Source organism: Nostoc sp. JL31, from assembly GCF_017114965.1.
GTDB classification, from domain to species: domain Bacteria; phylum Cyanobacteriota; class Cyanobacteriia; order Cyanobacteriales; family Nostocaceae; genus Nostoc; species Nostoc punctiforme_A.
In genome coordinates this window covers 1-115,343 of the sequence record NZ_JABXKO010000044.1, presented here as the reverse complement: position 1 = coordinate 115,343, position 115,343 = coordinate 1, and the positions used below count along the sequence as shown (strand labels likewise).

91 protein-coding genes and 2 pseudogenes (1 of these 93 running past the window's edge) are annotated in these 115,343 nt (G+C 42.7%); 44 read left to right on the top strand and 49 right to left on the bottom strand.

From position 1 onward, the window contains the following. Positions 1–583 carry the 5' portion of an ABC transporter permease gene (locus tag HWQ43_RS10730; RefSeq protein ID WP_292732814.1) on the bottom strand. Its footprint begins 245 nt before the window's first position, so only the first 583 of its 828 coding nucleotides appear in the window; the start codon lies at positions 581–583; its stop codon lies beyond the left edge, outside the window. A 356-nt stretch (positions 584–939) separates the two neighbouring features. Between HWQ43_RS10730 and HWQ43_RS10725 the strand changes: the two genes are divergently transcribed. Continuing rightward, positions 940–1,479, top strand: coding sequence for a DUF3172 domain-containing protein (locus HWQ43_RS10725; RefSeq protein WP_292732812.1), 540 nt, complete (start codon positions 940–942; stop codon positions 1,477–1,479). Positions 1,480–1,598: 119 nt separating this feature from the next. Here HWQ43_RS10725 and HWQ43_RS10720 read toward each other — a convergent pair whose 3' ends face one another. Continuing rightward, positions 1,599–2,363: a DeoR/GlpR family DNA-binding transcription regulator gene (locus tag HWQ43_RS10720; RefSeq protein WP_292732810.1), complete on the bottom strand. Its 765-nt coding sequence runs from the start codon at positions 2,361–2,363 to the stop codon at positions 1,599–1,601. A 296-nt stretch (positions 2,364–2,659) separates the two neighbouring features. On the opposite strand from HWQ43_RS10720, the gene HWQ43_RS10715 reads away from it, so the two are divergent. Beyond that, complete coding sequence (locus HWQ43_RS10715) at positions 2,660–4,579, top strand: transketolase C-terminal domain-containing protein (RefSeq protein ID WP_292732808.1); 1,920 nt, start codon at positions 2,660–2,662, stop codon at positions 4,577–4,579. Between the two features lie 152 nt (positions 4,580–4,731). Here the strand turns inward: HWQ43_RS10715 and HWQ43_RS10710 are convergent, their stop codons facing one another. The 6 genes from HWQ43_RS10710 to HWQ43_RS10685 form a co-directional block, all read right to left on the bottom strand. Continuing rightward, on the bottom strand, positions 4,732–5,562 hold the full coding sequence (locus HWQ43_RS10710) for an AMIN domain-containing protein (protein ID WP_292732806.1): 831 nt from the start codon (positions 5,560–5,562) through the stop codon (positions 4,732–4,734). A gap of 107 nt (positions 5,563–5,669) precedes the next feature. Then, positions 5,670–6,152 carry a hypothetical protein gene (locus tag HWQ43_RS10705; RefSeq protein ID WP_292732804.1) on the bottom strand — a complete coding sequence of 161 codons (483 nt, stop codon included), beginning with the start codon at positions 6,150–6,152 and terminating at the stop codon, positions 5,670–5,672. Between the two features lie 4 nt (positions 6,153–6,156). Next, positions 6,157–8,346, bottom strand: a complete 2,190-nt coding sequence (locus tag HWQ43_RS10700; RefSeq protein ID WP_292732803.1) for a cation:proton antiporter — start codon at positions 8,344–8,346, stop codon at positions 6,157–6,159. Between the two features lie 449 nt (positions 8,347–8,795). Then, on the bottom strand, positions 8,796–10,082 hold the full coding sequence (locus tag HWQ43_RS10695; protein WP_292732801.1) for a cation:proton antiporter: 1,287 nt from the start codon (positions 10,080–10,082) through the stop codon (positions 8,796–8,798). 677 nt (positions 10,083–10,759) lie between these two features. Then, positions 10,760–11,194, bottom strand: coding sequence for a hypothetical protein (locus tag HWQ43_RS10690; protein ID WP_292732799.1), 435 nt, complete (start codon positions 11,192–11,194; stop codon positions 10,760–10,762). A 218-nt stretch (positions 11,195–11,412) separates the two neighbouring features. Continuing rightward, entirely contained in the window at positions 11,413–12,180 is a 768-nt protein-coding gene (locus tag HWQ43_RS10685; RefSeq protein WP_292732797.1) for a GDSL-type esterase/lipase family protein, read from the bottom strand. 710 nt (positions 12,181–12,890) lie between these two features. Here HWQ43_RS10685 and HWQ43_RS10680 point away from each other — a divergent pair. Then, positions 12,891–14,093, top strand: a complete 1,203-nt coding sequence (locus tag HWQ43_RS10680; RefSeq protein WP_292732795.1) for an AAA family ATPase — start codon at positions 12,891–12,893, stop codon at positions 14,091–14,093. 9 nt (positions 14,094–14,102) lie between these two features. Here the strand turns inward: HWQ43_RS10680 and HWQ43_RS10675 are convergent, their stop codons facing one another. Then, positions 14,103–14,975 (bottom strand): response regulator, encoded by an 873-nt coding sequence (locus HWQ43_RS10675; RefSeq protein ID WP_292732793.1) that lies wholly within the window; start codon positions 14,973–14,975, stop codon positions 14,103–14,105. 140 nt (positions 14,976–15,115) lie between these two features. Continuing rightward, positions 15,116–17,095, bottom strand: coding sequence for a scytonemin biosynthesis sensor histidine kinase (locus tag HWQ43_RS10670; RefSeq protein ID WP_292732791.1), 1,980 nt, complete (start codon positions 17,093–17,095; stop codon positions 15,116–15,118). Positions 17,096–18,751: 1,656 nt separating this feature from the next. Here HWQ43_RS10670 and scyA point away from each other — a divergent pair. The 16 genes from scyA to HWQ43_RS10590 all read left to right on the top strand — a co-directional run bounded on the left by scyA (position 18,752) and on the right by HWQ43_RS10590 (position 41,460). Then, complete coding sequence (scyA, locus tag HWQ43_RS10665; protein WP_292732790.1) at positions 18,752–20,629, top strand: scytonemin biosynthesis protein ScyA; 1,878 nt, start codon at positions 18,752–18,754, stop codon at positions 20,627–20,629. A gap of 313 nt (positions 20,630–20,942) precedes the next feature. Then, positions 20,943–22,004: a tryptophan dehydrogenase ScyB gene (gene scyB, locus HWQ43_RS10660; protein WP_292732788.1), complete on the top strand. Its 1,062-nt coding sequence runs from the start codon at positions 20,943–20,945 to the stop codon at positions 22,002–22,004. A gap of 25 nt (positions 22,005–22,029) precedes the next feature. Beyond that, positions 22,030–22,998 (top strand): scytonemin biosynthesis cyclase/decarboxylase ScyC, encoded by a 969-nt coding sequence (gene scyC, locus HWQ43_RS10655; protein ID WP_292732786.1) that lies wholly within the window; start codon positions 22,030–22,032, stop codon positions 22,996–22,998. 90 nt (positions 22,999–23,088) lie between these two features. Then, a complete protein-coding gene (locus tag HWQ43_RS10650; protein ID WP_292732784.1) occupies positions 23,089–24,354 on the top strand; it encodes a ScyD/ScyE family protein in 1,266 nt (421 codons plus the stop codon). A gap of 108 nt (positions 24,355–24,462) precedes the next feature. Then, a complete protein-coding gene (locus tag HWQ43_RS10645; protein WP_292732782.1) occupies positions 24,463–25,761 on the top strand; it encodes a ScyD/ScyE family protein in 1,299 nt (432 codons plus the stop codon). 156 nt (positions 25,762–25,917) lie between these two features. Then, positions 25,918–27,129, top strand: coding sequence for a scytonemin biosynthesis PEP-CTERM protein ScyF (gene scyF, locus HWQ43_RS10640; RefSeq protein ID WP_292732780.1), 1,212 nt, complete (start codon positions 25,918–25,920; stop codon positions 27,127–27,129). 198 nt (positions 27,130–27,327) lie between these two features. After that, positions 27,328–28,617 (top strand): glycosyltransferase family 4 protein, encoded by a 1,290-nt coding sequence (locus HWQ43_RS10635; protein ID WP_292732779.1) that lies wholly within the window; start codon positions 27,328–27,330, stop codon positions 28,615–28,617. Positions 28,618–28,635: 18 nt separating this feature from the next. Then, positions 28,636–29,697: a bifunctional chorismate mutase/prephenate dehydrogenase gene (tyrA, locus tag HWQ43_RS10630; RefSeq protein ID WP_292732777.1), complete on the top strand. Its 1,062-nt coding sequence runs from the start codon at positions 28,636–28,638 to the stop codon at positions 29,695–29,697. Positions 29,698–29,738: 41 nt separating this feature from the next. Next, complete coding sequence (locus tag HWQ43_RS10625) at positions 29,739–30,935, top strand: 3-dehydroquinate synthase (RefSeq protein ID WP_292732775.1); 1,197 nt, start codon at positions 29,739–29,741, stop codon at positions 30,933–30,935. A gap of 499 nt (positions 30,936–31,434) precedes the next feature. Then, the gene (locus tag HWQ43_RS10620; RefSeq protein ID WP_292732773.1) at positions 31,435–33,645 is read left to right on the top strand and encodes an anthranilate synthase; all 2,211 of its coding nucleotides are present in this window, start codon (positions 31,435–31,437) and stop codon (positions 33,643–33,645) included. Positions 33,646–33,786: 141 nt separating this feature from the next. Further along, entirely contained in the window at positions 33,787–34,614 is an 828-nt protein-coding gene (gene trpC, locus HWQ43_RS10615) for an indole-3-glycerol phosphate synthase TrpC (RefSeq protein WP_292732772.1), read from the top strand. 454 nt (positions 34,615–35,068) lie between these two features. Then, positions 35,069–35,896 (top strand): tryptophan synthase subunit alpha, encoded by an 828-nt coding sequence (gene trpA, locus HWQ43_RS10610; protein ID WP_292732770.1) that lies wholly within the window; start codon positions 35,069–35,071, stop codon positions 35,894–35,896. Positions 35,897–36,027: 131 nt separating this feature from the next. After that, positions 36,028–37,257, top strand: a complete 1,230-nt coding sequence (gene trpB, locus HWQ43_RS10605) for a tryptophan synthase subunit beta (RefSeq protein ID WP_292732768.1) — start codon at positions 36,028–36,030, stop codon at positions 37,255–37,257. A 78-nt stretch (positions 37,258–37,335) separates the two neighbouring features. Further along, positions 37,336–38,427, top strand: a complete 1,092-nt coding sequence (trpD, locus tag HWQ43_RS10600) for an anthranilate phosphoribosyltransferase (protein WP_292732828.1) — start codon at positions 37,336–37,338, stop codon at positions 38,425–38,427. 247 nt (positions 38,428–38,674) lie between these two features. Continuing rightward, complete coding sequence (gene aroF / locus HWQ43_RS10595) at positions 38,675–39,745, top strand: 3-deoxy-7-phosphoheptulonate synthase (protein ID WP_292732766.1); 1,071 nt, start codon at positions 38,675–38,677, stop codon at positions 39,743–39,745. Positions 39,746–40,125: 380 nt separating this feature from the next. After that, positions 40,126–41,460 carry an alkaline phosphatase PhoX gene (locus HWQ43_RS10590; RefSeq protein WP_292732764.1) on the top strand — a complete coding sequence of 445 codons (1,335 nt, stop codon included), beginning with the start codon at positions 40,126–40,128 and terminating at the stop codon, positions 41,458–41,460. 287 nt (positions 41,461–41,747) lie between these two features. Here HWQ43_RS10590 and HWQ43_RS10585 read toward each other — a convergent pair whose 3' ends face one another. Beyond that, on the bottom strand, positions 41,748–42,560 hold the full coding sequence (locus HWQ43_RS10585) for an SDR family oxidoreductase (protein WP_292732762.1): 813 nt from the start codon (positions 42,558–42,560) through the stop codon (positions 41,748–41,750). Positions 42,561–43,052: 492 nt separating this feature from the next. Here HWQ43_RS10585 and HWQ43_RS10580 point away from each other — a divergent pair, with 492 nt between their 5' ends. After that, positions 43,053–44,030 (top strand): threo-3-hydroxy-L-aspartate ammonia-lyase, encoded by a 978-nt coding sequence (locus HWQ43_RS10580; protein WP_292732760.1) that lies wholly within the window; start codon positions 43,053–43,055, stop codon positions 44,028–44,030. A 116-nt stretch (positions 44,031–44,146) separates the two neighbouring features. Here the strand turns inward: HWQ43_RS10580 and HWQ43_RS10575 are convergent, their stop codons facing one another. Both HWQ43_RS10575 and HWQ43_RS10570 read right to left on the bottom strand, forming a co-directional pair. Then, positions 44,147–44,365: a toxin-antitoxin system HicB family antitoxin gene (locus HWQ43_RS10575; protein WP_292732757.1), complete on the bottom strand. Its 219-nt coding sequence runs from the start codon at positions 44,363–44,365 to the stop codon at positions 44,147–44,149. 6 nt (positions 44,366–44,371) lie between these two features. Then, a pseudogene (locus HWQ43_RS10570) lies at positions 44,372–44,795 on the bottom strand (putative toxin-antitoxin system toxin component, PIN family). 26 nt (positions 44,796–44,821) lie between these two features. On the opposite strand from HWQ43_RS10570, the gene HWQ43_RS10565 reads away from it, so the two are divergent. From HWQ43_RS10565 to HWQ43_RS10545, 5 genes are all read left to right on the top strand, one after another. Continuing rightward, positions 44,822–44,944, top strand: coding sequence for a hypothetical protein (locus HWQ43_RS10565; RefSeq protein WP_292732755.1), 123 nt, complete (start codon positions 44,822–44,824; stop codon positions 44,942–44,944). 228 nt (positions 44,945–45,172) lie between these two features. Further along, on the top strand, positions 45,173–46,489 hold the full coding sequence (locus tag HWQ43_RS10560; protein WP_292732753.1) for an amino acid permease: 1,317 nt from the start codon (positions 45,173–45,175) through the stop codon (positions 46,487–46,489). 116 nt (positions 46,490–46,605) lie between these two features. After that, positions 46,606–47,151 (top strand): RNA 2'-phosphotransferase, encoded by a 546-nt coding sequence (locus tag HWQ43_RS10555; RefSeq protein WP_292732751.1) that lies wholly within the window; start codon positions 46,606–46,608, stop codon positions 47,149–47,151. Positions 47,152–47,483: 332 nt separating this feature from the next. After that, positions 47,484–48,701, top strand: a complete 1,218-nt coding sequence (locus HWQ43_RS10550) for a lipid-A-disaccharide synthase-related protein (RefSeq protein ID WP_292732749.1) — start codon at positions 47,484–47,486, stop codon at positions 48,699–48,701. 137 nt (positions 48,702–48,838) lie between these two features. Continuing rightward, complete coding sequence (locus HWQ43_RS10545; protein WP_292732747.1) at positions 48,839–50,575, top strand: ABC transporter ATP-binding protein; 1,737 nt, start codon at positions 48,839–48,841, stop codon at positions 50,573–50,575. Positions 50,576–50,583: 8 nt separating this feature from the next. Here HWQ43_RS10545 and HWQ43_RS10540 read toward each other — a convergent pair whose 3' ends face one another. The 5 genes from HWQ43_RS10540 to HWQ43_RS10515 form a co-directional block, all read right to left on the bottom strand. After that, positions 50,584–51,792, bottom strand: a complete 1,209-nt coding sequence (locus HWQ43_RS10540) for a NupC/NupG family nucleoside CNT transporter (protein ID WP_292732745.1) — start codon at positions 51,790–51,792, stop codon at positions 50,584–50,586. A gap of 353 nt (positions 51,793–52,145) precedes the next feature. Then, positions 52,146–52,313 carry a hypothetical protein gene (locus HWQ43_RS10535; protein WP_292732743.1) on the bottom strand — a complete coding sequence of 56 codons (168 nt, stop codon included), beginning with the start codon at positions 52,311–52,313 and terminating at the stop codon, positions 52,146–52,148. Positions 52,314–52,646: 333 nt separating this feature from the next. Further along, positions 52,647–52,877 (bottom strand): hypothetical protein, encoded by a 231-nt coding sequence (locus HWQ43_RS10525; RefSeq protein ID WP_292732741.1) that lies wholly within the window; start codon positions 52,875–52,877, stop codon positions 52,647–52,649. A gap of 316 nt (positions 52,878–53,193) precedes the next feature. Further along, on the bottom strand, positions 53,194–54,177 hold the full coding sequence (locus HWQ43_RS10520) for a hypothetical protein (protein ID WP_292732738.1): 984 nt from the start codon (positions 54,175–54,177) through the stop codon (positions 53,194–53,196). Between the two features lie 73 nt (positions 54,178–54,250). Further along, a complete protein-coding gene (locus HWQ43_RS10515) occupies positions 54,251–55,651 on the bottom strand; it encodes an amidohydrolase (protein ID WP_292732736.1) in 1,401 nt (466 codons plus the stop codon). An 81-nt stretch (positions 55,652–55,732) separates the two neighbouring features. Between HWQ43_RS10515 and HWQ43_RS10510 the strand changes: the two genes are divergently transcribed. Further along, positions 55,733–56,512, top strand: a complete 780-nt coding sequence (locus tag HWQ43_RS10510) for an isochorismatase family cysteine hydrolase (protein WP_292732734.1) — start codon at positions 55,733–55,735, stop codon at positions 56,510–56,512. Between the two features lie 293 nt (positions 56,513–56,805). Continuing rightward, positions 56,806–57,261 carry a cupin domain-containing protein gene (locus HWQ43_RS10505; RefSeq protein ID WP_292732732.1) on the top strand — a complete coding sequence of 152 codons (456 nt, stop codon included), beginning with the start codon at positions 56,806–56,808 and terminating at the stop codon, positions 57,259–57,261. A gap of 94 nt (positions 57,262–57,355) precedes the next feature. Here the strand turns inward: HWQ43_RS10505 and HWQ43_RS10500 are convergent, their stop codons facing one another. The 5 genes from HWQ43_RS10500 to HWQ43_RS10480 form a co-directional block, all read right to left on the bottom strand. After that, on the bottom strand, positions 57,356–58,432 hold the full coding sequence (locus tag HWQ43_RS10500) for a 2-aminoethylphosphonate aminotransferase (RefSeq protein ID WP_292732730.1): 1,077 nt from the start codon (positions 58,430–58,432) through the stop codon (positions 57,356–57,358). An 8-nt stretch (positions 58,433–58,440) separates the two neighbouring features. Further along, entirely contained in the window at positions 58,441–59,625 is a 1,185-nt protein-coding gene (gene aepY / locus HWQ43_RS10495) for a phosphonopyruvate decarboxylase (protein ID WP_292732729.1), read from the bottom strand. Position 59,626: 1 nt separating this feature from the next. Beyond that, positions 59,627–59,962, bottom strand: a complete 336-nt coding sequence (locus tag HWQ43_RS10490) for a hypothetical protein (protein WP_292732728.1) — start codon at positions 59,960–59,962, stop codon at positions 59,627–59,629. A 23-nt stretch (positions 59,963–59,985) separates the two neighbouring features. Beyond that, positions 59,986–61,641, bottom strand: coding sequence for a phosphoenolpyruvate mutase (aepX, locus tag HWQ43_RS10485; protein ID WP_292732726.1), 1,656 nt, complete (start codon positions 61,639–61,641; stop codon positions 59,986–59,988). Positions 61,642–61,955: 314 nt separating this feature from the next. Next, positions 61,956–62,711 (bottom strand): phosphocholine cytidylyltransferase family protein, encoded by a 756-nt coding sequence (locus tag HWQ43_RS10480; protein WP_292732724.1) that lies wholly within the window; start codon positions 62,709–62,711, stop codon positions 61,956–61,958. A 108-nt stretch (positions 62,712–62,819) separates the two neighbouring features. On the opposite strand from HWQ43_RS10480, the gene HWQ43_RS10475 reads away from it, so the two are divergent. Next, entirely contained in the window at positions 62,820–63,164 is a 345-nt protein-coding gene (locus tag HWQ43_RS10475) for a hypothetical protein (RefSeq protein WP_292732723.1), read from the top strand. A gap of 26 nt (positions 63,165–63,190) precedes the next feature. Here HWQ43_RS10475 and HWQ43_RS10470 read toward each other — a convergent pair whose 3' ends face one another. The 5 genes and pseudogenes from HWQ43_RS10470 to HWQ43_RS10450 all read right to left on the bottom strand — a co-directional run bounded on the left by HWQ43_RS10470 (position 63,191) and on the right by HWQ43_RS10450 (position 68,409). Continuing rightward, positions 63,191–63,904 carry a 2OG-Fe(II) oxygenase gene (locus HWQ43_RS10470; RefSeq protein WP_292732721.1) on the bottom strand — a complete coding sequence of 238 codons (714 nt, stop codon included), beginning with the start codon at positions 63,902–63,904 and terminating at the stop codon, positions 63,191–63,193. A gap of 99 nt (positions 63,905–64,003) precedes the next feature. After that, complete coding sequence (locus tag HWQ43_RS10465) at positions 64,004–64,609, bottom strand: CDP-alcohol phosphatidyltransferase family protein (protein WP_292732719.1); 606 nt, start codon at positions 64,607–64,609, stop codon at positions 64,004–64,006. 78 nt (positions 64,610–64,687) lie between these two features. Next, positions 64,688–65,512: an MBL fold metallo-hydrolase gene (locus HWQ43_RS10460; protein WP_292732824.1), complete on the bottom strand. Its 825-nt coding sequence runs from the start codon at positions 65,510–65,512 to the stop codon at positions 64,688–64,690. Positions 65,513–65,716: 204 nt separating this feature from the next. Further along, on the bottom strand, positions 65,717–66,520 hold the full coding sequence (locus HWQ43_RS10455; RefSeq protein WP_292732717.1) for an SDR family NAD(P)-dependent oxidoreductase: 804 nt from the start codon (positions 66,518–66,520) through the stop codon (positions 65,717–65,719). A 234-nt stretch (positions 66,521–66,754) separates the two neighbouring features. Next, positions 66,755–68,409 (bottom strand): annotated as a pseudogene (locus HWQ43_RS10450) (B12-binding domain-containing radical SAM protein). Positions 68,410–68,748: 339 nt separating this feature from the next. Here HWQ43_RS10450 and HWQ43_RS10445 point away from each other — a divergent pair. The 3 genes from HWQ43_RS10445 (at position 68,749) to HWQ43_RS10435 (ending at position 72,240) form a co-directional block, all read left to right on the top strand. After that, positions 68,749–70,368 carry a cyclic peptide export ABC transporter gene (locus HWQ43_RS10445; protein ID WP_292732715.1) on the top strand — a complete coding sequence of 540 codons (1,620 nt, stop codon included), beginning with the start codon at positions 68,749–68,751 and terminating at the stop codon, positions 70,366–70,368. Between the two features lie 59 nt (positions 70,369–70,427). Further along, on the top strand, positions 70,428–70,658 hold the full coding sequence (locus HWQ43_RS10440) for a DUF6737 family protein (protein ID WP_292732713.1): 231 nt from the start codon (positions 70,428–70,430) through the stop codon (positions 70,656–70,658). A gap of 466 nt (positions 70,659–71,124) precedes the next feature. After that, positions 71,125–72,240 carry a sensor domain-containing diguanylate cyclase gene (locus HWQ43_RS10435; RefSeq protein ID WP_292732711.1) on the top strand — a complete coding sequence of 372 codons (1,116 nt, stop codon included), beginning with the start codon at positions 71,125–71,127 and terminating at the stop codon, positions 72,238–72,240. A gap of 53 nt (positions 72,241–72,293) precedes the next feature. Here the strand turns inward: HWQ43_RS10435 and HWQ43_RS10430 are convergent, their stop codons facing one another. Together HWQ43_RS10430 and HWQ43_RS10425 are read right to left on the bottom strand one after the other, a co-directional pair. Continuing rightward, positions 72,294–72,884, bottom strand: coding sequence for a thioredoxin family protein (locus HWQ43_RS10430; RefSeq protein WP_292732709.1), 591 nt, complete (start codon positions 72,882–72,884; stop codon positions 72,294–72,296). A gap of 213 nt (positions 72,885–73,097) precedes the next feature. Further along, on the bottom strand, positions 73,098–75,005 hold the full coding sequence (locus tag HWQ43_RS10425) for an acetate--CoA ligase family protein (protein ID WP_292732707.1): 1,908 nt from the start codon (positions 75,003–75,005) through the stop codon (positions 73,098–73,100). A 331-nt stretch (positions 75,006–75,336) separates the two neighbouring features. On the opposite strand from HWQ43_RS10425, the gene HWQ43_RS10420 reads away from it, so the two are divergent. Then, positions 75,337–75,540 (top strand): hypothetical protein, encoded by a 204-nt coding sequence (locus tag HWQ43_RS10420; protein WP_292732705.1) that lies wholly within the window; start codon positions 75,337–75,339, stop codon positions 75,538–75,540. Positions 75,541–75,965: 425 nt separating this feature from the next. Further along, positions 75,966–76,820, top strand: a complete 855-nt coding sequence (locus HWQ43_RS10415) for a cyanophycinase (RefSeq protein ID WP_292732822.1) — start codon at positions 75,966–75,968, stop codon at positions 76,818–76,820. A 253-nt stretch (positions 76,821–77,073) separates the two neighbouring features. On the opposite strand, the gene HWQ43_RS10410 is transcribed toward HWQ43_RS10415, so the two are convergent. Continuing rightward, a complete protein-coding gene (locus HWQ43_RS10410; protein WP_292732703.1) occupies positions 77,074–77,988 on the bottom strand; it encodes a M23 family metallopeptidase in 915 nt (304 codons plus the stop codon). Between the two features lie 281 nt (positions 77,989–78,269). On the opposite strand from HWQ43_RS10410, the gene HWQ43_RS10405 reads away from it, so the two are divergent. Continuing rightward, on the top strand, positions 78,270–78,935 hold the full coding sequence (locus tag HWQ43_RS10405) for a glutathione S-transferase family protein (RefSeq protein ID WP_292732702.1): 666 nt from the start codon (positions 78,270–78,272) through the stop codon (positions 78,933–78,935). A 231-nt stretch (positions 78,936–79,166) separates the two neighbouring features. Here the strand turns inward: HWQ43_RS10405 and HWQ43_RS10400 are convergent, their stop codons facing one another. The 7 genes from HWQ43_RS10400 to HWQ43_RS10370 all read right to left on the bottom strand — a co-directional run bounded on the left by HWQ43_RS10400 (position 79,167) and on the right by HWQ43_RS10370 (position 85,757). Then, entirely contained in the window at positions 79,167–80,174 is a 1,008-nt protein-coding gene (locus HWQ43_RS10400; RefSeq protein ID WP_292732700.1) for a phycobilisome rod-core linker polypeptide, read from the bottom strand. Positions 80,175–80,656: 482 nt separating this feature from the next. Beyond that, on the bottom strand, positions 80,657–80,995 hold the full coding sequence (locus HWQ43_RS10395) for a CpeR family transcriptional regulator (protein WP_289798821.1): 339 nt from the start codon (positions 80,993–80,995) through the stop codon (positions 80,657–80,659). Next, positions 80,989–81,618, bottom strand: a complete 630-nt coding sequence (locus HWQ43_RS10390; RefSeq protein ID WP_334703284.1) for a chromophore lyase CpcT/CpeT — start codon at positions 81,616–81,618, stop codon at positions 80,989–80,991. Before HWQ43_RS10390 ends, HWQ43_RS10395 begins: the two co-directional genes overlap by 7 nt. Positions 81,619–81,717: 99 nt before the next feature. Continuing rightward, positions 81,718–82,254, bottom strand: a complete 537-nt coding sequence (locus HWQ43_RS10385; RefSeq protein WP_292732697.1) for a phycobiliprotein lyase — start codon at positions 82,252–82,254, stop codon at positions 81,718–81,720. Positions 82,255–82,516: 262 nt separating this feature from the next. After that, entirely contained in the window at positions 82,517–83,275 is a 759-nt protein-coding gene (locus HWQ43_RS10380; protein WP_292732695.1) for a phycobilisome rod-core linker polypeptide, read from the bottom strand. 455 nt (positions 83,276–83,730) lie between these two features. Then, entirely contained in the window at positions 83,731–84,594 is an 864-nt protein-coding gene (locus HWQ43_RS10375; protein WP_292732693.1) for a phycobilisome linker polypeptide, read from the bottom strand. 584 nt (positions 84,595–85,178) lie between these two features. Then, positions 85,179–85,757: a phycobilisome protein gene (locus HWQ43_RS10370; protein WP_292732692.1), complete on the bottom strand. Its 579-nt coding sequence runs from the start codon at positions 85,755–85,757 to the stop codon at positions 85,179–85,181. Positions 85,758–85,936: 179 nt separating this feature from the next. Between HWQ43_RS10370 and HWQ43_RS10365 the strand changes: the two genes are divergently transcribed. After that, positions 85,937–86,599 carry a HEAT repeat domain-containing protein gene (locus HWQ43_RS10365; protein WP_292732691.1) on the top strand — a complete coding sequence of 221 codons (663 nt, stop codon included), beginning with the start codon at positions 85,937–85,939 and terminating at the stop codon, positions 86,597–86,599. Between the two features lie 99 nt (positions 86,600–86,698). Here HWQ43_RS10365 and HWQ43_RS10360 read toward each other — a convergent pair whose 3' ends face one another. After that, positions 86,699–87,538, bottom strand: coding sequence for a pentapeptide repeat-containing protein (locus HWQ43_RS10360; protein ID WP_292732689.1), 840 nt, complete (start codon positions 87,536–87,538; stop codon positions 86,699–86,701). Between the two features lie 114 nt (positions 87,539–87,652). Between HWQ43_RS10360 and HWQ43_RS10355 the strand changes: the two genes are divergently transcribed. The 4 genes from HWQ43_RS10355 (at position 87,653) to HWQ43_RS10340 (ending at position 91,461) form a co-directional block, all read left to right on the top strand. Next, positions 87,653–88,231 (top strand): phycobiliprotein lyase, encoded by a 579-nt coding sequence (locus HWQ43_RS10355; RefSeq protein WP_292732687.1) that lies wholly within the window; start codon positions 87,653–87,655, stop codon positions 88,229–88,231. 205 nt (positions 88,232–88,436) lie between these two features. Then, positions 88,437–89,171, top strand: a complete 735-nt coding sequence (locus HWQ43_RS10350) for a 15,16-dihydrobiliverdin:ferredoxin oxidoreductase (protein ID WP_292732685.1) — start codon at positions 88,437–88,439, stop codon at positions 89,169–89,171. Between the two features lie 71 nt (positions 89,172–89,242). After that, entirely contained in the window at positions 89,243–89,989 is a 747-nt protein-coding gene (locus HWQ43_RS10345) for a phycoerythrobilin:ferredoxin oxidoreductase (RefSeq protein WP_292732684.1), read from the top strand. Positions 89,990–90,219: 230 nt separating this feature from the next. Further along, entirely contained in the window at positions 90,220–91,461 is a 1,242-nt protein-coding gene (locus tag HWQ43_RS10340; protein ID WP_292732682.1) for a M20 family metallopeptidase, read from the top strand. 265 nt (positions 91,462–91,726) lie between these two features. Here HWQ43_RS10340 and HWQ43_RS10335 read toward each other — a convergent pair whose 3' ends face one another. The 4 genes from HWQ43_RS10335 to HWQ43_RS10320 form a co-directional block, all read right to left on the bottom strand. After that, complete coding sequence (locus tag HWQ43_RS10335) at positions 91,727–93,208, bottom strand: HAMP domain-containing sensor histidine kinase (RefSeq protein ID WP_292732680.1); 1,482 nt, start codon at positions 93,206–93,208, stop codon at positions 91,727–91,729. A gap of 224 nt (positions 93,209–93,432) precedes the next feature. Further along, on the bottom strand, positions 93,433–95,118 hold the full coding sequence (locus HWQ43_RS10330; RefSeq protein ID WP_292732678.1) for an ATP-binding protein: 1,686 nt from the start codon (positions 95,116–95,118) through the stop codon (positions 93,433–93,435). 181 nt (positions 95,119–95,299) lie between these two features. Next, positions 95,300–100,285, bottom strand: a complete 4,986-nt coding sequence (locus HWQ43_RS10325) for a tandem-95 repeat protein (protein WP_292732676.1) — start codon at positions 100,283–100,285, stop codon at positions 95,300–95,302. 66 nt (positions 100,286–100,351) lie between these two features. After that, the gene (locus HWQ43_RS10320) at positions 100,352–101,413 is read right to left on the bottom strand and encodes a TIGR03032 family protein (RefSeq protein WP_292732674.1); all 1,062 of its coding nucleotides are present in this window, start codon (positions 101,411–101,413) and stop codon (positions 100,352–100,354) included. Between the two features lie 685 nt (positions 101,414–102,098). Here HWQ43_RS10320 and HWQ43_RS10315 point away from each other — a divergent pair. From HWQ43_RS10315 to HWQ43_RS10305, 3 genes are all read left to right on the top strand, one after another. Further along, the gene (locus HWQ43_RS10315) at positions 102,099–102,917 is read left to right on the top strand and encodes an SDR family oxidoreductase (RefSeq protein WP_292732671.1); all 819 of its coding nucleotides are present in this window, start codon (positions 102,099–102,101) and stop codon (positions 102,915–102,917) included. Between the two features lie 448 nt (positions 102,918–103,365). Then, complete coding sequence (gene dnaK, locus HWQ43_RS10310; RefSeq protein WP_292732668.1) at positions 103,366–105,288, top strand: molecular chaperone DnaK; 1,923 nt, start codon at positions 103,366–103,368, stop codon at positions 105,286–105,288. Positions 105,289–105,595: 307 nt separating this feature from the next. Continuing rightward, positions 105,596–106,255, top strand: a complete 660-nt coding sequence (locus HWQ43_RS10305; RefSeq protein ID WP_292732666.1) for an acetoacetate decarboxylase family protein — start codon at positions 105,596–105,598, stop codon at positions 106,253–106,255. A 383-nt stretch (positions 106,256–106,638) separates the two neighbouring features. On the opposite strand, the gene HWQ43_RS10300 is transcribed toward HWQ43_RS10305, so the two are convergent. Continuing rightward, the gene (locus HWQ43_RS10300; protein ID WP_292732664.1) at positions 106,639–108,519 is read right to left on the bottom strand and encodes an ABC transporter ATP-binding protein; all 1,881 of its coding nucleotides are present in this window, start codon (positions 108,517–108,519) and stop codon (positions 106,639–106,641) included. A 210-nt stretch (positions 108,520–108,729) separates the two neighbouring features. Beyond that, on the bottom strand, positions 108,730–108,864 hold the full coding sequence (locus tag HWQ43_RS10295) for a hypothetical protein (protein ID WP_292732662.1): 135 nt from the start codon (positions 108,862–108,864) through the stop codon (positions 108,730–108,732). Between the two features lie 253 nt (positions 108,865–109,117). Here HWQ43_RS10295 and HWQ43_RS10290 point away from each other — a divergent pair, with 253 nt between their 5' ends. After that, positions 109,118–110,140, top strand: a complete 1,023-nt coding sequence (locus HWQ43_RS10290; protein WP_292732660.1) for a tetratricopeptide repeat protein — start codon at positions 109,118–109,120, stop codon at positions 110,138–110,140. A gap of 369 nt (positions 110,141–110,509) precedes the next feature. Further along, the gene (locus HWQ43_RS10285) at positions 110,510–111,523 is read left to right on the top strand and encodes an NAD(P)-dependent alcohol dehydrogenase (protein WP_292732658.1); all 1,014 of its coding nucleotides are present in this window, start codon (positions 110,510–110,512) and stop codon (positions 111,521–111,523) included. Positions 111,524–111,606: 83 nt separating this feature from the next. Here the strand turns inward: HWQ43_RS10285 and HWQ43_RS10280 are convergent, their stop codons facing one another. The 4 genes from HWQ43_RS10280 to HWQ43_RS10265 form a co-directional block, all read right to left on the bottom strand. Continuing rightward, a complete protein-coding gene (locus HWQ43_RS10280; protein ID WP_292732656.1) occupies positions 111,607–112,278 on the bottom strand; it encodes a glutathione S-transferase family protein in 672 nt (223 codons plus the stop codon). A gap of 247 nt (positions 112,279–112,525) precedes the next feature. Then, positions 112,526–113,251 carry an aryl-sulfate sulfotransferase gene (locus HWQ43_RS10275; RefSeq protein ID WP_292732818.1) on the bottom strand — a complete coding sequence of 242 codons (726 nt, stop codon included), beginning with the start codon at positions 113,249–113,251 and terminating at the stop codon, positions 112,526–112,528. Between the two features lie 26 nt (positions 113,252–113,277). Then, positions 113,278–114,282, bottom strand: a complete 1,005-nt coding sequence (locus HWQ43_RS10270; RefSeq protein WP_292732654.1) for an aldo/keto reductase — start codon at positions 114,280–114,282, stop codon at positions 113,278–113,280. Between the two features lie 805 nt (positions 114,283–115,087). After that, complete coding sequence (locus HWQ43_RS10265; protein WP_292732653.1) at positions 115,088–115,252, bottom strand: hypothetical protein; 165 nt, start codon at positions 115,250–115,252, stop codon at positions 115,088–115,090. Between the last annotated feature and the right edge of the window lie 91 nt (positions 115,253–115,343).

Sequence of the window (115,343 nt, the reverse complement as noted above, 5' to 3'; positions counted from 1 at the left end):
AGAGTCCGACTGATTCGAGCGATCGCACACTCAACCCTACAATTACCCCTAATCCAGCAAATACCGCACAATTGAGCACCACTAACAGTAAAAACAGTGGGTTGAGAAAATTCCAGTTTCCTGTCAACAGCAGCGCTACCAAAATCACGGAAGCGGAAGTCATCAAACCCCGCACGACTCCCGCCAGCATTTTACCGATGTAGAGCGCTAAGGGATTTATGGGAGTTAACAACAATTCCTCAAAGGTTTTGGTAAATAGTCTGTCTCCACAAATTGAAAATGTCGTTCCAGCAAAGCTAACCGTCATCGACGACAGCGCCACCATTCCCGGTAATATAAATTCCAAATAGTTGTCATAGTTACCACTAATTCCCGAACCGGGTTTGATGGAACTACCCAAACCCAAGCCAAAAGCTAAAATATATATCAGTGGGGATATTAAACCTGATGCAGCAACTGGTAGGATTCTTACGCGTAAATCTAACCAATCTCCCCAAAAAATAGTCAGACTATCAGCTAGGAAGATTTGAAGTTGCGAAGTTTTGAACCTCTTGCCCGAAGATAGCGCTCTTTGAGATGTCACTTGCTTTCAATTAGTTATTAAAATTTCATTAAATGTTAATTTACATTGTTTTACACATCAATTACTAGGGGTAACAAAAATATCTCATCCGAGAAATGGGAAATTAATAACAAAAGTTAGATAGTTTAAGCATTCTGACTATATCAATTGTGAAAAGTAGATTAGCTATATCTGATAATAATTAAAAGTATTAAAATTTTGTCCCAATATCTAGATAAACTAGTATTTTTCTCATTTAACAAGAATATCGCAGAGAAAATCACAGGCAATTACAGTCAAGAATAGGCATACTGAAAGAGGGAGAAAAAACTTTAGACCACTCCCTCCCAAATCGGCGTGAAGGTGATTAAGCAACAATGAGACGCAAATCTACTGGTAGACCGGCTACTACTTCTAAACCCTCTATTTTCCAATCCCCTCTATTTAACTTCACCACCATCGCAATTATGGGAGGGGTGTTGATTTTGGGAATTGGGATTGGCATTGCTTTTAGTTCTACAACCACATTGGCCCCATCAAACGTAGCTTCCCGTGAATTTATAGACACCAAAGCACCAAACCCTGAAATTTGTGTGCAGTACGGAGCCAGCGCGATGGTGATGGACGCTAGACTGTTCGTCACTCTCAACCCCTTTAATGTGTATGTTGCCCAGCCTAGTATGCGTCCTGGATGCGTGATCCGACAAAATAACTGGGCGCTTTTAGAGCAACGTAAGCTAGTAACATCCGATCAGGTTAGAGATTGCAAAAATCGCCTGAACACCTTTGGTTTCACAGGTAACTTGGACAGTGACAAACCTGATATTAGATGTATATATCAGAATGAAGCTGCTCAAAACTTCTTCACGGCTCAACCGGGAGCAGTTGGAACACCTCAAGAAACGGATAGATTTTGATTTGGCATTGGGGTTAGGGAAGAGGTGACAGGTGACAGGTAACAGGGACTAATCTGTACCCTCTAACCTGTACCCTATTCCCTTCCCCAATCCCCAGCGATCGCATCTTCAAAATCAGATCACTCGTACTCATCACGGATAATTGTCAAACCTAAAGCTTTGTAGGCACTCAGCATATTATTAGATACTGTTGGTGCTGTTACTAGGTAAGTCAGGGCATGAATCGACTCCACTAGATAAGGAGCAGCCGTGTCTAATTTTTCTGCTGTCACTAATCCTACTACCTCAGCCGAGCCAGCAATCATGGCTCGTTTGACGTGGGCTTCGTCGAGGTTAGGTACACTAATCCCAACTTCTGGATGCAAACTGCAAACTCCCAACATACACAAATCTGCACGAATCATCCGTAATGTCTCAATTGTGACAGTACCCACGTTCACCAAAGCTTTTTTGTAGAGTTGTCCACCTAACATCACAACCTCTATATGGGGATGTTCTGCTAAAGCAACTGCTATTGGCGGACTATTTGTGATCACTGTTGCGTGCAAATCTAGGGGCAAATGACGGGTTACTTGGAGAGTTGTTGTACCTCCATCTAAAATCACCACCTGGCCTGTACAAACTAATTTTGCTGCTGTCCGAGCGATCGCTTCCTTTTCTTTTGGCGCTTGCTTTTGGCGATCGGCATAACTGGCGGTGGCTGGAGATTTGAGGAGCGCTCCCCCATGAACGCGTTGCAATAGTCCCGTTTCTGCCAGTTCTCGCAAATCTCGCCGAATCGTATCCTCAGAAACTTTGAGAACAGTACTAAGTTCTGTCGAAAGTACTTTTTTATCACGACGCAGAATTTCTAAGATGAATTGTCGTCGTTCAGCAGTTAGCATAATTAATTTTCCTGAAAATGCGTTTTTGGGCTTGAAATTGCACGTTTGTGAGTTTATACTTATTGATATGCAAGTTTTTGTACGGTAATCCGTAACTTCAATTGAATTCAAGCACATTCATGCACAATTGAATGTATTGATTTTCGCATTTGATGAAATCACACGGTTCCACAATGGTTCCGAGTGGTTGGCTTGAGCTTGGATAATTGTTGCCCAATCGGGGTTTTAACAATTTTTTTTGTAGTGCGATCGCGCATCCCATCTGTTCAAATTGTTTTTTATTCAATCAATAAACCATGACTATTATTAATACCCAATTTCCGATTGATCTCGGTGCTTACCAATTTTTAGCGCTCAATCCAGCAAATTCCAGCCTTACCGCCCAACAGCGAGAGACTCTAAAAGCGAATATTCAACTCTGCCGGGATGCGATCGTCTTTTTTACAGCGACTGGCGCTGCTAGCGGAGTCGGCGGTCATACTGGGGGGCCATACGATACAGTGCCAGAGGTAATGATTCTCGATGCCTTTTTCCGGGGAGCATCGGAGCAATTTGTACCGATTTTCTTTGATGAGGCAGGACATCGAGTTGCCACTCAATATCTGATGGCAACATTGCATGGTGATTTACCTGCCGAGCAACTTTTACGTTATCGGCAAGCACATTCCAATTTACCGGGACACCCGGAACTAAAACTAACTCCTGGTGTGAAATTTAGTTCTGGCCGCCTGGGTCATATTTGGCCTTACATCAATGGTGTGGCAATGGCGAATCCAGGCAAGGCTGTTTTCTGTCTCGGTTCTGATGGCTCGCAGCAAGAAGGCAACGATGCTGAAGCTGCTCGCTTGGCTGTTGCTCAACATCTCAACGTCAAGCTGCTCATTGATGATAATGATGTCACGATCGCTGGACATCCTTCTAAATATTTACCTGGTTTCAGCGTAGCCAAAACCTTAGAAGGGCACGGGTTGAAAGTACTTCCGGGAGACGGCGAAGACTTAGACGATTTATACCATCGTATTTGCGAAGCTGTAAATACTCCCGGAGCGATCGCTATTATCAATAAACGCCCGATGTGTCCTGGTATTGAAGGTTTAGAAGGCTCCACTCATGGTCATGATGTAATTCCTGTAGATTTAGCAGTTAAGTATCTAGAATCTCGCGGACAAACTGCGGCTGTCGAATACCTTAAAAGTATTGAGAAACCCAAGCAAACATATATATTTCTGGGTTCCAGCGACAAATGGGGCGCTAACCGTAATGTGTTTGGTGAAGCCGTGGTGGGTGTCCTCAGTCGCATGAATGAGGCGGAGCGTAAAGAAAAAGTCATGGTCATTGATAGCGACCTAGAAGGCTCCTGCGGTTTGAAGACAATTCATGAAATATACCCAGAAATATTTATTTCCTCCGGGATTATGGAACGGAGCAACTTCTCTGCTGCGGCTGGATTCGGGATGGACAAGGGCAAGCAAGGTATTTTTGCGACCTTCAGCGCCTTCTTAGAAATGTGTATCTCAGAAATCACGATGGCACGGCTGAACGATTCCAATGTTCTGTGTCATTTTTCCCATGCGGGTATAGATGATATGGCAGATAACAGCTGCCACTTTGGTATAAATAATATGTTTGCCGACAATGGCTTGGATGATGGCTACCCAACACAGTTGTACTTTCCGGCAGATAATAATCAAATGACAGCTTGTGTAGAAGCTGTGTTTTTTGAGCCTGGACTGCGGTTTATTTTCTCCACCCGTTCCAAAGTCCCCAATATTCAGGACAGCAACGGCAATGACTTCTTTGGAAATGGCTACAAATTTGTTCCTGGTAAAGATGAGGTTATACGAGAAGGGACGCAAGGCTACATTATCAGTTTTGGCGATGCTCTCTACCGTGCCGTTGATGCTGTAGAGCGTCTGAAACAAGAAGGACTGGACGTTGGTTTGATTAACAAAACAACTTTAAACACCATTGATGAAGAAATGATTACCAAAGTTGGTAATGCTCCTTTTGTGCTTGTAGTAGAACCCTTCAACCGTCGCACTGGCTTAGGTAGTCGTTTCGGCTCTTGGCTACTAGAGCGGGGGTTGACTCCCAAATATGCCCATCTTGGAACTTATAAAGAAGGTTGCGGCGGTTTGTGGGAACAGTACCCATATCAAGGTATCGATCCAGTCGGCATCATCAACAAGGTGAAGGAGTTAGTTGGAGGAAAGTAATTCATTTATTAGGGCATAGGGCATAGGGCATAGCATGGGAGCAGGGGAGCAGGGGAGCAGGGGAGCAGGGGAGCAGGGGAGAAGTGGCAGTAAGTTTTTCCCTTCTGCCCCTCTGCCTCTCTGCCTCTTTTTCATGCCCAATTCCCAATTTTCTATTTAGTTTTAGGTAAAGGTTGACCAAACTCGATTACCTGGGGTTCAGGATCATTGGGGATTGTTGGAACTGGAAATTCCGACATCCCGAATGGAGGAATGTTATTTAAATTGCCGGGTTGATTTGGGAAAGAAGCAGGGGGAAGACTCAAAGCAGGTTGTTGAGAGGATGTATTTGGAGTTAAAGGGGGTACGGTGACAAAAGGTTGCCCTGAGTTAGTAGTAATTGTTGAGGGCAGTTCATTGGATGGAGGCGGAGCTGTGAGTGGGGGGGATTGTGGGTTAGTAGTTACGGGTAAGTTACTAGGCGGCTTTTGGAGTGTTTGAGGTTGTTTCTTGGCTGAAGGAGGGGAATTTCCCGATTTTACGGCGGTAGTTTTACCAGAAATAACCGGACGTAATACCCAGCGAGTGGAGTTTTTTCGAGAAACGGGTTGCAGTTGTACCTTTTTGGGGTTAAAAACAGTCCCTGCTGCTAAATCTAAGACAATACGTGTATCGTTGGCGTTGAGTTGAGAAATGCGAATGCTTTTGATTGCTCCAGAATAATTTTGTTGCGTGCTAACTTTGCCCAACTTAGTATTCGGTAAATCTACAACCAAACGAGAGGGTTGGGCCAGGTAGAAATAACGAGGGGTTGTGGCTGCTGAGAGAGTGATTTCGAGTTGCTGTGTCTTGGGAGAAAAACGCCAATTATTTAGCTTTGCCCCTGGTGTAGCAGCAGTAGTGAAAGTTTCGAGGGCGATCGCTGCATAAAAACTTAATATACTGATGCTAAATAACTGCTTGCCCCATTGGTAAGATTGCTTAGTTTTTAGTACCTGATCCATTATTTTTATTTGCTCCATAAAACCCATACAATGCACTTACATTGCTGTTTACTTCGCGCTTCCAATCCCGTAGACGCGATGAATCGCGTCTCTACCAATCCCCCAATTCAATTAGCTTTTTGAGGCACAGCAGTAAATTTCAGAGTTTGTGGAATACCATTTACGGTTAATTGACCTGTCATATTACCTTTATCCACAAGTTGCATTTGAATTGTGACTGAGGTTAGAGGATCGTTTTGGGGGTAAGGAATATTACAAAGGATTGATTTACCAACTTTCCCAGATAAATTTAATTGTTGATTTCTGAAGATGCCTGCCAGAGAGTGCTTTTCGTCAGTGTCGGTGTTAGCGTTTGCCGGTAATACAGAGGCATTTAAGTAAATACCTGACTGCTGAATGTTTAACGTCAGAGTATCCGATTTTTCACAGTTAGGCAAATTCTCCGCTAGGGTTAGACGATAGCGACCGTTAACTGGCGGAGGAGCCTTGAGTTTGTTTTCTCCGTAAGCACTGACAGTTTTAAACAACAGTAGCACTGAAATTATTGCTACTCCGTAAAAAGCTAAAGATTTGAAGTTGAAATGATTCATGTTCTCAACTCCTAAGTGTTGGCTCTTGACTGCTAACATCAGGAAGCATGGAAGCCAGATGAGCGGTGACTTGACTGTAACGGCGAGCGATCAGCAGGGAAGAAGAACATTGAATGGCTAGTTGATCTGTATATCTTCCCAAGGTTTGACGCTCGATACCCCAAGTGCGGCTAGTGCCTGCAATTGTTAGGTCTACATTTTTTGAGGCTTCGACTACAGCTTGGATTGGATCTGGAGCTTGGACAATTTTGATTTCGATGCGATCGCGTACACTAGTCGGTAATTGCTCCATCATCGTATTTAACTCATAACTCAATTCATCCTTAAGCTGATTTTCGGGTACAACCTGCAAAACCTGTAATATACAAGTTTCACGGTTAATTAGCAGTCTCAGAGCTATTATTAGTGCTAAATCATCATGAATATTTGCCGAATAAGGCACTAACAAGCTTTCTAAGCGATCGCTTCCTCTATCCACAAACACTGCAACATCAACTGGCGCAGTAGTGAGCATTTGACCAACTCTTCCACCTAAGCGGTTGCTACTAAAAGCTGGGCGATGCCATCCCACAAGAATTAAATCAACTTGTTTGAGTGCGGCAATCTGTGCAGTTTCCCGTGCAACATTACTAGATATGCGAATAATGGGATGCACATGAGAGCGTGTTTCTACTGGTTCGAGAGTATTAATCAATTCTTCTAGCTGCTGGCGGCGCTGGGCAATTAATCGGTCTGCTTCAACTGGCGTACTTTCAAAGGCATAATCTTCTTCAAATTCAATCAGGCTCAGAGGGTTTACAACAGCCGGAGATCGGGAGTTGAGGGCAATGTTTGCTGCCAACTGTACCAAGCCTTTTTGGGTACTCGGATTCGCCACAGGCACCAAAATCCGGTAGGGACGAATGTAAGTTTCGGCATCAGTAGCGCTTGCAGCTGTTTGTGCTTCTAACTCTGGTTCCACCACATCTAACCTGATCAGCTTTTTAGGATATGTCCATTCCAGCAGTGGCGAGGTCATGAAGGTAGTTACCAATGCCATAATTACCAGCATGGTAAATATTAAGGGGGAAATTACCCCTAACTCTAAACCAATGTTTAGCACTATCAGTTCGGTTAAGCCGCGAGTATTCATTAACCAACCAAGTGCCGAGGCTTCCCGTTTACTAATGCCACTGACACGCGCTGCTACATAAGTACCAACATACTTGCCTGCGATCGCCACAGCTAAAACCAACCCACACAAAAGCCACAATTCGGGACGGTTGAGCAAGCCAATTTGCGTTTTTAAACCACTGTAGGCAAAAAATATGGGCAGCAAGAAAATTAGGACAAAATCTTCCGTTTTCACTGCCAATTCCCTGACTAAATCTTCATTTTTGGGCATGGCTGCTCCCAGCAAAAATGCTCCAAAAATTAAGTGAATCCCAATTAGTTCAGTGATTAGTGCTGACGCAACCACGCCCATATAAATCCCAGCTAGCAGCAATTGGCTGAGTCGTCCCGCACGGAGATAGTGTTTGGCAAGGCGTTGCAGGAACCAACGACCGGCTGTCAACATCAAGCCGATGTAAACTATGCTGGCGATAATTGTGGGTATAGCACCAGCAAAGTCACCAGTTCGCGCAACTGCGATCGCAACAGCCAACAGACACCAAGCTGTCACATCATCCACTGCTGCACAAGTTAACGCCAACGTTCCTAAACGCGTTCCTTGTAAATTGTTTTCAGTAATGATTCTCGCCAACACTGGGAAGGCAGTAATCGACATCGCCGCTCCCAAAAATAAAGCAAAGGCGGTGAATGATACACTTGCATTAGAAACTAGTGGATAAAGGATCACCGCTAGCAATGTTCCTAGAGAGAACGGTACCAAAATGCTGACATGAGAAGTTAAAACTGCTACTTCTAATTGTCCGCCGAGGTATTTGGGATTTAGTTCTAACCCAATCAGAAACATGAAAAATATTAATCCCACCTGAGACAAAACATTCAGAAAAGGAAAAGTTTCTGGTGGAAACAAGCTAACTGCTAGATGGGGAGCAACTAAACCAAACAAAGATGGGCCGAGCATAATTCCGGCGACAATTTCACCAATGACTAGCGGTTGCTTAATAGAACGAAATGCTAGCCCTACTAGCCGTGAAAGCCCAATAACAATCAGCACCTCAACCAGAACGAGAATAACTATGTGCATGGTTTCCTCAAAATTAACTATCTGGTTTCCCTAAGATAATTCTTTAAAAGACTGCAAAATGTCAAGCTTGTTAGATACAACTAAGAGTAATTTGTGCTTCGTTGTTATATTAATTATTGTTACGATTTAGTTGCAGCCGTGAAACATGAATTCTGATGATTTAAGGAGCTATATCTCGAATAACTTCCGAATTAACGATAGCAATAAAGCGAGTTAATAGGGAGTCAGTTTGTAGTATTACTTAATCGCCACTACAAATAAATTAGCAGTCAAAGAAGAGAAATTTACCCAATTACTAGTAGTCTGTAAAATTTAAATTCCCAGGTAATTAAGTTCGTAGTAAGGACTTTAGTCCTTAATTTGCTCAGTCCTAAAGTACTTACTACAAACCCTCAAAACTAGCTTGGTCATGGTACTAGATACTTAATTAATCTGATATTTAATTTTGCTTAATTAGAAGATTTCTCATAGCTTGTACCGTGCAATAAGAAGGCAATCAGTGGTGATGCCATCAGGGTAGTAATGACTGCCATAATAACCATTATAGTGAATAAAGTTGGGGTAATTATACCTTGTTCCAGACCAATATTGAGGATGATTAACTCCATCAAACCACGCGCATTCATCAGAGCGCCGATAGTTGCAGATTCGCGCCAATTTTCTCCCGCTAATTTTGCAGCCAACATACAAGCAACACCTTTACCGAGAATTGCGAGCGCAATAATTAATAGCGTCACTCCCCATAAAGTAGGCGTGTTTACCAATCCAATTTGAGTGTTTAGTCCAGAGAAGACAAAAAATATTGGTAACAAAAAAGAAGTAGTTAAAAACTCTGTATATTGGCGAATTTGTTGGGCGAATTCTCCCCGTGGTGTCACTGCTCCCAACACAAAAGCACCGAATATTGCATAGATACCTGTAACATCAGTAAACCATGCACAAAACATCAAAATTATCAACATTAAAGTCAGCGTTTGTCTGTTCACACCTTGGCGTTTTGTCATGCGTGTAAACGCTTTCAGTAGAGGTTGTCCGAGAAAAATCGCAAATAGTACATAGCAAATGCCACCACCAATTGCTAATATGGCTATGCTTAAAGAATTTTTCACGCTAGCCAGCACAATCGCTAGCAAACACCAAGCAACTGCATCATCTACCGATGCTGCACCTAAAGCCAAAGTACCGAAGCGAGTTTGTGCAAGACCGCGTTCGTAAAGAATACGAGCTAACATTGGAAAAGCTGTAATTGTCATCGACGCACCCAGATACAAAGCAGCTGACCAAGGCATGACTTTTGGTTGAAAGAAATCACCGTTGTGATAAAACCAAAAAGATGCGATCGCTCCTAAAATAAAAGGAGTGATAATCCCAGCCGCAGATAGCAAACTTGCACTTTTAATATGATGCTTTAAGAGTTTGGTATTAAACTCTAAACCAATCAAAAACATATAAATTGCTAACCCAATCTGGCTGATAGCATATAAAATCGACATCGATGGATTGGGTATTTTGAGTCCGACAGCAGTGATGATGGGAAGCTTAGGAAATAGCCATTGCTGAAAATCTGGTGCAATCAATCCTAGAAGTGATGGCCCTAGCATTACACCTGCGATCATTTCGCAAACAACATCGGTTTGACCAAGATAGCGGCGTCCTATAATCGTGACAATGCGACAAGTGGTTAAAATAACTGTGAGTTGCAGAAATAGCTGAATAACCAGATCAAAATTTGACATTGCACTTCCTTAATTTATGTCTCTGCATTGAAGAATCTCCCTAGACTCTAAAGTTTGTCCTGTTTTACTCATATATGATTACTACATCAGCACAAATGCCAATTTTGTAAACATAAGATAGCTGTTTGTAATTTGATGAGATACAACAAGCAATACGTTGCTTTGGTTTCCAAAGTCATCTTGTTCTTAATAACGCACACAACTGTACGTCAATACAACATATTGCATCCAAACTAAAACCGCCATATATAGCAGTCCTAAATCATTCGTGAAAATTATATCTCTCTTTCTTCTTTCTTTCCTTTGCGTCCTTCTCTTCGAGACGCTGCGCGAAGGCGTCCTTGGCGGTTCGTTTCCTAATCTATATTTTTCACAACTCAAATAGGATTGCTATATGATTTTTATGATTTGTTAATTTGCGATTTATAGCCCAATACGCTTGGGTGAAGCAAAGCGTAACCCAACAAAGCTATGAAAATGTTGGGTTTCGTTCCTCAACCCAACCTACACAACTTAAGGTTTTTGGCGCTAACTCAAGCGTATTGATTTATAGCTTTTTTTATCTGTTTGAGACACAATCGACTGTAAAGACGTACATTTGTGCGTCCCTACCCTACGGTTGAATAGCCTGAAAATTACTGTAATTTTTAATTAAATTAGTTCGAGAATTTGAAATTTTACAACCACTCACCGCCCCGGAAACGCCAACGAGGGAAGATAATTCGCATCAAGCTTTGGGAACTAATAAAAACTGCTAGCCACACGATGCTATAGTGCAATAAAAAAGCTCCTGGCGAAAGTTCTTCCTTCGGTAAAGGTATTGGCAAGAAGCCAAATAGCTTAACTCCACAAAATATAAATATTAATTCCCATATACCAGCTAAGAGTTGATAAGCTGCGGGCCAATCTCTATCCCAACGGGATTTTTGGAGATAGTCATAAAGTACATCCCAACCTAAGCCAAAGATGGCGACATAAGCAAGTATCCAAAAATAAACCGAGTTAGCACCAGGGCCAATCCAACCTATTGCAAATGGCAAAGATACGAGTACGCCGATAGTTGCAAGTAATAATAATCGAGTTTGCCAGCGACCAAATAAGGTTGATGTCATAAAAATAATTCGTAATTCGTAATTTAATTAAGCCACCCACAAGGGGTGGGTTTTTTATCTACCTTGAGATACAAGGACTTTTTCACGCCACTTGCGGGCGAGGTTTTGAACTTTTACTTTTTTGATAAAAGTAGAGACGCGATTCATCGCGTCTTTTTTGCGAGTATAGCAAATACGATAATATCGGCTAGCCCCAAAGCACCAACACATCTATATTATTAGGATGGTTTTAGGTGATAATCAAATTTAGAATGGTAAGCTGCATTGGCAAAGTCCATTGTTCGCGTAGCGTCTCGTAGAGAAGGTATGGCGTCCCAATTGATTACATCTTCTAACAAAGCTTGATAACCTAGTGTATTAGGATGAAGTCCATCTTCACTCAAGCGTTTGAGCCGCCAACTCTCACCACGTTCCATCCATTGCTCAAAAATATCCAAATAGGGAATCTGCCTTTGGCTGCAAGCAATTCGAGTTGCTTCTTTGTAGCGGTACTGGTCGGCATGATTATAGTAAAAACAATCTAAAAATGGCATCTTGGTTTCATCCACTGGCACCATACCGACGAATAACACAGGACAGAGTTGCTGTGCTAAATCTAGCAGAGACGCAATTTCTTTTTCAAACAATGTAAAATCTGTGTAACTTCGACCATCGGGACGCGCCAACCGGGCTGAGTCATTCACGCCTACGGATAAAATAATCAAATCGGGAACACGATTTCGCAGTTCACCCCGGTGGCGAAATTCAACTTCCAGTCTTTGGGCTACTTGTTGCGTGCGATCGCCTCTTACCCCTAAATTATAAAGAATATGACCGGCGCTATCCGGTAACATCCACCATCGCCGTAGTTGCTCAATCCAGCCTCCTTTTTCCGGGTCGCCGAATCCATAAATTAAGCTGTCCCCCAGTGCGACAATCTTCATAGGCTGAAAGTGATTTGGTGGTACAGACAGCTGCATTGAGGAAGAAGCGAGAAATGTGTGCATTTAACAACTATATTTTATATCTTTACAAGATTCTATACATTTCTATACCATAGATGGCTATCTTTAATGTTCAAGTATCTATGGAGTTTTTACTTGTTGATATAGTTGTAAGGTTAATATTGCCGCAGTTGAGCCTCTGTACGATGAGCTACGCCTACGTAGTTTAACAATCAGCATGAAAATTGAACCGCAGAGGCGCAGAGGACACAGAGGAAGAGAGAAGAGGGAGATTCCCTCAAAATTTTCGCCTTTGTGTCATAAATCCAAAGGGTGAAAATTTTATTTTTGGGATGTAGGGAATTCTGCTGGGCAATTCCACGGACATGATATACAGCAGAATTCAGGAGTCAGAATTCAGAATTCAAAAGTAAAACAAGCTTTATACCTAACTTTCAGACTAGCTTGTGTACTTCATCAACTTGAAATGCGCTGTCAGTCCTCATCTACAGACGGATAAGTAGTGCAGGTACATCAATCGCTAAAAGTAAACACTGACTTACCAATGGGTTTGTCAAAAAAGTTGACACAAGTAGTTGTTATGTAATACAGTATATTACATAAGTAATGAGTTAGATTAAAAAGACTTCTTCGCCACTAGAGTGGAAATAAAATTACCATTTGTATGCAATTAGTTGATATTACAAGAAAAAATTTTCAAAACTTCCTACTTAACACAAAATAACTTAATTAACGCTGCATAACCGATAAATATGGTTTTTGACTATTTTAAAAGCAACGAAGGCACTCCTACAAATAATACTCGGCAAAGCTTAATTGCTTGCGGTTGGCGACCGTTTAATCGAGAGTTAGACTGGGGATTTTTATGGCAACTGTTGTACAGTGACTCCCGCGAATTAAGTCAAAAAAGTTTGAATTTAGCAAGTAATTTTGCTGATGTTTTAGGACGAAATAATTATGCTTGGTGGGCTAATTTATTAAGTGTTGTATCTGACAATACTCGCTACGAAGTTGAAAAGTTTTGGAATTACATCACGCCAGATCCTCAATCACCAGATCATCGCTACAAAGATGTTTTGAGTACGGAAACGCCCATCGTCCAATTTGTCAGTCGTAGTAGTATTCCTATTGATTATGTTCTTAATCGACTGCAAGAAATTACTGTACTGCGAGTTTTAGGCGTGTTGGGTAATCCTGATATTATTACCCAGTATTACTCAGAAAGAGATTTTTACTTTCCTATAGATAAATTTGTTAGCTGGGAACGCTTAGATGTTATTAATACTGTTTACGCTTACTGGTCTAAGTATGACATTTGGTTGCAAATTGAACCCTACGATCGCGGGCGACGAGAATATAGTTTAATGGCAAAAAATCTCGCGCCACTAATTAACAAAGCAACTTACGACTTAGCAGTGATGCTGAGTGGATATCAAAGTCGTGTAGGCAAAGTTCATAGTCAATTTAACATCCGGACATTTCCCGCAGATATCCAAAACTTTACTGATTCTGTACAGCAAGCGATTCTCAATCAAAACCAGTTAGCGGTTGTTGTACATGGACAACCAGGTACTGGTAAAACAGTGTGGACACAGGCAGTAGCAAAAGAAATTCTTGTACCTTTAGGGTATGTAATTTTTATTTTAGATCATGATGCGATCGCTAATTTTGTCCCCCCGACTTACATAGAGCGTATTTGTATCGTTATTAACGAAGCTGATAATCTAGCGCAAAATCGTGCTTCGGAGGTAGCGCAATACAATAACAAAACCGAACACATTTTGAGCTTGCTGGATGGCACTTTGTATCAGAGTGTAATTGATGACTCTGGTATTCAAATGCAGCAACGGTTAGTTATTTTGATGACTTGTAACACTACTGAAAGATTAGATCCAGCCATGTTACGTAAAGGTAGAGTGGATTTAATATATGAGTTTACACAACTATTTGTTTGAAATCTACTTTCACCACAGTTTCACCTGTTTTTGCGATATAAGCTGATGCTCTTTGCGCCAAGCTTGGGGAGGTAAACCGTGATGTTGGCGAAACTGGCGGGAGAAATGAGACACATCCTGATAGCCCAATGCTTTCGCTATCTTCTCGACTGTCTGATTATTATTTTGGAGTAAAAAACAAGCTTCCGCCATCCGGCGTTTGACAATCCAGCAGTTTACAGTCTCTCCACTTGTCTCCTTTACTCGGTTAGTTAAGTAAGCCGATGAGTAACCAACAGCAACAGCCACATCACACAAAGTAATTCCTTGATGATAATGAGCTTCGATAAAGTCGAAAACTTCTTTTAATTGCGGAATGCAGGGAAAGATTGACTTAGGACGAATGTTGACTTCTTTATCAGAGGCGACGGCAACACTGGAAGCGATCGCTGTAGTATCATCTGTAAATGCTGATGATTTTGGAGCTTTCTCGAATTTCATCGCACACCAGTACTGGAGATTAGCTTGCTTTTCCAAGCGAGTAGCGATCGCTCTGAGCAATTCCTCTAGTGTCGAAGGTTTGGTAAGATAATCATCTGCTCCCAATTCCATAGCTTTGCGAACATCTGCTTTAGTACTACTGCCAGTCAGAAAAATGAAAGGAATAATTGCTGTCAGAGGATCTTGGCGTAGGGTATTTAAAACGCTATAACCATCCATATCGGGCATTGTAATATCGCAAATCACCAAGTCGGGTACATCCTTTTGTGCTTGTTGGATACCAACACGACCGTTTTGAGCGCCTATCATATCAAAACCTTTAGCCTCAAGACCCTTTAAATAGAGATTGCGGGTAACGCTATCATCTTCAATCACGAGAATTTTCTTTGATGATTCGTACATGATTTTCTATTACTATAAATGTGAAAGAAGGTACTTACTAGACTCTTTGGAGAGTATCTAAATAGCAATGAAATTAATTAACTCGTTCCGAGAGTTATGATTGTTAAGTTTTTAATTAACAACTATCTTCATTTCAACACTCATAACTCGGAACAGGTAAACTCTGATTTGATTAATGGCAGTATTACAGTAAACGTAGTGCCAACATCAACTTCACTTTCTACAGAAACTTGACCATGATGTAAATCTACAAGGGTTTTAAGAATCGATAGTCCTAGTCCAGTACCAGGTATATGATCGATATTGCTACCACGGTAAAATGGCTCAAATATTCGTTGTTGATCTACTATTGAAATACCGATACCTCTATCTTTTACTTGGAAAATTAATTTTTCATTTTGGCAAGATATTTCTAAATTAATTGCCTGATTTGAGAGAGAATACTTAATCGCGTTATCAAGTAAATTCTTCAAAATCGGCTCTAACAGTTTTTTATCTATATAGGCTGTTAGAGAGTTATCTTTACTTACAAAATTGATGGGATTTTGGCTAAGATTCATCTGCATTTGTGCAACTAAATCCTGACAAAACTGAACTAATTCAAGCGGTTTTGGTTCAAAGTTTAATTTTGCTGATTCTGCTTTAGAGAAAAACAAAATATCATCCAACATCAGGCTCAGTTGTTCGGTGGCTTTTTGAATGTGATCGAGTAATGGCTGGATTTTCTTCTGTGTACGTTTGTCTACTTCTTCTTTAAGTAAACTATTAGAAAATGAAACAATATTCAGTGGGGTTCGGAATTGATGGCAAACCATAGCAAGAAAACGCGCTCTAAGTTCGCTAAGTTGTTTGGCTTGTTCTAAAGCTTGGTTAAGACCTAATTCTGCATATTTGTAATCGGTAATATCGATACCTGCAATCAGTTCGACTGGGTTTCCCCCAAAATCCGGCCCTCCATCAAGCTTGGCAACTGCACAAGCTAGCCAGCGCTCCGTGCCGTTTTTTGTTAAAATATTCATCTCCTGGTATTCAAAGTTAGTTGCTTCATCCTGCTTACGTACTTGCCTGCGTTTTTTGCTTTTAATCAGCCGACGAAGATCAAAACCTGTTAGCAGTTCCTCTTTTGTGTAGCCAGTGAGTTGCTCTACTGCCGGATTTATATAGCAAAGCCGCGTACCTTGAATCAGAAAAGTGCCGGCATCTGTCGTTTCGGCTATTGTCCGAAATCTAGTTGCGTTCAGTCGTAATGCTTCTTCAGTCTGTTTCGATTCAGTAATATCCCAAATACTCCATACTCTCCCAATAATTTTGCCCTCAAGCAACTGAGGTTTAGAGTAATGTGCAAAAACTCTTCCATCTTTCAACTCCAGAATATCGTAGCTCTCGAAATCAGATTGGCTAGATACTTCCCAAATCAGCCGACTAAAGGTTTGTGGATCTTTAAGTTGGTTCTCAAAAAAGGCTTTGCATTGAGGACATTTCTTAGATAGTATTAGGGACTCTGGGATCTGCCACATATCCACAAATTTCTGATTCAAGCTTAGAATATCTCCCTCAAAGTTAACTGCAACAATACCAATGGCAGTAGACTCAAGAGTAGAACGAAGTAAAGAAAGAGATGTTTCTAGTTCTACTTCTTTTGCCTTGACTTGAGAAAATTCTTGTTGCAAATTATCTTTGGCATCTCTTAATCCATCAGTCCACTTTTGGACGCTTAATTCTACTATTTCATCAGTTTTCTCACGAGCAAAGGCACAGCCAAATTCCATATCTTGGTGTTTTACATAGTTCATGGATATTTCTACCAGAAATATCCGACCTCCTTTTGTTCGATAGCGAGATTTAAAGGTAAGGGAACCCTGTGAGCTAATATCTGACCAATTATGCAGCGAAAAATCTACATCTATATCATGCAGCCTCATAGAAAGTAATTCCTCACGGGAATACTCAGTCATCAGACAAGTGGCATCGTTAACGTAAAGAAACTGCGCGTTTGCTCCTAAACAGAAGGCAGCATCTACAGCGTGATTTATTAGAAAGTGAGCAAACTTCATCTCTATTTCTGGTTGTAGTGCCCATTGATTGTTTGATCTAGCTAGTGTATATTCGCCAGAATTCATATTCATACTTCCTCCTGGTAATCAATCAGCACCATTCCCATTAATGAGTTAATAGTCATAACTTACTAAAATCTTTGGTGTACTGTTCGGCTGTGAAAAAATAAAATTTGTTAGGATATTAAAAATATTACTAATTGCCTTAACAAAACTTATCATACCAATAAAATGTAAATTATTGAATCAAATATTCCTAAAAAAACTAAATATTTTCAAAAATTCTTCTTGACTTAAACAGCTTTTTCTAGCAGCACAAGATTTAGGCAAATCAAATCTAGATTAGCCAATCAATCTTATTAGATAAGAGTTCAAAACTCTTAATCTATAAGTAGAAAAGATATTTTCAATTTAAACTCGTTCTGCACCAGAACTAATTCATAGACATCTCCACAAATTAATTATGCGTTATCAATAACTCTTGTAGAGACGTAGTATTGCTACGTCTCTACAAAAGTTCATCAACCTAAGATTCCTGGGTTTCCACTGGGGAAAGGTTAAAGGATAAAAATTTTTATCCTTTAACATTTTCCCTACCAAGGACTTTGGCGAACTACTTGTGTAGAGTCGTTTGATTTTCAACATAAATGAATTTGCAGTGCTGAACCTGGCTTAACTGAATAAACTTCAACTCATCAACTCATTTTCTTAATTTATCTTAACTTACTCTCTCAGGGATTTAACTATAGAAGAATATGCTTAGTCATCCGTCGCAAGAAGTACATTTGTATTAAAATAATATGTATATTTTTACGTATAGGATTGTGTTTGTTTTATCTCAAGAAACACTGCATTTGTATACCAAGTATATGATTGTATATGTATATTTTAAAACATATTCTAAAGCATTTACATACTAAATACTTTGTCATCCCTCAAAAGAACTATAAAAAGTTGAAAAATGATGTCTTTATCGTTACAAATAATTGACTCAAAAAGTTTTTCTTGGCAATATAAAGACCGCTAAATCTCCTCATGCTTAAATTTGGATAAAAAATTGTGTAAGTTCTAAAGCAAAAGAATTGACACCTACATCAAAAGATTTCCTATTGTAAATTTATTAATGTACCGTTCGTGCGAGCGCAGAATATCAATCTTTCAGGTGACTAAGTTGCAAATGTCACAATCACAATTAAAGCGAAAGAATTGACACCTATACCAAAAGATTTTTCATTGTAAATTAGGTTTTCATTGTAGTGGATAAGAACCTCACCAGGGGTTTATTGAGTAGATCGGTGCTATTAAAGCTAGCTATATGAAGTTTTCTAAAGATTCTGAGACACGCTTAACTTCGGGTTAATTGCTAGTTTATATATATTTACACCATTTAGTTTTTCCCCGCTAATCTACTTAAATACTGTAGTCACCACCATAGAAGCGAAAAATTTGACACCCCCATCAAAAGATTTTTGATTGCACGACAGTCTTCATCTCCTTTATTCTGGTGACAAGAAGCACAGCCTCAACTGTTGTATGCTTTCGGTAAAAATTTTTTGGTACTGCGCTCACAAGCATCAATCAGCAGCGATCAGCCATTTCTACTCTTGACCAAGCTAGATCATCGCTGCAAGAAACAACAGAGTTGTTTGTAATAAATATTTCTAGCGCTGTGATTGTAAACTAAAAAGCCTTTGTGTAACTTTTTGTAATTACGTGAAACTAATGAGTCAAAACTATACTGGTTCAAATCCTCTCATCACCACTGAGCCATACAAGGAACTTCCAGCAAACAGATATGTAGAATCTGTGTCTGACTCCCGTCAGCTTGATGAATCAGAGAAGAATGGGGGAATTCAGCCTTTTTTAAACGATGAAATAGCTCCAACACTCTCAGTTGCCGATGCGATCGCTCAAATGTTGGAAAATTTGGGAGTAAACTACGCTTTTGGTGTCGCTGGTGGTGCAATGGCCAGCCTTTGGGGTGCGCTATCCAATAGTAGTATAGAGGTGTTGAACTTCCGCCATGAAGCCGGAGCCGCATTTGCCGCCACCGAAGCATACTTTGCCAATAATCGCCCGGCTGTAGTTTTTACCACAGCCGGGCCGGGGATCACTAACGCCCTCACTGGGTTGTTTGCAGCTCGTGGTGAAGGTGCAAAGGTGATTTTACTGTCAGCTTGCACCTCAGCACCGCAGCGTGGACGTTGGGCAATTCAAGAAACTAGCACTTACACGTTGCCAAGTGGGGGAATTTTTACCCCAGGAGCGCTATTCAACTATGCAATCACGATTGAATCTGCGGCTCAACTACCGCAGATTTTCCGCAAACTTGCTTTAGCTATGGCGCAACCAGGCGGATTTGTTGCCCATTTGAGCATTCCCACTGCTGTGCAGACAAGTTTAGTTGAGGATATATCCTTGCCTCAACTAGATGTTACTCCGTTTCCGATGACTGCTTCCAAAGAAGCGATCGCTAAATCTGTAGAGTTATTATCATCTAGCCCCTTTGCTATCTGGGTTGGTTTCGGTGCGCGTGACGCAGCAGAGGAAATCCTTGAACTCGCTGAAAAAACCGGAGCAGCCGTCATGTGCTCACCCCGTGGTAAAGGTATCTTCCCCGAAGATCATCCCCAGTTTGTGGGTGTCACAGGTTTAGGTGGACATGCTTCCGTCTTAACTTACATGGAAGAACAACCTCCACTACGCACACTCGTATTAGGAACCCGCCTTGGTGAACCGACTTCTTTTTGGAGTTCGGCGCTGGTTCCAAAAGGAGGTTTTGTCCATGTTGATATTGACCCGGAAGTGCCAGGTGTAGCCTATCCTCACGTTGAAACTTTTGGAGTTCGGTCTGACATCAAAGCTTTTGTAAAAGAGTTGTTGCAGCAATTGCCAGATGCTTCTTATTCCACAATACCGCTACCTCGTCCAGAACACAAAGCAATTGAACCGGCATCAGACGTAGATTATCCAGTACGTCCAGAAGTATTGATGGCAGCAATTCAAAAGATCGTTGTTGAGGGTAGCGATGCTGTAGTGATGGCAGAGTGTGGTAACTCCTTTACTTGGTCAACTCATCTACTCCAATTTGCCGAAGCCAATCGTTACCGAGTCAGTACCGGAGTCGGCGCAATGGGTCACGCCGTCACAGGAGTATTGGGTGCAGCACTGGCAAGCAAAAGCAAGGCTGTAGGAATTGTTGGCGATGGAGCAATGCTAATGAATAACGAAATCAGCACAGCTGTGAAATACAAAATTCCCGCAATCTGGATTGTACTTAACGATGCGCGTTACAACATGTGCCATCAAGGGATGAAAATCTTGGGACTAAAGGGCGCAGATGCAACACTTCCACCGACAAACTTCGCCATGATTGCTCGTGGGATGGGAGCAGAAGCGATCGTCGTCGTCAGAGAGTCGGATATTGAAGCGGCATTAGAACAAGCGATCGCATCAACTGTTCCCTTTTTAATCGATGTAGTGATTGACGCCGATCGACCAGCACCTTCTGGTGGACGTAATAAAAGTTTGGCAGCCCAAGGAATTAAATCAAGTGCTGCTAAAAATGCAGTCAAGCAAGTTTCATTCCCAATGGTTTGACTTTAAAACCTAGCAATTTCCTGCAATTTTTATAGATACTAAAACATCTCAACAAGTTGGACTTTACAATCCAGTTTGGATTAGTCAATTCAACAAAAGACAAAGGATAAATTTAGAAGCTGCAAAAACCTTATTCCAGCCAAAAACTATACCCAATCAACTGGAATTTTAAATTTTTGATTTTTAAACCCTAAAGTCTCTTCTTAACTCCATCTAATCTTAATCTTCGAGAATTGTTTTGTGTCTATATATTTACATTTTGTAATGGTCATTACATTCTCTAACCAATCCTAAACAATATCGAGAGGTCAAGATGCTACTATTTGAAACTGTTAGAGAAATGGGTCACGAACAAGTTCTTTTTTGTCATGGTAAAAATCCCGAAATTAAGGCAATTATTGCCATCCATGACACAACCTTGGGCCCAGCGATGGGAGCTACAAGAATCTTGCCTTATATCAACGAAGAAGCTGCGTTAAAAGATGCACTTCGTCTCAGCCGTGGGATGACATATAAAGCCGCTTGTGCAAACATCCCGGCTGGTGGCGGAAAAGCAGTCATTATCGCTAATCCTGAAAATAAGACAGATGATCTGTTGAGAGCTTATGGGCGTTTTGTTGATAGCTTGAATGGGCGTTTTATTACCGGACAAGATGTCAATATTACTCCTAATGATGTGCGGACAATTAGTCAAGAAACGAAATATGTTGTTGGGGTATCAGAAAAATCTGGTGGTCCTGCTCCCATAACATCACTAGGAGTTTTTCTCGGAATTAAAGCTGCTGTAGAATCTCGTTGGCAGAGCAAAAGACTTGATGGCATGAAAGTTGCAGTTCAAGGCTTAGGAAATGTTGGTAAAAATCTCTGTCGTCACTTACATGAGCATGATGTCCAACTTTTTGTGAGCGATGTAGATCCAGTAAAAGCGGAAGAAGTGAAACGCCTTTTTGGCGCAACTGTTGTAGAACCAACCGAAATTTACTCACTTGATGTAGATATATTCGCTCCTTGCGCTTTAGGAGGAATTCTTAATAGTCATACAATTCCTTTCCTGCAAGCCTCGATTATTGCTGGTGCAGCTAATAATCAATTAGAGAATGAGCAACTACATAGTCAAATGCTTGCTAAACAAGGGATTCTTTATAGTCCAGATTATGTAATTAATGCTGGAGGACTAATCAATGTTTACAACGAAATGATTGGTTATGATGAAGAAAAAGCTTTCAAGCAAGTGCATAACATTTATGACACGCTATCAACAATTTTTGATATTGCGAAAGAGCAAGGAGTTACTACTAACGATGCTGCTAGACGATTAGCAGAAGACCGTATCAACAATAGTAAGCGAACCAAGAATACAGCGATCGCAGCCTAATTATTATTATCTTCAGGAGTGAACAATGGAAAGAAATACCTTTGCTACATCAGCATATATTGCTACTTCACCAGAGAGCGCTTTTGACTACCTTTGTAGTTTAAAGAATTTGGATGAATGGACGCTTTACAGCCGGATGAAAGAGCAAATTGACGAAGATACTTGGCTGGGAACTGCGTCTGGTTATCACAAAAATCTCTATTATCATGTTAAAAAATTAGAAAATCCCCTTTTCTACGGCATTGAGTGGCACTGTGGATTAGAGTATCAGAAATATTTTCAGGTTTATCCTGTCTTGCTATTTCCCACCGACTATATCGAGCCAGGAACAGATGAAAAAGGTGTGTACTTTCACTGGTTGAGCTTTGTCGATCCCAAACGACAGACTCAGATGATTATGCAGGGAATTCATACAGTACACACTTCTGAATGTCGTTCTCTCAAAGGTAATTTGGAACGCAAAGCTGGTCTAACCTCAGCAGCGAAAGGAAGCCACTTTATCGATACAGATACCATTTATGTTGATGCCCCAATTGAAATCGGCATTGAATACCTAAAAGACCTAAAAAACGTAGATGAATGGGCGCATTTACTGCGACCCAATGGTGATATAACTTCTGAATCAGGTGAATTCAAAGATGAATATGACCAAAAAGTAAAAGTGTCTGTGCGAGTTCATTCTTTAAGTAAATACTACTTACTTGAACAAGAACATTTTTATCCAGATTACGAATATTATCAGCGTTCTGTAGCGTTACTTATCCCAACCGCTTATGCTTTCGCTGATCCCGAAGCTTCTGGTTTCATTCTGCATCGAATCACATTCTGGAAAATAGATGGAACTGTCACCCACGGCAAACTTAAAATTGAAGACTTTGGCGCTGAGAGCATGAACATCAAACGTTTACTCGAAGCCAAGGCTGGCAACCTCAAATCATTTGACCGAGGAATGAGCTATCTACCAAAAATTCAAGAATCACTACTAACTAATTAAAACCTCAGCGCTACTCTGCGCTTCCCTCTGCGTCCCTCTGCGTTTAAAATTACACCCCTCAATTCCCCACGATTAGCCTTATTGCAACACATGAAACTGAAGCCACTTACTATTACTATCCTCACCTTTTGTGTTACCGCTTTTTCTGGAATGAAAGCTGCGTCAGCCGCATCCTTTTCAGTAATCGCCGACGGTTTATATAATGCCGGCGGTCTGAGCTTTAGTCCTGATGGTAATCTCTATGTTACAGAGGCGGGAATAGGGGGAAGTGGAGCTTGCGTTCCACCAGCAAGTGGTCAAGGTGACTCTTTATGCTATGGCACAAGTGGGGCAGTTACCAAAATTGAGAATGGTAAAACCGAACGCATACTTACAGGACTTCCTTCCTTAGCATTACCAGATGGCACTGGAGCCGCAGGCCCTCGTGATATTAAATTTGATGCTACAGGTAAACCTTATGTTCTGATTGGATATGGGGCTAATCCAGCCTTTCGCGATCGCAATTTAGGTTACACTGACCTCGGTAAAATTATCGCTCCCGACTTTAAGACCAATTCCTGGATGAGTGTTGCTGATATAGCTAACTATGAACTCGTCAATAATCCCGATGGTGGTGATGTCGGTAGCAATCCCTTGGGTTTTGTCATAGATGGTAATAAGTTAGTTGCAGCTGATGCAGGGGCAAATGACTTACTCAGTGTGAGTACTGGTGGCATTAATTTGCAAGCTATTACTACCTTCCCCGAAGACATATTAGCTAATCCCGTCTTCCCACTCTCCGGTACTCCATCCAATGAACCGGCACAGGTACCATCTCAAGGGGAAGTGGTGCGATCGCAGTTTGCAACTCAACCAGTACCTTCAGGTGTGGCAAAAGGGCCTGATGGTGCTTATTATGTCAGCCAATTTACTGGTTTTCCCTTCCCTGAAAGTGGGGCAAAAATCTATCGAGTTGGTGCTGATGGTACATCAGTCTTCGCCGATGGTTTCACCCAACTCACCGACTTGCAATTCGATCCTGCGGGCAATTTGTATGCTTTGCAGTACGCCAATCAGTCAGCTTGGAAGGGTAATTTTGATGGTTCTGTCATCAAAATAGCTGCCGATGGCACACGCACAACTCTGCTGAGTGGCAATGGATTAGAGTCACCTAGCGCCCTGACTATTGGTGCTGATGGTGCAGTATACGTCACCAACCGAGGCGATCGCCCTGGTCAAGGACAAGTTCTCAGAATTGAAAATATCAAATCTGTACCTGAACCTAGTTCTGCTTTCGGTGTATTAGCGATCGCTGCCTTGGGCGTTGCTTGGTTGCACAAGAAAAGAATCCCCCAACCTCCCATAAATGAATTGTGATGCTCAATTAAAGAGTTTCAAACCAATTCTGCGTTCCTCAAAGACTGGGATTCATTGTCTTCAAAACTATGAAGTTTTCCACTTATCTAACTCTCAATCTTTAAAGGTATGAAACTCAAATCATTTACTCTTACACTTTTGACTGTTTGTATTGCTGCCGTATCTGCACCAAAAGCAGCCGAAGCCGCCAGCCTAACGGTAGTTGCCGATGGTCTTAGTAATCCACGCGGAATCGGCTTTGATTCTAGTGGGAATCTTTTTGTGACAGAGAGTGGTTCTGGCGGCGATGGCAAAGATGGAAGATGTATTGCATCACCTAGCGCCGGGTATATTCCTTTATGTGCTGGTCAGAATGGCTCCCTGCTCAAAATTGCTAAGGACGGTACAAAAACAAATATAATTTCCAATCTGACTTCTTTAGCGTTATCCCCTTCTGGAGAACAAGCAGCCGGACCTGCTGACATCAAATTTGATTCTCTAGGTAACGCTTATCTATTGACCGGTCTTGCAGGAGATCCTACTAACCGCGATACCGTTTTAAAATCGCCTGACCTCGGTAAATTATACAAAGTAGACTTAAACACTGGTGGGTTGACAACTCTTGCCGATTTTGCAGCTTATGAAACTGCATTTAATCCTGATGGTACTGATTTGATTTCCAACCCTTATGCTTTTGCCATTAAAGATAAGACTGCTTACATAGTTGATGGCGGCGGAAACAGCATATATTCTGTAGGACTCGATGGCAGTGGTATTAAGAACGTAGCTGGAGTCCCTCAGAAACTAATAGATAGAAATAAACTTGAATTCCCCGATCTTGGGCCGAGTATAGATACATCTGCGCTACCAATAACCCAACAATCAGTACCGACTGGGGTTGCGATCGCTCCAGATGGCAGTTTAACAGTTAGCGAATACACTTATTTTCCTTATCCAGAGAAAGAAGCACGTATCTTTAGCGTTGACCCCAATACCTTGCAATCAAAAGTCATCGAAGATGGCTTTACGCAACTGACTGGCGTAGCTTATGACCCCAACGGTAATTTGTACGCTTTGCAACACATCAATAGTTCAGAATGGAAGGAAATTCAACAGGGCGGTATTATCACTGGTGATATTAGTGGTTCCTTGATCAAGATAGCCACCGATGGAACTCGTGAAACGATTTGGAGTGGTGATGGACTAGAAGCTGCTTCTGGCATCACTTATGGCCCTGATGGAAATTTATATATCGCCAACCGATCCAGACTGGCAGGAACAGGACAAGTTATCAAGATCGATCCGAGAGTGACCAAAGTCCCCGAACCTACCTCTGCAATGGGTCTGATAGTAGCTGGTGCTTTGGGTGCAACTTCAATGCTGAAGCGCAAACGCAGCAAAGAATTAGTGAAAGCAGAGACTGTCTAATTCCTGGTAAAGCTTACAGAATAAGCTGCTGCCTCACAGAGAAAGTTGCATTTCAAACAAGAGGCAGCAGCCCAAATTTTAGATTTCCCAAACTGGGACTGGGAACGAAATTAGTCTAGGAACGAGTATACCTCATAGAACCAAGGCTTAAAACTTATGGGATTAGTCAAAAATTTGTCAATCGGCATTCTCGGTACTGGATTCATGGTGTTGGCAACAGCAGCCCAAGCCAAGGCTGTAACATTAACTTACGACAGAAGTATTGGTAGCCCCGGCTTTGGCCCTGGAGAACTCTTTGTCCCTCAAGGTATAGGGGTGGATAGCCAAGGGAATACCCTCATAGCTAACGGACGCGGTGTTAACCCAGATGGTACTCCTAACTACAACCTCGGTAACAAAATTGAAAAATTTAGTCCAACCGGTCAGTATATTGGAGCAATTGGCTCCGGCGGCACAGGGCCCGGACAGTTTGACGAGCCAACAACTGTAGACTTTAATCCCGTAACAGGGGATTTGTATGCAGGTGATGTTTACAACAACCGCATCAATCAATTCGATTCTCAGGGTAACTTTATTAGATCCTTTGCAAATGGAGAATTTACCCCTCTCGTACAGGGTAGGCTTTTCTTTGGGCCATCTGGTGTGACATTTGACAAAACTGGCAACGTTTACGTAGGTGATTTTAACGGCGAAAGAATCCTTAAATTCACACCTGACGGACAGCAAATTGGTGTCATTGGTGGCACTGTGGGCACTGCACCTGGACAATTCCAAGGTGTAGCAGGTGTAAGGATTTCCCCAGTTAGTGGAAATATCTTTGTAGCTGACCAGTATAACAACCGCGTTCAAGTACTCGATCCAAATGGTAATCCTCTGTTGGCATTTGGTTCAGCAGGTAGCGGTCCTGGACAGCTTCTTCAGCCAATTGGCATCGAAGTGGACGACCAAGAGAATGTTTATGTAGCTGATTCTATCAATAGCCGCGTACAGGTATTTGATAAAAACGGTAACTTCTTGACTTCCTTCGGTGAAAATGCGCGCGACGCATCAGGTAATCCGGTACCGCCTCCAGCATTAACTGGCCCTCCTTTTGGCAACCCCCTCGACCTCACTCCCGGCAGATTTAACTGGACGGGTGGCACAAGCTACAAAGATGGCAAGCTTTATGTGGGCGATTTCTTCCAAGGTCGCGTCCAAGTGTTAAACGTAGAGGGCAGAAGGCAAGTACCGGAATCTAGTTCAGCATTGGGTTTAGCATTGCTTGGACTTGGGGCTGTTACCGTCACATTGCGGAAGCGTGGGCAACAAAAGCCAGTCTTCAGTTTAGAGAAATTAACTGCAAAAACAGTGCTGAGTTCTGATGCTTAAGTAACAGTTTTGTAGGGTGCGTTAGCCAAGGGCATAATGTACCATCTCAATAAATTCGGTGCATTAGGCTTCGCGGTAACACACTCTACCAAAGTTTTTACGGAACCTTCAGGTTATTAAATCTGGAACTAGGGAGATTAAAACTGGATAACACAATAAAGCCAATAAAGCCAACATTATCAAGGTGCTTTCAAGTTCATGCACATTCTGATTTATTCATACAACTATCATCCAGAACCAATTGGTATTGCACCTTTGATGACTGAACTAGCAGAAGGGCTGGCGAAGCGAGGGCATCAAGTGCGGGTAATTACAGGTATGCCTAACTATCCTCAGCGCCAGATTTACGATGGGTATCGAGGTAAGTTATACGTTACTGAACAAAAAAATGGTGTCACCATTCAGCGTAGTTACCTGCGGATTAAGTCTAAACCTAACCTCTTAGACAGACTACTGCTAGAGTTGAGCTTTATTTTTACAAGTTTGCCACAAGCTCTTAAGGGTAAGCGACCTGATTTAATTCTCTCAACAGTGCCGCCGCTACTAGTTTGCTTACCTGCCACCTTAATCGGTTGGTTATACAATTGCCCAGTAGTGCTAAACGTGCAAGATATCCTCCCAGAAGCTGCCGTGCGTGTTGGGCTAATTAAAAATAAGTTGATGATTTTCGCTCTGGAAGCTTTAGAGAAATTTGCCTATCGAACTGCACATACTATTAGCGTAATTGCCGATGGCTTTGTAGATAATTTAATAAATAAAGATGTACCTGCTAATAAAATTACCTGCATTCCAAATTGGGTGAATCTAAATTTTATCCGCCCTTTAGCAAAAGAGAATAACTCTTGGAGAGCTACGCATCAACTCGATAATAAATTTGTTGTGCTTTATTCAGGTAATATTGCTCTAACGCAAGGTTTGGAGACAGTCATAGAAGCAGCCGTTCGCTTGCGTCATCTAAAAGAAATTGTCTTTGTCATTGCCGGCGAATCCCAAGCTCTCGAAAGGTTGCAAAAACATTGTCTTGTTAGTGGTGCAGATAACGTTTTGCTGCTGCCATTGCAACCACGAGAAGAATTACCGCAAATGTTAGCCGCCGCTGATGTCGGGTTGATTGTGCAAAAGGGCAATGTGATTTCTTTCAATATGCCTTCTAAAATACCACTATTGTTAGCCAGTGGTCGCCCAATTATAGGTTCAGTTCCCGCAATTGGTACTGCTGCGAAAGCTATCAAAGAAAGTGGTGGCGGTATTATCGTTGAGCCAGAATCAGCAGATGCTTTGGCAAGTGCGATATTAGATTTATATAATCAGCCAGAATTAGCAGCGAAATTAGGGTGTGAAGGAAGAAAGTTTGCGGTAGAAAATTATTCCTTTGAGCAAGCGCTAGATCGGTATGAAGAGTTATTTACTGATGTGATTTCCAAACGGACGACAACTTTGGATATCTTGCCCGAATTGAGTTCTCAGGAATCACTTGTTGATATTTGAAAATTGGGGCCAGGAAAAATGCCTTTAAAATCCTCTTATTCAGATCGGCTGAAAAAAACTGACCAGAGGTTGATTGCCTTATTGAGCGATCGCATATCATTATTAGCAGCATCAGAACCACCTTCTTTAGATGAACAACTGGCTGATGTCGCTCCCCTACTCGCTGAAGCTGGTATTCCTGAGTCTGTTTGGGCAGGTGTGCTAAATAGTTGTCATACTACTCTGATTCCTAAATATGCAACAAATCATGTCACTCCCCGACAAATTACCATCATCGGTGGATGCGGCAGGATGGGAAAATTATTTAAAGAGCAACTTTCGCTAGTAGGTAATAATGTTAGTGTCCTCGAATCTGATGATTGGGAATATGCAGATCAACTATTAAGTCAGGCAGAATTAGTTTTAGTCAGCGTTCCTATTGAACATACAGTTGATGTTATCAAGCGGGCAGCGAAATACCTTGCTCCGACTACCGCTTTGTGTGACATTACGAGTATTAAAACACAGCAAACTCAAGCAATGCTCGAACACCATTCTGGCCCAGTCATGGGTTTACACCCAATGTTTGGGCCAAATGTAAAATCGTTTTTTGGACAAAAAGTAGTGGTGTGTCCAGGTCGAAACGATGATTCATTTCAATGGTTTTTAGACTTGATTAAAAGTCAAGGTGGAGAGTTAATTGTTTGTACGCCTGAAGAACACGATCAAATAATGGTGATCGTTCAAGCAACGCAACATTTCTGTAGATTTAGTCTTGGTGTTTTCTTAGCCCAAGCAAAAATTGATATACAACAGACTTTAACCATGTCAACTTCTAACTACCGTCAAGAAATTGACATAGTTAAACGTTTGTTTTCCCAAAATCCTCACTTATGTGTGGATATTATGCTAGCTACAGAAGAAAGATGTGATGCAATTAGCTTTTTAGCTGATACTTACAGTCGTTTGGCAAAACTAGTAGCGATGAAAGATAGAGATGCATTAATTCAGGAATTTGAAAAGGCTCAAAGCTTTTTTGAAGAGAAATTTAATACTTTTATCCAGCCTTTAAATGCAATGGCTATCCAACGAGATTTTTAACCCAAGATCCATACAAATATTAGTCTTTAAAGAGCAAAATCATGGTAGCTGATCTTAAGCAAAAAAGTAGATTAATTAATCAGCGTGTTTCGGTTACTTTTAACTACGAGGTTTACTTCACTCAAAATTTATTTGAGTTGAAAAATCCCACCTTAGCCCAAGTGATTGGTGCGGATGAAGAGGCAAAGCCAAAGAAATTAGTTGCAGTGATAGACGCAGGAATATTAAAGTATCAACCTGAATTGGTAAAGCAATTAGTCGCGTATACCAAGTTTTATGCAGAGGTACTAGCGATCGCAGCTGAACCAATGATAATTTCGGGAGGAGAAGCTGCCAAAAACGATCGCACTTTATTAGAGCAAATCCAGCAACAGATTGAAACCGCTGGATTATGTCGCCATTCTTATGTGTTAGCGATCGGGGGCGGGGCGGTGTTGGATTTGGTAGGATATGCAGCCGCAACTGCTCACCGGGGAATTCGTCTCATTCGGGTGCCGACGACGGTGTTAGGGCAAAATGATTCTGGGGTTGGTGTAAAAAACGGCATCAATGCTTTTGGTAAAAAAAACTTTCTTGGCACATTTGCGCCACCTTATGCAGTTATAAATGATTCTGCCTTTTTGACAACTCTAGACGATCGCGATTGGCGTTCTGGGATTGCAGAAGCAGTGAAAGTAGCGCTAATAAAGGATGCTAGCTTTTTTGATTTTATCCACTCTCACACCGCATCTCTGAGGCGGCGAGATATGGATACTATGCAACAGGTTATCTATCGTTGCGCGCAGTTGCATTTAGAACATATTGCCAATGGCGGCGATCCTTTTGAAATGGGTTCGTCTCGTCCCCTGGATTTTGGACATTGGGCGGCTCATAAGCTGGAGCATTTGACAAATTATCGCTTGCGTCATGGCGAAGCAGTTGCGATCGGTATTGCTTTGGATAGTACTTATTCTTATTTAGCAGGATTGCTGGATTGTTCGGAGTGGCAACGGATATTAAATAGTTTATCAGCATTGGGTTTCACGTTGTATGTGCCAGAACTGGCTGAGAAGTTATCAAATCTGGAAGATCCTGATTGTTTGTTTCGGGGTTTGACTGAATTCCGCGAACATTTGGGGGGAGAGTTGACTTTGACGCTGTTAAAAGGGATTGGAAAAAGAATTGAGGTTCATGAGGTAAATTTGTTGTTGTATCGGCAAGCAATATCGCTGTTGGGGGAAGTGAGGGGGGAATTTTAAACGCAGAGGTTTTATGAGGTTATTTACTACTTTTGGGGGAGGCGGATTTGTTTAACTAGGGTTGTTGGTAAATGTACTAGAAAAGCAGTATAAAAAGCGAATAAATTGACACCCAATCGAAAAATTATTCAATGTATTATCTGCTTGATCTCTAGTATTCTTAAATAAGAACTAAAAAGTTTTTCATCACATTTTTTTAAAAGAATACGCGGATTAAATGTATTGGCTTGGATTGATAGAGAATTATCTAAGAGATTGTTTGAAAAGTGTTGGCTGTGATTTTAATCGAATTATTACCCCCCTTAATCCCCCCTTGTAAAGGAGGGAAACTAGAAAATCCGGTTCCCTCCCCTTTATAAGGGGAGGGTTAGGGTGGGGTAAAAAATATTTGACACATCAATCATGACTTTTCAAACATCCTCTAAGTCTGTTCTAAATTTAAAAATAACTACTAATAATGATTAATGATTGACTAACAAATATTCTAGAGAAATTACTCATGGTTTTTGATTCACGTTCTTACAATACTCTTGGTGGTGTAAGTGTTTCTCGCTCCATCACTGAAGTTAAGATGGACACTGCTCTCGATGATATTCTATTCCATTTAAATTCTCAGCGCGGAGGGTTGCTAAGGAGTAGCTACGAATATCCTGGCAGATACAAAAGATGGGCAATCGGATTTGTCAATCCACCGTTAGAGTTGACTACACAGGGTAATGCTTTCACTTTGATAGCATTAAATGAACGCGGTCAAGTACTTTTGCCATTCCTTTTAGAGAGACTATCTCAGTCAGAACAACTTGAGAATGTCACCCAAGAAAATAACATTGTTGTAGGCTTTATTAAAGCTTCAGAAAAATTATTTCCTGAAGAGGAACGTAGTAAACAGCCTTCATCATTTACCGTTGTTAGGGAAATTCTATATACTTTCTCTAGTCAAGAAGATGAGCATTTAGGGTTGTATGGTGCTTTTGGTTATGACTTAGTTTTTCAGTTTGAACCAATTACCCAACATTTGGATCGTCCTACAGATCAGCGCGATTTGGTACTTTATTTGCCAGATGAATTGATTGTTGTTGACTATTATCAGCAACGTGCATTTCGTCTACAATATGATTTTAAAACAGCGCACAGCAATACCAAGAATCTTCCAAGAACTGGTGAGTCTGTAGATTATCGCGGCAAACATCTGCTACCAAATCAAACTGCTGACCATCAAGTAGGCGAATATGCGAAAAAAGTTGAGGTTGCACTCGATTATTTCCGCAGAGGCGATTTGTTTGAAGTTGTTCCTAGTCAAAACTTTTTTGAAGGCTATGAAGATGAACCCAGCAAACTATTTAACACCTTGAAGGAAATAAATCCTAGTCCTTATGGATTTATTTTTAATTTAGGTGGCGAATATCTGATTGGTGCATCTCCAGAAATGTTTGTGCGGGTTGAAGGTAGGCGGGTAGAAACTTGTCCCATTAGTGGCACTATTAGCCGGGGACAAGATGCTCTTGATGATGCGGTGCAAATTCGTCATTTACTCAACTCTCATAAAGATGAAGCTGAGTTGACCATGTGTACTGATGTCGATCGCAATGACAAATCCCGAATCTGCGAATCTGGTTCAGTACGAGTCATCGGTCGTCGCCAAATTGAATTATACAGCCACCTGATACATACAGTAGATCATGTTGAAGGGACACTGCGATCGCAATTCGATGCTTTAGATGCCTTTCTTTCGCATACATGGGCAGTTACAGTCACCGGCGCACCCAAAAGGGCAGCAATCGATTTTATTGAACGGCACGAAAAGAGCGCCCGACGTTGGTATGGTGGAGCAGTCGGCTATTTAAATTTCAACGGGAATTTAAATACTGGCTTAATTCTGCGGACAATTCGATTAAAAGACTGCATCGCGGAAGTGCGAGTCGGGGCTACTGTTCTTTATGACTCCATACCCCAAGCAGAAGAACAAGAAACAATTACCAAAGCTGCTGCTTTATTTGAAACAATTCGGCGTGTGAAGCAAACGAGTCAGAAAATTGATGAGTCCAGTTCTCTAAAATTAACGAAACTCCTCCCAAGTGCGGCAGCTGGCAAACGTATCTTATTAATAGACTACGAAGACTCATTTGTTCATACCCTAGCCAATTACATTCGCCAAACTGGTGCAAGCGTGACCACACTGCGTCATGGTTTCTCGGAATCGCTATTCGATACAGAACGCCCTGACTTAGTTGTTTTATCCCCTGGCCCTGGTAGACCAAGTGATTTTGGGGTTTCCGAGACTGTTGGCGCCCTTCTGCATCGCCAAATTCCTATTTTCGGAGTTTGTCTGGGATTGCAAGGCATCGTTGAAGCTTTTGATGGCGAATTGGGAGTTCTCAACTATCCTCAACATGGTAAATCTTCACGGATTTTCGTCACCGATTCCAATTCTGTAACTTTCAAAAACTTACCAGAATCCTTTGCAGTTGGTAGATATCACTCATTGTTTGCCCTACCGCAAAGTTTGCCAAAAGAACTCAAAGTAACAGCGATTTCTGATGACGACGTAATTATGGGCATTGAACATCAGACACTTCCCATCGCCGCCGTTCAGTTTCATCCAGAATCAATCATGACTTTAGGTGGAGAAGTCGGTTTGGAAATAATTAAAAATGTGGTGCGTGCATATACGCAAACTGTAGAATCATTGGTTATTGGGCATAGGGTATAAGAGGCAGAGGGGCAGAGGGGCAGAGGGGCAGAGGGGAAAAACTTACTGCAACTTCTCCTCTGCTCCCCTGCTCCCCTGCTCCCCTGCTCCCCTGCTCCCCTGCTCCCCTGCGTCTTTCTCCACTCCCCATTTACCTAGATTATGACTAACCAATTTGCCCCTCCTCGCCATATTCTTGAAGACATTGTGTCGCATAAAAGGCAAGAAGTTGCACAAATGCAGCAAGAACTGCCTTTAGGCTCATTGCGACAACAGTTGAATACAGCCCCGAATGTGCGAAATTTCTTGACTGCTTTACAAGAAAACCCCAACCAACCGAGCTTAATTGCTGAAGTAAAAAAGGCATCACCTAGCCGTGGGGTTATCCGCGCAGATTTTGACCCAGTAGCGATCGCTCAAGCTTATGAACGAGGCGGTGCAGCTTGTTTATCAGTCCTGACTGACGAAAAGTTCTTTCAGGGTGGTTTTGATAATCTGCGAAGGGTGCGATCGCAAGTAGCATTACCCTTACTGTGCAAGGAGTTCATCATTGACCGCTATCAAATTTATTTAGCACGGACAGCAGGTGCAGATGCAGTATTGTTGATTGCAGCTATTTTATCAGATCGAGAACTCCAAGATTTTTTGCGAGTAATTCACGATTTGGGCATGATTGCACTGGTAGAAGTCCATACTTTAGCTGAACTGGATCGAGTGCTAAAGCTTGATAACCTAAGTTTAGTAGGAATCAACAATCGCAATTTAGAAGATTTTACCCTTGATTTAGGAACAACACAGCAACTTTTAGCAGAGCGTCAACAACAATTACAAAGCTTAGATATCACCGTTGTCAGCGAATCTGGACTGTATACACCTGCTGATTTATCTCTTGTCGCTGAGGCTGGTGCGCGTGCAGTTTTGATTGGAGAGTCTTTAGTTAAACAAAGGGATGTAGAACAAGCTGTGCGTGAGATTTTGAGCCTTTCTTAGAATACAGACCTAACCCCCCAGCCCCTTCCCTGCAAGGGAAGGGGAGTAAGATTCAAAGCCTCTCTCCTTTTAGGAGAGAGGTTTGGAGAGAGGTCAAAGTGTATTGCATCCAAGCGAGAAGCGCTATATTACTTCAAAAAATTAAGCTCTAATACTCGACGACGGAGATAAAAGACTCGTTCACGGAGATAAAAGACTCGTCAACGGAGATAAAAGCCTCGTTCGCGAGTATCAAAGACTCATTCACGAGTATAAAAGACTCGTTCGCGAGTATCAAAGACTCATTCACGAGTATAAAAGACTCGTTAACGGAGATAAAAGCCTCGTTCACGAGTATAAAAGACTCATTCACGAGGATTAAAGACTCGTTAACAAAAAATTTAGCATAGGCATAGCTAATTGCTAAGTGTAAATTATTCTAAAACTATTAAACAATCATTAACTATTTTTCAGCATGACCTCTATCTCCGATTCCTTTCAAACTTTACGCGATCGCCAACAATGTGCTTTAATCCCCTTTATCACAGCAGGCGATCCTAACCTAGAAACCACTGCCGAAGCCTTACGCATCTTAGATCGCAACGGTGCTGACTTTATCGAGTTAGGCATTCCCTACTCCGATCCTCTCGCAGATGGGCCTGTGATTCAAGCAGCAGCAACCCGCGCTTTGCAAAAAGGCACGAAATTAGAGCAAGTGCTAGAGATGTTACACGTAGTGATTCCTAGCCTAAAAGCGCCGATAATTCTATTTGCTTACTACAATCCCATTTTGCACCGGGGTATTAAGTCGTTTTTGGCGCAAATTGCCACTGCTGGGGTGCAGGGATTGGTAGTACCAGACTTACCCTTAGAAGAAGCAGAAGAATTAATCCAAACTGCTGCATCTTTTGGAATTGAGGTAATTTTACTCGTAGCTCCTACCAGTTCTCAAGATAGAATTGTTGCGATCGCTCGTCAATCTCAAGGTTTTATCTATCTAGTTAGTGTTACAGGCGTTACAGGTATCCGCGCTCAAATCCAAAACCGCGTAGAGCATTTAATTACAGAGTTGCGAAGCGTCACCGATAAACCCATCGGTGTTGGTTTTGGCATCTCAGAACCAAAACAAGCACATCAAGTCATGGAATGGGGTGCAGACGCGGTGATTGTTGGTAGCGCCTTTGTGAAACGTTTAGCTGAAGGTAGCCCAACAGAAGGATTGCAAGCTGTAGAAGAATTTTGTCGAGAACTTAAAACAGCAATTTCTTCTGCATCCCTGCAACAAGTTGGTTGCGCAAAGTAAAAAACCTCTTTCTTCTCTCTGCGTCCTCTGCGCCTCTGTGGTTCGATAAAAAATAACCAACCGCAGAGGCACAGAGAACACAGAGGAAATCTTGATCAAAAATATATTTGAACATAAAAGGATTTTAACCAATGGTAAGTCTACAAGACATCAAGACTGCAACTCAACAACCAGATTCTTTGGGCAGGTTTGGAAAGTTCGGCGGTAAATACGTCCCAGAAACCTTAATGCCTGCATTAAGTGAATTAGAAGCAGCATTTCATCAATATCGCAACGAGCCGAGTTTCCAAGCAGAATTGCAAAACTTACTGCGTGACTATGTAGGACGACCCAGCCCATTATATTTTGCGGAACGGCTGACAACAAACTACGCTAGACCAGATGGCACAGGACCGCAAATTTATTTAAAGCGCGAAGATTTAAATCATACAGGCGCTCACAAAATTAATAATGCGTTGGCTCAGGTGTTACTCGCTAAACGCATGGGTAAGCAACGGGTGATTGCAGAGACAGGTGCAGGACAACACGGCGTAGCGACTGCAACTGTATGCGCGCGGTTTGGTTTGAAATGTGTGATTTACATGGGTGTCCAGGATATGGAACGCCAAGCCCTGAATGTGTTCCGTATGAAGTTAATGGGTGCAGAAGTTCGTCCCGTAGAAGCAGGTACAGGCACTCTCAAGGATGCAACTTCGGAAGCAATTCGAGATTGGGTGACGAATGTAGAAACAACCCATTACATCCTGGGTTCCGTTGCTGGCCCTCATCCCTACCCAATGATTGTCCGTGACTTTCACGCGGTAATTGGTGTAGAAACTCGCGCTCAATCCCAGGAGAAATGGGGAGGATTACCAGATATTCTACTGGCTTGCGTGGGTGGAGGTTCCAACGCGATCGGCTTATTCAATGAGTTTGTGCATGAATCTTCGGTACGCCTAATTGGAGTGGAAGCTGCGGGTGAAGGTGTAGATACAGAAAAACACGCTGCTACCTTGACAAAAGGGAAAATAGGTGTGTTGCACGGTGCAATGAGCTATTTATTGCAAGATGATGATGGTCAAGTCATCGAAGCCCATTCAATTAGTGCAGGATTAGATTATCCCGGCGTTGGCCCTGAGCATAGTTATTTAAAGGATCTTGGTCGCGCTGAGTATTACAGTGTTACCGATAAACAGGCGTTAGAAGCATTTCAAAGGCTTTCGCAATTAGAGGGAATTATCCCAGCATTAGAAACTGCTCATGCGATCGCATATCTAGAAACCCTTTGTCCTCAATTAAAAGGCAGCCCCCGCATCGTCATCAATTGTTCCGGCAGAGGTGACAAGGATGTGCAAACTGTCGCCAAAGTCCTAATTCCTTAATTTTCTCTTCTTGTCATTAGTCATTTGTCCTTTGTCCTTCGTGAATGACCAATGCCCCATGCCCCATGCCCAATAAATATGATCGCTGTAACGCAAACTCCACCCGATAAAATCTCCATCCCTCCTGAGTTCTACAACTGGCCAGCTTTATTACAACAGTTGTTAAATCGGCAATCGTTGACGGTTTCCCAAGCTGCGGATTTGATGCAAGGTTGGCTCACCGATGCCATTCCCCATGTTCTATCAGGAGCGATTTTAGCCGCAATTCAAGCCAAAGGCGTCTCTGCCGAAGAATTAGTCGGCATGGCCACCGTCTTACAATCCCAATCCCCAGTTCCCAGTTCCCAGTTCCCAGTTCCCCTAATTGACACCTGTGGAACTGGTGGAGATGGAGCTTCAACCTTTAATATTTCCACTGCTGTGGCCTTTGTCACTGCTGCTGCTGGGGTAAAGGTTGCCAAACATGGCAATCGTTCGGCATCCAGCAAGGCTGGTTCCGCTGATGTACTGGAAGCTTTGGGTATAAATCTCAACGCCACTCCTGAAAAAGTACAAGCCGCAGTGGGTGAAATCGGAATCACCTTTTTGTTTGCTCCCGGCTGGCATCCTGCACTAAAGGCGATCGCAACTTTGCGAAAAACTTTAAAAGTGCGGACTGTTTTTAATTTGCTCGGGCCGCTAGTAAATCCCATGCGACCGACAGGGCAAATTATTGGTGTCAACGACCCGCTTTTACTAGAAGAGATTGTGCAAGCCTTATCCCAACTGGGATGTCAGCAAGCGATCGCCCTCCACGGACGGGAACGTTTAGATGAAGCTGGTTTAGCAGATGTCACTGATTTGGCTGTACTCCAAGATAAAAAAGTCCGCTCTTTGACACTCAATCCTCAAGAACTTGGTTTAAGTTTTGCACCCACTGCGGCGTTGTCCGGTGGAGATGTCCAAGAAAATGCCGAAATCTTGAAAGCAGTTTTGCAAGGTAAAGGCACTCAAGCGCAACAAGATGTAGTCGCTTTAAATACAGCCTTAGCTCTGCAAGTTGGTGAAGCCATTCATGGGGAAACTGATGTTTTAGCAGGTTGTGTTAAAGGTATTGCCCTTGCCAAGGAAATTCTGCAAAGCGGCGCGGCTTGGACAAAACTAGAACAACTTGCGGAATTTTTGCGCTAGACGAACCTCTCTCCGTTTCGGCTACGGTTACACAAGTCGAATTACCCTCCTTAATCCCCCCTTATAAAGGGGGGAAACAGGAAATCTAATTCCCTCCCCAATACATACGGGGAGGGTTAGAGTGGGGTAAAACCCTGCTTAATCAGCTATTTCAGACTTGTGTGTACACCGTAGCCGTTTCAGGGAGAGGTTTGGAGAGGGGTCAATATATTACACCCAAAAACTAACTATACGGAAGGAAAAACAGATGATTATCATACTTAAGAGCGGTACACCTGTTGAGGAAATTACTCGCATTAGCCAAGAACTGAGTGACACTTGGGGAGTCACGGTAGAAAAAAGTGTTGGCACTCATAAAGTTGTGCTGGGGCTAATTGGTGATACCACTAGCATCGATAAATTACAGGTTCAGGAATTCAGCCCTTGGATTGAGCAAGTATTACGAGTGCAACAACCTTTCAAGCGGGTAAGTCGAGAATTCCGACATGGAGAAGCTAGCGAGGTGGTTGTACCTACACCTAACGGTCGTGTCTATTTCGGCGAACATCATCCGATTGTAGTGGTAGCCGGGCCTTGTTCTGTTGAAAATGAAGCGATGATTGTCGAAACAGCAAAGCGGGTGAAGGCAGCTGGGGCACAGTTTTTGCGTGGCGGAGCCTACAAACCCCGTACTTCACCCTATGCGTTTCAAGGTTATGGTGAAAGCGCTTTAGATTTATTAGCAGCAGCGCGGGAAGCTACTGGTTTAGGTATCGTCACAGAACTAATGGATGCTGCCGATTTATCCGCAGTGGCGAGAGTAGCTGACATCATCCAAATCGGAGCGCGAAATATGCATAACTTTTCGTTGCTGAAAAAGGTAGGCGCTCAAGATAAACCTGTGCTGCTGAAGCGGGGTATGTCTGCAACAATTGACGAGTGGCTGATGGCGGCAGAATATATTATGGCATCTGGAAATCCCAATGTAATTCTTTGTGAGCGAGGAATTAGAACCTTTGATGGTAAATATGCCCGCAATACTTTAGATTTATCAGTGCTGCCGGTGTTGCGATCGCTGACCCATTTACCAATTATGATCGATCCCAGTCATGGTACTGGTAGGTCTGAATATGTGCCATCAATGGCAATGGCTGCGATCGCAGCTGGTACAGATGCCTTAATGATTGAAGTTCACCCCAATCCAGCTAAAGCTTTATCCGATGGCCCCCAATCTCTCACCCCTGAGAAATTTGACCGCTTAGTTCAAGAAATGTCAATTCTGGGCAAACTAGTCGATCGCTGGACTACACCTGTATTTGATCGTATTGGTGGGCGTTGAATTCAGAATCAAAATGCTCTGGTGCGATCGCTTCAGGGTACGCGGACTCGCAATCAGTGAAGGATACCCTGCGGAGTCTTGCTACAGACCCGCCAATTAAACCCCCATCCAATCATGATTGGGTGGGGGTTTTAAACCTCCTTGTTCATTCGTTTTTTCGTACAAAATCCATTCTGTTAGCGGTAGCGGGCCGTTTAGCCCATTCTGACTCCTGAATTCTGTTGAGATAAAATTTACATGCATAAATTTGGCTGATTTTGAAAAGCTTTTATATAAATTTATTTTTTATTAACTAACCTAAATTAAATAAAGCATTACCCAAACTTAATCACAATCAAATATTTTTTCTTAAGCATTATCTTAAGTAACCAATCATCCTCATGACACTCTCAAGACGTAAATTCTTTGCAGTAGCAGGTACTACTGCCGTCGGCACTTTGATGGTGTCTCCTTTGGAAGGTCTTCTTGCCAAAAAAGCCTTTGGTAAAAAACTTGGTAAAGGATATGGCCCACTTTTACCAGATCCCAATCGTTTGTTAGATTTACCAAAAGGATTTGAGTATCAAGTTATCTCTCGCACTGGAACCCTGATGAGTGATGGCAATCTAGAGCCTAGTAATCATGACGGTATGGCAGCCTTCTCTGGGCCCAAAAACACAACCATTCTGGTTCGCAATCACGAACTTAGCATCAATTCTGGTACACGAGTACAAGTACCAAATCCCTACGATCCCATTTGCAGAGGTGGCACTACGACTCTGGTTGTTGGACGCGATCGCCAGTTGATCAAACAGTTCAGCTCTCTCGGCGGAACCATTCGTAACTGTGCCGGTGGTTTAACTCCTTGGGGTTCATGGATTAGCTGTGAAGAAGATACAACTATACCAAGTGCAACTAATGGAGTCACAAAGTTACACGGTTACAACTTTGAGGTTCCAGCTAGCGCCACTTCTCCTGTAGCTCCAGTGCCTCTAGTTGCGATGGGACGGTTTAATCATGAGGCTATAGCTGTAGATCCCAAAACTGGATATGTCTATCAAACTGAAGATAGAGGAGATAGCCTCTTCTACCGTTTTATCCCGAAGGTTCGTGGCCAGTTAAAAGAAGGAGGCATTCTTCAAGCTCTGAGGATTATAGGTAGACCAGGAGTAAACACCAAGACCGGTTTCGTAGTAGGACAGAAGTTGTCTGTAGATTGGGTGAATATTCCTGACCCCAACCCAACAACTACAGATAATGTCAGAGTGCAAGGTCGCAACTTAGGTGCAGCCCAGTTTAGCCGTGGGGAAGGCATCTATTATGAAGACAACAAGGATAAGAAGGATAAAAAAGGCAACAATTGCAAAGGAGAATTTTACTTCACTGCTACAGATGGTGGCCCTGTAGGCGGTGGTCAGGTCTGGCGCTACATTCCAGGTGAAGAGACAATTGAATTGTTTGTCGAGTCTCAATCTAAAGATGAACTCGATATGCCCGATAACTTAGTTGTGGCACCTTTTGGCGATCTTATCCTCTGTGAGGACGGAGACGGTGATAATTTCTTAATCGGTATTACTCCCAGTGGTGAAATCTACAAATTTGCGCGTAATGCCCTCCAAACTGGTGAGTTTGCTGGATCTTGCTTCTCACCTGATGGTCGTACTTTGTTTGTCAACATTCAAAGCCCTGGTATTACTTTAGCTATCTGGGGTCCTTGGAACAGTAATAGAGGCTAATATGAATGGCACTAAGAAAAGCCCAAAGGCTTGTGTAGCCTTGTTCCCAGCCTCCAGGCTGGAAATGTATTTAAAAGAGGGTCTGCCTCTTGTCAAGAAGATCGGAGGCGGCAGCCCTTCCAGACTGGGTTCCCTGCCTAGAGGCTGGGAAGCAGTCAGAGCAACGGCTGTATATTTTCTTAGTGCCATTTAGCAGATTTTTACAAATGCTTAAACCCAAACAAGAAATTATTTCCTCTAAAAAATCCATTGTTCGGGTCTTATTGAAAAGAGTATAAAATCTCGAACTACTTCTTTTTTTGAAGTTCGTGCATACTTCTAACAACCTTCGTGACTAAATTTCTGGGCGTAAATCTGACACTTTCAGTTAATATCTTATTTCTCATCCCAGGAACAACAACAGTTTTGTTTTTCATTAAGCCCCGATAACCAATCCTAGCGACGGTTTCCGTATCCATCATTCTGTTAACGTTAGCAATCTTTGAATCTTCCATTGCAGCATTTTGTTGGAATTCCGATGCTGTTGGCCCTGGACAAAGAACAGTCACGTTGACACCTGTACCCTCTAATTCATTAGCGATCGCTTCTGAAAATGATAATACATAGGCTTTAGTAGCAAAATAAACTGCCATTAAAGGACCCGGTTGAAAAGCAGCCGCCGAGGCCACATTTAATATTTTTCCATAGTTTTGCTCGACCATATCTTTAAGGAACAACTTCGTTAAATGAGTCAGGCTGACCATATTTACCTGAAGCATTTTCAATTCAGTGCTGAGGTCTGTTTCGCAAAATGCTCCATAAGTACCAAAGCCAGCATTGTTAACTAACACATCAATCAAGATTGATGCTTGCTGTAATTCTGTGAAAATTTCTTCTGGGGTTGTTGGGATAGATAAATCCTTAACAAAAATTTTGACAAAAATGCCAAATTTATCGGGGAATTCATCTATAATTTCAGTAAGTTTTTGTTCATTTTTATCTACTAACACAAGATTATAATTATGACGAGCAAAAATCTGGGTTAATTGATAGCCTATGCCACTAGCCGCTCCTGTAATTAGAGCAGTTCTTTTTTGCCGACTTTCGGATGCTTGATTCATGTTACAAAAATGGCGAATTTGAGTTAATTAATTTAACAACAAGAATTCAGAAGTCAGGAGCAAGAATGGGCTAAACGCCCCGCTACCGCTAACAGAATTTAATTTAAATTTGGTTTAAATTCCCCGCTAATTTATTCTGACTTCTGTTAACGCAGCGGGGCGTAGCTCATTCTGACTTCTGGATTCTTATTTAACGTTTATAAATTTAGCTACAGCAATATATAATGTCTGCTATAGCTATTTTTATGGTGAAAAAAATGATGCTATGCACCTGAAATGAGTATGCTTCAATCCAGGATATTAGGCGCAAATAGAAAAATCTGTATCTATATAAACAAGAGCAAGAATATTTAATCTCGTCGTTATAATTCAGCACCCAAGAGTCAGAATTTAGAAAGAATCTAGTATACTTAGTATATTTATTATCAAATATTTTCCTAATTCTTTAACTATTCTGACTTCTGACTCCTGAATTCTTACATATCGTCATCAATGTCACAACCTAATTCCGTTGCTATAACTGACGTGCAAGCAGCACAAAAGCGAATTTTGGGGATTGCCCACCGCACGCCTGTACTAACATCTAGAATCGTAAACGATCGCACCAATAGCCAAGTATTCTTTAAGTGCGAAAACTTTCAACGCACGGGGGCATTTAAATTTAGAGGCGCGTACAACGCCCTAGCTCAACTATCGATAGCAGAAAAACAAACAGGCGTTATCACCTATTCATCGGGAAATCATGCCCAAGCGATCGCTTTAGCTGGACAATTACTAAATATTCCCACCACCATTATCATGCCTGATGATGCTCCTGCCGTTAAACAAACTGCCACTCGTGGTTATGGTGCAGAGATAATTTTGTACAATCGCCAAGAAACAAACCGGGAAGAATTAGCCCAAAAGTTAGCAGATGAGCGCTCTTTGACACTCATTCCCCCTTACGATCATCCTGATGTAGTCGCCGGTCAGGGGACAACTGCCTTAGAACTAATCCAAGAAGTTGGTGAGTTGGACTTACTATTAGTTTGTTGTGGCGGTGGCGGATTACTTTCAGGGTGTGCGATCGCAGCCAAGTCACTTTTACCCAATTGTAAAGTAATCGGCGTAGAGCCAGCCCTTGCCGACGATGCTACCCGCTCCTTTCACACCAAAACTCTGCAAACCGTCAAAAATCCTGATACCATCGCCGATGGTGCGCGGACTCCTAGCCTTGGTAAAATTACTTTCCCCTTAGTGCTGCATTACGTCGATGATATGGTGACAGTATCGGAAGAAGCGATTCTTCGCACCATGTTTTTCTTGTGGGAACGTTTGAAAATTGTAGTTGAACCCACTGGAGTATTAGCTGCTGCTGCTTTACTCGAAGGTGTGGTGACAGCACCAGAGGCGAGGGTTGGTGTCATCATCAGTGGTGGAAATGTAGATTTGGCGCAAGTTGGTAAATTGTTTTCTGTGGGATTAGATTGAAAAGTTAAATTTCCAATTAACAAACTGCGATGCCTACGGGCTGCGCCTACGCACTTTTGATGATGGGGCTGATGCGATCGCCTCCGGTTAGTGTTTGCATAATCGCCCTACAAGCTCTATTCTGTCAGAGCATCAAGTTTAGCCAGTATTCTTAAGCCTTCTTCTGGGTTGCCAGTTGCAGCCATTGCTTTAAATCTTGTATAGGCATCAAATTCTGCTAGAGCTATGGTAGAAAGTTCTTCAATCAATTTATTGACACTGATGCCTTTGGCTTGAGCAAGTTCTTTCAATCTATTATGCTTATCGTCTGGTAAACGAATAGTTAAAGTTGCCATTTTTGTTTAACTCCTAATAAGTTCTTCAGGTTTTAATATTGATAAATTAGGAAATAATAATTCAGTATTTTGGAAATCTTTGACATTGTGAGTGGCAATGATTTGAGCATTTCCGGCAACTGCTAATTCAATTAAATGATTATCAGCTTCGTCTTTTAAATTAGGTCGCCATAAATAATAGATATAAACCCATTGACTTACGCTCATGAATGATGCAAGTAAAGCAGAAATTTCTTCACTAGTTAAAGGGCATTTGGCGATAATTTCTGAGCGATGAATGACTGACTCATACTCCAAAAACAAAGCATTTCCCATCAAAGGCTGATATTCTATTTTTAAACAGCGTCGGATTAGTTCTCTACTAGAACCTATTAGAGCTAATCAGCGCACTAATAAAAACGCTGGTATCAACTACAATTTTAATCGCCATGTAAACATGGTAGCATATACGCTGTCATGAACGTTCTAGTCAAAAGACTTAAAAGCGATCGCACTTCTGATGATGGGAAATTAGCGATCGCTTTTTTGGTGATGGAGTTGATTTGGGCGATCGCTCTCGTTTATTCACAAAAGCCTTAAGTTGAAATTTAAACTATATCTGTTTATTGGGACAATGTTTTTACTACGTGGTCTATTTAATTAATAAAGTGCAATAAGTGACATTTGTATTATTAAACTTGTGTTGATAATGAAGTAGCGATCGCTTATTTACCAAAAAAATCTGCTTGAAAAACCAAGAACATCAGGGCTTTTACGAATAATATTTACGTATGTTAATATTGTTTGGTTTAGGTACGGATATTCAGTATGGTTCCCATAAAGACCGTTCTAAAAAATTCAGAGCCAGTCACTCGCTTGTTTTCTCATCTCGAATTTGATGGAAAAAAGCTCAATCATCAACCGGGTAGTGTATTGGGAAGTACTGCATTAATTGCGGGAACCACCGTTGGGGCTGGGATTCTCGCTCTACCAGCCGTTACCCTGCCATCTGGTATCCTACCATCCACATCTGGACTGATTGCTGTTTGGCTCTACGCTCTAGTTTCGGGGTTATTGGTTGCAGAAGTTACCTTAAACACGATGCGAACAGAAGGGCTTTCAAGTATAGGTTTTTTGGGAGTTGTTGAGAAGATCCTTGGTAAGGTAGGAGCGCGAATTGCTGGCGGTGCATATTTATTCATACACTATGCTCTGTTGGTGGCATACATCACCGAAGGCGGAGAGATTTTAGGAGTGGCGGCGGCAAAAGTCTGCGGTATGCAGATATTGCCAACGTGGATGGGCACAATGGCTTTCACGCTCTTATTTGGTGGCATTATGTATCTTGGGCGAGAAAAGTTTATTGAGAAATTAAACAGCGCCTTTGTCGGAATTGTCATCGTTTCTTTCTTAGGATTATTATTTCTGGGGGGAAGACATATTCAGACTGCCCAGCTATTATTTCAGAACTGGAGTGCCCTTGGTAGTGCCATTTCAGTGATGTCTGTGGCGCTGTTTTTCCAAAACGTTGTACCATTGGTTGTGACGCAACTCGAAGGGGATGCCCGCAAAATTCGTCAGTCCATCTTTATTGGTTCTGTGATTCCTCTAATTATGTTCTTGGCGTGGAATGCCGTAATTTTAGGAAGTGTCAGTCCTGATATGCTAAATGGTATATCTGACGGTAGACCTGTTTTTGACCCACTGGAAATTCTCCGAGCAGGTGGAGCAGGGGAATGGTTAGGAGTGCTAGTATCCATTTTTTCAGAGTTTGCGATCGCCACTTCATTCATTGGATTTGTGTACGGGTTGCTGGATTTGTTTAAAGATATTTTCCTGCCTGCACAGTGGCAACTTTCTAGCCGCTTACCCCTCTATTCGCTGGTTCTTTTCCCGCCGATGACTCTGGGAACGCTTAACCCCAGCATCTTTTTTACTGCCCTAGATTACACTGGAACATTTGGTATTTCAGTTCTCGGTGGAATTATTCCGGCGTTAATGAGTTGGAAACAACGTCAAGAACAAGAAAATTCAGATAGCACAAATCAACCACTCGTTCCTGGTGGAAAGGTGACACTCATTGCGATCGTTGGAATGGCATTAGCCATGATGGGAAGACAAATTCTGTCAATTTACACAAAATAAAACCATCAATAAAAATTTCGTGCTACAAAAACTATAATTGTAGCATAAATATATTAACTACAATCAAAGTGCAACACGAAAGTCAAATGACTAATAACCAATGACTACTTAATCAAATGAGTGATTCTCGACTCGTCAAAATCAGCAAATATCTCAGCAAATATCTGCGACATACACCAGATGCCATTGGAATTAAACTTGCCCCTGGTGGTTGGGTTGCTATTGATGACTTACTTACCGCTTGTGCTCAAAACAAGTTTCCGATTACCCGTGAGGAATTACAGGTGGTAGTTGAATTCAATGAGAAGCAACGCTTTTCTTTTGATTCTACAGGTAATCTCATTCGTGCAAACCAAGGACATAGTATCAAAGTCGATTTACAATTAGAAGCTGTTGTTCCTCCAGATAAGCTTTATCACGGCACGGGACGCAAATCTGTAGAGTTAATTCTGCAAACAGGACTTTGCAAAATGTCGCGACATCATGTCCATTTATCAAAGGATATAGAAACAGCAAAAACTGTTGGTGCAAGGCATGGAAAACCAGTCGTTTTTGCTGTAAATACTGCGGTAATGCATCAGGCAGGTTACATCTTCTATTGTTCTGCTAATGGTGTTTGGCTAGTCGAGCGCGTGCCACCTGAGTATCTACAAAAAATTTGAATTTTAACAAAATAGAATATTTAACCGATATTTGCCAAGAAGTTACATAATGCAGAAGTTCAACAATTACTGCATCTTTGAATTGAACTCAGATCGATGTACCCATAGCGCTTGTACTCTTAATACTGTATTCTCTGATAGATTAGCGTTTGCAAAAACAGGGATTAGCAGTAATTCCATTCTGGTTTACAGCAAAAAAAGTAACTTTGTAGATTTGTCTATAAAATTACAAACTCTCAATAGTAAAAATACTATCAATCTCTTAGCCTACTCACCCAATGTAGGTTAAAAATCTCACCAAACAAGCATTTTAGACCTATCCAAACCCCAAGATGCCTTCTAAGCGAATCTTGTTTATCAGTAACGGCCATGGAGAGGACAACCACACCTCTCATGTTATCCAGACCCTGCGCCAATTGTGTCCTTCGATTGAGATGGCGGCAATGCCGATTGTGGGGGAAGGAAAAGCTTACCGCAGCTTGGACATTCCCATTATTGGGCCCACACAAACAATGCCCTCTGGGGGATTCTTTTACATGAAGCGCCTCTATTTGCTCAAAGATTTTCAATCGGGATTGATTGGGTTAACGTGGCGACAATTACAAGCGGTGTTGCAGTATGCTCCTAACTGCGATTTGATTATGGCTACTGGGGATTTTGTCTCCCAGACATTTGCTTACTTAACAAAGCGTCCCTTCGTCTCGTTTATCTCCTGTCTTTCTGCTCTCTATGAAGGGCGATTGCGTCTCAATCCACTGCTGTGGCACGACCTTAACTCTTCCAGATGTCTGGCAGTTTTCACCAAGGATTCCCATACGGCTTATGACCTCCAACGGCAAGGTTTAACTAAAGCTCAGTTAGCTGGCATTCCGGCTTTAGATTGGCTCGTCCCTACTGGCAAAGACTTGCACCTGAAACCGGACGAGAGAGCGATCGCAATCTTACCAGGATCGCGGATGCCTGAAGCCGCGCGAAATTTTTGTTTGCAGTTGCAACTAGTGGTAGAAATCGCCAAGGTGATGCCTGAGTCAGGATTACAATTTCGTGCAGCCTTGATACCGAGTTTGATGGAGCGACTAGACGACATTGCTAAAAGTCAAGGTTGGCCGCTGACTCAAGGCATACTCACTTATTCTCCTCCAGGAAATTCTCCTGACGAATCACCGATTGTGGAAGTGAGATGTTATGCAGATGCCTTCAGTGACATCCTATGTTACTCTACTCTCGTGATTGGTATGGCAGGGTTGGCAGTGGAGCAAGCTGTAGCGATCGGGAAACCTATTATCCAGATTCCCGGAGAGGGCCCTCAATTTACCTATCAATTTGCAGAAGCGCAAACGCGGCTGTTGGGCATTTCTGCCCAAACCATCGGCACTAAGCCAGCAACCCCTGAGATTCTCAAGCAAGCAGCTAAACGAGTAGTTGAAACTTTACAAGATTCAGATTACCTCGCTAAGTGCAAAGAAAATGGCCCTGAGCGATTTGGTCCACCCGGCGCATCTGAGAGAATTGCCCGCTTTCTACTAAACTCTTTAGGAGAAACTGAGTAGAAATTGCGTCAGAATTCAGGAGTCGGCACGGTTGGGCAACATGGTGTGGTAGGCTAACGCCGTAACGCACTTCAATTCTGACTCCTGACTCCTGATTCCTGACTCCTGATTCCTGATTCCTGAATTCTTACTTACCTATGAAAGTCCGCTCTAGTTACTGGCAACTCTTGCCTTATCTTTGGCCCCAATGGCCGCTGTTAATTCGGGGATTGGCTTGTATTCTAGGATTTGTGTTATTCACCCTAGCAGTACCCTATTTAGCAGGTCAGGTCGCTTTTTTTCTTGGCCAGGGAAATGTTAACCAGATTGCCTACTGGCTCGGACTAGCCACTTTGGTATTTTTTGTTCGAGGGCTTTGTCAATACGGGCAGAATGTCTTTATGATCGCTGCTACTCTGAACATGGTTTTAAACTTGCGTAAGCGCGTTTATGCTCACCTGCACAAACTTGGATTAGATTACTTTGAAACCACACAGACAGGAGACTTGACTTATCGCCTAACTGAAGATATCGATCGCGTCGGCGAGATTGTAGACAAGTTATCCCATCAGTTTCTTTCCAATTCGTTGCAGTTAATTGCGATTCCCATTTACATGCTCTACCTGAATTGGCCGCTCACTCTTGCGGGTTTGATTTTGGCTCCTTTAATGGCTTGGTTGATCGGGCAATTTGGTCAGCGATTACTCGTGCTATCTCGCCAGAGCCAAAATCAGGTTTCCAATTTGTCGGCGATGCTAACTGAAGTATTTAGCGGGATTCGCGTCGTTCAAGCTTTTGCAGCCCAAGAATATGAAGTGAAGCGATTCAATAAAGAAGCAGAAATCAATCGCCAAGCTAAGTATCGCGCTCTACAACTCAAATCCATTCAGTTTCCCGTTGTCGGTTTTTTGGAAGCAGTTAGCATTATACTGCTGTTTTTATTAGGAGGATGGCAGATTTCTCAGGGGCAACTGACCACTCAAGGGTTTATCAGTTTCTTAGCTGCTGTGGCTTTACTGATTCAGCCAATTGACATGCTGATTAGCAATTACAACGAGTACAAACAGACCGAAGCTTCTGTTGAACGTATCTTTGAACTGATGGCGAAGGAACCTAGTATCAGCGAAAAATCGAATGCTCAGGCAATGCCACGAGTTATGGGCAAGGTAGAGTATCGTCATGTTGATTTCGCCTACAATCCCGATCAGCCAGTTCTTAAGGATCTCTGCTTGAACGCTTCTCCTGGTGATGTCATTGCCTTGGTTGGTTCTTCTGGAGCAGGCAAATCGACGTTAATCAACCTTTTACTTCGCTTTTATGACCCTCAGAGGGGTCAAATTCTGGTCGATGATCTTGATATCCGTGATGTCACACTCACCAGCTTGCGCCATCAAATTGGCATTGTTCCCCAAGATGTTACTCTTTTTTCGGGAACGATCGCTGAAAATATCGGTTACGGTCAAGAAGAATTAGATTTAGCAGCGATTCAAGAAGCAGCAAAGATTGCCAACGCTCACTCCTTTATCACCCAGTTTACCCAGGGTTATCAGACTTGGGTGGGAGAGCGGGGAGTTAACCTATCGGGAGGACAACGCCAAAGATTAGCGATCGCCAGAGCAGTTGCCAACGATCCTCGAATTCTCATCCTCGATGAAGCCACCTCTGCCCTCGATTCTGAATCAGAAGCACTAGTTCAAGAAGCGCTAGAACGAGTGATGCAAAATCGTACCGTGTTTATTATCGCCCATCGCTTGAGCAGCGTTCGGCGGGCTGACTGCATTCTCGTAATCGAACAAGGAGAGGTGGTTGAAGCTGGTACTCACACCTCCCTGTTGTCTCAAGAAGGACGGTATGCTCGTTTTTACGCCCAACAGTTCTACTCTACAGATGAGTAGGGCTTTTATCAAATCAACACCCCAGCAATACAAGCGGTGATAAAACCCGCTAACAATCCGCCAATCATTGACCTTACACCCATGCGAGCTAAGTCATGTTGTCGATTAGGTGCTATCCCCGCAATGCCGCCAATGGTAATGCCAATTGAACCGATATTTGCAAAATTACATAATGCGTAAGTTGTAATAATTACTGCGCGTTGAGAGATTTTGCCACTTTCAATTAATGCTTTTAAATCCAAAAAAGCAATAAACTCATTCAAAATTGTTTTTGTACCCAATAAAGCCCCAACTTGCCGACAATCAGCCCAAGGTACACCCATCAGCCACGCTACGGGAGCCATGAGAAAAGACAAAATCCACTGTAATGAGAGTTGCTGTAAGCCCACAAATGCCCCTAACCATCCTAAAAGTGCATTCAGGGCAGCTAATAATCCTAAAAAGGCAATAATCATTACCCCAACATTAACTGCTAGCTTCACGCCGTCAATTGCTCCGGTAGTAGCAGCATCAATTACATTTACATAATTGGTTTCTATATATGCTTTTGCTTTGCCAGCCGTCTCTGATACTTCGGTTTCTGGGTAAAGTAATTTTGATACCACCAACGATGTGGGAGCAGTCATAAAGAAAGCAGCAATTAGGTGTTCTGCCGGGATGCCAAAGGAAAGATATGCTCCTAGTACTCCAGCCGCAATTGTGGCAAAACCACCCGTCATCACGGCATGGAGTTCCGATTGCGTCATATTCGCTATGTAAGGTTTAACCATCAGCGCCGCTTCTGTTGGCCCCAAAAAGATATTACCTGCACAGGATAAAGATTCAGAACCCGATGTTTTCATCGTCTTCATCATTACCCACGCCATCACGTTTACGACTCGCTGTAAAATGCCGTAGTAATACAACACACTGATGAAAGCAGAGAAAAAGATAATTGTTGGCAGCACTTGGAAAGCAAAGAAATGATCCTTAAAATTTTCTCCAAAGACAAATTTTGCACCAACATCAGAAAATGCTAAAAATTGGCTGACAATATCTCCCAGAGATTTAAACACATTTAAACCCCAAGGAGTTTTAATAATCACTAATGCAAACACAAATTCTAATCCCAAACCCCACACCACTATTCGCCAACGCACCGCACGGCGATTAACAGAAAAAGCGTAGGATATACTAATAAAAACTAAAATTCCCAACGCAGAGATGGCGCGTTCCATGTTTACTCCTGAAAAAGTATTGTTAAGGCACTTAGTCACAGAGCATACACAAAATCTGCCTTTTTTTGTGGTTTTGTAGTCAATTACTAGAGTTTTGATGCTGTAAATAAGAATTTAGCGATCGCCCGGCAAATTATTCTAGAAAAATATGGCGGCACTCTAGAAGTTAATTCTGTACAGGGAGAAGGTACAGAATTTGCGATTCAAATTACGATTTAAAATTACCCCTCTTGGCTGAGTTCTGGTGACTGCGCCAGCGCCACAATCAGTGAAATGTCATACCAATTTGAAAAATGATTGCGACAGATGGAAAACTGAAACACTTATCCAATCGATGTTTCACAATCCAAAATCTAAAATCTAAAATCTAAAATGGTATCAGTTTGGTTATCTGTGCCAGTTATCCCACCATAACCAGACTCAATCCCAAAATTGCGATCGCAAACACCAATGATTTGCCAGGTATAGCGTGCAACAGTAACTATAGGTTCATCTTGGCATAGAGCTACTTCCTTTGACATTCAGCCTCTGCGCGATATTCTAGCAAACACAGCAATCAGCAGCTATCTAAGCAGCTATCTAAATATACAGACTCACCCAAAGAAACGCTCATAATTGTCATGGCTACCGATCCAAAACCATGTCACTGTGTCTCCTTCCAAAACTCCAAGTGCCCGATAGCCTCGCGTTACCCTCACTGACCAAATCCCCTCCTGACTGTTGATGCACTTGAAATGTAAAGAGGGGTGAAATGGATTTCTCTGCCCACAGCCAATATGCTTTCCTGGCACTTTGCCTAATTTCGCTGCTCAACTGTCGATACTCAGACCAAAACGAAGGAAGTACTGCTGACTTCATAGCTGGTCGTAGTTCATTGCAGTGCCTTGTCCCTCTGCAATTTCTTGTTTGGCAAGTTTTGCAGCAGCAATAAGTTTTGATTGTGTTTTCTGGAACGATTCATTCCATCTGATTTCATCTTGCAGATCATCAATGTACTCTCGCAGATGCTCTGCAATTCGATCTTGTACCTCAATGGGTAAAGACTCCATCATTTTGATCACGGTGGTAATTGCTGCTGACGACATGGTGAATTTCTCTCATACAACGCTTTGCTCTCATCCAGAATAAGAAGAAATGTTAATTTACTTTTTAGCCCTTAAAAGCTTGCTCTCACACTACTCTTGAAAAAACCCTCATACAACCAATTTGTATTATTTCCGACATACCGCTTCATTTTGCTTTTCACTTTTGAGGAGAGAATAATGACTATAGAAAAGATTGATGTTTGCTCGACAAGGTCAAAATACTCTCTTAATCAATAACTTAGTAGGCTAGCATGAAGTTAAGCGGAGGCAAGCAACCTTGACACAGAGAGCTTGGTTCGTCTGCTCCAACATTGTGTTAAGTGTCGGAAACTCGCATATCTAGCTGAACCTGGGTATCATCTCTAGCGATTTTGCTTGGGTGAAAGCTCTCTCTATCTGAAGCGGGCAGGGCTTTGTATGTTTGTAGCACTACATCAATAGGCACAGTGGATATAATACTTAGCCCAGCAACAGGTGATTTCACAGCACTGATCTTTCCTTTTAAAAGTCGTAATGCAACACTAGGCAGATTTGGTGTAACAAGTAGCAACGGATCTGGATTTTCCCATCTGATTCGCGTAGTACCTTGCTTCTTCGCTTTACTTGAGGAGTTATCCAACAACTGAACGTAGATCCCCGATGAGTCAACAGATTCAAATTCAGTACGCATCTTTTTCATCGCTTCAGCTAAACTATGAGCTAGTTTTTGGTCACTATTTGTCGCAGCCATATAAAAGGGATATGTCCAAGGAATTCCATATTTTAGTAAATCGATCTGCTTATTATGCTTCTGCTCAACTAGTTTTCTTATAAATTTAGGAATGACTAAAGAACAAGCCCATTCTAAAGAATCAACATTCGACAAAGATGGTAATGATTTACTGGGGGGATAAAGTTCATCAGTAATTTGGGAGTAAAGACAATAGAGAGGAAACAAGCGGTAATGACGTGCAAAATTTAGCAGCAGGCGACGTTGCTCACCTGAACGATAGTTAAGAAAACGACAAGTCGAAGTAGCTGGATTAACAACTTTTGCTTGAACTAATAAGGATAACCAAGCACCAGGCTCACCTATGCACCATAACCAGTCAGCACCACTTTGTGATCCTTCTTCTCTACGACTGAATTTCTTAGTCAGGATAAAATCGCTGTGCTTTCGCGCAATTGTTACCAAGTTTATATCAGTGATACTTTCTTCAAGGATGCCTAAACGAGATGACAGACTATCTTTAATAATGTTGTTTGTCCAAAGTGTACATTCTTGAAATGTTGCATATAAATCACTAAGTGATAATTTCATGCTCACTCCGCATGATGTCTTAAGCTTAACAAGTTGTTATTATTTTATAGTGTCTCTTGTGTCTACTTGTATTTTACAACCCCATAACCGTGCGATAATGAGCCTCGATTTGTGCGACAGTTTCAGATTTACGCTTTGTCTCCCATTGACTGCGATTAAATAATTCTTGTCGCAATTCATCAACGTTAATTGTGGTAATTTTGCCATTAGCAACAATTTGCTTACCATTAACCCAAGCACTATCGACAACATTAGTAGGACGCCCTGAAACTAGCAAACCAATAGGATCTGTACGAGGTAATAATGATAAATTTGTGAGGTCATAAAGTACCAAATCGGCTTGTTTACCTACAGTTAAAGAACCGAGTTTATCTGCTATATTCAGACCTTTTGCGCCTCCCAAAGATGCCATTTCCACTGCTTGTCTGGGCGTAATCCAGTGTTGATAATCTGAGTCTGTAACGTTGTGCAAGATAGAACCCATTTTGATGGCTTCTAGCAAATCTTGAGAGTCATTACTAGAAGCACCATCACAACCAAAAGTTACATTTACTCCAGCTTGGCGATATTTTAAAATTGGGGCGATGCCACTACCTAAACGCAGATTACTTAAGGGATTATGGACGACTGTAGATTGAGTTTCGGCGAGGATGGCGATATCAGCATCATTTAACCAAACGCAATGAGCAAGTGTTGTACGATCGCTCAAATATCCGATTCTTTTCAAATGTTCTACAGCAGTACAACCATACTTTTGTTGGGCGAGCTTTTCCTGTGCCCTGGTTTCCAGTAAATGGGAGTGACGACAAAGATTGTAGCGATCGCTTAACTCAGTACACCCTTCAAATAAAGCATCAGTACACAATTGAATCCCTGTTGGTGCAACTAAAATATTTATACCCTCATTTGGGCGATGAAATTGTCTTACCGCCTCTTCGATGATTTCCAATGTTGCCGCAGTTGAGCGAAAATAAGGCTGATGAGTTTGGGCTGATTCCCCGGATGGCATACCTGCGGTAAGGGATTCATCTTGAATTAAGGGGGCGATAAAGGCGCGAATTCCCACTTCTCTGTAAGCACGAGTGGCAATGGCGATCGTTTCTAACTCAAGTCCGGGAATTAACACCAGGTGATCTACTACACTCGTCCCGCCGGAAAGTAAGGTTTCTACCGCCGTTCCCAAGGCGCTGAGATAAACCTGTTCGGGATCGAGGGGGGCAAAATCATAGAGTTCCGCTAACCATAATTCTAAAGGGAAAACTGACATGATCCCGCGTTGCCACATCTCTGATGAGTGGGTGTGGGCGTTGAAAAAGCCAGGTAGCAGTAGTTTATTTTTGCCATCTATGGCAGTGCCAATTACTTGTAGATTGGGGGCAATGGCTACAATCGCACCATCTACAATCTGTACATCTACCGTTGCATAATCATCACTGACGGCAATCAAAACATTCTGAATGGTGAAATTTTCCATATTTAACCTTGATTAAGTAATCGTATTTTTAACCGAATTTCAAGTTACAAAATAGAAACTGGTGTTGGGTATTGCAATTTTATGAATTTACCATTACGGACATTGGGAGTTCCACCAAATGCGTGGACAGTGAACGATGCGATCGCAGATATCACTCGTCCTCAAAAGCCCCCACAACCCGTTATCTTATCAACAGAAACTAAAACCCTGCGCCTAGACTTGGCAAAAGCTGCTATCCTCGTCATTGATATGCAAAACGACTTCTGTCACCCTGATGGTTGGTTAGCGCATATCGGCGTGGACGTAACTCCAGCGCGTCAGCCTATTGAACCTTTAAACAACTTACTTCCAGAACTGCGTGAGGTTGGTGTTCCAGTCATTTGGATAAATTGGGGGAATCGTCCCGACTTGCTCAATATTAGTGCTAGTTCGCGTCACGTTTATAATCCCACAGGGGAAGGTGTGGGATTGGGCGATCCACTGCCAAGCAATGGTGCTAGAGTACTCATGGCAGGTAGTTGGGCTGCGGCAGTAGTAGACGAGCTAGAAAAAATTCCCGAAGATATTTGTGTGGACAAATACCGTATGAGTGCGTTCTGGGATACACCCTTAGATAGTATCTTGCGGAATTTGGGAAAGACAACATTATTTTTTGCTGGTGTTAATGCCGATCAATGTGTACTAACCACATTATGTGATGCCAACTTCTTAGGATATGACTGCGTATTAGTTAAAGATTGCACCGCTACCACTTCTCCTGAATATTGTTGGCTGGCGACATTGTATAATGTCAAGCAATGCTTCGGTTTTGTCACTGACTCGCAAGGAATTTTAACAGCGCTGCAAAATGGTGAGGAGTGAATCAATTTTGGATTTTGGACTTTAGATTTTAGATTGATCCCATGCATTAATGCTCTTTCTTAGATCAAGAATTTTAGATTTTAGATTTGTTCTCGCGTTTAAATTTCCTTGCTTTCAGACTTTTTTAAATTTTGGACTTTCCTGCGGAACGCTACGCGTAGCTTGCTTCCCCGGAGGGTTACGGTGTGAGCGTTTAATCCAAAATCTAAAATTTAAAATCTAAAATTTTGTGATTCAGGACTCGGATTTTAGGAATTTTCATACCCATCGATAACTTCAGAGGGGATAAATAAATGTACGCTACTCGTTGTGTAATTCCGGTTATCAAATCTAGCAAAGATTACCAAGTATATCGCATCAGTCCCGACGCCTCGAATCGATTAGCCATTATCTTCGATTCAACAAATGCTAATACTTCTTTGACTTGCTGCATAGAAATTTTTGATGTTAGTGGACAAACACCCCCAAATCGCCATCAGTGGGCGGTGGAAATGTTTTTCGTCCTCAAAGGGGAAGCGATCGCTATATGTGACGGCAAGAGTGCCACGATCAAAGCTGGAGATAGTTTATTAGTGCCTCCCACTGGTACTCATTTGATTAAAAATACTGGTTCTACTCGCTTGTACACGTTGACTGTGATGATTCCCAATGAAGACTTTTCGGAATTGATTCGCAGTGGGATTCCGGCGGAGTTAGATGAAGAAGATATGGCAGTAATAGGGAGATTTGATGCTTTGATGCCTTGTTAAATTGAAGGAGGCAGGGGGCAGGGGGCAGGATGAGTAAATAATCATCCAGAGATTCGTTCTTCGTTCCCATGAATGGTATGGGGACGAGAGAATATTATGAATTACCAATAATTTGTTTAACAACGCCAACAAAGCATTCCATGTCGGCTTGGGTAATGGCTCCCATTGTTGATACTCTGAAGATTGATTGAGCTAAATTTCCCTGTCCAGAATAAATTATATAATCTCGTGCTTTCAGTTGGTCGTGAAATTCTTCATAGCTGAAACCGTCTGGCAAGTGGTAGGCATTCAAGACAACGGATGAACTGCCAAGAGGAAGTAGGGGTTTAATTCCGATTGAGGCTAACCCTTCTCTGACTAAGCTGGCAAGTTGGTTGTAATGGCTGTGTCTGGCACGCCAACCTCCTGCTTCTGCCATTTCTTGCAAAGCTTCTGTTAAGGCATAAAATGTCTGTACTGATTGCGTAAAAGGTGTGCCGCCTCGTTCTTGTTGCTGGTAATAGGTTGCTAAATCTAAATATAAGGTGCGGGGGATGGTGTCTACTGACGGCAGTGCATTCCGTTGCAGGATAACAAAAGACGTTCCGGGAACGCCATGCAGACATTTATTGGCTGTTGCAGCGCAAGCGGTGATTCCCCAATCTGCAAAATTTAATTCTTCAGCACCAAAACTGCTGACTGCATCTACTAATAGTTTGATGCGGCGTTCTTGGCAAATTGGGGCAAGTTCCGCTAAATTATTTAGCCGACCAGTAGTAGTTTCGTGATGGACGACAGCAAGGTGGGTGATGTCAGTGTTTTCATCCAGGAGTTTGACTAAACCGTTGATATCTATTTCGCCATCCCAAGGATGGGAAAGTGTAATGTAATCAATGCCGTGGATTTTGGCAATTTTGGATAGTCGTTCGCCATATACACCGTTTTCAATTACTAGTAATTTACCGTTTGTGGGTACTAGACTGCTGATCATCGCTTCCATCGCTGCGGTTCCAGAACCAGTGAGAAGAACTGCTGCCCAGCCGCTCCCAAGACCATAAACTTGAAGTAATTGTTCGCGGATTCTACTTTGAAGTTGGGAAAATTCCACCTCACGGTGACACAAATCAGGACGCAACAGGGCGTTTCTGACGCGATCGCTCAAATTGACGGGGCCGGGATTTAGTAAAATCATTACCAAAGTTAGGAGTTAGGAGTTAGGAGTTGCCAGTTAGAACCAATATGGTTCATAAAGCGTTGTAAAACTGCTTCCGGGGTGAGGTTGGGTCTGGGTAGCTTTTCTAAAGTTCCGGGACGGATTTTTAAATGAGCGAATTTAGGTCTGGTGTTAGCATCTGCGGTAAATAAGGCATCTAAAAGGGCGGGGTCATCTCCGGCTAATGTGACACCGTAACCGCACGCTTCGGCAATTTTGGCAAAGGAAATACCCGCCGAAACGGTGGCTTGTGCGCCTGTGGAATCGTGGACTTCATTATCTAAAAGAATATGGGTCAAGTTAGCACCGCCATAAGTACCGATGGTAGCAAAATTACCCATTCGCATTAATGCTGCCCCATCGCCATCAATTACTACTACCTTGAGGTCTGGACGTGCTAAGGATAATCCCAATCCCATTGAGGAAGCGCAGCCCATCGAGCCGACCATATAAAGATGATTGGCGCTGTCTTTACTAGCAAAGAGTTCGCGTCCCGTGTATCCGGTGGTGGCAATTACTACAGTGTTTTCTGGATCGGTAAGTTCCACAATCCGAGCTAATGCTTCGCTGCGAGAAATGCGTTGTTCTTTGTTATCTCGAAAAAAGCTTTGCTGAATATGAGCGCTACTACTATTTTCTCGTTCGGGGATAGAAGAACGAGTGAGGGCATGGGGGGCGATCGCTCCTTTACGCATAATTAAAGCATAAGGACAGCGTTCTTGTTGCATATAGGCTGTGGCTCTTTGCAGAACGGGTTCTATTTGTGCTGCATCTGTGGGAAAAAATTCCCAAGGTATAGTCATTGTTTGCAGCAATTTCTCTGTGATTTGTCCCATTAATTGATGTTGCGGTTCATCTTGCAACACGCGATCGCCTCGCAGGGTACAAATCAGCAGCAATGGAATCCGAAAAATATAAGTGAGGGAGGTTAGGGGGTTAACAGCATTCCCCAAACCAGAGTTTTGCATCATCACCACAGCAGGTTTACCAGCAATTGCTGCTCCAGCTGCGATCGCTACAGCATCTCCCTCATTGGCTGCGGAGATATATTTAAGTTGAACGTCATTGATGACGTAGTTAATAAAAGGCGTGAGAAAAGAACAAGGTACGCCAGTGTACCACCCAAAGCCAAGATTACGCGCAGCTTCTACAAATTCTTCTGCCTTGATCATATTAAGAGATGGGGGGTGGAAAGTAAGGAGTAGCAAGTGAGGAAGGGGGATTGGGGACTGGAGAGTTGATAGGAAAGATCATTACTTCGACCTCAGAACTCAAAACTTCAACCTCCGAACTCGGAACTTCGACCTCAGAACTCGGAACTTTGACCTCAGAACTCGGAACTTTGACCTCAGAACTCGGAACTTTGACCTCAGAACTCGGAACTTCGACCTCAGAACTCGGAACTTCGACCTCAGAACTCAAAACTTCGACCTCAGAACTCAAAACTTCGACCTCAGAACTCGGAACTTCAACCTCAGAACTCGGAACTTCAACCTCACAATTCCCCATGCCCAATACCCAATGCCCCACTCCTATTGTTTTAATTGAAAAGCAAGGTCAAGATCATCTAAAGAATTAACATCTAACCAGTTACCGCGAATATAAAGCACCTTGATCGGTTTGCCTTGCTCGATTAAATAATTGCATAATTCCGGTAAACCCAGACTGTTAAATTCCGGTCGTTTTTGCAATTCATTGAGTGCTTCACTAACCCATTGTCTCCCTTGACTCCGTAAGCGCAACATCCCAATCCAGCGGCCGCTAGACTTTCCTAATTGCGTTTGTGTGGTTTTAGAAATATCCAAGAGGTTAACATCCTGTCCAAAGAGAGAAAGATCATCTGGAATTGAGCAATAGGCGTAGTCAGGTGAACCGCTAACAGACTTGCTGTTCGCTACAGAATCAACCACAGCCACAATTTCTCCGGGACATTCTAATAAATCCCGCAGGATGTAGCTTCTAAATAGTAAATCGCCATAAAGCACCAGCATCTCATCGCCAAAGCTAGCTTGAGCTACGGCTAAGGATGCTAATTCTCCCGTTGTTTCATAATCTGGGTTGCGGATGACTTTAGTCCCCGGAACATTGATGGTTTCTGCTTTGTAACCGGCGACAACGGTAATATCATTGATGGCAAGTTTCTTGAATTTATCCACCAAAAGCCTGAGTAGAGGTTTACCGCCAAGGGGTAACATCACTTTTGGCTTATCTTGCGTCAATCCGGCTAATTCTTGGCCTCTGCTAGCAGCCAAAACGATCGCTTGGGTATTTTGTCGTCCGTTGTTAAAGTAGCGTTTTTCAGCTTCTTGGAGTTCATCAGCCCCTTGTAGCCGGAAAATTTCTTTTACAGGCGCGATATCATCTTCAATGTTGATTAAAGTTTCGCTGGCTTTCACTTCGCGGGCGATCGCTTGCATACTAGCAACAGCAGATCGAATCAGATGGTTTGCCCAGATGACCAAATTAACTTCAGCTTTGCGAAAAACATCGGTAGGCGTGCTGTAATACTTAGTTGGTATAAACACTAACGGCGAACGACCCGCCCATTCTTTAGCAAAGGCTAGCACTTGATCGGGGCGCGATGATTTACTGTGAATCAAGATCGCGGTTGCTCCGGCGGCGTGGTAAGCTTCAGCTCGGCGCAATGCCTCCGAAAGATCCCAGCCGGCGATCAAAGCTTCGAGTCGGGCGACGATGCAAAAATCTGGATCTGTCTGACTATCCTTACCCGCCTTAATTTTGCCGCAGAATTCATCAATATCAGCTAAAGCTTGGCGACTCCCGTTGATAAAGCTGTTGGTTTTGGGAAAAAGCTTATCTTCAATACAGACTCCAGCAATACCTCGCTGTTCTAACTTTTTGACCAAGCGACGCATATTATTAAAGTTGCCATAACCAGTATCCCCGTCTAATAAAATCGGGATGCTGGTGACATCAGACATGAACTCTAGCATTTCTACAACTTGAGTCCAACTGGCTTCATTATTATCTCGAACGCCATATTGAGCTGAAAGAGCTAATCCACTCGCCCAAATTCCTTTAAATCCCGCCTCTTCCACAATCCGGGCGCTGATCCCATTGTGAGCTTCCATGATGAAGTCGAGTTGAGGCGATTCTAGTAATAACCGCAATTGGGCACATTTATTTAATTTTGCAGAGGTATCATTGGGTGCAAATATTTGATGCATTTATTCTGCTTTTTTCAACCTACCTATATAAATAATATTGCGGTTCTCAATTGCATAGAATACAGACCTAACCCTAACCCTCTCCTCAGAGGCTACGGTGTACACACAAGTCTGAAATAACTGATTAACCAGGGTTTTACCCCACCCTAACCCTCCCCGTATGTATTGGGGAGGGAACTAGATTTTCTTGTTTCCCCCCAAAACATCGGGGGGATTAAGGGGGGTAATTCGACTTCTGTGTACACGGTAGCCTTTTAGGAGAGAGGTCAAACTGTAATGTATCCAAACCAAAACCACTATAAATAAAGATATTTTCAGACATTTTCTGCGACTTCTATCTGAGGTAAAATCTCATTTTGGGCACGTTGAATATCCTGGGGAAAATCGATTTCGAGCCAAGGTAATCCAGTGATGTCTTCGTAGCCAAATGTTTCTGGAGTTTCTAATAATAGATCCCGAATTACTTCTTCATAAGGTTCATTATCGCGTCCGTCTGCAACATATTGTTCTGTGCAAGTAGCAAGACGGTGAGCAACAGCACTTTCAAAACGAAAGAATCCCACTGACTCACCAGCAAAATCATAAGCTAAACCAGGAGCTACTTGTTTACGAAACTCCACTAGATAATTATCTCTAACACAAAGCTTCACGGGTTCATCTCCCGGTTCAAAATCCCGATCTAGTAAAAAGCTGTTGGGGATATTTGTCTTTACCAGTCGTTCGATGATGCGGCGATCGCACAATACATCTGCATCCATTAATAATATGTCATCGCCAGCAACTAAATGCTGACGTACAGTCCAAAGACTAATGACACTGCCTTTAGTATAATTAGGATTATAAATTGTACTGACCCAACTTTCGGCTCCTAATGCTTTGATTTCATCCTGAATTCTTTCTGCTTGATAACCCACAGCAATCACTACTTCATCAATTTGGTAATGACGGAGATAGTTAAAATGGCGCTCTAATAGAGATTTGCCGTTAAATTTCAGTAAGCATTTGGGTTGGATTTGCCCGTCTTTACCTAAGCGTCGTCCAACGCCAGCAGCTAAGATAATTGCCTTCATTGTCAAGTCACCAACAGTAGCTTAGACACCAGTAAATCTGGAAGTTTTCCCAGTATTTTATAATGACTGTATTTTGCTCAATTCAACGTATATTAACTAATTCTTAACATGGAAGAAACAGTAACTCTGTATCGCCCTACTGGGCCAAAAGAGCTAGAACTGGTTAAACAAAGCGACTACACCAAATGGCCGCCGAGACTACCTGAACAGCCAATTTTTTACCCGGTTACAAACGAGCAGTATGCCAAGGAAATTGCAACTAAATGGAATATTAGGGACAGTGGCGTAGGTTACGTTACACGGTTTGAGGTCAAGAAAGTTTTCATGGATAAGTATGAAGTTCATCAAGTTGGGGCTTCATATCATAGAGAATGGTGGATTCCAGCCGAAGAACTGGAAGAGTTAAACAGCAACATTGTGGGTAAAATCGAGGTAATTGGAGAATATAGGTAGAAGGCTGAAGGCAGGTACTAGTTACCTTAACTGCGAAACACCTGGCGAAAACCAAAATAGGCGATCGCGTCTTTCATATTTGAGACAAAACGTTTTAGCATACCCATGCGGGTGTCGGTGACGTATTCCAAAGTCAAGACAATGCGCTGTTCGTTGTCGCCCAAAGGAGTAACTCTGTGGTAAAGTTTGTCACCATTGAATAAGACTAGAGTACCAGGAGTTAAAGAGAGCGATCGCGTTTGTGTCTCCCGTTCTGGAATATCTTTGTAGAGTTGATATTCCAACTTACTGGATGAATTATCAACCAAACCAAGCAACACTGTATAGCGTTTGCCGTGATAATAAGAGGTATCGTAATGATACTGGATATGGTCTCCAGGCTCAGTGTAATAGTACAGCGCGTAAGTATGGGGATCTGAATCAGGACAGGCAAGGAGTTTTTCTGCCGTGATTTGGTTGAGAAACTTGAAAAAGGCACTGAGTTGATAAAACTCTCCGAAAATCGGAGCAAGGCTATCTAAGCTGTAGCGGCTGATACTACCACCCTTTTTATGATTGGGAATATAGTTGCGGTTAATAGCAGGTTGCAAAGATGGCAATAGCGCCAAGAATTGCTCAATGATGGAGTTAGGGAGAAAGTTCTCAAGCACCAACAATTCATTCTGGGCTTGAAACTCAGCTTGAAGTTTCTGGTAATTAACAACCGCTATAGCTTTATCAATTTCAGTTTGAAGCTCCATTGATAATTTGATCCTAATATCAGGATTGCAAAAATAAACATACCATTCAATCAGCTAAAAAGCCTGTTTTTTTAGCTTTCTTCCCAATGCCCCGTTATATTAGTTTGATTCCGGCTGCGGGAGTGTCCAAAATTGCCAAATTACCCATATAGCAAAGGTTGGCGCACCAATTGTCGCTGCCATTAATAACGGCTCTAGTCCATTCAGCAAGGGAACGATGGGAAACAAATACAGTACGTCTTCAATGTCAAAGCCGGCGAAATTTGGCTGACGGCTGGCTTGTTTACCTAAACGTTGTTCCATTTGGTTTCGCAAGTGAAAGATGCAAGCAACAGACACACCAGATACTATCCCCATCACCAACGCCCACCAACCAAGTTTTCCCTCCCTAAGACCATATCCAATACACACAAACAATAGAATATGGATGATGGCGTCACTAACAAGGTCATATTGATGTCCCCATTTGCTGCTTTTCCCACTCAAACGAGCTAATTCACCGTCCGTATGATCGAGAAAGTTAGATAAAGCAAATAGCCATGCCCCAATGTTAACCCAAATAGCATCACCAACTGCAAGGGCGGCAGCCGCCACTAACCCTGTCACAAGTCGTACTGTGGTGAGATGATTAGGATTTACCCAACTGTCTTTTAGAGGTCGAATTAGCCAGCAAGCAAGTTGAGCATCCCAAGGCTTTGTGTTCATAGATGAACTTGGATTTAATGTGGTCTTTGAATATCTCTAACACTGCAAATTACCACATCCATCTAAAGTTATAGATTTTTATTGATGAACTTTCTCGTTTTGAACGCTAGATTGGTCAGCGAATGCTTTGAACTCGACAGCATCATGACTACAGAAGAGGCGCACGCCCTTGTTGCGATCGCTTGATAATACGCGTAGCCGATCTTGATTGAGCAATCGAGCCTGGCGATCCACTTCCATCATCCATTGGTAGGCGCGTAAACCTGGCGTGCAGCGTCTTTTGGCTGAGTCCATTTCGTGCCGATAAAAGTAGGCATCACCTGCATGTAGAAGCCAACCCTCTGGTGTATCAATGGCGATACCAGCATGACCCCGCGTGTGACCAGCAAGGGGGATGAGGAGAATTTCTGGCGGTAGTCCGTCGAGATTACGCACTGCTTCAAAACCGAACCAAGGTTCACCTCCCGCCGAATAGTACTTCCAGTGCTTAACCTCGTCCCACTGTTCTGGACGATAGCGGCGTCTAGCGATGAAGCCATGCCGATCCTGGGCGGTTTCTATCTCGGTCTGCATTACGTGTACGGTTGCTTCTGGGAAATCCTCTAGACCACCGGCATGATCGAAATCGAGGTGGGTAAGCACAATATGACGCACATCTTGCGCGGAAAAACCCAGTCGCTCAATTTGATCGAGTGCCGTATATTTTTTATCAAACTGGATGCCATTGAAATGAATGAAGAACGGACTGAGGCGGGAGTAAGGCGACTTGATATCGCGCAGCCCGAAGCCAGTATCAATGAGAACAAGTCCCTGTTCTGTCTCGATCAGCAGACAGTGGCAGACAAGATGAGCTTTCGGGCCGCGACTGAAGCCATCGAAGAGGGCGCCACCAATCGGGCACATGCAGCCGCAATTGAGATGATGAATTTGCATGAATCCTCCGTTACGACTTTGACTGTCAAAGTGAGTAGGGGCGCACAGCTGGCGCCCCTACAGATGTGCAAATAATTTGGGATAATTTATTTTTTGGAAGTCCGTTATCCCAGGCAATCGCACCCCGCTTAAAATGAGTGCTAACTGAGCATATTCGCTTGATTAGGTAGCAAATTAGTTATTGCCTGACCCCGGCTCACTGAGCTTGCGGTGCTGTTCAGCACTGACTGTATCAGGTAAAACCTTACTAACATTCGCCAGAAGCTTCGTTTTGAGCGAACCGGCGATGATGTGATCCTTACCTGCCATCAAGGCTTCAAAACCCTGCTTCGCGACCTCAGCCGGGTCGTCCTTTTGATCTGCACCAACTTTTGTGTCGTCCATACCTGCACGGTGGAAGAAGTTGGTATCAGTCGGGCCAGGCATGAGCGCGGTAACGGTAACACCTGTGTCCTTCAATTCGTTGCGTAGTCCCTCCGAAAAGGAATGCACAAACGCCTTGGAGGCGGCGTAGACTGTCTCAAACGGGCCGGGCATCAGGGCGGCAATTGACGACGTGAAAAGGATTCGACCTTTGCCCAGCTCAACCATATCCTTTACCACTCGTTTGGCAAGATGTACAGAGGATACAACGTTCAGATTGATCAGATTGAGTTCGTCCTTCAGGTCGGTTTCACGGGCGAAATCACCGCCGACACCAACACCTGCGTTGATAGCGATCGCATCTACTGGTCGCCCAGTTGCCTTAATCTGGTTGTAGAGAGTCTCAACACCGTCATAGCTAGCCAGATCAGCCTGCACCGTCTCAACTTTAGCACCCAGCCCCTCGAAGGCAATAGCCGCTTCGTCAATACTTGCTCCGGTGGCTGTAACTAGCAGATCAAAGCCGTTTTTGGCAAACTGTTTTGCGAGTTCATAACCGATGCCATTGGAGGCACCTGTCACGACAGCCAGGGGTCGGGTCAATGAACTGTTCATAACCATCTAAAACTTCCTATGTAACTGCTACCACACTCGCTTGCTATGGTTTTCTCGCTACCAAATAATTGCATGGACTGTGGGCTTTCAACCCTTACAATGTTAGGCAGGTAGCATTATGATTGCGTCTTTCCCAGGAAGTATCGCGAGTGTATCTTCAAGGTTACTTTTTTACAGTTCTGTATATACCTCTAACAGACTTTCAGCCTCTCAAAACTTATTTTGATTGTGATCTTAGCTACGAACTTTCGTAACAATTTTCTGGGAATAAAATGAAGCGGATTCTTCATTTTTGGCGCAATCTTGGGCAAACTTAATTAAATGATGTCCAACAAGTCCAACATGAATCAAGTTTTCAATATTACCTGCTTTCAATGCTGGCTTGGCCATTTTCCAGAAAGTCTGACGATAGTTACTAAATACGCCTATCCGCAGCAAAATATTAGTTAAATAAGTTAAACCTTTGCGAATATTAGCCCCAGAAGTGCGAGATGGGCTGTTAGGAACTTCGATGCGATTTGGATAGGTGTGTTCCATATTGTAGGCAAATCGCTGATATAAAAATTCTGGCTCATAGGCAGTTGTGATGCAGCGCCGCCACATCTCAATAACTTGCTCGTAGGGCATCAAAAATTCAACATTTGATTCGCGGCTTTCATCAAAGAGAAGTCGTCCTTCTGATTCTAACCTCCGCCATAATGGAGTTCTAGGTAATGCATGAAGCAGGTTAATTGTCAACATGGGAATTTGCGATGCCCGGATAAATTCGATAATTCGGTCTGCGGTTTCTGGTGTATCTGTATCTAACCCGATGATGATTCCTGATACTACTTCCATGCCATAGCTATTTAAAACCTGAATGGCTTTTAAGATTGGCATACTCAGATTTTGGTCTTTGGAAATCGCATGGAGGGCATTTGGTTCTGGTGTTTCGATGCCACAAAAGATTGTGCAAAAATAAGCTTCGCGCATCATTTCCAGCAGCTTCGGACTTTGAGCTAAGTTGAGCGTTGCTTCACAGGCAAACTGGATAGGTAGCCATTGCGTTTTTGCCAGTCAATCAGGTGCGGAAGTAACTTCATAGCGGCGCGGCGATCGCCAACAAAGTTATCATCGACAAAATACACTGCCCCTAAATTGCCTGATTGTCGCATTGCGTCTAACTCGGCAACTACTTGCTCTGGCGTTTTCATCCGAGGACTGTTGCCATACAGTTCGGGAATATCACAAAACTCGCAGTGATAAGGGCAACCGCTAGAAAACTGGACATTTGCCAGGAAATAATCATTGATATTCAGCAAATGATAAGCTGGGGTGGGAAACTCTGTTAAAGGTAAACGTTCCTTGGTTTCAAAGCGAATTTGCGATTGGGGACGTTGAGAGTTTTGGTCGAGATATTCGATCATGCGATCGCTTGCATCTCCCAATTCACCCAAGTGTAAAATATCAAAATCAGGGTAATATTCTGGACACCCAGATACTGAGGGGCCACCCACAACAGTAATTTTCCCCGCTCGATGGGCAAGTTCATTAATTTGATTAATTTGTGGTTTTTGGATGTGCATTCCACTCACAATCACCACATCAGCCCATTGGTAATCAGCCCTACTTGCTGACTTGACATTCTCATCAATAAACCGGACTTCCCATTCTTTAGGTAAGTAAGCAGCCACAATTAAAATACCTTGGGGTGGCATAAAAGCCCGGACACTACCCATGAGTGGGTAAGCGTGATGAAAAGTACCAAAGGAGCGGCTGTACTTGGGAAAAATACACAGAATGCGTCGATGGTGCGAAGGAACGTAGCGGGTTCCTTGAGTGATAGAAGCGGTTTGAGAATTGCCCGCTACATTAATTTGGTTCTCTAAAGACTTTAAATTTACAGTCATCGCAAATTTCACCCTGGAAAACTGAGCAGGTAATTTGACAGTTTATTGACATAATTAGCTGTAATTCCAACTAGCTTACCAAAGAAAGGCAGGAGACAGAACGAATTAGAAATGTATTTTTGCTCAAAACAAAGTCCTAGCGATTACAAATCGCCCAATCTTACCTTGTGCCTGATTCATGGTGATATGTGAAGGGGTGTTTAACTGGTAAAATATAAAATCTACCCTAGCAATGCAAATTTAATTGGTTGGCAAACAACAATTATGGAAATCGCGCATGGGACATAAAAAGAAAGATTTTCATTTTTTGTTGTGTCCAAATGGGTACAGGCATTTGTCATGAATTTGATTTACTTTCTTTTGCGTTCTTCGTGGGGGATGGTGGCGATCGCGATCGCTACTGGATTTTTGAGTGGCGGTAGTAGTGCTGGCTTGATTGCCTTAATTAGCCATGCTGCAAGTAGTGGTAGTGCTTCCCGCCTCACATCGATAATTTGGGGTTTTGCGGGGCTGGCAATTGTTGCACTAATTACCAGTATCATTTCTCAAGTGATGCTGATTCGTCTTTCTCAGAATGCAGTTTTGCAATTACGGATGCGTTTGAGTCGCCAGATTCTCGCTTCCGAGTTGAGTCATCTAGAACGCTTAGGGAATCCTCGATTATTGGCAACTTTAACAGAAGATATTCAGGCGGTGGCTAATGCTGTTTATCAGATGCCTTTTATATTTATTAATTTAGCGATCGTCCTGGGTTGTATAACGTATATAACCTGGCTTTCTTGGTTAGTATTGTTGATGGTTTGTGGTATTTCAGTAGTTGCGATCGCTAGTTGTCAGTGGCTACTCAACAGAGGCGGGAAATTGCTGACCCTAGCTCGTGAAGATGAAGATCATCTGTTTAAACATTTTCGCACTATTACCGAAGGAGTCAAGGAACTCAAACTAAATTACAAGCGGCGTGAAGACTTTTTAGAAGAAAAACTACAATCAACTGCTAACGAGTTTCGTCATCACAACGTTAATGGTCTAAGCCTTTTTGCCATAACTTCAAGCTGGGGTCAACTCATATTCTTTTTTGCTCTCGGTTTTGTATTATTCGTGCTGCCGAATCTGCTCACCATCAATCCCGAAACTCTCTCTGGCTATATTTTGACTTTCACTTACTTGGTGTTACCAATGGATAACATTATCAGTAAACTTCCTCTATTGAGCAAAGCCAGTATTGCTTTACAAAAAATCGAATCACTGGGTTTATCTTTAGCTAGTCGAACTGAAATATCCACTATTCCACCTGCCCTGAAATCTGACTGGCACAGCTTAAAATTTAAAAGTGTTACTCACAGTTACTACACAGATAAAGAAGACAACAGCTTTATTTTTGGCCCCATAGATTTGACACTCTATCCTCAAGAATTGGTCTTCATTGTCGGCGGGAATGGTAGTGGTAAATCTACATTAGCCAAACTAATTACTGGGCTTTATGTCCCAGAAAACGGCGAAGTCTGGTTTGATGACGAGTTAATTAACGAACAGAACCGAGAATGGTATCGCCAGCATTTTTCTGTGGTATTTTCCGACTTTTATTTATTTGAAGAACTTTTGGGATTAAAAAATTCTGACTTGGACGCTCAAGCGAAAAAATATTTAAAACAACTGCAACTAGACCATAAAGTGAAAGTTGAAAATGGGCAACTTTCTACCACTTCTCTTTCTCAAGGACAACGTAAACGGCTAGCTTTGCTGACAGCTTACTTGGAAAATCGACCAATTTATCTATTTGATGAGTGGGCAGCCGATCAAGATCCAGTATTCAAAGAAATATTCTACACTCAACTGCTCCCAGAATTGCGATCGCGGGGTAAAACAGTGTTAGTGATTAGCCATGACGATCGCTATTTTCATTTAGCAGACCGAATTATCAAACTTGACTATGGAAAAATAGAGTACGATAAAACTTAATCTGTTAAAACAATTCATAATTGTTAAAAGAATATTTGGAGTTTGACTAAATAAAACTAATGTCTGAACAAAAGCCCATAAATCCTTGGAACTATAAACCTTGGTGGTGTCAACCCTGGTCTATAATTCTCACGGGTGTAACACTGATTGGTGGTAGCTGGTTATTATTTAAAACTATCTGGCTAACAGTTCTCGTTTCCATCCCTATAGGAACATGGATGGTATTTTTTGTGTTTTTTTGGCCACAACTAATGATTCGCAGTGGAATTTTGGAGTCGTATAAAGAGTAATATGGTATTATCTTTGCATAGATATGCAGAGATGAGTAAGACTGTGCTGTAAAAGCGATCGCTCCAGCAAATTGTGAGAAGCAGTTCTGCGAATCTGTTTCTAAGGGATTGACAAAAAATACATTATCCCAAATTATTTTTACATTGATAGGGGCGCAAGGTCTTGCGCCCCTATGTTCGCTCGGAACTTATGTACGTATAAAAAATTAGTAGTATCAAACATATTAATAAATGATGAATAAATCTAACAATACAATAAGTTTTGATAATTTTTAGTTGATATTGATACTTTTCAAGTTGGCTTTGGGCAAAAGACTTTGTAAGTCTACATACTTACTTAGGGAATTTGCACAGGTAAAGTTAGGATGACATGAATAACAGAGCAAACCAAAGGCATGAAGAACATCATATAATAGAATATTTCTGTATATTCAACCGAATATTTATTTTCGTTGCAGAAATGTTAATGTCACGCAGCCTTGTTGCTGGAAAGGTAATGCTGCGGTTGTTCCAAAATTTACAACGTTCCAGACTTTCCTCGCTAAGGCTTAGACACTCATCTGTGAAAACTCAAGTTGTTACTCTACCTGATAATGAAGCAGAAAGGCTCAAAGCGCTGGTGAGCTACAATATTCTAGATACCCTACCCGAACAAGCTTTTGATGACCTAACTGCTATTGCTGCCTATATTTGTAAGACTCCAATTGCTTTAATTACTTTAGTTGATAGCGATCGCGAATGGTTTAAATCTAAGGTTGGAATAAAAAGTAGCGAAACACCCAGAGATGGGTCTTTTTGCTCCCATGCCATTCTTCAACCAGAAGATATATTAGTGGTTCCCAACGCCATTAAAGACGATCGCTTTAATAACAATCCCTTAGTCAAAGGTAATCTCAAAATTCGTTTTTATGCTGGTGTCCCTCTAATTACGCCTGATGGTTTTCCAATTGGGACGTTGTGTGTTCTGGATAGTATTCCTCATCACCTAACTTACCAGCAGTTAGATGCACTGCGCCGTCTAAGTCGTCAGGCGATCGCTCAAATGGAACTCATTCAGGAAGTTCGCAACCGCAAACAAGCAGAGATCGAAGGAAGACAGTTATTGCTGACCGATGAACTAACAGGTTTGCATAACCGACGTGCTTTCTTCCTAATGGCTGCACAGCAGTTGAAAATTGCTTACCGCATGAAAGTGTATTGCTGGGTTATGTTCATTGATTTAGATGGGCTAAAGCAGATTAACGACACCCTTGGTCATGACATGGGAGATGCCTTGATTATTGATGCTGGTCGATTACTTAAGCAAACTTTTCGGAACTCAGATATTGTTGCCCGCTTGGGTGGGGATGAGTTCATTGTTTTCATCTCTAGCTACTTCAAGGATGCTGATAGTATCCAAGAGCGTCTACAAACAAATATCGCCAACTTTAATCAACAGCAAAACTGTAGCTATAAACTTTCGATGAGTATCGGCATAGAGCGATACTCACCAGACAGCAATATGTCACTAGAACAACTAATCGCTAGGTCTGACGAATTAATGTATGCTCAAAAACGGCTCAAGCGGCAATCTGTTACATAGAATATCCCATTACATAACACTCTTTAACTACGAATTACGAATTACGAATTATTTTAATTTACCACCTGGCTGCCATGACTGCGGGGATCATCTTGATTCGTCGTTGGTGCTACTGGGGCTGAAAATTTGGAAACTTTGCCGCTAGCTTGAGCATAAGGGAGAGACGAACCAGTAACCAAAGCTTCTAAATTATTTGCCATAATCGTCCGGGGTTGATCGCCGATGGCTTGGGCGATGGTTTCTCCCTGCTGACTCAAAAAGACAAAATGGGGAATTCCATCCACTCGATATCTCAGCATTTCCGGCAGCCACTTGGTATTATCTACATTCAGCATGACAAAATTCATCTTGTCAGCATACTCTGTTTCTAGTTGAGTAATATCTGGTGCCATTTTCTGGCAGACAGTACACCAATCAGCATAAAACTCGACTAGAGATGGTTTGCCGTTACTGATTGCTACTTCTAACGGTGTGGAATTCTCGCTTAACTTGGCTAGAGTTGCCGAGGTTGTTTCAGTTCGCAATCCCAAGACGAGGGAAACGCTAAGTGCGATCGCTACCATTACAATTAAGAAGTTTCTCAGACGCTTCCCGAATGTGGATTCAGGTTTTTCGGGAGAATTAACAGGTGAATCAGTACTCATAACAGAATTATTAATACTTATTAAGCAATTTCTTCTTTAGTTTATCCGACTCCAGCCACTCTTTAATTTCTCCAGCTTTGGAAGCTTGAACTAGGAATTGGGCATAGGGCACAAGAGGCAGAGGTGCAAAGGGCAAAGAAAGACTTACTGCTAACTTCTCCCCTGGGCCCCCTGCTCCCCTGCTTCCAATCCCGAAGCGCCTATTTACTTAACTTACAAAGCTCCAGTTTCCTTCAAATAAACCCGCGTAAATGGTTCATCTTCACCCAAAGTATAATCTTCAATTAACCCTTTGCGACGAATAGAAATATCGTTGCCTTTTCTAATCACCACAGTTGAACCATCGAAAACATCCCGCACCAAAATCATCTCGGTTTCGGTGGGATTATCCAAAACTACGATATTACTATTCTGGTAAAATACGCCCTGTTCTTCGAGGATGCCTTCAGGGTACTCGGCAATTAGCAAATCAAGTTTGGGATGACGCAGCAAAGTTTGAACATTAGTGTTGTAATCTTTGCTTAATACTTTTTTCGAGCGATTCACAAAAACGGCATCACGACAAACAGCACCTATTGTCCAATTGGGATGTTGCAAAAGGATATGGTCAATCGTCGCTTGCAGTTCTTCAACTGAGATTTTGTTAAAGGTAATAATTGGTATCCTGGCATCTGTACCCGACTCAAAAAAGGTTTCTAAAATATGAGTAGGTACATCAACGCTTTCACCAACAGAAGGTTTAAGATGCATTAAAACGCCTGGTGCAGCATTGATTTCCAAGATAGCAAAGTTACTGGATTTCCAAGATTCTGCAAGACTTTTGGTGATAACATCAATTCCCAGACAAGTCAGTTGGAAATGTTGGGCAATATCTTGCGCCAAGATAATGTTGTCATCATGAACTGTCGGGGTTGCATCAATGCTCATACCTCCGGCTGAAAGATTGGCGACTTTACGCAGGTAGACAGTGCGTCCTTTCTCAATCACGCTGTCTAATGATAAGCGCTGTTCGTCTAGGTAGAGTTCCATCGCTTCATCAATCTGAATTTTACTCATCGGCGAGGTTGGCGTGTCTAAACGTGCAGGTTTGCGGTTCTCTTGGCGAATTAACTCTGCAAGCGTTAAATACCCATCACCAACAACCGATGCTGGACGGCGTTCTGTGGCGGCGACGAATCGACCATTGACACACAACATACGAAAATCCGATCCTGTGATGCTTTTCTCAACAATTATTCGGGTTTGCTGATTTTCGGGAATCGCTGCCACTGAGCGATTATAAGCAGATATGAGTTCTTTTGAGTCTTGCACATCAGCTGTAACGCCAATTCCTTTGTGACCTACCACTGGCTTAACTGCCACTGGGTAGCCAATTTCTCTTGCTGCTGCCAAGGCTTCTTTCTCGGAAAAGACAATACTGCCTTCAGGCACTGGGAAACCCAAGGTTTTCAAAAATGCCTTACAATCATCTTTGCGGGTAGTAAACTCCGAATCTAGATGGCTATCACAGTTAAATGTTGTTGCTACGCCCCGGACATGGTTTTTTCCTAAGCCGTATTGCATCAATCCTTCTTCCCACAAATAAAAGGCAGGGATACCTTTCTCATAAGCTGTTCGCAATAAGGCGTAAACTGTGGGGCCACCGTAGACAGATGCGCGAAATCTATCTTGTAACTTCACCAACTGCTCATCAAAGGCAAAGTCTTCGTCTTGGGTAATGGCTTCAAACCAATCCCAAACAAAGTAAACTACCTCTCTAGTTGTGCGTTCATGTAGTGATTGTATGCTAACTCGCGTGAGATTTGGATATGGCTTCACACTCCAGCGGTTAAGGTGTAAATCCATGTCCAATTTTCCGGTTTCGGACACAACTTGGGCAAAGAGATGGGCATAAGATTCGTAGGTTTGATCACGAAGATTTGGATAGCGATCGCCAATTTTGGCAATATAATCTTCAATGGGCAAAGGCTCTCTAGAGTCAATTAGAGCAAAATTAAATACTAGCGCCCCTACATCTAAATAAGGGTTGGGGCCAAGGTAATGCTTGAAGTTGAAAATATCGAATACATCTGTTCTTCTAGCATTAATGCGGACTAATTCACTGCTTTTTTGTAGAACCATTGATTACGAACCTTCGGCGAAACACCCTAAAATTTTAATGCTGAATTGTGGTTACTCAGACTTATTGATTGTAGATTAGCTCAGGTTAATTTTGGAGAGTGATGGCTTTGCCACTGAGCTAATCCGAACCCAAGGTAACTCTATTACTAAGCATTTTTAACTATCTTAAGGCATAATTAAATCTCCAATCTGCTGCCAGAAATCAAGAACAGTCAATTCATCCTGATGAATAATCAAAGATATAACTTTTGAAAGGTGCAACACTCATCCAACAAATTGTATAAGTAGATATGAGGCATTAAAAAGACAGCATAAAAAAAACAGCAAAGTTATGAATAGCACACAAGCTGCTCTAAGAGATGAGATTCGAGAACTTGCTGATGAAGCTTTTCACCAAAAGCTGATCTCTGGACATGGAGATGGGGCAGACATAGATGAGTATCAAATTGTCTACCAAGGCAAACCCAGACATCTCCCACTAGAACAAGCACGGTTTTTCTTAACTAACTTACTTTATAGAAGTCGGGTTCATTAGGAGTTGTCATTAGATATCTAAATTCCATCTAGCTAAAGTCGATACCAATTACTCACATTGCACGATAAATCTCCAATCGACAATTAGCAATATAGCCAATAATGCCTCTAGAAAATATTTTTAGAGGCAGTTGACGTTGTAGATTTGATTTAGTGAATGAAAAATTATCTAATTTTTCAGAAAAATATTTTGTTTGGTCTAATTGCAACGTTTAACGACAAGCCGTTTCTCTACGTTCCCTGCGGGACGCTTACGCGAACGCGCAGCGTGTCGCAGACAGACGCTCCGCGTAGCTTCTCCGTAGGGGTATGCGTCTACGCAAATGTTAATCCTACTTTTATCAAGTAATCTATCAAAGGGATGATTGGATACATTGAATTGTCATGTTTTAGTGAAATTTATTAACTCAAATCCCAGGGGGCATGATGGTGGAAAGTAATATTAAAAGGCAGTTAGTAATTATTGGGGGAGCCGAAGATAAAGAGGGAGATTCTGTAATTTTGCGGGACTTTGTACGACGCGCTGGGGGTACAAAGGCGTATATTGTAATTCTGACAGCAGCAACAGAACTACCAAGAGAAGTAGGAGAAAATTACATCAGAGTGTTTGAGCGTCTGGGAGCTGAAACTGTTCGCATTATTGATACAGAAACCCGTGAAGATGCATCTTCATCTACTGCATTGGAAGCTATTAAGAAAGCAACTGGGGTATTTTTTACAGGGGGAGATCAAGCTCGTATTACCAGCATCCTCAAGGACACCGAAATCGATGCGGCAATTCACCAGCGCTTTTCTGAAGGCGTAGTGATCGCAGGTACAAGTGCCGGAGCTGCTGTGATGCCAGATAAAATGATTGTGGAAGGTGATTCGCAGACACATCCTCGGATTGAAACTGTTGAAATGGGCCCAGGTATGGGATTTTTACCAGGGGTAGTAATTGACCAGCATTTTTCTCAGCGTGGACGCTTGGGACGCTTAATTTCAGCTTTAATACTAGAACCTGCTGTGTTAGGATTTGGGATTGACGAAAATACCGCTATGGTAGTAACAGATAACCAAATTGAAGTAATTGGTGAAGGTGCCGTTACGATTGTTGATGAATCAGAAGCTACATATAACAATATGGGCGAAATTTTGAAGGATGAGTCTTTGGCGATTTGTGGAGCAAAGCTTCATATTTTGCCACATGGCTTCAAATTTGACCTGAAAACTCGTCAGCCTATCCTAAATAATGGCTCTGTGCCAAATGGCTCTCAACCACTTGCTTCAGTTAACACTTAACTTTTAGTAAGTGTATTTAAACTGAAAGTTTTATCGAACAGAATTCAGGAGTCAGGAGTCAGAAGTCAGAATGAATTCTGTACAACTGGCAGATAGCGCAGCGTAAAGCCTTCTCTTCTCGCTTTGGGAGAAGAGGCGCGTAGAGAGCATCTTGATTCTGAATTCTGATTTCTGCATTCTGCATTCTTCTTCAACTAATCGCTGTAATACCCCTGCCTCAACCTTTGGTAGGCAGGGGATATCAAGAAGAATATCAAGGCGATTTCGTTAAACTATAAAAACTGTCAGAACGAATCTGACTGCCATTTCGCCAAACTTCCACTTTTTCTGGAGTGACTAAATAATAAAAACTCCCATTATCTGCTCGATAGCTACTTTTACCAATATTCAAAGCTGTTATCTTTATAGGCTTGCTTGGGTTTTGCTTCAATTGCCCAATATAAAATAACTGACCATTTTCTTCACAGACTTTTACACGAATGCTTGCAGTCTCACCTTCAATGATGGTAATTCCATTGCATTTAGTATCAACGCTTACTGGTGCAAAACCTATTGGAATTGGCTGTGAAGTTGAAACTTGATTTGCTACTGGGGATGGTGAGATTGGGCGGTTCGAGTTATCCACTTGCTGAACTTTAGAACCGGAGCCAACACTTGCAGTTACGGATGTCAACAAACGAAGGGGGTCAATTGCTATTCGACCATTTGGATGAACTTCAAAGTGCAGATGAGGTGCTGTACTATTGCCTGTAGATCCCATCTCGGCAATAATTTGACCTTGAATGACCTGTTCACCTTTGCTCACCAACAAACGGCGATTGTGGCCATAAACAGTAATGCTGCCGTCGAGATGTTTAATAGTTATGGCATTTCCTAATCCCCAATTATCCCAACCTGCTTTAAGAACTGTACCGGATGCCGCAGCAACAACAGGAGTTCCAGACGACCCTGCAATATCAATGCCTTCATGTTGATATTTGCGGAAGCCTTGAGAAATAAACCCTTTCGTTGGCCAGATTAAGTTAGAAGCAGGGATAGGAGTTTGCCCAATTGAGGAATCGCCTGCCAATTGTGTTAAGGCAGATGTAGGTGTAGTTAATACAGCGCTTAAGGATATTAACCCAACTAGTCCATAAGTACGGTATCGATAAACTATAGATTTTTTCATAAGTTGTAAGTCTATTAGAACAATAATTCAGACACTTTCTGATTATTTGTTGTTTCAAGCTTACTCGGAAAATATCAGGAAATCTTTAGTGACTGGAGTTTAGACTAAAGCATGACAAGCGCAAAATGTAACACTATTGATAATAGTGTTACATCTGTCTTTTTGCGATAGTTCCGCCGGTGCTTTTAATGCCAGCTTTGATGCTGATATCTAGAGTTGCTGTTCTTGCCGGACAGAACACACACCCAAAGCAGAAAATTGGACCAAAAGGAGAAATCACCATGACCCTGACAATGACACCCACTATTACCGCCTTTGAACGGTCGCCTGATGGCGGCAAGGGACTGGCGCGTGACATGCGCGTTCGCTGGGCGCTCGAAGAAGTGGGCCAACCTTACAACGTTCGTCTTGTTTCGTTCAGTGAGATGAAGCAACCCGCGCACCGTGCGCTTCATCCTTTCGGGCAAATTCCAACCGATGAGTCAGGTGATCTCGCCCTGTTCGAGTCGGGGGCGATCGTGTTCCATATCGCGGAGCGCCATACAGGGCTGTTGCCAGACGATGCGAATACTCGAGCGCGAGCGATCGCATGGATGTTTGCCGCACTTAACACGATGGAGCCGCCAATCGTTGATCGAGAAATCGCCACGTACTTAGAGCGTGATCAGGCCTGGTACGAGCAGCGCCTGCGTGTCGTCGAAGGTCGCATCTGTAACCGGCTCTTAGAACTTTCCAGTCACCTTGGAGATGCCGACTGGCTCGATGGCGCATTCAGCGCAGGCGACCTTATGATGGTGGAAGTGCTGCTCAGGTTGAAAGACTCGGGTATGCTGGACGACTATCCGAATCTCTCTACCTATGTCGCCCGTGGCGAAGCGCGACCCGCCTTCAAGCGTGCTTTCGCCGCTCAATTAGCTGTTTTCACTGGCAAGCAACCGACTGGCTGACTAGCGCAAAAGTATAGATATAACACTATTGCCCATAGTGTTACATCGGAAGCTTGTCCCCTTAATTACTTATTAAATCTGAAGAACCCCACCCCGCTAAAGCTACGCTTTGTCTCCCTTTCCTGCAAACAGCTTCTCGAATTAAGGTTAAAGTAGTTTATTTGTTCGTAGTGAAAAAATGGGTGAGTTAAACTTGCCTAACTCACCCGATAAAACTAAACACTAGAGAAATTAGCCATTAAAAACGCGACTGCGCCACTTATTCAATCGGGCTTCTCCAATTGTGGCAGACCGCCGGGAATCAGCAATTTGCTCTTGCAAAGCTGCAATCTGTTTTTCTTGGGCGTCAGCTTGCTGTTGCAAAGATGTATATTCACCTGTGCTGGTGGGTAAACTGGAAGACTGCCAACTACTACTAAATTTTGTTGTGCCGATGCTGGCAAATGGTCGTAAGTCTGCTAATTGTTGTTGCAAAGTTGCAATCTGGCTTTCTTGCTCTTGAATCTTTTGCCGCAAGCTTTGTTCGGCTGCTGCGTGAGCTGCAATAAAGGTATTAACTGGAGCAGCAGTTTCTGGCTTGGGCTTGAATATTTCAGCCAGCAATGCACTAATATCCGTGAGTTTCTGTCTACCGTAAGGAGCGTTGGTAATTAGCGATCGCACCAGTTGAGGTTCATTATTCGTTGCTAAATTCTTATCACTGCTAGAATTGCTCCGCACCAATTGTAACATATTGGTAAATTCCAATATCTTTTTGCCCGTTTGAGTTTTATAACCCCGGTAATATGGCACTATGTTCTCACCAAAGGCATCTAGATACTCGTCGCTATCAAGATAAGAATCAATATCCGCCTCAAAACCTTTCTCATCTAAAATGTTGCTGTGATATATCGTCTCGGAGTAGTCATCGGGAGCGCGGCCGAGTAGGTGCTTAAAGTTCAGTTCAATTGCCCGGTAGCGGTAAACGTTATCAAAAAATCTAGAGCGATATAACTCTGATTTGGCAACCTGACGCACAAACTCACGGACATCGATTATGCCTTGCTTGAGTTGGGATTCTGGAACTATGAGCCGCTCACTTTCCATGATGTAGGCATTACCCAACACTTGCCGATAAACTGCCCGAATGACAATTTCAATGTCATCAGCTGAAGCAGTAGTCCACAGTTCGATGGGTTCTGTTTGGGGAAATGCTTGATATTGGCGTCGTCTGGTTTCGTCGTCTATGAAGGTCTGCATACTTGGGTTCTGTGTGGGTAAGAGTGGCTAATTTGTAAAGTAAAAATAAAATTTCTGTAGGGAGCTAGTGCTTGGCTTTGGTTTCTAAAGTTGTAGCAACTGGTGAACCAGCGCACTCAAGAGGATATTATGTTAGATGCATATTTCGAGATGATTTGTCACGAAAATACAAATCAAAGCGTCTAACGCACTACTAGATAAAATGGTGGGTTAGGTTAAAGCCATAACACACCCTACTTAATATTTATTAATTACTGGTTATTGATATTAACTTATCAAGTTTCGGGGAGCTTTTTAGTTACATTTTCTAACAAACTTAGACGGCTAACTGTTAATAACTAATAGCTAATCACGATCGATAATTAGCAACTAGACATTAACAATTAGCCGTCAACCCCCTTGGGGAGTATTTAAAATTCAGAACTTAATTTTGAATTGGAGTATAGATGTCTGTCAGAATAATTTCCGCAGGATAGTAACTCTCAAGCACGCTCATCAAATCTAGTGTAGAAACCACCGTATTTTATCCAGTATTGTTTCAAAGTATGATGAGGTGTATGTAAACTAGCTTTTGCCTGATATAAAATAACTTGGCGATGATCGCCCATCCAGATTTTATTAATGGGGTCAACGGATATTACTGTCCCTCCTAAAGAAGCAACGCATTCAGAGAATCTCTCAATCGTTGTATATTCTAATGTCTCGAATATAAAAAAATTACCCGAACAAATCAAATGGCGGCTGCGAATCCAGCAGCGCATCTTTTTTTCAGCCAGTGGAGGCAACATTTTGGTTTTAACAGATTCAAGCTGAATCAACATAATGCGCTCACCGCAGGTAATTCATCAGCAAAACTTTCCCGTTTTTCAAATTGCAATGGCCCAGCGGTAGATCCCCATATTTGTTTATGGGTTTCAATATCCATACCTTTATCTAGACTTATCCAAGTACGCTCGGTTATTTCTACTTCGCTAACAAGATATGTCTGGCATCCATTGCGTTGAATCAGACATTGATTGCCTGGTTCCACACTGCCTCGAAACATTTCACCTTCTCGCTGGAAAACCATTGAACAGTGATAACGCCGTTCGATGCTTTCTGGGGTAATGGTTTTGAGGATATCTAATTCACGAGCTGCACCTGCATAAAGCATAGGATCTTTCAAGCTGTAATTTTCGATATAGATGCGATCGCCCCAATTTACTAGTCGATGTACTCCTTGACGATAGGGTGTCCATAAATCGTGGTCATAAGCTTGTTCAGAATAAAAACCGATACCAGAAAAAAATTCCAATGGTAAAGGACGAAAATAAATGTGAATGTGGGCGTAAAGTTGCGGATTTGCAAAAGATTGCTGGTAGTTGCTAAAATCTCCTGCCATCCAACAGGATAAGGTGAGCAAATCGCTAGCGTTGGTGCTAGATTCGCTGGGCGCTATCGTCACGTCGCTTCGCTCCAAATTCAAAATTCAAATTTCAGACATTACAATCCCCATAAATAAATTTAGGAGCTTGTATCCTTTTTATGTTTTAACCTGATATTGCTAACTTGTTGAACTTGACAAAGAGCGAATTTCTGAAGAAAAGGAAGCTGTTGTCACCCCTTTACCATCACTGGTTTTAATCATTGCTACCCGAAATCGAAGATTTGGGTTAGCAAACCAAATTCGCTCCTCAGCCGCAGCGAGTTCATACTCTGTTAAAAGGGTGAAAATACCATCGTCACTCAGATGATATTTAGCCACTGCTGGAATTGTTTCAGCGTATCCCTTATCCCGCAGGAGTTTTCCTCTAGAAGGATTTTCGACATCGGGAATTGGTACTAGTACAGTACTGCCAGAGATTGGTTTATCGTCCCAGTCTGACTCACCTTCCCAAGTCATCCGAAAGGGTTGAGTGATACGGGTTAGTTCAGTGTCATACAATTGACAGATTGCCACCACTGCTGGATCGTTGGTGGATAAAGACTCAATTTCAATGTTAGACAATACTTCTTCAAAGTGGGCGAATGCTAAATGATGAGCGCTACGCTGCGATCGCCATCGTCCAATCGAAAGTTCAAAAAATTCAGTAATTTCCATTAGAAAAGTGATTTTAAAAAAGTAGCTTAAAGTCCAAGAGATATCTTGGTAAAAAAGAAAGTTATTCTCCTAGTCTATATGTTAGCCTGCTTGACCACAACTGCATTTGAGACTGCTGTTAGCGGTAGCGGGGCGTTTAGCCCGTGCTGAGTTAGGAGTTAGGAGTACAGACGCGATTAATCGCGTCTGTACAAGAGTTAGGAATTAGGAGTTTTCTTTTGTCCCCTTGTCTTCTTGTCCCTACTCCCTTACTTAGACAAATCTAAGCAACTTCAGTGATACTGATAATTTTGCCGCCTGTGCGATGAATGTTTTGCACTTGTCCAGACAGTTGGTTGTAGTTAACTATATATTCGAGGTTGCCCAGACGAGTGCGGAGATTACCTACACCTTTGACAGCTTTAATCAGGAAGCGTTTATCGGTGCTGCTAACACTAGAACCAGCGGCGGGAGCCTTGATGGATGTGGGTAAATTAGAACCAATATCGCCGATCAGTTTGGCTTTGCGATCGCTATCACTGCTAGCGAATCCTCTGACTAAGCTAAAGGTGCGGTTAAAGGTAACATTCTTAATTCCGATTTGGGAGCTGGTGCTGCGAATATATGGAACAATATTCTCGCCAAAATTCTGCTGATATTCGTTGCTATCGATATAGGATTCGATCTCAGCATCATAGCCCTGTTCGTTGTAGATGCGGACGTGTTCGGAAATTTCTGCCTGATCGGCAGGAGGACGCCCTAGTAGATGTTTGAAGTTCAGTTCGATGAACCGATACTGAGAAGAAGAGTTGAAAAACAGGGATTGATAAAGTTCTGATTTGGCAACGGTGTTGACGAATTCACGGACGCTGATTTTGCGATCGCGCAATTGCGATTCAGCACTGGCTAGTCGCTCACTTTCCAACAAGTGAGCATTACCCAAAACCTGTTTGTAAACTGCCCGAATCAGTGTTTGTAATTCACTTTCGCTGGTGTTCGGACGGAGTTCAACACTAGGTGAATCAATAGCCCAAAGTGACATTGAAGTATCTCCTGAAAAACGCTAATTAAATTTCCGAGCATCCTACCTCTACAAGGGGTAGAATTTCCCATCAGTTGTCAGTTATTTTTGCTACTGACTAGCTTTTGTAAAACTTTAGTTTGTGAAAGTGTGTTAAATATCTTCGTTTTTGACAACTGACAACAGAATTGGTCAAACCCCAGATTAGCGATCGCTTTGGCTAACTTTTAAGCGATCTGGATTTACGCAAAAAATAGCCGAAAATCATTCTTTTCAAGTAAGGCAATTTTATGTATCTGCATACTTCTAGGTAGAAGCAAGCTACGCAAAGCGGCTTTTTGCAGAGTATTGCCCTTGAGCGTGTGTAGTTCTGTGTAAATCATAGAATGATTAACACTGGGGATTGAAAGGCTAGAAACTGAGTACAGCGGAATTATTTCCCAGCCCCTAATCTCTAAATCCCCTATTTCTATTCTTTAGTTGACAGGGGTAATACTGGCGATCGCACCGCCCTGCTGGTGAATTCGCTGATACTCTTGTGAAAGCTTATTGTATGGCACGAAAAAGACTTGGTTACTGCGGCGAAATTTGGAAATGCTATTTACCACATTTGCCTTGTAGCCAGTCACTTCAATCCGGTATACCTTACCATCATCACCAGATCCCACACCTTGACGAGTCCTCGGAGTAGATGTTGGGTTGCGGAATGCAGCACCCTTACTGGCTGGTGAAACCACAGGAGTAGGCGTGCTTTGAATTAGCAGACTGTTTAATTTTGGTTGTTTGCCAGCTAAGTCACCTTTCAAGCTGCTGCTAGAGGAACCACGTACCAGTTGGAATAAGTGGGTAAACTGAACCAAACCCTGGATAGCTTCGGTTTTGTAGCCCCGAATATAAGGCACAATGTTTTCCCCAAAAGTTTCTTGGTATTCGTCGCTGTCTAGATAGGAATCTATCTCAGCCTCAAAGCCCTTTGTATCCAGAATAGTGCTATGTATACGCGTTTCTTCTAGATCCAATGGCGCACGACCAAGGAAATGTCTGAAATTTAATTCAATCGCCCGATAGCGAGGGGTGCTATCAAAAAACCGCGAACGGTAAAGTTCTGACTTCCCTACTTGACGCACAAACCCGCGAACGCAAATTTCACCCCGTTTGAGTTGGGATTCAGCAATGGAAAGCCGCTCACTTTCCATTACATAAGCATTGCCTAGAACTTGCTTGTAGACAGTTCTAATTACGGTTTCAACTTCCTCATTAGAGCGACTTGGCCACAGATCAATGGGATCGGTGTCTTCAAACAGAGCGACCCCTAATCGTGATGCTGGTCCAAAAGCCATTCAAACTATCTCCCAGTTAACAACTAAATTTTATGAGAAGGATATTCAGCAGATGTTAAAAAACTTTACATCATTGTGACAAAGGAGAGGACATAGAGACTTTAAATCCTTATTAGTCGTGATGATTTTAAGTTTTTGCATCATTTGTCCTTACATATTCTGATACGATGCCGAAACCATATTTATTAAAATTTGTTAAGTTAAATAATAGTTTCAAAAAGTTTTAGCTTTTTTTTAGTATTGAATTTGCGATTGGGATACAAGTGATGGTACTATCCCATTCCCTTGAGCCAGAGTATTAATCGGGCTGAGTCGCTCAAATTTATCTCAATAAGTGGGCATGAATAAATGCAACTATATTACGCAATGTAAAATTAATTAATATTGTCTCTTAGTCAGAGCTTTAGCGTAATAAAACAGAATTCAGTAGTCAGAATGGGCTGCGCTAACAGAATTCAGAATTGAATTCTGTGAGACACTTCTCTACCAGAGACTGCGCGTAGCTTGCTTTCCTGTAGAGGTACGACAAGACTCCACGAGAGTTATTCTGACTCCTGAATTCTAAATTCTGAATTCTTCTTCAATTATCGAATTTGGAAAGTAGCCAGTTGGCTGATTAAATGGTCAAAATAGGGAGCAATTTGCTGCCGATCGCCTTGGCAGCGTTTCAAACTAGCAGCCTTGATGCTTTTTAAGCCTAAAACCATTGCATCCAATGGAACTTGTAATTCCTGATAGAGCAAATTCATATAGTGCAGTCCTGTGGAATTTGTATATTCAGTGTGGCCACCTGCGATGCCATAGGTAATACAGCGAAGAAAATGCCAAAAATCTCGCCAGCAAGCTTGGGCGCGTTCAGCTGGATAAAGACCGCCTCCAGGTTGGATAATTTCGGGATAAGTTGCCAAAACTTCTTCCCTAGATTCATCAACGATTTCGGCTGCGCGATCGCGTAACAATTGAGCAACAGGAATCAACTCAGAATTATCGGGTGACAAGGTTTTAATCTGCAATAAATCTTCATCGCTTAGGTAGCGAAAAGCATCATCCGCAGCTTGAAATATAGCGATCGCTTCTTTTGGATGGGACTGTTCCCACCCAGCAAAGCTGACAATTCTAGCTTTGGCTATTAATTCTTTAACGGTTTCGCTTAATTGAGTCATTGATTTAGGGGATAGGGCATGGGGCATTGGGGATTGGGGATTGGGCTTTGGGCTGGGGACAAGGGGGACAAGGGGGACAAATTAATTCAAAATTAAAGAACTTCTGTCTCCTGCCTCTTCTTTTCCAATGCCCAATGCCCAATGCCCTAAAATAAAGAATAGCTGTACCAAATGCACTTATGGAAATCCATAAAATCCAAGCTGAACTGAAGAACCCAGATTTTCACCATCGTTTGAAGGCGATCGCTGCCCTCAATGGTTATGAATCAGAAGTTGCAGTTCCTCTGCTCACCAGTAAACTTCGTGACTCAGAATTTCTAGTGCGTTCTTTTGTGGCTAGGGGTTTGGGTAATCAACAATCAGCGGAATCTTTTGCAGCTTTGATGCAAATTATGAAATTTGATGATACTCCCAACGTGCGGGCTGAGGCGGCAAATTCGTTATCGCTATTTGGCAGAGTTGCAGTTTCTCATCTAGTTTTGGCATATTATCAGGATGACCACTGGCTAGTTAGGCGGAGCATTTTGGCTGCGATCGCTGAAATGGATTGCCCTGAAGAACTATTTGATATATGCGTTCAGGGTTTAAAAGATGAAGATTTCACAGTTCAGGAATCTTCTGTTGATGCACTTGGCTTACTGGCTGATTCTAGCCAACATACTGCGGCATTATCTCAAATACTAAGGTTGGTGAATGATGAATCTTGGCGAATGCGGGTGCGAGTTAGCTATGCCCTCAAACGATTTGATGAGCCGCAAGCTAAAGCAGCCCTAAATCAACTCAGACAGGATGAAGATCACCGAGTTGTTGGAGCTGCTTTAGAAGACTTGTTGCCACAATAGCGGTGTGAGTTTGTTCGCAATGCAATTATTGCGATCAAAATCATAACTTTGAACTCACAACTCAGCACGGGCTAAACGCCCCGCTACCGCTAACATTACTCAGGACTGTATTGGTGAAGCACTCAAACTCTCACGAGTTGTTGTGCGCGTATAGGCGTTCCAAACATCAAGTTCTGAATATGGACGGCTAGAAAGCATGGCTTTAGTTGCTTCTGTAAGTCCTTGAGCAAGAGTAAAATCTGCCCCAGCGATACTGAGAAGATGCTCCATCTCTGCATCCCTGAGATCGGTCGCTCGCAGGTCTGTATCCCGCAAATCGGCTCCAGTCAATCGAGCATTTCGTAAGCAAGCCCCTGTCAAATAAGCTTTTGTCAAATCAGCACCACTCAAATAAGCGCCTTGCAAATTGGCTCCTGTCAAGTCAGCGCCACTCAGATAGGCTCCACGCAGATTAGCACCTTGTAAATCTGCATTTCGTAAAGAAGCTGTATTCAGAAAAGCACCATTGAGATTAGCACCCGGTCCTACCGCTCCCGAAGCTTTGTAGTTATATTCTTCGGGCCATTTCGTTTGTGAATCATAACGCGCTATTTGGAGTTTGGCTCCCTCCAAATTTGCGCCACTGAGATTTGCTTGTTGGAGGTCAGCACGGTTTAAATAGGCTCCCTGCAAATTAGCCCCACTCAAATCGGCTCCTCGCAGATTAGCGCCTCGCAAATCTGCACCACTCAAATCGACATTACTTAATATCACCTCACTGAGGTCGGCTCCTAATAGCTTGGCTTTACTCAAGTTAGCTTGTCGGAAATCGACTTCCTTTAGATTAAATTGGTACAACTCTACCGAAACCACAGGGATTCCTTTTTTGAGGGCTGTTAAGATTTCTGGAGTTGGACTGGGGCGATCGCTTGTAATAAGTTGAATTTCACTATTTGTCATCAGCTGATTAAAATATCACTTTTGGAGTTATTCTACACTTTAGCTAAATCGGGACTTCATCTCATCACTAGTATTAATAACGCCAAAATTTGATAAAACGAGGTTTCAAAACAGATGCATATAATACCGCCTTTGACAATGATCGACTTCTTCCGTAAAAGTGAGGGTATATGGTTTACGGAACGCGCCGTTCATCATTTTGACTCGGCGGCGGATGAGTCGGGGGAGTCAAATTTGATTATTAAAGTCATGGGAAATGACGATCCGAAAGTCCAAGAAGTTTGTAAAGCCCAAGGGATAGATCCTAGTAAAGCAACAAGCGGTGCTAGCTTTGCATGGCAGGCTAACCTAGATACCAGGCTACCGAATACCGATAATGCTGCGATTTTGGTTGATGTTCCCGACGAAACGAGGCGTTCTGGAAAACTGATTCGCAACCAAGGCTATGTTGAGAGTATTCCAGTTGTGAGCCGATATCGGTTTGCTGATGATGGAGTGCTGACAATTGATACTGACTATGACAACAATCAAGGTCAGGAACGTTGTTGGTTTGTTACGGATGATTTTCGTGTCAGAGTCAGTACAGTACGAATGATGAACGGAATCAACTTGATGACTTATTGTTCCGAGCGTCGCTGTGTTTCCCAAGGAGTTTTGGAGCAAATGATCGGTCGCAATCATGCTAGGCGTTAGTGGGGAATGGGGAATAGGGAATAGGGAATAGGGAATAGGGAATAGGGAATAGGGAATAGGGGATAGGGGATATTACTAAACTCATACCAATGCCCAATGCCCAATTCCCAATGCCCCATTAAGGAATGTTGCTTTGTTTCTCATAAATGAGACGTGCATGATTGCCATAACTTATTTTCATGCAAGGGTTAACAAATCATGCTCCATGTATAAGCCTTTCCTGGAATTTTTAGAAAAAGAGCTATTTCAGCGGTTTGATTTACAAAGTAGGGTCATTCCCCCTGGTTTGGAATTCAAAGTTAGCGATCGCGGCAGAAACCCAGCAACTATTCGCAGTTGGTGTTACCAATCTCAAGAGTTGCGGAAAATTCGCTATACCTATATTGATGCTGGGGAAAGTGCCCAAATTTTTAACAGCGTGGTTTATCCGAGTAATCACTACGATCTACCTCTGTTAGGGATTGATTTTTTATCCTTTGGCAAAGTCAAAAATCTAATTGTGCTTGATTTTCAGCCTTTGTTTCAGGATGAAGATTATCAAAAAAAATATATAGTTCCGCTGAAATCTCTCCATGATAAATACCCAGATTTGGCGCAAAACTTAGAAATGAAGTTTTACGATGCCAACCAGTATTTTTCTAAATACCTATTGTTTGCCAAAACCGATCCTGAAACAGTATCAACGCGAGTCTTTGAAGCTTTTCAAGATTATTTAAACTTGTATTGGCAAATGTTAGGAGATGCCAAACCGCTCCAAGACCCTGAAGATATCCAGCGGATTATCAAAGCCCAAAAAGACTATGACCAATATAGTGCAGACCGCGATCCCGCATCTGGTTTGTTTAGCAGCTACTTTGGTCATGAATGGGCAGAGCGCTTTCTCTATGAATTCTTATTTGAAGATGCTGTCCCCCTAGCAGTTAGTGGCAGCAAAAGATAACCATCATTGGGTATGGGGCATTGGGGATTATTAATTTTGAATTTTGAATTTTGAATTTGGAGCGAAGCGAAGTGACGCTTTATCAACCATTTCTCGATTATGCGATCGCCTATATGCGATCGCGTTTGGATTTACAGCCCTATCCTATCCCCGCTGGATTTGAGTCTAAAAGTGCTGTTGTGGGCAAGGGAAAGAATCAGGAAGAGGTTGTCACCACCAGTTATGCCTTTCAAACTGCAAAATTGCGGCAAATTCGTGCAGCTCACGTGCAAGGTGGTAATTCGCTGCAAGTGCTGAATTTTGTGATTTTTCCCCGCCTCAACTACGATTTGCCCTTTTTTGGGGCAGATTTGGTGACATTGCCAGGAGGACATCTAATTGCTTTGGATATGCAGCCGCTATTTCGGGATGATTTAGCATATCAGGCGAAATATACCGAACCAATTCTGCCCATTTTCCACACCCATCAACAACATCTATCTTGGGGAGGAGATTTTCCCGAAGAAGCACAGCCTTTTTTCTCTCCTGCTTTTTTGTGGACTCGCCCCCAAGAAACGGCTGTAGTAGAAACTCAGGTGTTTGCTGCTTTCAAAGACTATTTGAAATCTTATCTCGATTTCGTAGAGCAGGCAGAACCTGTAACAGATTCCCAAAATTTAGTAGCCATTGAGCAAGCCCAACTGCGATACCTGCGATATCGGGCTGAAAAAGACCCAGCACGAGGAATGTTTAAACGCTTCTATGGTGCCGAATGGACTGAAGAGTATATCCACGGCTTTTTATTTGACCTAGAAAGAAAATTAACAGCCATCAACTAGAGGCTCTTTGACCGCACTCAGTGCTGAGTACCTCGTTACTGAAGACTTATCTAAGTCACGTTAAACTAGGAAAATAATCTCAGTAATACCAATTCAAAAAATTTTTGCGACATGATCCACTGATGCGCACCTACCCCGATGCCTTGGGAAGGTTTGGCGACGAATCTTATAATATGTTGCATTCTTTTTCAAATTGGTATTAGCTGTACTTAAACTAGTTTGTCTTCATAATGGTTTCCACCTTTCCCAATCCTTCTTCGGTTGATCTATCTCGCATCCGACTTTCCATCCGCTCATTGCAACCGCAATTAGTAGAGTGGCGGCGGCGATTGCATCAACAACCAGAGTTGGGCTTTCAAGAAAAACTGACTGCTGAGTTTGTATCACAAAAGCTGCAAGAATGGGGAATTGAGCATCAAACTGGCATTGCCCACACTGGCATTGTTGCCACCATCAAAGGAAAAGGGGAAGTTTCAGAAACAATCCAAAATCCAAAAGTTTTAGCGATTCGCGCGGATATGGATGCTTTGCCAATCCAAGAACTCAACGAAGTGCCGTACAAATCGCAGCATGATGGAGTGATGCACGCTTGTGGACATGATGGACATACAGCGATCGCTTTAGGTACAGCTTATTATCTCCAGCAGCATCGCCAAGACTTCTCTGGTGTTGTGAAAATTATCTTTCAGCCAGCGGAAGAATCACCAGGAGGCGCAAAGCCGATGATTGAAGCTGGAGTACTGAAAAATCCTGATGTTGACGCGATTATTGGTTTGCACTTGTGGAATAATTTGCCTTTAGGAACAGTGGGTGTGCGGGCTGGCGCATTGATGGCAGCTGTGGAATGCTTTAACTGCACAATTTTGGGTAAAGGTGGACATGGCGCACTACCCCATCAAACTGTTGATTCCGTTGTTGTTGCCGCCCAAGTTGTAAATGCCTTGCAAACTATTGTCGCTCGGAATGTTAATCCCATTGATTCAGCAGTAGTGACAGTGGGAGAACTTCACGCTGGAACTAAACGCAATGTAATTGCTGATACAGCGAGAATGAGTGCTACTGTCAGGTATTTTAATCCTAGTTTGAAAGGCTTTTTTAACCAGCGTGTCGAGCAAATTATTGCTGGAATTTGTCAGAGTCATGGTGCAAATTATGACTTAGAATATTGGTCACTTTATCCACCAGTAATTAATGATATTAAAATAGCAGAACTAGTGCGATCTGTAGCAGAAGAAGTGGTAGAAACTCCTGTGGGTATTGTGCCAGAATGCCAAACTATGGCTGCTGAAGATATGTCATTTTTCTTAGAAGAGGTTCCTGGTTGTTATTTTTTTCTCGGTTCTGCTAATCCCGCGAAAGACTTAGCATATCCCCATCATCATCCTCGGTTTGATTTTGACGAAACCGCCTTGGTAATGGGTGTGGAAATATTTGTTAGATGCGTGGAAAAGTACTTTGTTTCATGTCATTAATCATTTGTCATTTATAGTCCAATACGGTTCAGTTAAGCCTAAAACTCTTTGTAAAAGTCAATTTTTTTAACGAACCGCCTTCGCGTTAGCGTCTCCCCTTGGGAGAAGGACGCCTTCGCGCAGCGTCTCGAAGAGAAGGATGCAAAGAGAAGAAAGAAATGCTTAACTGAACTGTATTGCTTTATAGTCACCAATGACAAAGAACAAATGACCAAGGACGACCATAACAAAAATTTTGACAATCTCATTTAGGATGGCTATATCTCTAATTCGTAACTATTGGTTTCTGTTTAGTGCTAACTTCTAAAGGCAGGAAAATCGTCATCACTTCCCCATAGTGTGGACGTTGACGCACAATTAGTTTGCCACCGATCGCCTGAAACAAATGCTTGGTTGCAGCGATATTCAAACTAATCGTACCTGTTTCTGGTTGGAACATTAGTAGTTGACCTAGAGCCTTGCGAATTGGTGGTGTTGCAGATGTAGTGGCTTTATTTGAATCTTTGCACCGGAATTCAGGCGATAATTGTAACTTCAGTTGATCTCCAGCTGGGATAACTTGTACTTGAATATGGCTGCCAGCGGGTAAGCTGCGAGTAAAATTTTCCATCAAACCAGTGAGAACCTGATCCAACATGGTGGGATTGCTTACCACTGTTGGTAATTGTTGGGGTAAAACAACATTTAAAGTTAAGTTCCGCCGATGCGCAGCTTGTTCCCAACGAGGAATACTCTGCTGCAACACTTGATCTAAAGACATCGGTGTGAGTTGAGTCTTTGACGATTTTGCTGAGGCAGTAGTTTCTAGTTCTGCGGCCTTAAACAGCAATTCCATACGGTCAATTTGCTCGGTACACTCGTGATCGATAATTTTTAAGCGATTGATGACGCTAGCATCTAAGTCTCGCCGCTTTAATAGCAGACGAGTCATGGTGCGAATAGTTGTTAAAGGTGTGCGAACTTCGTGAGCAAAGGCTTGGAGCAATTCTACATCAGGATTTGGGGATTGGGGATTGGGGAAAACTCTTCTCCCCTGCTCCACTGCTCCTCTGCTCCCCTGCTCCCCTACTTCTTCCCCAGTCCCTAGTAAAGAGTCTCTAGTCTCTTCTGGTTCTGTTAATTCTTGAAGCAACAACTGGCTAAAGTGAATCATCATGCGGTAGTCTGGTGCTACCGGAGAATATTGTTCTACTAATGCGTCCAAGCGAGCGAAGAACTCTGGATTAGCCAGCATTACCCGTGCCCCTAGCGATCGCCAAGCCTGCTGCACTATCTCTGGCTCAAAAGAAAATGAAAAGGTTTTTTTACCGTTTTTGTGGGTTGCTAAAACCAGCACTAATCTAAATTTATCTGTAAAAACTAAGCAAAACTGTTCTGCACCTAGAGGATCGGCAGGTAGTAAAGGAAGTACCGATTCATGGGGAGCAATCTCTTCATTTACAGACGCGATTGCACCCGGCATCTGAAATGGCATCAGCGCCAAGGGGTTAAATGGTTTTGCTGTAAAAGTTACTGTTTGTAAACTTTGAGTCAATTTTGGTTGACTAAATAAGGGTGCTGGTGCAGTTAAAACTAATCCTTGGGTTGTGTTAACTGAAGGGTCTGCTAAAGTATTTAATAGCAAATGTTCTGTCGCTGCGAGGCTGATACGCCACTGCTGCTCTGCTTTAGCAGGTGAACATTCTGCCACACTTGATTGATTTTCAGCCAAGATTTCGCTCAGGCTTGGCAATATCCATTGGTACACAGGCTTTCACCCCTTAATTCAAGAGCGACTAACAGCGTCTAAGTTAGACATTTCACTACTATCTAAGAGGTTATAGCTATTTGTATACTGGTGACAGTGGTAGAACCGAACAATTCAGGGGAAATTCCCCTCTAACTGCGATGTCTACGACGGGCTACGCGTACGCACTTAGGGGCTGAAAAACATTGGCACTGACTTTTACCGATAGGCGTGGCGATCGCCGACTATGATTGTGCTGCTTTCGCTACTCGAATTGGGATTGTAATTACAAACTCTGCACCTTGTCCCGGTGATGAAATACATTGCAAAGATCCACCATGCTTGTCAGTAATTATCTGGTAACTTATTGATAGACCCATGCCAGTCCCCTTCCCAACTGCTTTCGTGGTGAAAAAAGGGTCAAATAAACGCGACTGGATTTCTTGGGGAATTCCTACTCCATTATCAGCAATCCGAATAATTACATTTTCATTTACCTGTTCAGAAGAAATGCGAATCAAGGGATTTGGACAAAGTTCTTTTTGGAAACAATCTTCTAAAGCATCGATTGCATTTGCCAAGAGGTTCATAAATACCTGATTCAGTTGCCCTGCAAAACACTGGATTTGAGGTATTGCACCATATTCTTTAACCACTTTAATTTCAGGGCGATTATTTTGTAGCTTTAGACGGTGTTGCAAAATTAACAGAGTACTGTCGATTCCTTCATGGAGATCAGCCGTTTTGAACTCAGCTTCATCCAAACGAGAGAAAATTCGGAGACTGAGAACAATTTCCCGAATGCGTTTAGCCCCCATCTTCATTGAGGTTAACATCTTAGGCAAATCTTCTGTTAGGTATTCAATATCTGCTTCTGCGTTAGCATTTTTAATTTCTGGCTCTGGGTTAGGATAATAATTTTGATAAAGCTTAATTAACAGCAGCAACTGTTGAGTGTAATCATCAGTGTGTTGCAGGTTGCCGTAGATAAAATTAACTGGATTGTTGATTTCATGGGCAACTCCCGCCACTAGTTGACCCAGACTCGACATTTTTTCCGATTGAATTAATTGCATTTGGGTTTTTTTCAGGTCTTTCAGAACTTGTTGAAGTTCTGCTTCTGCCTTTAGGCGCTCGCTAATTTTGTCTCGTAATTGTTCGTTAGCATTGACCAACTCACCTCTAGAATATTGGAGATCGTCTGCCATTTTGTTGAACGAGGTAGCTAACTCGCCAATCTCATCGTGAGAGCAAATATTAACTCTGGTATCCAGCTTACCTTCAGCCACATTCATCACAGCTTGCTGGAGTTTTTTAATCGGTTTTGAGATCGTTTTGGACACCAGATAACCTACTAATAATGCAAAGATACCACATCCCGAACTGATGACAGACGTGACAAAAATATTTTTATGGGCTATTGCTAGTGCTGCTTTATAAAGTGGTGTGTACTCCAAAATTACTGCACCCATTGTTTCACCCTTGCTAGTTTTAAAAGCAACAGCAATCAAGTGAATTCCATTTGGGTATTCAGGACTCGTCTCAATATAGGTTCTGGGTATCCCATCTTGAATAGTTTGACCAACTTCATTATTGCGATCGTGATCTAATCGCGTACCGATATCTTCCGCAACTACATCTGCCAGAATGATTTTATTGCGGTCTACAATCTCCAAATCGCGCTGACGTTGCTTGTGTAGCGATTGAACATGCTCTTGCAGATGGGCTAGCATCTGATCTTGCGATCGCATTTCGTGCTTTTCAAGATCGTAACTGACAAAATATCCCAGTAGTCCAGCAACTTCTTCGGCTTCTTGTTGAGCAAGATACTTAGCTATATTCAATTGTTGATTAGCACTAATCGCACCAATAATTCCTGAGAGAGTAGCCATTCCTAGAGTACCCAAAATTAATTTTTGACTAATTTTCATTCCTAGCTCAAAACCTCAAGTGTTGACTACTGTGCTAATTCAGTTTTCGGGAGTTTGCCCTTTTCCTAAAATTCCCACTTATCAGCCTGAAAGCTACAGAGTCAACAACTATTAGCCAAATCTTTAATCTGGTTCTTTTTGGAACTCCGTTTTGGGTTTTTGGAACTCCGTTTTGGGCAAACTATGCTTGCAACACAAAATCTGATGCCGTGAGAGTTGGCACACCAGTTAAAGCTGCAAATAAACCACCACTGCCAAAACCTGCCACGCTGCCATTTGGGTTGTAGAATAACTGCCCACTCACAGGATCGTAGACAATTTTCGCCGTGCTAGTCGCCGCTAAATTAGTGATTTGAAAATCATTGGGATTACTGAAACCTGTTCCCGCAACAGAAGCGATGCCTACGGCAACCCGTTCGCGTAGCGTCTCCGACAGGAGAAGCGGGAACGCACTAAAGGTAGTCTTACTCAGTATAATCTTGTCACCTTCAGAACTGTTGAAATCAGTAATATCATCAACAGTGGTAGTAAACTCAGCATTGCTGTTGTAAAGGAAAAAGTCAGCACCTACACTACCGATGAGAACATCATTGCCTCTGCCACCCACAAGAGTATCATTGCCTTTTCCACCAATGAGAATATCATCGCCTTCTCCGCCCCGCAATAGATCATCGCCACTATTACCATTAATGATGTCGTTACCCCCTTGACCATTAATTAGATCGTTGGAGTTGTCAAAACCCGCAACGTTATTGTTAAGGTCATTGAGGAAGGTGACAGTGTTCTTGTTAAAGAGATTAGTTTGAGTGGAGTTGGCATTGAAGACATCAAAACTGTCAGTTATGCTGGTTTGTCCATCAAATAGGATATTACCAATAGCGGGTCGTGAAGCATTTGCTGGTAGGTTATCCAGGTTTTCTAATTGGAAGTTTTGCAGGATAACTTTGCTAGAGGCCACATCCAAAAAGGTGAGTTCTAAGTTATTACCACTTTGAGTAAGTTGCAATTTATCGGCTGTTAAACCACTACCGATAAATTGCAATGTATCCAGTTGTCTAATCACCGTTGCTGATGGATTTGAACCAATACCAGTACCAACAAAATCGGTGATAGTGTCATCATCATCGCCAAGGCGGAAGACAAAAGTATCATTGCCATTGCCACCAGAGATAGTGTCATTGCCGCCATTACCAATGATGTTATCGTTGCCGTCACCAGCAGAGATATTATCGTTGCCATTATTGCCAATGATGTTAGCACCAACTGCGATCGCAACCCCAGCAGTACTAGTCAGGCTACCATCGTTGATGGTGTAATTGAAATTGGCATTACCACTAAACCCATCAATTGGGGTAAAGACGATGAAATCATCTGTCGAGTTGTCCTGAGTGCCGTTATTATTCAGCACAGCAGTACCGTTGGTTGCACCACTAACGCCAGTAATCCTGAGGTTACTGCTATCGATGTCAGTATCATTAGTCAGCAGAGTACTAGCTGTGATACTTAGTGGAGTATTGAAGGCAATAGTCAAAGGATCGTTGGCTGCCACAGGTGCATCGTTGACGGGTTTGACGTTGAGGTTGAAAGTATTAGTAACAGTACCGCCATTGCCGTCAGCGACAGTGAAAGTGAAACTGTCACTGCCGTTGAAGTTGGCATTGGGGGTGTAGATGAAAAAGTCGTCGCCGGGATTGTCTGGAGTGTTGTTGTCGTCAAGTGTCAGTGTGCCATTAGTGGGGCTAGTGAAATTACTAATAGTTAAAGTATCCCTATCTGCATCTGTATATCTACGCAGAATATTTCTAGCAAGGATGTTAACGGCAATATCTTCGTTAGTGGTAGCGGCAGTCTGAAAGCCAAACACTACATAACTCTCCCCTGCATTAAGCTTACCGTTGGGGTCGGCACCTGATGCCCCGATAATCAGGTCATCGAAGCCGTCGCTGTTGATATCCCCCGCACCACTGCTGACAGAACTGCCTAAGGAGTCAAGCTCATCAATGCCGTTAATCACAAAGCCATTGCTGCCATTGAGGGACGAGAGGTTGAGGCTAGCTCCAAAGCCACTATTGCTGCCAAAAACCACGTAGTTTGACCTTGCATAACTCTGACCGTTGGGGTCGACACCTGATGCCCCAATCAGGTCATCGAAGCCATCGCCGTTGATATCCCCTGCACTGCTGACAGAAATGCCTGAAATGCCTTTAATTACAAAGCCGTTGCTGCCATTGAGGGAGGAGAGGTTGAAGCTAGCTCCAAAGCCACTATTGCTGCCAAACACCACGTAACCGGCAGATGATCCCCCGATAATCAGGTCATCGAAGCCGTCACCGTTGACGTCCCCCGCATTGCTGACAGAATTGCCTGAGAAGTCATCCACATCAATGCCGTTAATCGCAAAGCCGTTGCTGCCATTGAGGGAGGAGAGGTTGAAGCTAGCTCCAAAGCCACTATTGCTGCCAAACACTACGTAGCTTGACCCTGCCCTACTTTGACCGTTGGGGGAGGCACTCCTTGCCCCAATAATCAGGTCATCGAAGCCGTCGTCGTTGATGTCCCCCGCACTGCTGACAGAAACGCCTGACTCATCACTCGAATCAATGCCGTTAATCACAAAGCCGTTGCTGCCATTGAGGGAGGAGAGGTTGAAACTAGCTCCAAAGCCACTATTGCTGCCAAACACCACGTAGCTTGACCCTACATTAAGCTTACCGTTGGGGGAGGCACGATATGCCCCGATAATCAGGTCATCTAAGCCGTCGCTATTAATGTCCCCCGCACTGCTGACAGAACTGCCTGACTCATCACCCACATCAATGCCGTTAATCACAAAGCCGTTGCTGCCATTGAGGGAGGAGAGGTTGAAGCTAGCTCCAAAGCCACTATTGCTGCCAAACACTACGTAGCTTGACCCTGCCCTACTTTGACCGTTGGGGGAGGCACTCCTTGCCCCAATAATCAGGTCATCGAAGCCGTCGTCGTTGATGTCCCCCGCACTGCTGACAGAAACGCCTAATAAGTCACCCGAATCAATGCCGTCGATCGCGAAGCCGTTGCTGCCATCTAGGGACGAGAGGTTGAAGCTAGCTCCAAAGCCACTGTTGCTGCCAAACACCACGTAGCTTGACCCAGCATAACGCTTACCGTTGGGGGAGGGAAAAAGTGCCCCGATAATCAGGTCATCGAAGCCGTCGCCGTTGATGTCTCCCGCACTGCTGACAGAATTGCCTGAGAAGTCACCCGAATCAATGCCGTCGATCGCGAAGCCGTTGCTGCCATCTAGGGACGAGAGGTTAAAATTAGTAACCTGAGCTACATCATTGACTCCGTTAATAGTCAAGTTAACGCTAGCTGTGTTAGTCAAGCTGCTATTATTATTGTTGGTGGTGTATGTAAAGCTGTCAGTGCCGCTTTCACCAACACCCAAAACCTCAAATGAAGCATTCGGGTCGTAGGTCAAGCTGCCATCAGCATTAAGGGTAACTAAGGCACCAGAACTTAAAGTAATAGGAGTGCCAACAATAACTGCCCTACCATCTATAGTCGATACTGTTAGGGAGTTGCTGTCGTTAGCTAAAACCTCTATGTTAAGGGCAGTGTCTTCGTCTGTAGTAGCCATGTCATTAACAGGGACAGGAGGTTTATTAATAGGTGTAGGAGATGCAAAACCAAAAACTATGTAGCTCTCCCCTGCATTAAGCTTACCGTTGGGGTCGGCACTTGATGCCCCGATAATCAGGTCATCGAAGCCGTCGCCGTTGACATCCCCTGCACTGCTGACAGAACTACCTGAGAAGTCACGCTCATCAATGCCTTTAATTACAAAACCCTCGCTGCCATCCAGAGATGAAAGGTTGAAACCATCACCGAAACCACTACTGCGACCAAAGACAACGTAGCTCTCCCCTGCATAACTCTGACCGTTGGGGTCGGCACGATTTGCCCCGATAATCAGGTCATCGAAGCCATCGCCATTAATGTCCCCCGCACTGCTGACAGAACTGCCTGAACTGTCATCCGCATCAATGCCGTTAATTACAAAACCGTTGCTGCCATCCAGTGACGAGAGTTTGAAGTTAGCTCCAGAGGCACTGCTGTTGCCAAAAACCACGTAGCTCTCCCCTGCTCTATCCTGACTATTGGGGTCGGCACTTGATGCCCCGATAATCAAGTCATCGAAGCCGTCGCCGTTAATATCCCCTGCACTGCTGACAGAACGGCCTGAGTAGTCATCTGCATTAATGCCTTTAATTACAAAGCCATTGCTGCCATTGAGGGAGGAAAGGTTGAAGCTAGCTCCAAAGCCACTATTGCTGCCAAACACCACGTAGCTTGACCGTGCATCACGCTGACCGTTGGGGTCGGCACTCCTTGCCCCAATAATCAGGTCATCTAAGCCGTCGCCATTAATGTCCCCCGCACTGCTGGAAACGCCTAATAAGTCACCCGAATCAATGCCGTCGATCGCGAAGCCGTTGCTGCCATTGAGGGACGAGAGGTTGAAACTAGCTCCAAAACCACTATTGCTGCCAAACACCACGTAGCTTGACCCTGCACTATTCTCACCGTTGGGGGAGGCAAAAAGTGCCCCGATAATCAGGTCATCGAAGCCGTCGCTGTTGATGTCTCCCGCACTGCTGACAGAATAGCCTGAGAAGTCACCCGAATCAATGCCGTTAATTACAAAGCCGTTGCTGCCATCTAGGGACGAGAGGTTGAAGCTAGCTTCAAAGCCACTATTGCTGCCAAAGACCACGTAGCTTGACCCTGCATAACGCTTACCGTTGGGGTCGGCATTAGGTGCCCCAATAATCAGGTCATCGAAGCCGTCGCCGTTAATATCCCCTGCACTGCTGACAGAACTGCCTGAGAAGTCATCTGCATTAATGCCGTTGATCGCGAAGCCATTGCTGCCATTGAGGGACGAGAGGTTGAAGCTAGCTTCAAAGCCACTATTGCTGCCAAAAACCACGTAGCTTGACCCTGCAAAAGACTGACCATTAGGGTCGGCACCAACTGCTCCGATAATCAGGTCATCGAAGCCGTCGCCGTTGATATCCCCTGCACTGCTGACAGAACTGCCTGAATAGTCAAGCTGATCAATGCCGTTAATCACAAAGCCGTTGCTGCCATTAAGCTCAGATAGATTTAAAACTGCATTAGCCATTGTTGTTAATTCTCCTTCGTTGTTTTGTTTGTCAGCTGTACAGACGTGAATGAAATTCCACGTCTCTCATTCCATCGTCACCATCCGCCGAATTTCATCACTTTTAAAGCCGATCGCCATTGGACGACGCACCCCTGGTAGCGCCACCACGTCGTATAATTCCAGTACCACTCCCTCCATTCGCAGGGAATGCACAATATCACCGCTTTTCAGGTCAATCACCAGTAGCCCACAGCGAGGTTCAGCATTTTTTTGAAATAATTTTTCGTCTAGAGGCAATCCACTAAAAGTCTTGTTATGCCTGGGCTGGGAAACTCCAACGATCGCAAAGTCGCCATGAAATGCACAACCGCGCATATATCCTGGACAAAATGCCACAGGTTCAAAGCTGCCCCGTTTCAAGTCTAGGTAGCCAAAATCTCCTGTTCCAGAGTTAAGTAACCACAGCTTCTCTTTATACCACCGAGGGGAATGGGGCATGGAAAGTCCTCTGATGAGTATCTCGTTACTTTCCACATCAATGACGCAACCACCATCAGCTCGCCTGTCCCGCCATCCTTCTGCCACATCCGACTGACTCACAGCAGTCACATATCTGGGTTGACCATCTCGTATTGCTAACCCGTTGAGATGACACCTGTCTTCTGCTGCCAATTTACTAATAAACGGCGGTTGCCACAGGGGAATGAAACTATGGGTTTGACTAACTTTGGCTAAACAGCTAAATAGGGTATTGACAAATGTTAGATACTGTGAATCATTATTTGCTTGAGAATTACTCAGGGCGATATCATGGATGTCTAAGTCTCCAGTCACATAACTCACCTGGGGCAAATAGACAGCATCATAGTTGTTGTGAACTTGTCCTGGTTGTAAGATGTTTTCAAAGCGCCACAATTGATATAGCGAACTCATATATAAGCTACTATCTTGGGCATACAAACCCATGCAACGCTCAAAGGTGCGCTCAAATACAGATAGTTGGCCGCTAGATTGTAAGCCGATGAAAAATAATTTACCTGCTTGATAGGTAGTAAAGGCCAGACTCAGATTTTGCTCAAACAGCCACGGAGTAAACTGGCGAGAAGCATTCAACTCCAAGGAAGCAGCTACAGGATTTTGATTCATTTTTTTTCCCAGCGAGGAAGTTCATAATTCTTTCCTAATGCTTTCTGCCCGACCTTCGCGGACTCGCTCTAAGCGTTCGCGTCTCGTAGAGAAGCCATACCGTTGGCGTTGGCATAGCGTGTCGCAGACAAGCCTCTCGTACCACTTTGTGGAAGCAAGCTACGCGTAGCGTCTCCCTTTGGGAGAAGAGAAGGCTTTACGCTGCGCTATCTTCCTGCCTGCTGTCTTCTCTTATAACAATGTTGGCTCCTCGTTCCTTGTTACCTCTTGTATTATCACTGAAGTAAAGTCAGGCAAACTTCTTTACCCAATCTTCATAAGTTAAATCTCTGTAAATTCTTATACATCATCATTAAAACATCAACTGAAATTTATTCTTTTTACAAATGTATTTCGTTCGCTTCTTGAAAACTTGATACGTTGTCAAATTTCGCCTGTCTTTTGACAAAAGCCCAATTTTCTCTTGTGCCAGTAATAATTTTGTGACATAAAATTGTGCTAAAATATACATAAACTATTTTATATATAACTTGAGAACATCTTTGCACAAGCAATAATCACGTTCATCCAAGCTTTATATCCATTAGCGAATCAGACGCTCCCGCGTCGCTATCGAGCGTCACAGCTTGTCGTAGACATCGTATTTTTTAGGTAGATTAGCAATAGACTATCTCAAGGGCACTTTATGACTTCTTTTGATTCAGCTAAAGATTTGGTACTAGTTGCTGGTGCTACAGGTGGAGTCGGGCAATTAGTGGTAGGCAAGTTACTCGAAAAGGGTTTAAAAGTTCGCGTTCTGACACGCAATGCTGCAAAAGCTGAAGAGATGTTTAACCAAAAAGTGGAAATTGTCGTTGGCGATATCCGCCAGCCAGCTACACTGCCACCTGCAATGCCAGGTGTTACCCACATCATAAATTGTACTGGAACTACTGCCTTTCCCTCTGCGCGATGGGAGTTTGACCAATCCCCGAACTTGATTGAATGGGGAATTATTTTCCTTAATCCCAAATCTAGTGAAGCAAAAGCAAAAAATAGTCCGGCAAAAATCGATGCTGAAGGTGCCAGCAATCTAGTAGCAGCAGCACCCCAGAATTTGAAGCGATTCGTTTTCGTCTCTTCTTGTGGAATTCTCCGTAAAAATCAGTTTCCTTTTAGTATTCTTAATGGTTTTGGCGTGTTGGATGCCAAACAAAAAGGCGAAGAGTCCATTATTAATTCTGGATTGCCCTACACCATTATCCGCCCAGGACGCCTCATTGACGGACCCTATACCTCATACGACCTCAACACCCTCCTTAAGGCAAAAACTGGGGGTAAATACGGTGTGGTCATAGGCACTGGGGATACACTTTCGGGTGATGCCAGCCGGATTGATGTCGCAAACGCTTGTGTAGAATGCCTTTTTCAACCAAGTAGTTCTAAGAAAATTTTTGAAATAGTCAACCAAGGACAAAGACCACCTGTGATTGACTGGAAAACTCTTTTTTCTGGGATTGAGTAACTACTGAGTGCTGAGTGTTGAGTACTGAGTGCTGAGTTATTATTCTCTCTCCATACCCCGTGCCCCATGCCCAATCCTCAGTGTTTCTGTAGTTTATTGCCTCAAAAGACGGCAAACACCACTCGGACGTTACGGTTCACCCTAATTGCTGAAAGTATTAATTCTCCTACATTAGACAGAGTGAAGACAAATAAATCCATGAACCAACTAAAAACACAATTTAGTTAGTTTAACCGTCCCAAGAAAGGTTCGGGAAACCACCCTTCATGGACTGGCTACCACTAAGCTTCAGTATATATATCAGCATTAGTCTGGAGTTTTAACCCCAGGAAGGCCGAATCAAAGGTATTCATGCTGAACTGGCTGATTTCTTGACCCTGTTGGTTCAAAATTTAGTGCTTTATATTCTCATTCATTCATTTGTAGTTATACGGAGCCAGCACCTAAAATGGCAAAAGTAGTTGGAATTGACTTAGGAACAACGAACTCCTGCGTGGCAGTGATGGAAGGTGGTAAACCCACAGTAATTGCTAATGCTGAAGGTTTTCGGACAACGCCATCAGTAGTCGCATTTGCGAAAAATGGTGACAATTTGGTTGGCCAAATCGCCAAACGCCAAGCGGTGATGAACCCCGAAAATACGTTTTACTCAGTCAAACGCTTTATCGGTCGCCGCTACGATGAAGTTAGTAACGAAGCTACGGAAGTTTCTTACAAAGTCCTCAGCAGCAACGGCAATGTCAAATTAGATTGTCCAATTGCTGGTAAACCGTTTGCTCCTGAAGAAATTTCTGCAAAAGTTCTTCGCAAACTAGTTGAAGATGCCAGCAAATACCTGGGTGAAACCGTAACCCAAGCTGTAATCACTGTTCCCGCATACTTCAACGATTCCCAGCGACAAGCGACAAAAGACGCTGGTAAAATTGCCGGGATTGAAGTTCTGCGGATTATCAACGAGCCGACAGCTGCATCTTTGGCTTATGGATTTGACAAGAAGAGTAATGAAACCATTCTCGTATTTGACCTTGGTGGTGGTACCTTCGACGTATCCGTGCTGGAAGTAGGAGACGGAGTTTTTGAAGTACTAGCCACATCTGGTGATACTCACCTTGGTGGTGACGACTTTGATAAAAAAATAGTTGACTTCTTAGCTGAGAAGTTCAGAAAAGCCGAAGGTATTGACCTGCGGAAAGACAAACAAGCTTTACAACGTCTGACGGAAGCCGCAGAAAAAGCCAAAATTGAGCTTTCTAGCGTCACCCAAGCAGAAATTAACCTACCATTTATCACCGCTACCCAGGATGGTCCCAAGCACCTGGATACAACCCTGACTCGCGCTCAATTTGAAGAACTTTGCTCTGACTTAATTGACCGTTGTCGTATTCCTGTGGAAAACGCCCTCCGGGATGCCAAGTTAACTAAAGGCGATATTGATGAAGTGGTATTAGTTGGTGGTTCTACCCGGATTCCCGCAGTCCACCAGATTGTGAAGCAGGTATTGGGTAAAGACCCCAACCAAAGCGTTAACCCTGATGAAGTTGTAGCAGTTGGTGCAGCGATTCAAGCCGGAGTACTGGCTGGTGATGTAACTGGCATCTTGCTGTTAGATGTGACACCTCTATCTTTGGGTGTGGAAACATTGGGCGGCGTGATGACCAAAATTATCCCCCGCAACACCACAATTCCCACCAAGAAATCGGAAGTCTTCTCTACTGCTGTGGATGGACAAACTAACGTAGAAATTCACGTTCTCCAAGGTGAACGCGAATTCTCTAACGATAACAAGAGCTTGGGAACCTTCCGCCTCGATGGTATTCCTCCTGCACCACGTGGCGTTCCTCAAATTGAAGTGGTCTTCGATATTGATGCTAACGGTATCCTTAACGTCACCGCTAAGGACAAAGGTACTGGTAAAGAACAGTCCATCAGCATAACTGGCGCTTCCACTCTGGATAAAAATGACGTTGACCGGATGGTAAGAGAAGCTGAACAGAACGCTTCATCTGATAAAGAGCGGCGTGAAAAGATTGAACGCAAGAACCAAGCCGATTCTTTGGCATACCAAGCTGAAAAGCAGTTACAAGAATTGGGCGATAAAGTTCCCGATGCTGACAAGACTAAAGTCGAAGGTTTAGTGAAAGAAGTGCGGGAAGCAGTTGCTAAAGAAGACGATGAGCAAATCAAGAAGCTCACTCCAGAATTGCAACAAGCGTTATTCGCTGTTGGTAGCAACATCTATCAACAAGCGGGTGCTAGTGCCAGTGCCGGTGCCGGTGCTACATCTGGTGGTGAACCTCAAGATAGTAGCAGTTCCTCTAGTTCAAGTAACGGCGACGATGTGATTGACGCTGATTTTACAGAGAGCAAATAATTCCTCTACTTCTTTTGGGAAGATTGTTTTGTTCGACCTCATATTACCCATTCAGGCAAATGCCTGGGTGGGGATTTTTTTAGGAGTTAGGGGTTAGGAGTTAGGAGTTAGGAATTAGGAGTTATACCAATTCACGAAATTACTGATATAAATCACTTCCTCTGCTCCCTCTGCTTGCCCATCTGTATCATTTTTAAAGTGAAACGGTATTAGGAGTTAGGAGTTAGACTAGAACTAATATTGGTAACTCTTGATCTTAATTCTTAACTTTATTCCTAACTCCTCACTCTCAACTTCTAACTCCCTTATGCCATATCCACAAGCACCTTGGATACTCCAAGGTTATGCCATCCAAACTCTGCATTTGGTCAATATTGACCAAGTGCGCCCTTTAATTCCCTTAGAGTTAGAAATTATTTCTGTATGGCCTGGTAAAACCCTCGGTAGCGTGTATTTATCTCATTATGGGTCAGGCTCAGTACTGGAGTATAGTGAGTTAATTGTTGTCCCAGCTTTGATTAATTACCAGAGGAAAATCGGCGCTTGGATTTCTCATATTTATGTAGATAATGCTGATTCGGTGGCTGGCGGTCGAGAAATTTGGGGACTACCAAAGGAACTAGCTAAGTTTACCTGGGAACAAGGAAAGTATGTTACTGTACATCAGGGAAATCAGAGATTGTGTAGTCTTAACTATAATCAACAAAGCTTGGCATGGAGACAGTGGTTAAGTGCTTCTGCTTTCAGCGCCAAGGGTGCTGATTTGCTGATATTCCCTGCTGAATTTGAGTCTGTGTTGGGTTTGATTGGTTCTAGGTTAGAAATCCCCGCTGAAAGTCCTTTTTCTGGAATAGGTTTAGGTCAGCCTTGGTTAAGTGTGCGTTGTGAGCAGATGAGTCTGCGGGTTGATGCGCCAAAAGTTGTAGGTAAAACTTACGCATTGACAAAAAATACTAAATATGTATAGCTTTAAAAAGCTACATCTTTCGTAAGGGTACAGCATTGCTCATTGGTGTCAACTTAACGTGAAAGCCATCCTAGAACCAGCTTTTACATATTGTCTTGTTGTCTCGTTCCCAGTCGGAGACTGGGAATGCTGTCCTTGGGGCTGCCGCCTCCCTTGCTGGCGGCAGAGCCGCTTTTGAAGTGCATTTCCAGCCTCTGGGCTGGAAACGAGATTTGAAAAGGCTTTCAGATGAAATTGACACCAATGAGCATTGCTGTGCCCCTACAGCTTGGTCTATTTCCGATCGCAGGATAATTAAGAAAAGCCTGAAAAACCTCAATATTGTTAGTTCATATCACGATATATTTGTACAGTGCGTAAGTCATTGTATGTATAAAAAGATTCTAACTTCCCAACATCTGCAAGTTATGCAAAGTGGCATAAAGTCCTCCCTGTTGCAGCAGTTGCTCGTGACTTCCCTGTTCGATTAATTCGCCCCGCTTGAGAACAAAAATCCGGTCTACATTACGAATCGTAGACAAGCGGTGAGCAATAATAATGGCGGTACGTCTGAGCAAAAGCTGGTTTAATGCCTCTTGAACTAAAGCTTCTGTGCCAACATCTAAACTAGCGGTAGCTTCATCTAGTACCAAAATTTGGGGACTGCGAATGGCAGCCCGCGCAAAGGCTAAAAGTTGCTTTTGACCACTAGAAATATTTGTGCCCCGTTCTCGAAGTTGAGTATCATAACCTTGGGGTAACTCTTCTATAAAATGGGCAATGTTGGTTTCTTCTGCTGCTTGTTGAATCTGTTCAATGGTGTAGCCATCTCCTAAAGAAATGTTGCTTTTAACATCGCCAGCAAACAAAAATCCTTCTTGTAAAATTACTGCCATGTAACGCCGCAGTTCTGCTTGTGGTACTTCCCGAATATCAACGCCATCTATGAGAATGCGTCCTTGAGTGGGTTCGTAGAGGCGGCACAAAAGACGGATAATTGAAGTTTTACCCGCACCAGTGGGACCGACTAATGCAATTTTTTCACCAGGATGAATGGTGAAATCTAAGTCTTTAATTACGTAATCATCATTTTTGTAAGCAAACCAGACATGATCGAAGCGAATCTCTCCCAGTTCTGGGGGGGAAGTGAGGTCTGGGGATTCTAGATTTGCCAGGATTTCGTCGATGTAGCCAAATTTCGCATCAAATATTGAGAAGCGGACATTGGCGCGATCGCGAATTTCTATAGGTTCGTCTAATATATCGCCTACGCGTTCAATGGCAGTGAACCCAGCTTGAATTACCGTAAATTTTTCGGCAAAAGCCCTTAAAGGGTCAAATAATCGCTGGGCATATAATATAAATGTCGATAAAGTCCCGAAAGTCAAGTTTTTTTCCAACAGCAACCAACCACCCACGCACAAAACACCTGCGATCGCAATCAGTCCAATCCATTCTAAGGTTGCTGAAACAAATGAATCATAAAAGATGGTTTTATCCATTTGCTGAGTGTAGTTGCTGTTTGTCGCACGAAACAATTCGGCATTAAATTTTTCTCTACGGAACAACTGTACGACGTTAATACCAAGCACATTTTCTTGTAGCTGTGAATTCAGGATCGAAAGTTCTTCTCGTCCTTTATAATTGGCTTTGCGGTACTGTTTTTGAATGTAAACAATTACCCAACTAGTTGGTAACAACATTAATACCAGCAAGCAAGAAAGTTGCCACTGGATGGAAAACATTAAACCCAAAGTCACCAGCATTAAAAACAAATCGGATATAATGCCAACTGCTCCAGTAGAAAAGACATCACCTAACACTTCTACATCGCTGGTGATTCTGGTAATTAATTTACCTACGGGTGTGCGGTCAAAAAAGCGCACTGCTAGAGATGTCACATGGTGAAATAAGTCTTGGCGAATTGCTGCGGTGATTTGTTGCCCTAGCTTTTGGACTATATAACCTTGGAAACCTGTCAACATCAATTGGATGGCGATCGCAGTTACCAATAATCCTTCTAGGATATTTAGCCCTTGTGAGAAGGGACGATTCCTGAAAAATTCGTAAGTGCTTGATTCATTACGAATCAGGGAGATTACTTGGCCGATCAAGAAAGGTTGTAAGGCATTAGCTAGTGCGATCGGTACGAGTAGGCACATCGACAGCGCCAGTAGCCGTCCGTTACGACGGGCATAAGGCACCAAACGCAAAAACAACCGCCAGTCATTTTCACGCCGACGATCTGGTGTATAAGATTTTTTGAGAGATTGATAGATGCTCATAGTAAGAGCATTATATTAATGTTTGGAAAAAAACACGCTTGTTTAAAGTAGCGTTTATCTTCCGACTCTGATACCATGCCTGAGATAGAACCTTTACTGGCCTTGTGGTTGCGGCAACGGTTTAGTTGAAAATAACGATGTAACAACAAGATTCCCGACTTTTGAAATAAATAGAGAATCTGAGGACGCACTGCTATCATTGGTGTCAACTTAAGCTAAAAGCCTTGTCAAATCTCGTTTCCAGCTTCTGGGCTGGAAATGCACTTCAATTGCGGCTCTGCCGCCAGCAAGGGAGGCGGCAGCCCCAAGGACGGCATTCCCAGTCGGAGACTGGGAACGAGACAACGAGACAATATCTAAAAGCTTTTTCTAGGCTGGCTTTCACGTTAAGTTGACACCAATGCACTGCGATGCGCCCCTACAGTATTTGTATTAATTGCTTCATAAACATTCCTGTAAGTATGAAACAATAGCATACTTCTCTATTTACGTCTTATATCTAAAGATAGAAGATTAAGGTTAAAATTTGGGAAACCTAAGAGGGGTTTATTCCCAAGAGATGTCCTACCTACTTATCGCAGAATGCAACTGAGGTCAGATGACGCAACCTTTAAATCAAGTCAAAGAATGGGAACAACGTCGTGATGAAGCAAACCGCTACTACCAACGGGGGAAATTTCAAGAATCTCTCGATCTTGCAACCAAAAATTTACACTTGGCTAGAGCAATTCCAGACCGAGCCAGAGAAGGTTATACATTAAATGACCTTGGTTTAGCTCACCTCAGTTGCTGGCAACCTCAAAAAGCATTAGAGCGCTTTCATCAGGCGCTTTCGGTTGCTGTTGAAATTGGCAACGCGCCAGCAAAAGCAACTGCACTTAGCAATCTGGGTTCTACCTGTAGCCGTCTTGGACGCTTTTCGCAAGCGTTAAAATATTTTGAACAAGCACTACCAATATTTAGGCGATCGCAAGATACTCAAAGTGAAGTTTCTACTCTTAATGATGTCGCACTAATTTATACGCGTTTAGGAGAACCGAAACGGGCACTGTTGCTACAACACCAAATTTTGAGGATGCGGCGATTGTTAGGTGACTTTTCTGGTGAAGCAACAACGCTCAATGGTATTGGATTTGCCTACAATGTCTTAGGCAAGTTTGAGCAAGCGCTAGAATTTTTTCAAGCAGCACTACCAATTCAACGAGCTATCAAGAATTTGGTTGGTGAAGCAACCACTTTGAATAATATTGCCTCAATTTATAGCGATGTAGGAAAACCGAAACAAGCACTATTGCTCTACTATCAAGTTCTTTTGACACGTCGAGAAATCAGCGATCGCTCTGGTGAGGCAACAACCCTTCACAATATTGGTTTTACCTACAGCATCCTGGCAGAGCATCGCCAAGCAATGAAGTTCTACAAGCAAGCCATTGTGATTTATCAAGAACTGGGCGATAATCTCGGAGAAATTTCAACTTTGCTAAATATGGGAAGCGTTTACGCCACCACGAAACGCAAAAAAATGGCGCGTTCGTGCTACCAAAATGCCCAAGAGTTAGCAGAGCAAATTGAATATCAGCCACTTTTAGAAAAAGTACACCAGTTCATAAATTCTCTGTAGTATTCAAAGGGCGGTTAGAAACCGACGATCTAGGGGCGCAGTGTGCGTCCCTACTGGTGAAATTAAATATGCGTTATCCAAAACCTTTGTAGAGATGTAGCAGTGCTACGTCTCTACATTGTTTTTCACCCCAGCTATGGGTTTGGTATTGTAGCTAGAACAATGACGTATCAATCATATCGGGATCAATCGCTCATACCGTTTCTACTTAAAAAATGATACACATGGGCAAGCAGAGGAAGCAGAGGAACAGAGGAAGTGATTTGTATCAATAATTTCGTGAAATGGTATCAGATATTTTCGCACTAGACGATTGGCGATAGCCTAGTCTTGTACTGTGGCGTTTAAGCTACTGACAAAAGGAAATCTATGAAAGCTTACGAAATTCAAAGCAACGCCGGAATTGATGCTTTGGCATTAGTCGATCGCCCTGAACCAAAACCCGCACCTGGACAAGTTTTGATTCAAGTGAAGGCAACATCCTTAAATTACCGCGATCTGCTGGTTATTGAAGGAGCTTACGGCACTGGACAGAAATATCCGTTAATTCCCATGTCGGACGGGGCGGGAGAAGTTGTGGCGGTAGGGGAAGGTGTAACACGGGTAAAAATAGGCGATCGCGTCGCTGGTATTTTCTTCCAAGACTGGATTTATGGCTCTTTAACCAAAGAGAAAATGAAATCCGATCTCGGAGGCGGTATCGATGGAATGCTAGCTGAGTATGTCGTATTACACCAAGATGGTTTAGTAATATTACCTGACCACCTATCCTATATTGAAGGTGCAACTTTAACCTGTGCAGCAGTCACAGCTTGGCACGGACTAGTGACAAAAGGCAATATTGGTGCAGGTGATAGTGTTTTATTACTCGGTACTGGGGGGGTTTCAATTTTTGCTCTCCAGTTTGCCAAGATACATGGTGCTAGAGTGATTATTACTTCTAGCAGTGATGAGAAATTGGCACGAGCTAAACAGCTTGGTGCTGACGAGACAATCAACTACAAAACAACACCAGATTGGGAAAAGCAAGTTTATCAATTAACCAATCGCACAGGTGTAGATCATGTAATTGAAGTAGGCGGTGCAGGTACTCTGCCAAAATCGTTACAAGCAGTCCGTATTGGGGGACGTATTAGTTTTATTGGCGTATTATCGGGCAGAGGAAATGAGGTTGACCCCATGCCAATACTTTTTAAGAGTTTAACATTTCAGGGGATTTATGTTGGCAGTCGAGAAATGTTTGAGGCGATGAATCAGGCGATGCAACAGCATCAAATCAAACCAATTATCGATCGAGCTTTCCCCTTTACTGAAGCACGGGAAGCTTATCATTACATCAAAAGTGCCGCTCACTTCGGTAAAATTGTAATTTATAATTCGTAATTTTAAAGAATTTAATTTTATGTTTCAATTATGTTTCAAGTGGAAATTTAAATTCCCACTTGAAACATAATTATGAATTACATTTAAACAGCAGCGAGAGTAGGCGCAGCGAATTTAGCATATCGCTCGATGTAGAATTCCTTAGAATGAGCGATCGCTTTTACAGATTCACGCTCTTTCAAAGCATGTTTCCACTGGCGTAGACGGGTAAATTCCTCTGGTATTCCAAAGCCGCGATAATGCTTCAGTGCAGCCCAGCGCTCAAACCAGGGGAAATAGGTAAAATCAACCAAACTGATGGATTCACCAAACCAGTAAGGGCCTTCTCCAGAAAGCTTTGCGAAACCTTCGTTTTCAATAAATTCCAGGTGTTTAGATAGTTCCTGTTTAGCTTCTTCTTGTTTTTGGGGATCTGAACTTCGCAGCAGGGTAGAAAAAGCGGGAACGAATCTAGTGTTCGCAAAATCGATCCAGATGCGAGCCTGTGCCCTAGCAATGGGGCTACTGGGTAACAGTGGTGGATTGGGAAATACCTCATCGAGATATTCGTTAATTACCACTGATTCCCAAACTCGGTTATCGCCATGAGTTATTGCAGGCACCTTACCATAAGGCGAAACTTTGGTAAATCCTTCAGGCTTATTCTGCAAATCAATCTCAATCAAATCGAAGTCGATGTCTTTCTCTTGGAGTACCAAGCGGGTACGGTGAGCATAAGGACAAACAACTGCACTGTATACTTTGATTTGGGCCATGTTTAAGTACCTTGGTAAATAGGACTTGTTAATCGGCATTGGGAATTGAATTTTCATCCAAAATCCCAAATCTTAAATTGTTAGTGTCAGAAAATTCCTTTGAAGCGAATGTAGCGTGAAAAATTCTCAACACTAACCAAACTTTTAATAATCAGAGGTTCATAGTAAGGACTTTAGTGCTTAGAAAATAAGGACTAAAGTCCTTACTACAAACTTGCTTACCCATCAATTTAAACTTGACAGACTACTAAAGCCAGGGCACTTCTTCAGGTGCATAACGGAAAGCTCGGAAGACGGTATTTTGCTCCCCACGAGTTACCGGCGACTTCTCACCTGGAATATTCCTAACTGCAAAGTGGGGATTGATGTATTCCCAAACAATTTCCCCTGTAACTGTCACCTCGAATATTCGACCATAAGCACCTTCTGTAATTAAGGTATTGCCATTGGCCAAACGTTGCGCTCCTGATATATAAGAACTGAAGAAATTTTGGGGCGGATTGTCGGTGTATTCCCAAACTATTTCTTTGGTTTGACGGTTCACCTCAATCACACGGGAAAAATTGAGAGCAATGTTACGGCGATGTGCGCCATTGTCAAAAATCAGGATATTACCGTTAGCTAGTTCGTTCGGGAAGTGCTGCTGTGCTAGCACGTCATCGCCCAGCGTCCAGATGATTTCTCCAGTTTTGCGATCGACAATGACAACTGTGGAGATATTACGAAAGCTCACTATAATGTTGCCATCAGCGAGTTCCCCGACGGTATTCCCATGAGTCCATTCATGTCGATGATCCTGGGGTGTAATCGTAAATATATCTGGATCGAGGTGTTCGTGGGCGTGCCAAGTCCAAACGATTTCACCTGCTGGAGTCACTTCATAAAGCACATCAGCATAGATATTACCATCTGGTTCTGTACCTGTTACACCGCCTTTGATGCGAGGAACTAAAGACTGAGGTATCTTTTCTATGGCGAGTAGAATTGTGTTGCCATTAGCTAATCTGCGTCCATCATGATGATGATCTGGATGCTTACATTCCCACTTTCTAAATTCTCTTTAAGTTGTTCCAGTGTCGTAGCACCAATAATTGTGCTAGGCACAAACCAACGACTCCGCACAAATGCCAAAGCTAGATGCGCAGGGCTTAGTTGATGGCGTTTGGCAATTTCTATATAAGCTGATACAGCTTGACTGACTTTCGGTTTCAGATAGCGCTGACCGAAATTTTCAAACAAAGTGACTCTTGCTTTCTCTGGTTTGCCGTTGAGATATTTGCCAGTCAAGAAGCCAAATGCTAAAGGACTATAAGCTAGTAACCCAATTTCTTCGTGATAAACTGCTTCTGCTAAGGCTCCATCAAATACTCGATTCAGCAAGTTGTAAGCATTTTGAATCGAAACAACTTTGGGCAATCCTAACTGTTTAGCAGCATTACTAAACTGGGCAACTCCCCAAGGTGTTTCGTTACTCAAACCGATATAGCGAATTTTCCCAGCCTTAATTACATCGTCAAAAACTGCTAGCTGTTCAGCAATAGGAACCGTTTCTCCCACCTGAGCCGGATCGAACACTGTTTGCCCAAATCGTGGCACGTAGCGATCTGGCCAGTGGATTTGATACAGATCAATGTAGTCTGTCTGTAATCTTTTTAAACTATCATCTACAGCTTGTTTGATATTATCACGATCAATTGCTTTGGCTCCTCCACGTACCCATTTAAAACCTCGACCAGGGCCAGCAATTTTAGTAGCTATAATCAGTTGTTCTCTTTGTTGACGTTTTAACCATTCCCCAATGTAAGTTTCAGTTAATCCATAAGTTTCGGCACTTGTTGGGACAGGGTACATCTCTGCTGCATCAATAAAGTTGACTCCTTGGGCAATAGAATAATCTAGTTGTTCATGGGCTTCTTCAATAGTATTCTGCTGTCCATAAGTCATAGTACCCAGACAAATTTCAGAAACTTTTAAGTCACTCTTGCCAAGTTGGTTATACTTCATATTTCTATGTTGTTATTCAGTCAATTCAACAGTGATATTTTTGTTGGAGATTTTGCATTTTGTCAAGGGCATTATTATTTTTTAAGTAAATTAGCTTCAACCAATACTGGATTTAGTACTAAGCCAATATAAATTTTTCAGCGAATATTGATATATACTACTCTAAATCGGTAGATAAAGTGCAGTTAATAGGTACAGTTGTATATTATTGCATAGATTAACCAGATAAGTAAGTTAGTTTTGGGTAATAAAAATTTTAAATATGTAGTAGAAAATACTTGTTTTTATTGAGTATTTGTGAAATGGGCTATTTTAAGCTAGGTGTATAATACAATAAATCGGTAGACTTGCAGTAGTATATTAGAAATCTTAAGATTATTCTAGAATAAAGTCTTAATAAATATTAATATTCTTAGTTCCAAATAGCTTGTCTTTATGGTAATGAAAATATACTCAACCTCTCTGAGAGAGGTAACAGCATTTGGTAGCAATGAAAAAGATTTAGGGTTTTAATGACTTGCATAACTAGGAATTTTTTGCTGCGATCGCTTCCAATGATGCTCATGTATATAGCAATATGATTAGCGAACATAATTTCATTTAATTTATGCGATCGCAAATACAATTAAGTTAATGTATTTGGATTTGTTATTATAAACAACTCATTTTGTTGTATTATAGATATGAGTATAAAAACCTCAATCTTTTAATATAACTTTTTTAGAAAGTACACTTTTTGACATTAGGGTTAAACTCTTGATTTTCTCCTTGTGCCGTGGGTTGTCTTTTCTAGAGACGGCTACATTCAGGAGAATCCCAATGTCATTAGATACAAATACCCTTGAGAAACCAGCAAATAAGCTGCTGGCAGCTTTGCCAGCCAGCGATTATGAACACCTTGTTCCCCATCTAAAGCTAGTTTCGCTCTCAAATCGGCAAATACTTCACGAAGCAGGCGAAGTGATCGCACAGGTCTATTTTCCTAATAAAGCAGTGGTTTCTATAATAGACCTATCCTTAATATAAGCTTTGTGGGATAATCAAACAATAATTAAAAAATA

Excerpts from the sequence above, each read along its gene's own strand:
- HWQ43_RS10725 (WP_292732812.1), top strand. The coding sequence starts at position 940 with ATGAGACGCAAATCTACTGGTAGACCGGCTACTACTTCTAAACCCTCT.
- HWQ43_RS10445 (WP_292732715.1), top strand. The coding sequence starts at position 68,749 with ATGAATTTGATTTACTTTCTTTTGCGTTCTTCGTGGGGGATGGTGGCG.
- HWQ43_RS10670 (WP_292732791.1), bottom strand. The coding sequence starts at position 17,095 with ATGAATTCTGGCGAATATACACTAGCTAGATCAAACAATCAATGGGCA.
- HWQ43_RS10585 (WP_292732762.1), bottom strand. The coding sequence starts at position 42,560 with ATGAATCAAGCATCCGAAAGTCGGCAAAAAAGAACTGCTCTAATTACA.
- HWQ43_RS10425 (WP_292732707.1), bottom strand. The coding sequence starts at position 75,005 with ATGGTTCTACAAAAAAGCAGTGAATTAGTCCGCATTAATGCTAGAAGA.
- HWQ43_RS10430 (WP_292732709.1), bottom strand. The coding sequence starts at position 72,884 with ATGAGTACTGATTCACCTGTTAATTCTCCCGAAAAACCTGAATCCACA.
- HWQ43_RS10715 (WP_292732808.1), top strand. The coding sequence starts at position 2,660 with ATGACTATTATTAATACCCAATTTCCGATTGATCTCGGTGCTTACCAA.
- scyA (WP_292732790.1), top strand. The coding sequence starts at position 18,752 with ATGAGTCAAAACTATACTGGTTCAAATCCTCTCATCACCACTGAGCCA.
- HWQ43_RS10505 (WP_292732732.1), top strand. The coding sequence starts at position 56,806 with ATGTACGCTACTCGTTGTGTAATTCCGGTTATCAAATCTAGCAAAGAT.
- HWQ43_RS10710 (WP_292732806.1), bottom strand. The coding sequence starts at position 5,562 with ATGGATCAGGTACTAAAAACTAAGCAATCTTACCAATGGGGCAAGCAG.
- tyrA (WP_292732777.1), top strand. The coding sequence starts at position 28,636 with ATGCCTTTAAAATCCTCTTATTCAGATCGGCTGAAAAAAACTGACCAG.
- HWQ43_RS10625 (WP_292732775.1), top strand. The coding sequence starts at position 29,739 with ATGGTAGCTGATCTTAAGCAAAAAAGTAGATTAATTAATCAGCGTGTT.
- HWQ43_RS10385 (WP_292732697.1), bottom strand. The coding sequence starts at position 82,254 with ATGGAAATTACTGAATTTTTTGAACTTTCGATTGGACGATGGCGATCG.
- HWQ43_RS10645 (WP_292732782.1), top strand. The coding sequence starts at position 24,463 with ATGAAACTCAAATCATTTACTCTTACACTTTTGACTGTTTGTATTGCT.
- HWQ43_RS10475 (WP_292732723.1), top strand. The coding sequence starts at position 62,820 with ATGGAAGAAACAGTAACTCTGTATCGCCCTACTGGGCCAAAAGAGCTA.
- HWQ43_RS10315 (WP_292732671.1), top strand. The coding sequence starts at position 102,099 with ATGACTTCTTTTGATTCAGCTAAAGATTTGGTACTAGTTGCTGGTGCT.
- HWQ43_RS10405 (WP_292732702.1), top strand. The coding sequence starts at position 78,270 with ATGACCCTGACAATGACACCCACTATTACCGCCTTTGAACGGTCGCCT.
- trpA (WP_292732770.1), top strand. The coding sequence starts at position 35,069 with ATGACCTCTATCTCCGATTCCTTTCAAACTTTACGCGATCGCCAACAA.
- HWQ43_RS10470 (WP_292732721.1), bottom strand. The coding sequence starts at position 63,904 with ATGGAGCTTCAAACTGAAATTGATAAAGCTATAGCGGTTGTTAATTAC.
- HWQ43_RS10465 (WP_292732719.1), bottom strand. The coding sequence starts at position 64,609 with ATGAACACAAAGCCTTGGGATGCTCAACTTGCTTGCTGGCTAATTCGA.
- HWQ43_RS10515 (WP_292732736.1), bottom strand. The coding sequence starts at position 55,651 with ATGGAAAATTTCACCATTCAGAATGTTTTGATTGCCGTCAGTGATGAT.
- HWQ43_RS10510 (WP_292732734.1), top strand. The coding sequence starts at position 55,733 with ATGAATTTACCATTACGGACATTGGGAGTTCCACCAAATGCGTGGACA.
- aepX (WP_292732726.1), bottom strand. The coding sequence starts at position 61,641 with ATGCATCAAATATTTGCACCCAATGATACCTCTGCAAAATTAAATAAA.
- HWQ43_RS10365 (WP_292732691.1), top strand. The coding sequence starts at position 85,937 with ATGGAAATCCATAAAATCCAAGCTGAACTGAAGAACCCAGATTTTCAC.
- HWQ43_RS10545 (WP_292732747.1), top strand. The coding sequence starts at position 48,839 with ATGAAAGTCCGCTCTAGTTACTGGCAACTCTTGCCTTATCTTTGGCCC.
- HWQ43_RS10575 (WP_292732757.1), bottom strand. The coding sequence starts at position 44,365 with ATGGCAACTTTAACTATTCGTTTACCAGACGATAAGCATAATAGATTG.
- HWQ43_RS10375 (WP_292732693.1), bottom strand. The coding sequence starts at position 84,594 with ATGGCTTTTGGACCAGCATCACGATTAGGGGTCGCTCTGTTTGAAGAC.
- HWQ43_RS10520 (WP_292732738.1), bottom strand. The coding sequence starts at position 54,177 with ATGAAATTATCACTTAGTGATTTATATGCAACATTTCAAGAATGTACA.
- HWQ43_RS10340 (WP_292732682.1), top strand. The coding sequence starts at position 90,220 with ATGGTTTCCACCTTTCCCAATCCTTCTTCGGTTGATCTATCTCGCATC.
- HWQ43_RS10325 (WP_292732676.1), bottom strand. The coding sequence starts at position 100,285 with ATGGCTAATGCAGTTTTAAATCTATCTGAGCTTAATGGCAGCAACGGC.
- HWQ43_RS10420 (WP_292732705.1), top strand. The coding sequence starts at position 75,337 with ATGAATAGCACACAAGCTGCTCTAAGAGATGAGATTCGAGAACTTGCT.
- HWQ43_RS10690 (WP_292732799.1), bottom strand. The coding sequence starts at position 11,194 with ATGACATCAACCTTATTTGGTCGCTGGCAAACTCGATTATTATTACTT.
- HWQ43_RS10675 (WP_292732793.1), bottom strand. The coding sequence starts at position 14,975 with ATGTACGAATCATCAAAGAAAATTCTCGTGATTGAAGATGATAGCGTT.
- HWQ43_RS10565 (WP_292732755.1), top strand. The coding sequence starts at position 44,822 with ATGAACGTTCTAGTCAAAAGACTTAAAAGCGATCGCACTTCTGATGAT.
- HWQ43_RS10540 (WP_292732745.1), bottom strand. The coding sequence starts at position 51,792 with ATGGAACGCGCCATCTCTGCGTTGGGAATTTTAGTTTTTATTAGTATA.
- HWQ43_RS10720 (WP_292732810.1), bottom strand. The coding sequence starts at position 2,363 with ATGCTAACTGCTGAACGACGACAATTCATCTTAGAAATTCTGCGTCGT.
- HWQ43_RS10455 (WP_292732717.1), bottom strand. The coding sequence starts at position 66,520 with ATGAACAGTTCATTGACCCGACCCCTGGCTGTCGTGACAGGTGCCTCC.
- HWQ43_RS10705 (WP_292732804.1), bottom strand. The coding sequence starts at position 6,152 with ATGAATCATTTCAACTTCAAATCTTTAGCTTTTTACGGAGTAGCAATA.
- trpD (WP_292732828.1), top strand. The coding sequence starts at position 37,336 with ATGATCGCTGTAACGCAAACTCCACCCGATAAAATCTCCATCCCTCCT.
- HWQ43_RS10590 (WP_292732764.1), top strand. The coding sequence starts at position 40,126 with ATGACACTCTCAAGACGTAAATTCTTTGCAGTAGCAGGTACTACTGCC.
- trpC (WP_292732772.1), top strand. The coding sequence starts at position 33,787 with ATGACTAACCAATTTGCCCCTCCTCGCCATATTCTTGAAGACATTGTG.
- HWQ43_RS10415 (WP_292732822.1), top strand. The coding sequence starts at position 75,966 with ATGGTGGAAAGTAATATTAAAAGGCAGTTAGTAATTATTGGGGGAGCC.
- HWQ43_RS10685 (WP_292732797.1), bottom strand. The coding sequence starts at position 12,180 with ATGCACACATTTCTCGCTTCTTCCTCAATGCAGCTGTCTGTACCACCA.
- HWQ43_RS10580 (WP_292732760.1), top strand. The coding sequence starts at position 43,053 with ATGTCACAACCTAATTCCGTTGCTATAACTGACGTGCAAGCAGCACAA.
- HWQ43_RS10300 (WP_292732664.1), bottom strand. The coding sequence starts at position 108,519 with ATGAGCATCTATCAATCTCTCAAAAAATCTTATACACCAGATCGTCGG.
- HWQ43_RS10270 (WP_292732654.1), bottom strand. The coding sequence starts at position 114,282 with ATGAAGTATAACCAACTTGGCAAGAGTGACTTAAAAGTTTCTGAAATT.
- aepY (WP_292732729.1), bottom strand. The coding sequence starts at position 59,625 with ATGATCAAGGCAGAAGAATTTGTAGAAGCTGCGCGTAATCTTGGCTTT.
- HWQ43_RS10355 (WP_292732687.1), top strand. The coding sequence starts at position 87,653 with ATGCATATAATACCGCCTTTGACAATGATCGACTTCTTCCGTAAAAGT.
- HWQ43_RS10460 (WP_292732824.1), bottom strand. The coding sequence starts at position 65,512 with ATGTGCCCGATTGGTGGCGCCCTCTTCGATGGCTTCAGTCGCGGCCCG.
- HWQ43_RS10695 (WP_292732801.1), bottom strand. The coding sequence starts at position 10,082 with ATGTCAAATTTTGATCTGGTTATTCAGCTATTTCTGCAACTCACAGTT.
- HWQ43_RS10500 (WP_292732730.1), bottom strand. The coding sequence starts at position 58,432 with ATGATTTTACTAAATCCCGGCCCCGTCAATTTGAGCGATCGCGTCAGA.
- HWQ43_RS10435 (WP_292732711.1), top strand. The coding sequence starts at position 71,125 with ATGTCACGCAGCCTTGTTGCTGGAAAGGTAATGCTGCGGTTGTTCCAA.
- HWQ43_RS10380 (WP_292732695.1), bottom strand. The coding sequence starts at position 83,275 with ATGTCACTTTGGGCTATTGATTCACCTAGTGTTGAACTCCGTCCGAAC.
- HWQ43_RS10620 (WP_292732773.1), top strand. The coding sequence starts at position 31,435 with ATGGTTTTTGATTCACGTTCTTACAATACTCTTGGTGGTGTAAGTGTT.
- HWQ43_RS10700 (WP_292732803.1), bottom strand. The coding sequence starts at position 8,346 with ATGCACATAGTTATTCTCGTTCTGGTTGAGGTGCTGATTGTTATTGGG.
- HWQ43_RS10535 (WP_292732743.1), bottom strand. The coding sequence starts at position 52,313 with ATGTCAAAGGAAGTAGCTCTATGCCAAGATGAACCTATAGTTACTGTT.
- HWQ43_RS10680 (WP_292732795.1), top strand. The coding sequence starts at position 12,891 with ATGGTTTTTGACTATTTTAAAAGCAACGAAGGCACTCCTACAAATAAT.
- HWQ43_RS10305 (WP_292732666.1), top strand. The coding sequence starts at position 105,596 with ATGCCATATCCACAAGCACCTTGGATACTCCAAGGTTATGCCATCCAA.
- aroF (WP_292732766.1), top strand. The coding sequence starts at position 38,675 with ATGATTATCATACTTAAGAGCGGTACACCTGTTGAGGAAATTACTCGC.
- trpB (WP_292732768.1), top strand. The coding sequence starts at position 36,028 with ATGGTAAGTCTACAAGACATCAAGACTGCAACTCAACAACCAGATTCT.
- HWQ43_RS10350 (WP_292732685.1), top strand. The coding sequence starts at position 88,437 with ATGTATAAGCCTTTCCTGGAATTTTTAGAAAAAGAGCTATTTCAGCGG.
- HWQ43_RS10560 (WP_292732753.1), top strand. The coding sequence starts at position 45,173 with ATGGTTCCCATAAAGACCGTTCTAAAAAATTCAGAGCCAGTCACTCGC.
- HWQ43_RS10525 (WP_292732741.1), bottom strand. The coding sequence starts at position 52,877 with ATGTCGTCAGCAGCAATTACCACCGTGATCAAAATGATGGAGTCTTTA.
- HWQ43_RS10550 (WP_292732749.1), top strand. The coding sequence starts at position 47,484 with ATGCCTTCTAAGCGAATCTTGTTTATCAGTAACGGCCATGGAGAGGAC.
- HWQ43_RS10280 (WP_292732656.1), bottom strand. The coding sequence starts at position 112,278 with ATGGCCCAAATCAAAGTATACAGTGCAGTTGTTTGTCCTTATGCTCAC.
- HWQ43_RS10555 (WP_292732751.1), top strand. The coding sequence starts at position 46,606 with ATGAGTGATTCTCGACTCGTCAAAATCAGCAAATATCTCAGCAAATAT.
- HWQ43_RS10400 (WP_292732700.1), bottom strand. The coding sequence starts at position 80,174 with ATGCAGACCTTCATAGACGACGAAACCAGACGACGCCAATATCAAGCA.
- scyC (WP_292732786.1), top strand. The coding sequence starts at position 22,030 with ATGGAAAGAAATACCTTTGCTACATCAGCATATATTGCTACTTCACCA.
- HWQ43_RS10330 (WP_292732678.1), bottom strand. The coding sequence starts at position 95,118 with ATGAAAATTAGTCAAAAATTAATTTTGGGTACTCTAGGAATGGCTACT.
- scyF (WP_292732780.1), top strand. The coding sequence starts at position 25,918 with ATGGGATTAGTCAAAAATTTGTCAATCGGCATTCTCGGTACTGGATTC.
- HWQ43_RS10320 (WP_292732674.1), bottom strand. The coding sequence starts at position 101,413 with ATGAATCAAAATCCTGTAGCTGCTTCCTTGGAGTTGAATGCTTCTCGC.
- HWQ43_RS10635 (WP_292732779.1), top strand. The coding sequence starts at position 27,328 with ATGCACATTCTGATTTATTCATACAACTATCATCCAGAACCAATTGGT.
- dnaK (WP_292732668.1), top strand. The coding sequence starts at position 103,366 with ATGGCAAAAGTAGTTGGAATTGACTTAGGAACAACGAACTCCTGCGTG.
- HWQ43_RS10360 (WP_292732689.1), bottom strand. The coding sequence starts at position 87,538 with ATGACAAATAGTGAAATTCAACTTATTACAAGCGATCGCCCCAGTCCA.
- HWQ43_RS10650 (WP_292732784.1), top strand. The coding sequence starts at position 23,089 with ATGAAACTGAAGCCACTTACTATTACTATCCTCACCTTTTGTGTTACC.
- HWQ43_RS10480 (WP_292732724.1), bottom strand. The coding sequence starts at position 62,711 with ATGAAGGCAATTATCTTAGCTGCTGGCGTTGGACGACGCTTAGGTAAA.
- HWQ43_RS10410 (WP_292732703.1), bottom strand. The coding sequence starts at position 77,988 with ATGAAAAAATCTATAGTTTATCGATACCGTACTTATGGACTAGTTGGG.
- HWQ43_RS10285 (WP_292732658.1), top strand. The coding sequence starts at position 110,510 with ATGAAAGCTTACGAAATTCAAAGCAACGCCGGAATTGATGCTTTGGCA.
- HWQ43_RS10490 (WP_292732728.1), bottom strand. The coding sequence starts at position 59,962 with ATGGGGAATTGTGAGGTTGAAGTTCCGAGTTCTGAGGTTGAAGTTCCG.
- HWQ43_RS10440 (WP_292732713.1), top strand. The coding sequence starts at position 70,428 with ATGTCTGAACAAAAGCCCATAAATCCTTGGAACTATAAACCTTGGTGG.
- scyB (WP_292732788.1), top strand. The coding sequence starts at position 20,943 with ATGCTACTATTTGAAACTGTTAGAGAAATGGGTCACGAACAAGTTCTT.
- HWQ43_RS10395 (WP_289798821.1), bottom strand. The coding sequence starts at position 80,995 with ATGTTGATTCAGCTTGAATCTGTTAAAACCAAAATGTTGCCTCCACTG.
- HWQ43_RS10290 (WP_292732660.1), top strand. The coding sequence starts at position 109,118 with ATGACGCAACCTTTAAATCAAGTCAAAGAATGGGAACAACGTCGTGAT.
- HWQ43_RS10370 (WP_292732692.1), bottom strand. The coding sequence starts at position 85,757 with ATGACTCAATTAAGCGAAACCGTTAAAGAATTAATAGCCAAAGCTAGA.